The organism is Corynebacterium sp. Z-1, assembly GCF_031844665.1.
GTDB classification, from domain to species: domain Bacteria; phylum Actinomycetota; class Actinomycetes; order Mycobacteriales; family Mycobacteriaceae; genus Corynebacterium; species Corynebacterium sanguinis.
Genome location: NZ_CP134621.1, coordinates 111767 through 225337 on the forward strand (window position 1 = coordinate 111767; position 113571 = coordinate 225337).

Here is a 113571-nt window from a genome sequence, read left to right on the forward strand (position 1 = left end):
CCTGTTCTTCATCCCGGCAATGAACATGGGTGGCATCCCGCCGTTCTCCGGGTTTTTGGGCAAGGTCCTACTCATCGAGGCCGGCGCGATGGAAGGTACCTGGCTCGCGTGGACGCTGATCGTCGGCACGGTTGTCACCTCGCTGCTGACGCTCTACACCATGATCCTGGTGTTCTCCAAGGGCTTTTTGCGCGACCGTGCCGACGCCCCCGAGGGCCACCTGGCGGTGGACCGGCCGGCGTCCCTGTCCGGCAAGCACTCCGAGGTGACCGTCGAGGAACGCGATCACGCAGGCCGCATCCCCACGGGCATGCTCTTGTCGACGATCCTGCTCATCGCGACGTCACTGTCCCTGACGGTGTTCGCCGGCCCCTTTGCCGAGATGACCGATCAGGCCGCATCGTCGATTAAAGACACGACGATTTACCGGGAGGCCGTCCTGCGGCCGGGCTTCGAGGAGCCGACGCGCACCCTCGACCGCACTACGATGCCAGTAGAGGGAAGCGATGCTGCCGACGCGAACAGGGAGTCGTCTCCTTCCGGGGTCACCACCGTCCCGGTTCCCCGGCCAGCGCCCAACGACGCAGCGGCAAAGGAGTAGATAACCCATGACCGGACTCAGAACTCGCTTCCACGCGCTTTTTGTGCTGTGGCTGACCATCATGTGGGTCTTGCTCATGGGCGAGATCAGCATCGGCAACATCGTCGCCGGGTTCCTGCTCGGCAGCGCGATAGTGCTCTTTCTGCCCATGCCCCGGGTGCCGCGCGGCAACCACGGCGTGCGGTGGACGAAGCTGTTGACGTTTATTCTGCGGTGGATCGCGGACCTCATGGTCGCCTCCGCAAAGGTTGCCTGGCTGGCCCTTCGCCCGCAGTCCCCACCCAAGAGTGCAATCCTGCAGGTCCCGATGCGTGTGTCCAATGACCTCATCTTGTACTTGGCCACCTGCGCCTACAATCTGCAGCCCGGCGGGTCCGTCAGCGACATCGACGTGGCCAACCGCATATGGACAATCCACGTCCTTGACGCCAACGACGTCGAGCGTGAAAAAGACAGCGTCGCCCGCCTGGAGCAGGACATGATCGAAATTTTCGAGAGTAAGGGCTAGAACGATGGATCCGACTATCTACAACATCTTTCTGGGCATCGCCGCCGCAGCCTTGGTCGTTGGCTTCTTCACCATCGCCTGGCGCGTCGTCGTCGGCCCGAACTCGCTCGACCGCGCGATCGGCAACGACGCCATTGCCGCGTCTCTGCAATGCGTTTTGGCCCTGTACATTTGTTGGTCGCTGGACACCACCGTGGTCAACGTGATGATCGTCATCGCGCTGCTCGGCTTCATCGCGTCTGCCGCGATCGCCCGCTTCCACAAGAAGGATGATGCACTGTGATTACCGACGTCATCTCGCTGATTTTCATCCTCCCCGGCGCCTTCATGGTGCTCTCCGCCGCGGTCGGCGCGGTGCGCTTCCGCTCCACCATGGCCCGCATCCACGCGATCACGAAGCCGCAGACCACCGGGCTGGTTCTCATGGTCGTCGGCACGCTCATCCGACTCATTGGCGCGGAGGACTTCAGCTTCCACGAGCGCGGCGACATCGGCATTCTCATCCTGCTGACAATCTTCGCCCTGATGACTAGCCCAGTGACCGCGCAGCGCCTCGGCCGCGTCGCCCGCCTCGAGGGGTTGTACGGCGACGAGGACGAGCTCACCGTGAATCAAAACCCGGCGCGCAACCCCTAATCCCACGTTAGGGTGGTCAGCTCGTCGCAGGTCAGGTCGACGGCGGGCTTCCAGTCACGGTGGACGTCGTAAAGCCTGCGCTGGCGCTGGTAACCCGCGCCGCGCTCGAGGATTTCCAGCACGAGGTTGAGCTCGTCGACGCAGCCTAGCTGCTTAGCGACGGGTGTGAGCTCGTCGACGAGATCGACCAGCTCTTCACTCACCCAGCGCTCATCGGTGTTGCGGCTGGTGATCACGAGCGCCTCCATGCCGTAGCGCGCCCCACGCCATTTGTTTTCCGCCACGTGCCATGGCTGCAGGATCGGCAGCTCCTCGCCCCGATCAATCATCTGGTCGAAGTGGACCACCAGGCAGTGCGTCAGCGCGGCGATGCCGGCGAGCTCGCGCAGGTTGGAGGTGGCGTCCGAGATGCGGACCTCGATCGTGCCCCACTTCGCGGCGGGGCGGACGTCGAAATGCATGCTGCCGGTGTGGTTGATCACCCCTGAGGTCTGCTGGTCGTGCATGAACTGCACCCACTCGTCCCAGGTGGTGAACTGGTACGGCATGCCCGCGGTGGGAAGCTGCTGGTAGAGCATGGTGCGGTTCGACGCGTAGCCGGTATCGATCCCGTCCCAGCCCGGGCTGGACGCCGAAATCGCGAGCAGGTGCGGGTACTTGGTCATCACCGCGTTGATGATCGGCCACACGCGGTCCTCGTGGCGGATGCCGATGTGGCAGTGAATGCCCCACAGCAGCATCTGCTGACCCCAGTACTGGGTGCGGTTGATGATCTCCTTGTAAGTAATCTTCGGGCTCAGCGGCTGCCGCCGGAAATCCGAAAACGGGTGCCCGCCCGAGGCCCACAGGCGCAGGTTCTCCTCCTCCGCCACCTCGCGCACCTTCTGGGTGGCGTCGCTTAAGAAACGCACCGCCTCGCCCGCGTTGGCGCACACCGGGGTGACCAGCTCGATGGTGTTCTGCAGAAACTCACGTTCGAGGTGCAGGTCGGGGTGGCGGGCGGTGACCTCGTCGATCACCTCCGCGGCGCGGGGCACCAGGTCGCGGGTGTCGGGGTCAACGAGACAGATCTCCCACTCAACGCCTAGCGTCTGATTGGGAGACCTTGCGAAATCGCGGAACGGATCCATGCAGTGATTCTAACCGGCGAGCACGACAGACACCGCCTCGCGGTTCCCGCGCACCTCGGCCGGCAGCGACGCGCCCTGCGGCACCTCGTTGATCGGCTTCGCCACTCCGCTGACCTGCCGGGCCACCTCAGCCGCGACCTGGTCCGCGCCGCTAATCGACGGGTCGTAGAACACCGTGGTCTCCGGGAAAATACCGTACTGCTGCTCGGGCAGATTCATCGCCGTCGAGTCCGCACTGCGGTTAGCAACGTTGTACTGCGGCGCGAGCTGGTCCGCTGTCGAACCGGCCGCGCCCGGGTTCGGCGAGTTGTTGTAGACGAACACCTGGGCGTTCTCGCGCGTCAGGGCCGGGGCGATTGCGGGTGCTTCCTGCTCCGGGCGGTTTGCGGGTGCTTCTTGCGCCGGCGGCTGGGCGCCTTCGGGTGCTGGCGCTTCGCTACCGGTGGCCTGCGGTGCCGTGTTTTGCGGTGCGGTGTTCTGCGGGGCCGTGTTTTGCGGCATGGTGGTCTGCGGCGCTGCGTTGGTGCCCGCATTGTCGTTTTGAGTCAGCGCGTAGATGCCCCAGAGCAGCAGAATCGCGGCCACGGCGATGAGGATCATCGCCAGACCGCGCTTGGGGATACCTCCCGCCGCGGCAGCGGTTGCCCCACCGGCAGGGGCGGGCGCCGCGTCGTCGCTGCGGTGCGAGCCACGGTACTCGTCGACCTCGTCGTGGTATTCATTCCCAGGATTCACATTAGTCACATCCGACACATTATTACCTTAGTGCGGTGTTGCGTAATTGCGACGCGCCGGACTCCAACGTGGACCGGACCTCCGCCAACACCCGGCGAGGTTCGCGCCGCAGCTCCTCCGAGCGGTAGCGCATAAACGCGAACCCCAAATTTCCGATCTGCTTCTGCCGGTTGTACTCCTGAATGATCGTCTGCTCCGGATCCTGCGAATACTTCAGATCCCCGTCGATCTCCACGGCCACCCAGCCGTCGATAAGCAAGTCCACCCTGAACCCGCAAATCTCGACCTGAACCTCGATGTCGCCCACCTTCCCCCAGATAAACAGCGCGCGGGCCAGCGACTCATACGGAGACTCCGACGCCGCCGACGAATGCTCGATGCACCTGCGCACCACCGAAAGATTACGAAACCGACCCATCTTCTCCACCGCCGCAACCAAATGCCCCCGCTCAAAACCCTGGCTGCGCAGCCAATCCGCCGCAATCAACCCCTCCGCGAAACCGTGATCGCGCGCGATGTCGATAAACGTGCGCACCGGATGAGTCACTCGGACACCATGGATGACATTGTGCTGGGAAATTGGGCGGCGCCGACACACCACGCCACCTGCCGAACGGTAGGACGGAGGCACATGCGCCGACGGCAACGCGAGCTCAACCGGTTCACTCGACATCGACACAACCCACATCCCCTGCACGCGAGCGGCCGAACGCCCGACCAGCACCGCGCCGTAGGAATTGCGCCCCCTCGCGAGCGCCTCGACGAAACGCATTTCGTGGAAGCGCAGCTCGGCGTGCACGTCAGCCGGCATAGCGATTTGCCTGGTCAGACACACCAGGTTGTTGCTCGTTGGGTCGAGACGCCGCGGATCCGTGCGGGACAATTTCCGCAAGTCGATCAGTTTTTCTGCCAATGGTGTGCGCCAATCCCCCTGCGCCATAGCGTTGAACATGGCCTCTTAGACTGCCGGGAGGCCCCGCGGGTTCCCCCGGTGCGGGATGTTGTTTGTTTGCGGGTGGGATGTCACGGTGAACGGTTGGTGCGGGGGTGAAACCGCTGGTCGGTGACCGGGGGTTTCCGCTGAGTGTGACATCTCGGTCTGTGGGATGTCACGGTCAACCGTTGCCGCAGCGCAAAACCCCAGGTCGGCGACCCACTGATCCCGTTGAGTGTGACCTCTCGGTCTGTGGGATGTCACGGTCAACCGTTGCCGCAGCGCAAAACCCCAGGTCGGTGACCGGGGGTTTCCGCTGAGTGTGACATCTGGGCCGGTGCAATGTCACGGTCAACCGTTGCAGCGGGGCAAAACCCCAGGTCGGTGACCGGGGGTTTCCGCTGAGTGTGACATCTGGGCCGGTGCAATGTCACGGTCAACCACTACGCAACCGAAAAACCGCAGGTCGGAGACTGGCTGACCCCGTTGAGTGTGACATCCCGGCGAGTGCAATGTCACGGTGAACCGTTGCCGCAGCGCAAAACCCCAGGTCGGTGACTGGCCGATCCCGTTGAGTGTGACCTCTCGGCCGGTGGGATGTCACGGTCAACCGTTGCCGCAGCGCAAAACCCCAGGTCGGTGACCGGAGGTTTCCGCTGAGTGTGACATCTCGGCCGGTGGGATGTCACAGTCAACCACCGCGCAGACACAAAACCCCAGGTCGGCGACCCACTGATCCCGTTGACCGTGACATCCCGGCGAGTGCAATGTCACGGTCAACGGTTGCAACGGGTCAAAACCCCAGTTCACCAACCACCCAACACCGCTGACCGTGACATCTCAGCCGGTGGGATGTCACGGTCAACCGTTGCTGCGGTGTAAAACCCCAGGTCGGAAACCGGCCGATCCCGCTGAGTGTGACATCTCGGCCGGTGGGATGTCACAGTCAACCACCGCGCAGCCACAAAATCCCAGGTCGGCGACCCACTGATCCCGTTGACCGTGACATCCCGGCGAGTGCAATGTCACGGTCAACGGTTGCAACGGGGAAAAACCCCAGGTCACCAACCACCCAACACCGCTGACCGTGAAATCCCACCCACCCAAATGTCACGGTCAACCTCGCATAAACTACCGCACCCCTACCGGCTATCCCGCACCCGCTGCAACCGCCGCACCAGCTGCGGCCGCGCCGCCAGCGCATCGGCGGAGTCCAGCAGAACGTTGAGTCGCTGGTAGTAGCGGATGGGGGTAAGGCCCAGGCGGGATCGGATTGCGTCTTCTTTGGCGCCGACGGACCTGGGGGCGGAGGCTTCGAAGTCCAGGAGCGTGAGGTCGGCGTCGCTAAGCATGCTTAATATATTAAGCATGACAATTCGACCCATCGTGATCCACGGCGACCCGGTGTTGCACGAGCCGACGAAGCCGGTCGAGCAGCCGGTCGCCGAGCTGCAGGAACTGATCGCGGACATGCACGAGACTATGGACGCCGCGTACGGCGTCGGGCTGGCGGCGAACCAGGTTGGTGTTCCGCTGCGGCTGTTCGTTTACCACTGCCCCGACGGCGAACAGATGCGCCGCGGCACCGTGATCAACCCGGTGCTGGAGACCTCCGAGGTTCCCAAAACCATGCCGCGTGACGACGGCGAAGACGACGAGGGCTGCCTGTCCGTGCCGGGCGAGTCGTGGCCCACCAACCGCGCGAGCTGGGCGAAGGTCACCGGCCTGGACGAGAACGGCAACGAAGTCGTGGTGGAAGGCGAAGGGTTTTTCGCCCGCTGCCTGCAGCACGAGGTGGGCCACCTCGACGGGTTCGTCTACACCGACGTGCTCACCGGCCGCTACAAGCGCGAGGCGAAGCGCGTGATCCGCGACAACGAGTGGAACATCCCGGGCCGCACCTGGCTACCGGGCACCGACGAAGACCCGTTCGGCCACTGATGAGCCGGTTTTTCCGCTCGGACGACATCGCGCCGGGCGATCGGGTGGTGGTGCGCCAGCGCATCGGCGAGCACGCCAGCGACGTCATCGGCCACGTCCTCTCGCTCGATCCGCTGGTGATTCGCCCGCAGGAGGTCGGCGGGTTCCCGTCGTTCAAAGACGCGATTGAGATCGACAACGTCCACATCGTGAAGAAGCTGTCGCCGCGCACGGTGCGCAACAGCGACATCCGCGCCGTCGAGGTCGCCTACGCCAAAGCCTTCCCCGGCCAGGAGCAGCGGCTTGTCGACGGCTGGCTCGCGCGCGCCGGAGCCGACATCGCAGAGCGCTCCAACTCAGCAACCCCGATCGGCTACTCGGCGGGCTTCAACCCGGTGCCGCTGGAGGAGCTCACCGATTTCTACCGGCAGCGCGGCAAGCCGCTGCAGCTGCTGATCCCGGAGCGCATTGGCAAGCCGGCACTGAAAATCCTCACGCCGCAGTGGAAGCTTGGCGAGGAGATTCTGGTGATGACGCGGCACCTCGACGGCGGGGAGATCGCCGCGGACTTCGAAGTGCTGGATACCCCCGATGAGGCCTGGCTGTCGATGTACCACTTCCGCGGCCAGCCGCTTCCCGCCGACGCGATCCGCCCCATCGACGGGCGCATCGCGTACGCCCGCCTCACCCGCGACGGCGATACGGTGGCCGTGACCAGGGCAACCCTCACCGAGTCCGAAGACGGGCGCGTGTGGCTGGGCTACTCCGCGGTTGAGGTCGCGCCCGCGCTGCGCCGCCGCGGCCTGGGCACCGCGCTCGGGGCGGCGCTTATGGCGTGGGGCGCGTCCCACGGCGCCGACGAGGCCTACCTGCACGTGCGCGCGGGCAACGCCGCGGCGATCGGGTTGTACCAGAAGCTGGGTTTTGTGGAACACCATCGGCAGCGCTACGCCCTCCTGGGTTAGTGTTAAACGCATGCGGATAGCCACCTTCAACGTCAACTCGGTGCGCAGCCGCGCCGAGCGCATCGTCGCTTTTCTAGAGCGCAATGACGTCGACGTGTTAGCCATGCAGGAGACGAAAACCAGCGACGCGAAGTTCCCCTACGCCGTGTTCGAGGCCGCCGGCTACGAGGTCGCGCACGTGGGCACCAACCAGTGGAACGGCGTCGCGCTAGCCTCCCGTGTGGGCTTGGACGACGTTAACACCCAGTTCGACCACCAGCCCGCTTATGACGGCAACGTCGAGGCGCGCGCGGTCGGCGCGACGTGCGGCGGGGTGCAGGTGTTTTCGCTGTACGTGCCCAATGGCCGGGAGATCGGCCACCCGCACTACGACTACAAGCTGCAGTTTCTCTACTCGCTGCAGCACTCGGTCGAGGCGCAAACGCCGCAACTGTTCACCGGCGACTTCAACATCGCCCCGCGCGACGACAGCGTGTGGGACATCGCCTGGTTCGAGGGCAAAACCCACGTTACCGAGCCGGAGCGCGCTGCCTTCCAGATGCTGCTCGAGGCGGGCCTGGAGGAGATCCGCCACGATGACGCGTACTCGTTTTGGGACTACAAGGCGATGCGGTTTCAGAAGAACCAGGGCATGCTGATCGACTTCCTGCTGGCCACCCCGCCTGTGGCAAGCAAGGTGGTCAAGGCCTGGGTGGATGTCGACGAGCGCCGCGGCAAGGGCGCGAGCGACCACGCGCCGGTGATCGCCGACATTGACACCACCGCGTTCGCCTACGACGAAGTGCGCTAGGTCCGCCATGTCATTCTCACTGGATATCAGTTACTGGCAGCTCGTGGCCATGCTGGTCGATTACGCGATCAAGTTTGTGATGATCGGCATCGTGCCGTCGAACCGCCGCCCCTCGGCGGCGAACGCGTGGCTGTTGCTCATTCTGCTGCTGCCGTTCATAGGCCTGCCGCTGTACCTGCTGATGGGCTCGAACTTTTTCAACCGGCGCCGCCACCGCATCCAGCAGCGCGTCCGGGCCGAGATCGACAACGTGCACACCGACATCCCGGACCTTCCCCCCGACGCAAACCTCGGCGCCGATAAGGAGGCCATCGTGCGCCTGCACCGCGCGCTGACGGGCTTTCCCGCCGTCGATGCCAACCTGCGCCACGTCTGGTCCGACTACGAGCTCGCGATTCGCCGCATCGCGCAGCTTATCGACGCCTCCGAGAACTACGTCGATGTTGAAATCTACGCCGTGGCCTGGGACGACACGACCGGCATCGTGTTCGAGGCGATGGAGCGGGCGGTGGCGCGCGGGGTGCACGTACGCCTGCTGCTCGACCACATCGGCTCACAGAAGTACCCCGGCTACCGTCGCATGACGCGCAAGCTGACGCGCGCGGGCATCGACTGGTACCTGATGCTGCCGCTGCAGCCGTGGCGCGGCCGGTTCCGCCGGCCCGACCTGCGCAACCACCGCAAAGTGGTCATCGTTGACGGCCATATCGCGATGATGGGTTCGCTCAACCTCATCGACCGCAGCTACCTGATGCGCAACCACCGCCGGGCGGGACGCCAGTGGATCGACGTGTTCATCGAGTTCGAGGGGCCGATCGTGACCTCTCTGGAATCGATGTTCGCGGTCGACTGGTACACCGAGTCCGGTGAGGCGATTGAGTTGCTGCCGCCGCGTCGGTTGGGCGTCGATAAGCCTGGCGAGCACATCGTGCAGCTCATCCCCTCTGGCCCCGGTTACGAGACCGAGCCGAACCTGCGGATGTTCAACACCTTGATCCACCACGCGCGCGAGCGCCTGATCCTGTGCTCGCCCTACTTCGTGCCCGAGGATTCGCTGCTCGAGGCCGTAACCACCGCCTGCTACCGCGGGGTGCGCGTTGATTTGCTCGTCGGCGAGAAGGCCGACCAGTTCATGGTCAACCACGCGCAGTCGTCCTACTACGAGCAGCTCCTGCGCGCGGGCGTGCACATCTGGCAGTTCCCCGCCCCGTACATCCTGCACACCAAGTTCGCCCTAGCCGATCCCGGCCGCGACACCTTCGTCGGCGTCGTCGGCTCCTCCAACATGGACATGCGCTCGTTCTCGCTGAACTACGAAAGTTCCCTGTTCGTGGCCTCGGGCTCGCTTCTCGACGACCTGTACACGCTCGCCCGGACCTACATGAACGTCTCCGACGAGCTGACCTTGGAGGAATGGAGCCGCAGGCCGTGGCACCGCCGCTACATTGACAACGTGATGAAGCTGACCTCGGCGCTGCAGTAGGCCTGGGCCAGCTTCGATGAGGTCCTGCTTAGACGGCGACTGCTTCGCGCTCGCCCAACTCCTCGGTGTCGTCGGCGGTGACCGCATCCACGCGCGGCAGCGTCAGCATGATCACCGCGGCGAGGAGGAACAACCCGCCGGCGATGACAATCCCGGTGGAGAAGGAGGCGGCGGTGGCGATGCCCCCCATCACGATCGGCCCCAATGCCGACAGTCCGCGGCCGACGTTGTAGGTAAAGCCGGAGCCCGTCGTACGCATCCGCGTCGGGTAGAGCTCGCTGATGTACGGGGCAAACAGGCCGGGGAACACCATGCAGAAGGAGTACAGCGGGGCGACAACCCAGAGAATGCTCGGGGAGGTGGAGTAGCCGTAGGCGGCGATCAGCAGGCCGGTGGAGATCAGCGAGGCCATGATCGCCGGCTTGCGCCCCACCTTGTCCGCGAGCCACCCGAAGAAGAAGTACCCCAAAAACGCAGTCAGGGACATCAGGGTGAAGTGGTTCCCGATGGTCTGCGCGTCAAAGGCTCGCTCGCGCGCGAGGTAGCTCGGGAACCAGGTGGTCGCGCCGTAGTAGGGCACCATGACCAGGATGCAGACGATTGAGGCGATGATGGTCAGGCGAGCCCGACCGCCTGTGAACAGCGCCTTGATGCTGACGGATTCGCCCTCCTGCGTCACCCCGCGGTCGCGCTTCCACACCTCGGATTCGCGGAAGCCGATCAGCACGAAGGCCAGCGGCAGCATCGCAGACAGGCCGGCGATGAGGAAGAGCAGGCGCCAGTCGGGCATGAGGAAGGACGACAGCTGGGCGGCCAGCGCGCTGCCGATTGGGTAGGCCGCGAGCACGAAGCCGATCGCCTTGCCGCGCTGGTGCGCCGGCCAGGTCTCCGTGACGTACGCCGAGAGCACGCTCCACACGCCGCCGAGGCCGATGCCGGCTAGCAGGCGCAGGAAGATGAACAGCGAGAAGCTGGGGACGACGTAGATCGCGGCGGTCAGGGTGACAAACAAGACGAGGCAGGTCAACAGGGCGAACTTTCTGCCCCTGTTGTCCGCAATATAACCCATCACCGGACCGCTTAAGCCCCATTCCGATCAGCGTTGCCGTAGCCAGCAGTCCAGCCCTGATCGCAGTGATTCCGTACTCCTCCGAGATGCCCGGAAGCGCGTAGGAGAGAATTTGAATCTCCATCGCATCGAAGGTATACACCAGAAACGAACCGAGCAGAATGATCCATTTGTAGTAGGGCTTGGACGTGTATGCGCTCACGTATCCTCCTCAATCAACCGGGCGAAGTTATTTCGCCAACCAAATTGTTTCGGAGAACATAACACCGGCTCTCGGCGGGCCAGAAGGGCTTTGGGGCACCAATTGCCATCTATTCGGATGTGGCATTAATGGGCCCGCGCGGGCGGTGTAATCGGCAGTCAAAAACCCTTTTACGCGTCGCGCCGGTGCAGCAGCACCACGCCGGCCACCCAGGCCACCACGGCCCAGGCGAGGAAAATGCCGTAGGAAACCCACACATTGTCGTGCTGCGCCGGCGCGTTAGTCACGAACGCGTAGTAGTTGGAAAACGGCAGGTACTGAGCAATATCGCGCCCGATGCCCGGGATGAACCCGACGATGGTTTCCACGACGAACTGGAAGGCGAAGACCAACGTGACGGTGCCCGCGGTGTTGCGCACGATCCAGCCGACGCCCTGGGTGAGCATGGTCAGCGTGGCGGTCGCCAGCGGCACGGCCCACAGCGCGCGCAGCGTCGCCGGGTTGGAGGTCCAGTTCGCGGGGACGTCGGCGAGGGCGTCGGCAAGCGTGAAGGCGATAATCAGCGCCACCAGCACGGTCAGCGCGGCGAGCACGGCGTAGAGCGCCAGCTTGGCGACGGCCACCTGCCAGCGCTGCGGCGCGAGGCGGAAGTTGGTGGTTTGCAGGCCGAAGCGGTACTCGGTGGTGACCACCATCGCCGACTGCACGATCACGATGATCGCCGAGATCATGCTCACCGCCATGATCACGGTGATCGGGAAGTACAACGACCCAGCCGGGGCGGCGAACGCGACGGCGAAAATGGCTGCGATGGCCAGGATCAGGCCGGTGGTCCAGTAGAAGGAGGCGGTCGAGCGCAGCTTCGTAAACTCTGCGCGCACAAGGTTAAGCACGGTGTTTCCCTCCTGAGGTGTCCTGGGATTGTGCCTGGTACTGGATGTGGCCCTCGGTGGAGCGGATGTAGGCGTCCTCGAGCGAGGCGCGGCGCTCGCTCAGCTCGGCGAGCTGCACCCCGGCGCGAAACGCCACGGCGCCGATCTCGTCGCAAGTGTGATCCGCCACGGCGATCGTCGGCCTGCCCTCAGCATCGACGACGCGCTCGAAGCTCACCCCGGCCGCGGCCAGGGCGGTCTCCATCGCGGCCGGGTCCACCGGGCGCACGACGGTGGTAACCGCGGAGTTGCCCTTGATGAAGTCGTGGACCGACGTGTCCGCCACGAGCTTGCCGCGGCCAATCACGATGAGGTGATCGGCGGTCTGCGCCATCTCCGCGAGCAGGTGGGAGGACACCAAGATCGTGCGGCCCTCATCGGCCAGGGCGCGCAGCAGCCCTCGCACCCAGCGGATGCCCTCCGGGTCGAGGCCGTTGACCGGCTCGTCCAGGATCAGGTATTCCGGGTCCCCCAGAAGCGCCGAGGCGATGCCGAGGCGCTGGCCCATGCCGAGCGAAAAGCCCCCGGCGCGCTTGGACGCCACGTCGCTCAATCCTACGAGGCTCATGACCTCGTCGACGCGCGCGTCCGGGATGCCGGAGGCCTGGGCCTGCCACAGAAGCGAGGCGCGCGCGGAGCGGTTCGGGTGCACGCCTTTGGCGTCGAGAAGCGCACCGACGCGGCGTGCCGGCTGTTTCAGGGATGCGTAGGGGGAGCCGTCGATAAGCGCCGTGCCCGAGGTGGGCGAATCGAGGCCGAGGATCATGCGCATCGTCGTGGACTTGCCGGCGCCGTTGGGGCCGAGGAAGCCCGTGACCACGCCGGGTTTGACGGTGAACGTCAGGTCGTCGACCGCGCGTACCGGACCGTAGTGTTTGGTCAGATTGTGAACGTCAATCATGCGGTTTAGTATGCCCGACAACCGCGTCGAGCGACGCTTCGAAGCCCGGGTGCAGCGGCAAGGCGCGGATCCCGTCCACCGGGACCCAGCGCAGCTCCGCCGACTCCTCGTTCGGCTCCACCGGGATCGGCTCGCCGGTGTTCGTCGACGCGAACACCGTGGTGTAGGTCCAGCCCGACGGGAACGGGCCGGCAGTGACCATCGCCGAGGTCACGGTGATCAGGGAAGGGTCAATCCCGCACTCCTCCACCGTCTCGCGCAGCGCGGTCTGCTCCACAGTCTCGTGCGAGTCGCGGGCCCCGCCGGGCAGCGCCCAGGTGCCGCCCTGGGCTGTCCACGTCGCGCGGTGCTGCAGCAGAACCCGGCCCCCTGCCTGCAAAAAGAGCCCGGACGCGCCGAAGCGCCCCCACAGTTTCATGCCCGCGGGGCCTTCGACCCAACCGTTGCCGTCGCCTTCCATGCCACCCACTTTAGGCACGCGCGGGCCACGCTAGCCAACAATCGGCTGATAGTTACAGCACGATAAGCTTTTGGCGGGTTATGGTATAGCAATGGTGCAGCAAGCGAGCGTGATCGACGACGCTCCGCTTGACGACGCCTTCGTCGACGAGCTCGAAGCCCTGCCCGAAAACCGCTCCGCCCGCGTCAAGATGGCCGAAACGTTTACCGGCCCGCTGCGCTGGGTGCGCCGCGTTATCGACTTCATCACCACCACCCCCGGCCAGCTGCTGTCGATGATGCTGGTGCTCACGCTGGCGCTGATCGCCGCCGGCGTGTCCATGAGCCAGACCATGGCTGCGCGCCAGGAGGCGATGGACGTGTTGGTCAACTCCACCGAGCCGATGAGCAACTCGGCGCACACGTTGATCACCTCCCTGTCGCAGGCCGACACGATTGCCACCTCCACGTTCGTGCAGCCGGGCATTTCCAGCGAGTACGACATGAACCGCTTCATGGAGTCGGTCGATATGGCCGTCATCGCCGCGAACGAGGTGCTCGAAGGCACCGTCGATTCCGGCGCGCGCGACGACGAGATCCGCCGCTTGGTGCTGCAGATCCAGCGCGACATCCCCGTCTACGCCGGGCTGATGGAGCGGGCGAAAACCAACCAGCGCATGGGCAACCCCGTGAGCGTGGCGTACATGTCGTCGAGCTCGAACGTGATGCGCGAGCGGATGCTGGGCAACGCCACCGAACTGTTCAACCTCACGCGCGAGCAGGTCGCCGACGAGATGGAGCGCCTCGCCCGGCCCCAGTGGGTGCCGCTCTCAGGCCTGGTCGCAGCGCTTATTTTCCTGCTGCTGGCGCAGGTGTGGCTGTGGAAGGTGTTCCGCCGCCGCCTCAACCGCGGGTTCATCGCCGCGACCGTGATGATGCTCATCGCGATTATCTGGGCCTCGGTGGCCAACTACTCGGTGTGGCAGTCCGGCCAGCGCGACTTCGAGCGCGCCTCCACGCCCTGGGAGGAGATGACCAGCGCGCGTATCGACGCCCAAGAGACCCGCACCGACGAAATCTTCGCGCTACTGCGCCGCCAGTCCGTCTCGGATACCGACCTGACCTTCTCAGAAACCTACGACTCGGTCTCCCGCGCACTGGATTCCGCCTCAGCGCCCCCATCCGGCTCGACGGACCCGGACCTGATCGCCTCGGCGCGCGAGGCGCTGGACCAGTGGGATGAGGCGCACACCCAGTTCGCGCAAACCCTTGGCGGCGGCGAGTTCGACACCGCCGTCCAAGTCCTTACCGACCCGAACCCGGACGAGGGACTGGCATCCTCCTCGCGCGCCTACACCAGGCTGGACAACGCCCTGTCCGGGCTGATCGGCCAGTCTCGCCAGGACATGCGCGAGTTCATCGTGGCCTCCCTGGACGCCACCAGCGCAGTCGCCGGCGCCGTTTTGGCCTTTACCGCCTTGTCCGTGCTGTCGATCTGGCTCGGGATTCGCCGCCGCTTGAGGGAGTACCTGTGAGAAAGTTTGCGCGTATCACCTCAGCGGCACTGGCGTGTGCCGCCCTCAGCGCCTGCGCGCCCGGGGGCGAGACCCGCGTTGCTGCGCCGGCGTTGCCGCCGCCGTCGTATAGCGGCGTACCGCTGCCGCCCGGCGCGGTGCTGGACAGGCCCGGGGTGGCCCCGGAGACCGGGTTCGCGCAGGACACCGAGTGGGAGGGCTCGCTGCGCCCGGATAACGCGACGCCGGCCGAGCGCATCCCGGACGTCGTCGAGCGTGGCCGCATCGTCGTCGGCGTCGACCAGTCGCAATACCTGCTGTCCTACCGCGACGTCACCGCAGGCGACCTGCGCGGCTTCGAGATCGACCTGGCGCGCGAAGTGTCCCGCGACATCTTCGGCGACCCCGACCGGGTGGATTTCCGCTTCGTCGGCTCCCAACAACGCGCGCAGTCACTGCAAAACGGCGAGGTCGACATCGTGATCCGCACGATGTCGGTCACCCCGACCCGCGTTGCCAGCGTCGACTTCTCCACGCCGTACCTGACCTCGTACGTGCGCCTGCTCGTACCCCGGGACCGGGGTATTTTGAGCGAGGATGACCTCCCGGGCACCACCGTGTGCGTTGTCGACGGTTCGAACCTGGTGCAGCTCGCGCGCGAGATCGCGCCGCAGTCGACGATCCTGCGCACCCGCACTTGGGCGGACTGTCTGATGGCCACCCAGCAGTTCCACGCCGACGCGATCCTGGCCGACGACGCGATCCTTGCCGGCATGGTCGCCCAGGACCCGTACACCACGATCCTGCCGCGGCGCTACGGCCGCCAGCAGTACGCCGTGGGCACACACAAGGGCGATGCCGGGATGACCATGCAGGTCAACTCCACGATGGAGCGGCTGCGTAACGACGGCACCTGGAACGCGATGTACGAGAGATGGCTCTCCGGCAGCCTAGCCAGCCCGTCGATGCCGGAGCTGCGGTACAGAGCTACTTCTGAGGCGAAGGAGCAACAGTGAGCGAGCGCGACGAGAGAGTAGAAGACGCTGTAGACGACGCCACCGAGGCCGTCGAGTACGACCCCTTCGCCGGCGACGACCCGGCTACCGAGGCCGTCGCCTTCGACCCGTTCGCTCTTGACGACGACAGTGACAGCGACGAGCGCAACTACGCGGGCTTGGGTGACATGGCTGAGCTGTTCAAAGACCTTGACGCGCTGAGGGAGGGGCGGCGTGAGGAGGACACGTCGCAACGCTCGCGGCGCGAAGCGCTCGATACCTTCCGCGAGCTGCGCGGCGCGAAGCGCGCGGCGCGTGCGGTGGCCGACGGCATGGTGGAGCTGCCGTGGATCGCGCCGACCGACCCGAAGGAGGCGCTGAAAGACCCGACCCGCGCCGTTGTGCAGAAGGGCCTGAACGCCCCGCATCTGCACCCGGGTGACGTGGTGGCCGGCCAGTACGAGATCATGGGCGTGATTGCGCACGGCGGGATGGGCTGGATCTACGTGGCCCAGGACCACAACGTCGCCGACCGCGTGGTGGTGCTCAAGGGGCTGCACTCGACCAAAAACGCCGACGAGGCCGCCGCGGCGGTGGCGGAGCGCGAATTCCTCGCCGAGATCACCCACCCGGGAATCGTGAAGATTTTCAACTTCATCGACGACCCGCGCGTGCCCGGCGGGTTCATCGTGATGGAGTTCGTCGGCGGGCCCAGCCTCGGCCAGCGCAGGAACGAGCAACCCAACGGGCTGCTCCCCGTCGACCTGGCGATTGCCTACATCCTCGAGGTGCTGCCCGCGCTGGTGTACCTGCACTCGCGCGGGGTGGTCTACAACGACCTGAAACCCGACAACATCATCGTCACCGAGGACCAGGTCAAGCTCATCGACCTCGGCGCGGTCAGCGGCATCGGCGCCTACGGCTTCATCTACGGCACCAAGGGTTACCAGGCCCCCGAGGTGGCCACGCAGGGCCCCAGCATCGCCTCCGACATCTACACCATCGGCCGGACGCTGGCCTCGCTGGTGGTCCACCTGTCGCGCACCGACGGGGTGTACGACCCCGGCATCCCCTCGCCGACGACGGAGCCGACGTTTCGCCGCTACCTCTCGCTGTACCGGCTCATCCGACGGTGCTGCCACGAGGACCCGGAACAGCGGTTTTCCACCGTCGGTGAGCTAGAAACCCAGCTTTACGGGGTGCTGCGTGAGTGCATCGCGATCCGCGACGGGCGCACCTACCCCGCCCAGCACTCGCTGTTCTCCCCGCAGCGCACCACGTTTGGCACCAAGCACCTGGTGTTTCGCACCGACCAGCTCATCGACGGCATCAGCCGCACCGTGGAGATCACCCCGCAGGAAGTTGTCACCGCGCTGCCCGCTCCCCTGATCGACCGTCACGACGTCGGCGCCGCGATGCTGCAGGGCACCTCCTACCAGGAGCCGCAGGAGACCCTGGAGAACCTGCGCCAGGCGATGCAGACCCCGCAGTACGAGCAGTCCAGCGAAATCCCGTTCGGTGTCGTCCGCGCGATGTTGGACCTCGGGCTGACCTACCAGGCGCGCACCTGGCTCGAATCGCTCAAGGACCGCCTCAGCCACAATTGGCGATTCCATTGGTACTCGGGCGTGACCAACACACTCATCGGCGACTTCCAGTCCGCTCAGGCCAACTTCACCAGTGTGCTCGTCGCCGTGCCCGGCGAGGCCGCCCCCAAGCTCGCCATCGCCGCGATCGACGAGCTCATCCTGCAAAGCAACGGCTACTTAACGGGGGCATTGCTTGACGACGCCCTCTCCCGCGCCGCCGCCGGCATCCGCACCCACCTGGGCGAACTGCCCTCGGAGACCTTCGAGGCGTGGCAGTCCAAGGGCGTGCTCGCCGAGGACTGGACCATGCTCAGCGATACCCCGACTGTCCTGCGTTTCAACGCCCTGCGCCTCTACTCGCTGGTGTGGTTGACCAACCCCACGACGGTGTCTTCGGCTTTCGGGCTCGCGCGGCTGCTGATGGCGGAGCGCGAGGTCGAGCTCGCCGTCGCGGCGCTGGACAAGGTGCCGAACTCCTCGCGCCACCACAGGATGGCGCAGCTCACCACTATCCTCGACCTGGTGTCGGACGAACTGACGGAGTCCCGCATCCGCCGCGCCGCCCGCCGCCTGGAAGAAATCCCCAACAACGAACCTCGGTTTTTGCAGATCAAGGTCTACGTGCTGCGCGCGGCACTCACGCTGCTGCGCGACGCCGGTGTCGACCGCGCCGCCTCCGACCACTCACTCTTCGAGTACGAATTCACCACCCGCGACCTTCGCCGCGGCCTCGCGACGACTTTGCGCGAACAAGCCCGCATCGCCCCCTATGCACGCCACCGCTACGCGCTGGTGGACATGGCGAACAAAGTCCGGCCGGCGACGTGGTTTTAGGTCCGGTTTTGTTCGGGTTGAGTGCTTCACGGTGACATCTCGGGGGGTGAGATGTCACGGTCGACGGTTGCGGGGGTGTAAAACCCCAGGTGGCGGGGACGGTTGAGTGCTTCACCGTGACATCTCGGCGGGTGCAATGTCACGGTCAACGGTTGCGGCGGTGTAAAACCCCAGGTGGCGGGGACGGTTGAGTGCTTCACCGTGACATCTCGGGGGGTGCAATGTCACGGTCAACAGCTGCGGCGGTGCAAAACCCCAGGTCGCAAAACCACCCAACCGCTTCACCGTGACATTTCGCACACCGAAATGTCACGGTCAACGGTTGCGGGGGTGTAAAACCCCAGGTGGCGGGGACGGTTGAGTGCTTCACCGTGACATCTCGGCGGGTGCAATGTCACGGTCAACAGCTGCGGCAGTGCAAAACTCCAGGTCGCGGGGACGGTTGAGTGCTTCACCGTGACATCTCGGCGGGTGCAATGTCACACTCAACAGCTGCGGCGGTGCAAAACCCCAGGTCGCCCGACCACCCAACCGCTTCACAGTGACATCCCGCGAAGCGAAACGCCACAGTAACTCCGCCTACTGCGCCGCAGCGACCTCCGCGGACTTCTGCGCGATGGCCAGCTCCTCGTTCGTCGGCACGATGAGGACCTTGACGGTGGAGTCGTCGGTGGTGATCTCGCGGGGGCCGTCGTTCGGCCCCGCGTTGCGGTTCTCGTCAATGACGATGCCGTAGTTCTCCAGCCCGGCCAGCGCCGCGGCGCGCGTCGCATCGTCGTTTTCGCCGACACCGGCGGTGAAGGTGATCGCATCGACGCGGCCGAGGGCGATCATGTAGGAGCCGATGTAGCGGCGCAGTTGGGTGATGTAGACCTCGAAGGCTAGCTTGGCGTCGTCGTCACCTTGATCGATCTTGGCATGCAGGTCGCGGAAGTCGTTGACGCCGGACAGGCCCTTGATGCCGGACTGGCGGTTGAACAGGGTGTCGATCTCGTCGATGCTCATTCCCGCCTGGCGGTGCAGGTGGAAGATGATGCCCGGGTCGACGTCGCCCGTACGCGTGCCCATCACCAGGCCGGCCAACGGTGTCAGGCCCATCGAGGTATCGATGGGTGCACCGCCCTTGACTGCGGAGCAGGATGCGCCGTTGCCGAGGTGCAGCACGATCTGGTTGGTGTCTGCGCTGTCGCGGCCGAGGATGCCGGGCACCTGGCCGGAGACGAACTCGTGCGAGGTGCCATGGAAACCGTAGCGGCGCACCTGGTTGGCTTCGGCCACCTCGCTGTTGATCGCGTAGGTGGCGGCTGCCGCCGGCAGTTCGCTGAAGAAGCCGGTGTCGAACACCGCGACGTGCGGGATGTTCGGCAAAAGGTCGCGCGCGACTTCGATGCCGTCGATGTTGGCCGGGTTGTGTAGCGGGGCGAGCGGGATGAGGTCGCGGATCTGCTCGACTACTTCGTCGGTGATCAGGGCGGGGCCGGAGAAGGTCTGTCCGCCATGGACAACGCGGTGGCCGACCGCCACGAGGTCGAGCTGGGTCGGGCCGACACCGAGAGAGTCGAGCATGGCCACGGCGAGCTGCAGGCCGCCGCGGTGGTCACGGATCGGCTGGTTGGAGTCGTGCTTCTCACCGTTGTGGGTAACCGAAATCCGGCCGTCCTTTTCACCGATCTTCTCCACTAGCCCGGAGACAAACGCGGTGTCGCTGGCCGACGAGGTCGGATCGACAATCTGGAACTTAATGGATGAAGAACCAGAGTTGATGACGAGGACGTAGGACATTTACTTCAGTGCTCCTGCCTGGATAGCGGTGATAGCGACGGTGTTGACGATGTCGGGAACAGTAGCGCCGCGGGAAAGATCGTTGACGGGCTTGTTCAGGCCCTGCAGAACCGGCCCGATGGCGAGTGCGTCGCCGGTGCGCTGGGCAATTTTGTAGCCCGCGTTGCCAGCCTCGAGGTCGGGGAAGATGAACACGGTTGCCTGACCAGCAACGGGAGACTCGGGGGCCTTTTTCTTTCCGACGCCCGGATCACACGCCGCGTCGAACTGCAGCGGCCCATCCACGATGAGCTCGGGGTCCGCCTTCTTCGCCGCGGCGACGGCCTCAACCGCGCGGTCGACGTCCGGGCCGGAGCCGGAGGTGCCGGTGGAGTAGGACAGCATGGCCACCTTCGGATCGATGCCGAACTGCGATGCCGTCTTCGCGGACACCGCGGCGATCTCACCGAGCTGCTGCGCAGTCGGGTTCGGGTTGACGGCACAGTCGCCGAATGCCCACAGGCGATCACGCATAACCATGAGGAAGATCGAGGAGACAACCGATGCGCCCGGCACTGTCTTGATGATCTGGAAAGAAGGCTTGATCGTGTGCGCGGTGGTGTGGGCCGCCCCGGAGACCATGCCGTCGGCGATGCCCTTGTGCACCATCATGGTGCCGAAGTAGGAGATGTCCTTCATCGTCTCGCGGGCGTCGTCAAGCGAAATGCCCTTCTTTTTGCGCAGCTCGGCGAAGTCGGCTGCGAACTCCTCGAGCAGGTCGGACTCGAGGTGGTTGAGGATCTGCGCAGCGGACAGGTCGAGGCCGAGGTCGGCGGCGCGGCGGTCGATGTCGGCCTGGTCGCCGAGGATGGTCAGCTCGGCCACCTCGTCCTCAAGCAGCTGCGCGGCGGCCTGCAGGATGCGGTCGTCCTCGCCCTCGGGCAGCACGATGTGGGCACGCTTTTCCTTCGCGCGCTCGATCAGCCACGACTCGAACACCACCGGGGACATGACCTGGCGCGCCTCGACTGCGGCGATCTCGGCGTCGGCAAGCTGCTCAGCGGAGAAAACTCCGGCGACAATCGCGCCGAGCTCCTCCAGGCGTCGCTCCGCGAGTTCGACGTTGGCATCTTCAGCGGTGACCAGCACAACCGGAATCCCCAACGCGGCGGCAAGCTCGCCGTCAAAGCTCACATCGCCCGTACCAACAACCAGCGCCGGCTCCTCGGCCAGCAGGTGCGCGTCGTACATCTCCTGGAGATCCGTGCCGTACGAGTCGAGCCGAACGACGCGCAAGCCCCGCTTGGAAGCGAAACCTTCCACGTCGATGCCGTCGTAGTTGCGGTTAGCGAGTGTGATGAGCAGCGATTGGTCCGCCATTGTGCACCTTTCGTAGCCGAGTAAAGAATTCGTCGGAAGCAAAACAGTGCCCAGTGTAGCGATCAGGAAAGAAAATGCGCCGCCCGTTCGGCTTGCACACGTGCTTGCTGCACATCTTCAGCCGTCGAGCGCACCACCGTTGTCTCCTCAAGAACGTGGATCGTCGTCTCCTCGACCGTGAGCGCGCGTACCAGCGCCTCGCCCGAGTGCGCCTTGCCCGCCACGTAGCAAGCTGCGCCCGGGGTCATCAACGTGACGTCGATAGGCAAGCCTGCCACCGCACGGGCATGCAGGTCGAACTGGTCGATGCGCTGCGTCGCGAGTGTGACCATCCCATCCGGGCTGGGGCGCGGGTTAACGTCGGAGAAGTAAACCTCGTCCCCGTCGACAAACAACTCGATAGAGTACACGCCCTGCGCCCCGATCCGACCAGTGATTCGCGCGGCGATCGAACGCGCGTTGTCCATCGCGGCCTCCGACAGCGGCGCCGGCTGCCACGCCTCGACTAACCGCCCGGCTTCGTGGCGGGTGCCGATCGGCTCGCAGAACCATGTGGCCAGCTGGCCCGTCTCCGGGTCCACCGAACGCGCGGTGATGATGGTGACCTCATAGTCGAAGTCGACGTAGCGCTCCACGGCTACGGCACCCTCCGGGTTAGTTTCGCGGGCGCGCTGCCACGCGGCGTCGAGGTCATCCGGCCCGTGCACCACCGTGTGCCCGCACCCGCCTGCGCTAATCGACGGCTTGACCACGCACGGGTACCCCACGGCCTCGGCACAACCGGCTAGCTCACCGACGCTGTTGGCGAACTCGTAGGCCATCGTGGGCAGGCCCAGTTCCTCAGCGGCGGTGCGGCGAATCCCCTCGCGGGTGCGGGTGATACTGCATGCGTCGAGCGAGGGCACCAGGTACGTCCCGGTCTCCGCGACAAGCTTCTCCAACTGCTGCGTTGTCGCAACCTGCCCGTCACACACCACCGTGATCTCCGGGCGGGCCCACTGCGGCAACTCTTCGACCAAGGTTCCCACGTAGGCGTCGAAACCGAGGTCGGCGAATGCGGCAGCGGAGGACTGCGCCACCGGGCCTGTGCCAAGCACGAACACCTGGCGCTGAGTCAGCGATTCCATCTCGGGCTAGCGCTCCATGACGTCGTTGCGCACGATCGTCTGGTCCCTGCCGGGACCAACGCCGATGTAGCTCATCGGTGCGCCGGAGAGCTCCTCGAGGCGCAACACGTAGTCTTTCGCCTTCTGCGGCAGGTCATCGAACTCGGTGACGCCGGTGATGTCCTCGTCCCAGGCCGGCATCGTCTCGTAGATTGGCTCGGCGTGGTGGAACTGGGTCTGGGTCAGGGGCATTTCGTCGAAGCGCTCGCCGTCGACGTCGTAAGCCACGCAGATCGGGATTTCGCCGATGCCGGTGAGTACGTCGAGCTTGGTCAGGAAGTAATCGGTAAAGCCGTTGACGCGCGAGGCGTAGCGGGCGATCACCGAGTCGTACCAGCCGCAGCGGCGCTTGCGGCCCGTGTTCACACCCACCTCGCCGCCGACGGTCTGCAGGTAGTCGCCCCACTTGTCAAAGAGCTCGGTCGGAAATGGGCCGGCGCCGACGCGCGTGGTGTAGGCCTTGATGATTCCGAGCGACGCCGTGATGCGCGTCGGGCCGATGCCGGTGCCCACACACGACCCGCCCGCGGTCGGGTTCGAGGAGGTAACAAAGGGGTAGGTTCCGTGGTCGACGTCGAGCATGGTGGCCTGTCCCCCCTCCATGAGCACGTGTTTCCCCTCATCGAGCGCCTTGTTCAGGGTGTACTCCGCATCGATCACCATGGGCTTGAGGCGCTCTGCGTAGCACATGAAGTAGTCCATCATCTCGTCGACCTCGATGGCTTTGCGGTTGTACATCTTCACCAGCATCTGGTTCTTCACGTCGAGGGCCGACTCGATTTTTTGCCGCAAGATCGATTCGTCGAAAATATCTTGCACGCGCAGCCCCACGCGCGCGACTTTGTCGGCGTAGGTCGGCCCGATGCCGCGGCCGGTGGTGCCGATCGCGCGCTTGCCCAGGAACCGCTCCTGCACGCGGTCGAGTGTCTGGTGGTACGGCGCGACCATGTGCGCGTTGCTGGAGATACGCAGCCGTGTTGCGTCGGCGCCGCGGGCCACGAGCCCGTCGATCTCCTCGAAGAGCGCCTCGAGGTTCACCACCACACCGTTACCCAAGATGGGCACCGCATTCTCTGACAGCACGCCGGCCGGCAGGAGCTTGAGCTCGTACTTTTCACCGCCGACAACGACGGTGTGTCCCGCGTTGTTGCCGCCGTTGGGTTTGACCACGTAATCGACCTTGCCGCCGAGAATATCCGTGGCCTTACCCTTACCTTCGTCGCCCCATTGGGCACCAACGATGACGATGGCGGACATGCTTACTCCTTATATAGGGGGATTACTCGGGTTATTGTAGCGTGATCGCATGCGGCTTCTTCATTGCCAGTGCGGCGAGGACGCGCTATCGCACGCCCCCACCCTTGCGCTACCGCCCATTCCCTCGCGGGCGGACTTACGCCCCTTGGACGAATTGGCCGCGACGCTTTTGCCTGACGACGCCTCCCCCTCCCTCGCCGAAATCCAAGCCTCGCCGAACGTGTCCCACATGGGCGAGCCGCAGCCTGCCCCGCAGCGCCCACTAGAGCGCCTGCGCGTTGTTGTCTCCGGCTCCGACGCCGCGCTCGGCGCCGTGCTGACCCGCATGATGCGCGGCGACTACCTGTGGGCGGAGGTAGCGTACGTGCCCACCGACCCGACCTCCCCGGCAGCCGCGTTGTGGGGAGCACCGACCTTTGAGGAGGCCGCCACCGCGCCCGTGGTGCCCTCGCCGTGCATCCGCAACGATTTCGGCCAGGTCGTGGCGGGCTCGGCGACGCTGACGCACATCAACCCGGCCTCCGAGTTCGTCGGCGAGATCGTCGTGGACTCCTCCGTATTGCTGTTTCGCTCCGGCGAACAGGCCTCGGCGAGGTTTTTCGGCTGCTTCGGCGCGAAACTCGTTCCCACCGCTTCGGCCCCCGGGATTGCGGCCGCGCCGCTCGTCACCCCTTTGGACACCTCCGGTACGCCGTCGCGGCGCTCGCCCGAGTTGTTGGAGCGCCTCAGCGCCCTGCCGGGTGGACAATTCTTCACACGCAACGCGAGCGTATCCCCAGGTCTTACCGACGGTTCACGTGTTCTTACCGGACGGGCGCTGCAGGCGGGCGGCCACGATATCGCGGTGACGGTGGACGGGGTGCGGCGCCGCCGAGGCGTCGACAAGGCGACCTTCTACAGGCATCTGCGCGACATCCAAAGCGTGCGAATCACCGAGAACTAGTCGCGTGTGATTTTTATCACATTCGCCGTTCCTTAAGCGTTACATAAGGGGTTCTTAACCGATTTGAGACTTCGCCGCTACCGCCGCTGTCGTTCTGACAACACTTTTGCGCAGGTCACCGGGAAAGGATTAGAGATGATACCGATAAGCCTGAGCATATACCTCCAACTTTCGGATGATCCCGACTTCCCGGACACATGTTCCGGCGCCACCTCCGAGAGCGTGGCTACATTCGGAATTGTTCAAGCGAACGACCGGCACGGGCCTTGTCACGGGAATTATCCCAAAGGCAGACGGGCCGGAGCAAATTACCAAAGGAGAATCAGACTGATGGCTGACTACAACCGTATTGAAGACCTTGCAAACGCAACCGCATTCGACGTTGATGGCGAGAAGGTAGGCGGCGTCAAGGACGTTTACGTTAACGACACCACCGGCCAGCCGGACTTCGTGTCCGTCAACCACGGCCTCTTCGGTGGCGGCGACTCCATCGTTCCTCTGCGCGGCCACACCCTGCGCGACGGTGAGCTTCACCTCGCATTCCCGAAGGAGCGCATCGATAACGCTCCGAACTTGGACGAGGACGGCCACCTGACCAACGAGGACCAGGAGGCGTTCTACCGCCACTACGGCCTCGAAGGCACCCAGGATGTCACCACCTACGAGACCGACGCACGCCACGCTGCACCGGCTGCAGGTGTCGCCACCGACCGCGCAGACGTTGACGTTGACCGCGACCGCGACTTGGACAACGACACCATCGTCCGCTCCGAGGAGCAGCTCAACGTTGGCAAGGAGCGCGTCGAGTCCGGCCAGGTCCGCCTGCGCAAGTACGTCGTCAACGAGACCGAGACCGTCGAGGTTCCGGTTCAGCGTGAAGAGGTCCGCGTTGTCCGCGAGCCCATCTCCGAGGCTGACCGTGCAAACGTTGACTCCCGCATCGGCGAGGCTGAGGCTTCCGTGACCCTCTCCGAGGAGCGCGTCACCGTGAACAAGGAGACCGTCCCGGTTGAGAAGGTTTCCCTGGACAAGGAGACCGTCCAGTCCACCGAGCGCGTCACCGAGGAGCTCCAGAAGGAACGCATCGAGACCGACGGTGTCGTCGTCGACGAGAACCGCCCGGACACCGACTTCGGCGCTAACCGCTAAATCGGCACTCCCCGCTTAACAGCCCCGGCCCTTCCGGCTGGGGCTTTTCGCGTGCCTGCGCAAAAGCCTGTGCGCTTCCGCGGGTACGATGGCCTCCGAACTAGCGCTAGCATCTCCTGCGGAAAGGACTGCCCATGACCACCTACCTCGAGAACCTCACGCGGGAGTCAGGAGTTTGGCAGGGCGTGGAGCCCGACGAGAAGTGGGCGCGCAAGATCGCGCGGCTCAAGCACGAGCGCAACGCAGTGATCCTGGCGCACAACTACCAGATCCCCGCCATCCAGGACATCGCCGACTTCACAGGGGATTCGCTCGCCCTGTCGCGCAAAGCCGCCGACACTGACGCCGACGTCATCGTGTTTTGCGGTGTGCACTTCATGGCCGAGAGCGCGAAGATCCTCTCCCCCACCAAGACCGTGCTCATCCCGGACAAGGAAGCCGGGTGCTCGTTGGCGGATTCCATCACCGCCGACCAGCTGCGCCAGTGGCGCAGTGAACACCCCGACGCCGTGGTGGTTTCCTACGTCAACACCACCGCCGAAGTCAAAGCGCTGACCGATATTTGCTGCACCTCCTCGAACGCCGTCGACGTTGTTGAGTCCATCGACCCGGACACCGAGGTGCTGTTCTGCCCGGACCAGTTCCTCGGCGCACACGTCAAGCGCGAGACGGGCCGCGACAACATCCGCATTTGGTCCGGCGAATGCCACGTCCACGCTGGCATTAGCGCCACCAAGCTCGCCGAACAGGCCGAGGCCAACCCCGACGCCGACCTGTACATCCACCCGGAGTGCGGTTGCGCCAATTCCGCGATCTACCTCGCCGGTGAGGGGATCATCGACCCGGAACGGGTGCACATGCTCTCCACCGGGGGCATGCTCGAGCTCGCCCACACCGCAAGCCCGGAGCGTACGGTGCTCGTCGCCACGGAGATCGGCATGCTCCACCAGCTACGCGGCGCCGCACCCGGCGTCAATTTCCAGTCGGTCAACGACCGCGCGTCGTGCCGTTACATGAAGATGATCACCCCGGCCGCCCTGCTGCGCTGCCTCGCCGAGGGCAAGGACGAGGTCGATGTTCCAACCCACATCGCCGACAAGGCACGCGCCTCGCTCGAAGCGATGATCTCCATCGGCGAGCCCGGCGGCGGGGAGTAAGCCCGTGGAGCCGCTTAAAGAGGCCTACCTGCGGTCCCTGATTGCCGCCTCGCTCGAAGAGGACCTCGCGTACGGGCCCGACGTAACCACGTTGGCAACCATCAGCGCCGATTCCACCTCCCGCGCCCGCTTCGTCTCGCGCGCCGCAGGCGTTGTCGCTGGGCTCGACGCGATCCGCTACGCCCTGGACACGCCCGATTGCGAGGTCACCTTGCACGTCAGCGACGGTGCGCGAGCTTGTCCCGGCGATGTCCTCGCCGAAGTCACCGCACCGACGGGCAGGTTGCTCACCGCCGAGCGCACCATCTTGAACATCCTCAGCCACGCCAGCGGCATCGCCACCGCTACTCGACGCTGGGTCGACGCCGTCGACGGCACCGGGGCGCGGATCCGCGACACGCGCAAAACCCTGCCCGGTCTGCGTGAGCTTCAGAAGTACGCTGTGCGCGCCGGCGGCGGCGTCAACCACCGCATGGGGCTCGGCGACGCCGCCATGATCAAGGACAACCACGTCGCAGCCGTCGCGCGCGGCGGTGGCGAGGGTGTCACCAAAGCGCTCCAAGCCGTGCGCGCCCATGCCCCCGGCATCCCCTGCGAGGTCGAGGTGGACACACTCGACCAGCTCGACGCGCTGCTGCGCCTGAACGAACCCCCGCAGCTGGTTTTGCTAGATAACTTCAGCGTCGCCGACACCGCAGAGGCCGTGCGCCGCCGCGACCACAGCGCCCCAGACTGCGAGCTCGAGTCCTCCGGCGGCCTGACGCTTGAACTCGCCCGCGCGTACGCGGAAACGGGTGTGACCTACCTTGCCGTGGGGGCGCTGACTCACTCCGTGACCGCGCTCGACATCGGCCTGGACTACGCGCAGGACTAGCCGTAGTACTCCGGCGGGTACTGCGGGCTGGCCGAGGTCGGCTCGAGCACCGCGGCCGCCGATTCCCGCGACATCCCGCACACCTGCAGCAGGTCCACGATCAGCGAGCGCGTCTGCGCGAGGATGACGTAGGCCGACAGCACACCATCTTTACCGACGACGTCCATCCCGGCGCGGCCGCCAAGGACACGCAGGTCGTTGACAATGCGCGGGATCGCCACCGACTGCAGTTTGCGCGAATCGACCTCGTAGACATCGGAAATCTCCAGGCACGCCTTGGCGAGGGCGTCGATAAGCTCAATTTGCTCGGGTGAAACCCGGTCGTTGTCGCCGCACAGGATGTGGGCGCGGCGGGCAAGCACGCGGGTGGTGCGGATCGCGGTGTCCACCGGCGGGATCACCATTTCGAGCGAGTGGACGTAGCGGCGCGAGCCCCACAAAAACGGAGATATGCGGGCGGATTCCGCGCCCGAGGCGACGGCCGAGGACATGGCGTCGATGTCTGTCTGCGAGCCGCGAATCAAATCAAGGGCCTCTTCGATTACTTCCGCGTTGCCGGAACGCAGGCCGTCGGCGACGTCGTCAAGCACCGAAGACATCAGCTCCATCACCTTGGAAATTTCCTGGCGCGCCTTCCCCACCGGGCCCTGCGGGATCAGCGCCAGGGTCACCAGCGCGACGGCCGCTCCGACGAAGGCGTCGATCGTGCGGTCGATGCCGGTGACCTCCGCGCCCGGTGGCATGATCGTGGCAATGAGCACCGAGCCGATCGCGACCTGATTGGTGACCAGCTGGGAGCGGGAGAAGAACGAGGCGATGAGCAGGGCGCACGCCACAATGACCGCGATCTGCCACCCTCCCGAGCCGAGGCGGTAGAAAAACAGGTCACCGACCGCAACACCGATGACGCAGCCCAGCGAGATGTCCAGCGCCTTGGAAATGCGCTCGCCGCCGGTCATGCCGACGATGATGATCACCGAGATCGGCGCGAAGAACGGCTGCGTGTGCCCGAAGACCTCGCTGGCAATCCAGAACGCAACGCCGGCGGCGATCGCTGTTTGCATGATCGGCAGCAGGCGCTTGCGCACCCGTGTCACGCGGGCGGAAAGGGACAGGTCAACCGAGAGCAAACGCGCCCGCGTACCCATCCTCTCCTTGGCCATGCCCCCACCTTAGCGTGCAAAAAGGCGCCCCGGAGCCGGGACGCCTTGAGACCTTGTTTCTCTACTTGGACAGGGTCTTGCCCACGGAGTGCAGGTCCTCGCACGCCTCGATGACGCGCTCGGACATGGACTGCTCCGCCTTCTTCATGTAGGAACGCGGGTCGTAAACCTTCTTGTTGCCCACCTCGCCGTCGACCTTGAGCACGCCATCGAAGTTGGAGAACATGTGGCCGGCAATCGGGCGGGTGAACGCGTACTGGGTGTCGGTGTCCACGTTCATCTTCACCACACCGTAGGACAGGGCCTCCTCGATCTTTTCCTTCTCGGAGCCGGAGCCGCCGTGGAAGACGAAATCGAAGGGCTTGGAGCCCTCCTCGAGGCCGAGCTTGGCAATCGCGGTCTTCTGGCCCATGTCCAGCACGTCCGGGCGCAGCTTGACGTTGCCCGGCTTGTACACGCCGTGGACGTTGCCAAAGGTCGCCGCGAGCAGGTAGCGGCCGTGCTCGCCCAGCGTCAACGCGTCGATGGTCTTCTCGAAATCCTCCGCCACGGTGTACAGGTTCGCGCCGGCCTTCGCTTCGACGCCGTCCTCCTCGCCGCCAACAACGCCGATCTCGACCTCGAGGATGATCTTCGCCGCGTGCGCCTTGGCCAGAAGTTCCTTGGCAATCTCTAGGTTCTCGTCGATCGGGATGGCGGAGCCGTCCCACATGTGGGACTGGAACAGCGGCAGCTCGCCGCGGTCGACGCGCTCCTGAGAGATCGCGATCAGCGGGCGGACGTACTCGTCGAGCACTTCCTTCTGGCAGTGGTCGGTGTGCAGGGCGATGTTGACGTCGTAGTGCTTGGCAATCTCGTGCGCGAAAGCGGCCAGCGCGGTCGCGCCCGCGACCTTGTTCTTCACGCCCAGGCCCGAGCCGAACTCAGCGCCGCCGGTAGAGAACTGGATGATGCCGTCGGACTCAGCCTCGGCAAAACCCTTGATGGCCGCGTTGATTGTCTCGGACGAGGTGCAGTTGATGGCGGGGAAGGCGAAGCCGTTCTCCTTCGCCCGGTCGAACATCTCGTTGTAGACCTCGGGGGTTGCGATGGGCATGGAATAAACCTCCAGGATGGTTGTTCGTGTGCACCCCCAGTATGCCCGTTTTGGGTCCGCGTCGCAGCCGCCGCTGCCCCCGCCGCAGCCCGTGCGGGGGTCGGCGCTACCCCTGTTCGGAGTCCTTCGGCTGCCCGCCCGCGATCCGCGCCGCTGCCTCCAGGAGCATCCAGCCGGACAGCTGCACGGAAAGGTCCCGCTCGTCGATGCGCACCAGCCCTACTGCCTCGCTTATCGACGCCGGCCCGAGCCCGTAGTTGTGCGGCAGCCGGGCGTCCTCGGTCCATTCGGACGCGAAGATAGGCAGGCCGTCGACCTCGAGCCGGTGGTTCCACAGCGACTCCGCCGACGCCATCACCATGCGCGCGGCGACTTTGCGTGTCGCGATGTTCTCGCGCGAATCCTCCGGCAGGCGCAGCGCAACATCGGCAAGGTAGCGCGCGAGGATCCCCTTGAACAATGCGCCGTCACCGTCGCGCGTTTCATGCGGCGGGCAGAGAATCACACCCTGCGGGGTGGCCAGGTGCAGGGCGATCGCCTTGACCAGTTCGCGAATGTGGGTGATGTAGAACACCGAGGCATCAGCGCGGTGGGAGTGGTCGAAGGAATCAATGGGGTCTGTGTTGCCCAGGCCGACGTCGTCACGCAGCGCAAGCGCGATCTCCAGCGAGGCGCCGAGCACCGTGCCCTGGTTGTAGGTGTAGATCTTGTCCACCACCTCGGGGCCGTGCATGCGCATGCGGATTCCGTCGTTGACCAAGCCGGAGTCGGCGCTGAGGTTGTCGTAGATCCAGTCCGTCATCGCGCGCGCCTTGTCCAGGCGGCCCGTGCGGGCGAACAGGATCGATGCCGGCCCGTTCGACGGCACGTTGTAGTAGGTCTCCCCGGCGCGCCACGGCAGGACCCCGGTGACAGGGTCGATGCCGGCGAGGATGTTGAACTCGAGGGCGTCAAGTGCCTTGGTCCGCTCAATGCTCTCAAGCGCTGTTGCGCGGTTCCAGGCGAGTGCGAGCCACGACTTGTCGTCGTAGTACTTGTTGCTGGCCAGGTCGCCGCGGCTGCGCAGGCGCATCGCGCGCAGGGTGTCGCCTATGCGCTTGCGGCGCGTTTTGGTGGGGCGTCGGCACGCGGCGTCGATCTGGCAGTCGAGATAGTGGGCCTGCCACCAGTAATGCCAGTGCACGAAACTGCGCTCCGGGGAGCGTGGCGGCCAGGCGACGACGGCGAGGTTGGTTCCGGGCAGGCGCCACAGGCGGGAGGCGTGGCGCTCGTTAATCGCTGATTCCGCCAGGTCAGCGCGATGAGACCACTTTTCGGCCATCAGAGCACCTCATTTCAGTTGGACACCCACAAAGATATACGACGAATCTACCAGGATTGCTCAAGGTCTCCGTGCTGCCGGATCCAGGCGTGCATGGCGATGCCCGCCGCCACGCCCGCGTTGATCGAGCGCGTCGAACCGAACTGGGCAATCGAGCACGTCATCTCCGCCGCGTGCGAGGCGGCAGCGGTGATCCCGGGGCCCTCCTGGCCGAACAACAGCACGCACTCGCGCGGCAGCAGCGCCGTTTCCAAGGGGACCGAGCCGGGCGTGTTGTCTATGGCAACGATCGCCAGATCCCGCTGCGCAGCCCACTGTGCCAGATCCGCCACGGTGTCGTGGTGGATGATGTGCTGGTAGCGGTCGGTGACCATCGCGCCGCGCCGGTTCCAGCGCCGCCGCCCGACGATGTGCACCGCTGCGGCGAGGAAGGCGTTGGCGGTGCGCACGACGGTGCCGATGTTCATGTCGTTCTCGAAATTCTCGATCGCCACGTGAAACGGGTGGCGGCGCTTATCCAGCTCGGCGCGGATCGCCTGGAGCGAGAGGTAGCGGTACGCGTCGACCACGTTGCGGCGATCGCCGTGTTCGAGAAACTCCGGGTCGTAGCGCGGATCCTCCGGCCACGGGCCCTGCCACGGCCCGACCCCGTGGCGGCCCTCGCCCCATTCGGTGGGGCCTTTAGCTGAGTCCAAGGTCCTCGAGCCCGAGCAGGTAGCGGTACTCTAGGCCTGCCTCGCGCAGCACTTCGGCGGCCCCGGTGGCGCGGTCGACGACGGTGGCCACGGCAACGACCTCCGCCCCCTCCGCGCGGCACGCCTCGACCGCGGTCAGCGGCGAGTTTCCGGTGGTGGTGGTGTCCTCGACGACCAGCACGCGCTTGCCGCTAATCGACGGCCCTTCCACGCGCCTTTGCATCCCATGCTTCTTCGCCTCCTTGCGCACCACGAAGGCGTCGATGTCACGGCCCGCGGCGTGCATGATGGCGGCGGCGACCGGGTCGGCGCCGAGGGTGAGTCCGCCGACGGAGTCGAAGGTGAGGTCGTCGGTGAGCTCGCGCAGAAGCTGCCCGATGAGAGCGGAGGCGCGGTGGTGCAGCGTCGCGCGGCGCAGATCCACGTAGTAGTCGGCCTCGCGCCCGGACGACAAGGTCACCTTGCCGTGCACGACGGCGAGCTCCTTGACCAGCTGAGCAAGCTCATTTTTGGCATCGTTCATGGAAATCAACCTTACTAGCTAGCCGAAGATGGACGGCGGGGTCTGGTCGCGGCGCACGCGCGTGAGGTCGGTTCCGGTCGCATCCTCGAGCTCTTCGGCAATCGGCGCGACCTCGTCGTTGCCTACCCCGCGCGGCTCCACCGTCCCGCGTACCGCGCCCGTCGTGCGCGTCGGCATCGGCCGCGGCTCTTCGGGGCGCGTCACCCGGGTTGAACCCGCTGCCTGCTGCGTATCGACGCCCCCACCAACGCTTCCGCTCTCCGCCGCCATCTCGCGGGTGGGGTGCGCGAACTCGATCGACGCCCAGCTGCGCGGCGGCAGGACGCGGGCGGCGTCGGCAAGCAAGGCGAGCGGGGCGAGCATGGCGTCCCAGTCCTGCGGGGTGGAGTTCTTCGCGGTCTGGGCGAGCACCCACTCGGATTCGCACCACGCGGCCATAACGGTGCCGGGGAACTGCTCGAGCGCGGTGTGCACACGGACATCGAGGAAGCGCTGCACCGGCGCCGCCTCGGTGGCGAGAACGCTGAAGTCTTCGACGCGATCGACTTCGATGAGGTCGGCGGAGGAATCGGCGACGAAGCCGTCGCGGCGGAAATCCACCACAATATCGCTGACCTCCCCCGTGCGCATCGCCATCACCGTTACCCCGCCAAGGTCCATGACGTGCGTGTCGTGGCCGAACACGGTGCCGGAGGCGATGTCCTTCGGCACCGCCCCGGAAGCGGCGGCCCCGCGGGTCCACTCACCGCCGAGCAGCTCATCGCTGCGGGAAAACTCCAGCCCCTTCGCCTGCGCCCACGCGCGACGCTCCCGCCGCGCCGCGCCCGGCAGTTGCAGCCCCGAGCTGCGGTGCGAGGTGGCGAGCTTCACCGGCTCCGGAGCCGGCTCGGGGGCCCGTTCGAGGTCGGGCTCCGGCACCGCCTCAGGCTCCGACGCTACTGCCGGCGCGGCGTTATCCGCCGGCGCGGGCGTGTGCTCCGGCTCGTGCGGGCGCTGCCGCGAGTCCGCGTACCACAAGGCGCCGGCGGCGAAAAGCGCAAGCACCGCGAGAAAGATCAATACGTAGGCCATCGCATGATGATGTTACTGCGTGGCGGCCGTGATTAGAGGTTGCGGGCCACCGGGTTTTTCGGATCCCCGCTCCACTGCGACCACCCCGCCACGTAGTGAGAGGCCACAGGCAACCCGGCGTGCGCCATCGCCGCGATCAGCAACGAGGAGTGATTGCCTGAGCCCGAGTACACCACAACGTCTGCCGGCGCGGTATTGTGCGTCACCCCAAGCTGCGCGAAGCGGTCCCTGATCGCGTCGATGCCAACGAGCAGACGCGTCTTTGCGTCCAGCAGGTCGCCCACGGGGAGATTCAGCGCCCCCGGGATGTGGCCCGCCTTCAGGTCGAGGAGCTCGCGGCGGCCTTCGTACCGCGCGGCGTCGCGGGCGTCGATAAGCAATCCTGCGAAATCGCGGACCTGGTCGATCTCCACCATCGGCATGCTGTGCGGCTGCGCGGTGAAGGCAGCCCGCACGGTGACGTTGCCGGGGCCCGCAACAGTGTCGAAATCGGCGGCATCCCACGCCCGGAAACCGCCGTCGATGATGAAGACGTCCTCGACACCGAGCCAGCGCAGCGTCCACCACGCGCGCGCAGCGAAAACGCCCGCGCCCGTGTCATAGACGTACACCGGTCGACCCTGCTCAATGCCCCACTCGGCGAGGAAAATCTCCAACGCACCTAAAGTCGGGTGCGGGTTGCGGCCGGCCTCGCGGCCCGGCATCCCCGCCAAAGCCACGGCGGGGTCACAAAACATTGCGGTGGGAATGTGCTCGGATTGAAACTTGGACCACGCTTTGCCCTCAACCGGGTCCCACAAGACGGCTAGGATAGTTTGCTTCTGACCGGACCGGATACGCTCGTTGAGCTCGCTGGCGGAGACAAATACCGTCATGGGCCCCAAGCATAGGCAACCAGCGCCGATCCCGCCGGGTAAGTTACGCCGTGTAACCAGGCGCCTGCTCGATTACGCCCTCGGCCTCAAGGCCGTCAAGCCACTCCATAATCCCCTCACGCGGGCAGTCCGGGCCGATGCTGGCGGCAAGCATCCCCCCAGGGCCGAGCTCCACGCGACACCCCAAGGCCAACAGCGTCTCCGCGATGTCGTCATTAGAGTACTCGTTCGTGGGCATGATCCGCACAGTCGAGGAGCCACCCCGAACAATCACGCGGTCCACGTGATAGCACCGATTGACCAATACGCATTCCACAATGTCACCGAGCGCCAGCGTCGTATCCACAAAAGGGACACTGGCCACGACAAAGGTATTCGGCCCCAGCTGGTGTGCAGCCAGCTGCTCGTTTTCCACTCCCGGAACGGCCACTCGGGTGATGATCATCGTCGTCGGCTGCATGATTGGGAGTGTAGCCCGTGTTGGGCTCGCGGGGCGAGCCACCTCGCGCGTTAGCGAGTGAAGAACTGGATCAGCGCCGACGCGCCAATGGTGCCCACAATGCCCACAGCACCGAGTATCGCAGAACCGAGCAATACCCGCGGAGACCTCGGCTTCATCGCAGACTCGCCGTGGCCGAAGCGAATGCCCTTTTCCAGAAGATCCATCCGCAGCTTGTGCGACTGCACGGCCGCCCTGTGGTCCTTGCGCGGCGATCGCTCCGGGAGAAAGTCTTGGTTGTCCGGCAAAGGTGTGGACGGGGTTGCTTTCTGTGTCACTTCTCGCTTCCTAACGCAGGTCGACGTGCAGCTGGCCGGGCCCGATCGGAATGTTCACCGAGTCGGGAAACTCCAGCCGCGGAGGCTGGGGTCCAGCCGGCGGCGGTGGCGGCGGTGGCGGAGGCGGTTGCACCACCGTGACACGCTCGGGCGGGCGATCTACAGGAGCCGGCGGCTGCGTGACTGTCACAGGTTGCGGCACCACTGGCGGTGCGGGCACTTCTGGCACGGTCGGCGCCTCCGCGGGATTCTCCTCCGGAGGCGGCGGAAAGTACCCCTCAGGAAGGTCCGGGAGCTCCCCCAACGGCGGTACTTGCTGAGCAAGCTCCTCTTGTTTCGCGGCACCTGGGGCACCGCACGCGCTCAGCCCCAGAGCGAGCGCTACAGCGCACCCCACCCCGACTACCCTATTCATCGCGAGAACTCCCTTGCTGCTGCATGGACTTCTTTGACCTTCTCCGAGTCTTCAACAATAGAAGTAACGCCCCGGTCCCAACCCTCCGGTGTGGTGACATCGCCGCCCATACACACCATCGTGGCGGCGGACAAGGCTGAGTCATCAATGTCGTCCGGGTTCGGGGGTTTCCCAGGCTCTGTGCTCATCCTGTACTGCTCCCACCTCGAAGGCATGATCTGCATCGGGCCGATGGGGATGTCTTCGTCTGTGCTTCCATCCGTTTCCCCGCCGTCGGTATCCGCGGACCGTCACCGAGTCCTACGGGTTTAGGACCTGACCCCTTGTTGGTGGACATAGGCTAGCCCCGGTTGACAGCCGGAGGAGGGTAGTCTCAGTTCATGCCTCGTAAGTCCTATACTGAGGAGTTCAAGCGCGACGCGGTCGCGATGTATGAAGACACAGACGGTGTGTCTCTTAATTCGGTTGCTCATGATCTCGGTGTTAACCGTGGCAGTCTCGCTGCCTGGGTCAAGCGCTATGGCACGGGCAAAAAAGCCCGCGCGATTGATGCTGCAGTTCGAGCCCGGACATCATCGGATTTAGAGCGGATCCGACAACTCGAGAAGCAGAACAGGCTTCTTCAAGAAGAGCGAGACATCCTTCGCAAGGCGGCGCAGTATTTTGCGAAAGAGATGGGCTTGTGATCCGCTTCAAGTTCATCCGGGACCATCGCACCGAGTATTCGGTCAAGCGGATGTGCCACGTGCTGAAGGTGCGGCGATCTTCCTATTACAAGTGGAAAAACACACAGGCCGCGCGCCGCCAGAAGGTTCTTGACGATGCTGTTGTCGGTGCTCGTATCCGCACTTCAGTTCCGTGAGGAACACGGACTCTACGGAGCTAAGCGCATCGCCGCGGCGTTGAACGATCCTGATTCGGGGGCGCATGCGGTGGTCAATCACAAACGTGTCGCACGCATCATGAAGACTATGGGCATCCAGGGGTTCACGAAGAAACGCCGCGTGCGCACCACCGTGGCAGATGCTGGCCGTGGTGTCTTTCCAGATCTTGTTTGCAGGCAGTTTCATGCCCCGGCGCCGAATCGCGTGCTCGTCGGCGACATTACCTACCTGCCGGTATCCGGTGGCGGCAATATGTATCTTGCCACCGTGATCGATTGTTATTCCCGCAGGCTGGTGGGATTTTCTATTGCTGACCACATGCGCGTCGATCTGGTTATCGATGCGCTGGACTCAGCACAGCGCGCCCGAGGCAGTCTGAAAGGAGCGATTTTTCATTCAGATCACGGCAGTGTCTATACCTCGAAGGCATTTAGCTCACGATGCACGATGCTAGGGGTGACCCAATCGATGGCAGCGGTGGGAACCAGCGCAGACAACGCGCTAGCGGAGTCGTTCAACGCGACATTGAAACGCGAGGTGCTGCAAAACCGGAAATGCTTCGACTCACTGCTGCACGCCAGACGGGACGTCTTCGCGTGGTGTGTGCGCTACAACCAGAAGCGCAGACACTCATGGTGCGATTATCTGTCGCCCCTCGAGTTCGAAAACCGCACCTGCGGTAAACTCACCTTGACCGCATAAGTTCAATTCCCTGTGTCCACTTTCCAGGGGTCGGGCCCCGTTCTCGCCACGTAACTACTAGATGAGGGCACCCCTACCGGTAATCACTAATACAGGGTGCCTATCGTGATGATTACTTTGACTGCTGCTCGTCCTTGGCGGCGACAATCATGTGCGCTAGCACCTCCAGGAACTTATTGAGGTTGCCTGGATCTGCCGTGATGGTTTCGAAGACTTCCTGAGACTCCCGGGCCGCCTGCACGAGTGCGCCGAACCCTTTGTTTTTAAAAGCGTCAGTGCCAGCAACCTGTGAGGGGTTATTTTTCCTGACTAATGCCTGCACAGGGGCTGCTAACTGTCTCCGGCGTAACTGAGCACTCCAGCTGGGATTCGTCTGTTCCACTCACCAATCTCGAACGCCTGCGAATCCAGTTGACATGGCCGGCTTCGTACCATGAGCACCAGCGACTGATCGGTGTTTGGTGGTGTCCGGCCCGTACCGGTCGTCACTGCCTTCGCCGACGTGGCAAGGAAGTCCACGGTTCTCATTAGACCGGGACCACTACTCTCCGACGCGCAGCGACACCGTCCAGCGGGTCGCCCCGCAGCATCGTTTCGCCACGAGGCGCATGTCGGACGCTCCAGCCATCGTCTGCAGCACGCGTGCGATGTGGCTCATACGACCACCCCCTTCTTGCGGAATACCTGCCAGGGGTATACTGTTGACTTGTACAGGTACCCGGTAGGGGTACTACAGAGACACAAGGAGGATACATAATGGCTTCGAACAATTACCAGGTGACGGGCATGACCTGCGGGCACTGCGAGATGTCGGTCCGCGAGGAAGTCGGTGAGATCCCCGGCGTCCAGGACATCCAGGTCAGCGCGCAGACCGGCAAGCTTAACGTCACCGCCGAGGGCGAGATTGACGATGCCAAGGTCCTCGCGGCGGTCGAGGAGGCCGGCTACTCGGCGGTGCGTGTCTGATGAAGGCCGGAGGACGGCTTGCGCTCTACGGGGCCGGGCTGGTGGTGGCGTTCGGCGGGGCCTTCGGCCTTGCCGGCGCCGTCATTCCTGACAGCTTCGTAGCAGCATGGGCAGAAGGAAGTGACGTGAACACACACGGTGAAGGACACGGCGGCGCTGCGCAAGAAACTGCGGAGCCCACTCTGAACGGGGTCTCCGCAAGCGCGGACGGCTTCGTACTTTCCCCAGTCCAGGCTCCCACGGCTGCAGGCGAGGATGGAGACCTGAGTTTCCAGATCCTCGACGAGTCCGGCGAAGCGGTGACCGAGTACACTACCGCGCACGAGAAGGACCTGCATCTGATCGCCGTTCGCACCGATGGTACTGGTTTCCAGCACGTGCACCCCGAGCTTGACACGAGCACAGGCACTTGGTCGGTGCCGTGGACCTGGGACGAGGCGGGCACCTACCGCGTGTACGCCGACTTCACACCCGAGGGCGAGGGAGCCGAAGGGATCACCCTGACTCGCGCCGTCGAGGTGGCGGGCGACTTCGCCCCTGTTGAGACCGAGTCACAGACCACCGACGAGGTCGACGGATACACCGTCTCCCTGAATGGCGACCTTACCGCCGGCACCTCAAGCGAGCTCACCATCTCGGTCGAGCGCGACGGTCAGCCGGTGACCACGCTGGAGCCCTACCTGGGCGCGTTTGGCCACCTGGTGGCGCTGCGCGAAGGCGACCTCGCCTACTTGCACGTCCACGCCGAGGGCGACGAGCCCCAGGCCAGGGACACGGCCGGACCCGAGATCGGATTCGCAGCGGAGGCCCCGACCGCCGACCGTTACCTGCTCTACCTGGACTTCCAGGTCGATGGGCAGGTGCACACCGCCGAGTTCGTGATCGACGCCGAGCATGGTGACGGCTCGCAGACAGACGATTCGCATACCGGCGGCCACTGACCCGCAGGGCCTGGCGTCGCACGAGAGATGAAGAGAGAAGGAAGAGGATGAGTACATTAGCGCCCCCCATCGGTGGGCCGGACATCGAGCTGGAGATCGGCGGGATGACCTGCGCCTCCTGTGCGAACCGGATCGAGAAGAAGCTGAACAAGCTCGAGGGCGTCGCGGCCACGGTCAACTACGCCACCGAGAAGGCCAAGGTCACCGTGCCTGCCGGCTACGATCCGGGCCTGCTGGTCGCCGAGGTCGAGAAGACCGGCTACACGGCTGCGCTGCCCAAGCCCAAGGGCACCACGGCGAACACGTCGGAGACCGAGGCCGGGGAGGAGGAAGACACTGAGCTCACCTCGCTGCGCCATCGGCTAGTCGGCGCCATTGTGCTCACGGTTCCCGTGATCGCCATGGCCATGATCCCCGCACTGCAGTTCGTATATTGGCAGTGGGCCTCACTCGCGCTTGCCGCCCCGGTGATCATCTGGGCAGCCTGGCCGTTCCATAAGGCCGCATGGACGAACCTCAAGCACGGTACCGCGACGATGGACACACTCATCTCGATGGGCACCTCGGTCGCACTGCTGTGGTCCGTCTACGCACTATTCTTCGGAACCGCTGGCACACCCGGGATGACGCACCCGTTCGAGTTCACGATCGCTCCCTCGGATGGCGCGGCGAACATCTATCTCGAAGTTGGCGCGGGCGTGACGATGTTCATCCTCGCCGGCCGCTACTTCGAGAAGCGCTCCAAACGCCAGGCCGGGGCCGCGCTGCGCGCCCTCCTGGAGCTCGGCGCGAAGGAAGTCGCCGTGCTCCGCGACGGCGTTGAGGTGAAGATCCCCACCTCTGACCTCCAGGTCGGCGACGAGTTCATCGTTCGTCCGGGTGAGAAGATCGCCACCGACGGCATCGTGGTCTCCGGCTCCTCCGCGGTGGACGCCTCCATGCTCACCGGCGAGTCCGTACCGGTCGAGGTCCGCGAGGGCGACTCGGTCACCGGTGCCACCGTCAACGCGGGCGGCCGCCTTGTCGTGCGGGCGACCCGTGTCGGTTCGGACACGCAGCTTGCGCAGATGGCGAAGCTCGTCGAGGATGCGCAGACTGGCAAGGCCGAGGTGCAGCGTCTGGCTGACACGATCTCCGGCGTGTTCGTGCCGATCGTCATCGTCGTCGCGTTCATCACCCTCGGCGCCTGGCTGGGAGCCGGATTCCCCGTCGCCGCCGCGTTCACCGCAGCGGTCGCCGTGCTCGTTATCGCCTGCCCCTGCGCGCTGGGACTCGCGACTCCGACCGCGCTGCTGGTCGGCACCGGCCGCGGGGCGCAGATGGGCATCCTCATCAAGGGCCCAGAGGTGCTGGAGTCCACCCGCAAGGTCGATACCGTCGTGCTCGACAAGACCGGTACCGTCACCAGCGGCAAGATGACCCTGACAGATGTGATCACCGAATCCGGTGTGGACCGTGCCGAGCTGCTGCGCTTCGCGGGTGCGTTGGAGGACTCCTCGGAGCACCCGATCGCGCAGGCGATCGCCAAGGGCGCCACCCAGGAAGTCGGCCAGTTGCCCACGCCCGAGGACTTCGCCAATGTTGAAGGCAAGGGCGTGCAGGGCATCGTCGAGGGCACCCCGGTCGTCGTCGGACGCGAGTCGCTGCTGGCCGACTGGTCACAGAAGCTCTCTCCGGAGGTCGCACGGGCGAAGGCTCAAGCTGAGGGTGAAGGCAAGACGGTCGTCGCGATCGGCTGGGACGGTGCTGCGCGCGGCATCCTCGTCGTCGCCGACACCGTCAAGCCCACGAGCGCGGAGGCGATCCGCGGGCTCAAGGAGATCGGCCTGACCCCGGTGCTGCTCACCGGTGACAATGAGGCCGTGGCCCGCCAGATCGCCGCCGAGGTCGGCATCGAGGAGGTCATCGCCGAGGTGCTGCCCAAGGACAAGGTCGACGTCGTCACCCGTCTCCAGGGCGAGGGCAAGATCGTCGCGATGGTCGGCGACGGCGTCAACGACGCCCCCGCGCTCGCGCAGGCCGATCTGGGCCTGGCGATGGGCACCGGCACGGACGTCGCGATCGAGGCCTCCGACATCACCCTGGTCCGCGGCGACCTGCGGGCCGCGGTCGACGCGATCCGTCTGTCTCGGAAGACACTTTCGACGATCAAGACCAACCTGTTCTGGGCATTCGCCTATAACACCGCCGCGATCCCAGTCGCAGCGCTGGGCATGCTCAACCCCATGCTCGCAGGCGCGGCGATGGCGTTCTCCAGCGTCTTCGTCGTCGGCAACAGCCTCCGCCTGCGCGGGTTCAAGAGCGTCGCCACGAAGTGACGAACGAGAACCCACCCATCCATACCAATCCGATACAGAACCCACCCATCCATACGAATCCGATACAGAAGGAACACCAGAAAATGAGCAACTGCTGTAGCACGAACGAGACTAACCCCGCCGCCGAGAACGGTGGACGCGAAAACCTGCTCGGCGGGGGCGCCGATGACATGACCACCTGCCCGGTCATGGTCGGCACCCCGGTCAGCAAGAAGACCGCCGAGGCCGCCGGCCTCTACCGCGACTTCAAGGGCGAGCGCTACTACTTCTGCTGCGCCGGCTGCGGCCCCGCATTTGATTCGGACCCCGCCAAATACGCCGCCAACATGGCGTAATCCACCAGCGTGCCGGGGTGCCGCGGCACCGCTGCGGCACCCCGGCACCTGATCGGAGCGAACCGACATGACCACCCCGACCTCAATGACCGAACCTCACATCGACACCTGCCCGGCGGGAGGCGACGGCGATCCGTCCGTCCACGGATACATCAGCGACAAGGCGACGTACCGCAATCGCCTGCGGCGCCTCGAAGGCCAAATCCGCGGCATCGATCGGATGATCGATGAGGACCGCTACTGCATCGACATCTTCACCCAGATCTCCGCAGCCACCAGGGCACTCGAAAACGTCGCCCTCGGACTGCTCGACGATCACCTCAAGCATTGCGTCCTCGACGCCGCCCTCGCCGGTGGACCAGTCAGCGAGCAGAGGCTCGGCGAGGCATCCGAGGCCATCGCCCGTCTCGTTCGCTCCTGACGCCCGCACACCAAATCGATCACGACCTGCAGCCCAGGAGTTTCCCTATGACCACACAACACGTCCTCATCCTCGGTTCAGGAGCAGCCGGAGCCGCAGCCGCCCGCACTCTCGCCACACGTGACGACGTCCGGGTGACGATGGTGACCCGCACCGGGGAGACGCCTTACACGCGAATGCTCATCAAAGGAATCGCGTTCGGCCCGACCCCGCCGGAGATGATCAAGCTCCCGCTACCTCAGATTGAGGTCATCGCCGACACCGTGCTCGATGTCGATACTACGGCGAAGCGGGTCCAACTGACCTCCGGCGCGCAGGTCTCCTACGACGCGCTCATTGTCGCGACAGGGAGCGTGCCCCGCTCTCTGCCCGCGGGTGTACTCGAAGGCGACGACGTCGGACAAGGCCGGGTCACTGCTCTGCACTCCTTGGAAGATGCCATGGGTATCCGCGATCTGCTGACCAGCCTGGCACGGCCGGCGCGAGTGACGATCTATGGCGGCGGAATCATCGCAGCCGAGACCGCTTCGTCGCTGCAAGCCGACGGACACATGGTCATGCTGGTCTCTCGCAGTTCTGTTCCCGGCATCGGAGCGTTTGGGGCGCCGGTGGCTGAGCGCCTCGCCGCTGACCATGCCGCCAAGGTGCAGACTCGATTCGGTCGCACTCTCCAGCATGTCGACGAAACAGAATCCGGTGTTGCCATCACCCTCGACGACGATCAACGCATCGTGGCCGACTTACTCCTCGTTGCGCTCGGCACGACGCCCGCAGCCCCGTCGCCGTGGACGAACGGCATCGACGTCGATGATCGCCTCCGTGCCGCAGCAGACCACGTCTACGCCGCCGGAGGTGTAGCTACGCATCACGACGAAGCACTGGGCGTCTGGCGCATCGACCATTGGGAAGACGCCGCCGCGCAGGGCACGCACGCCGCACAGGCCGCACTGCACGACCTCGACATCAGCGACGATCCGGGCACCTACCTGCCGCGCAGCCCCTACATGGCGCTGGTCTACGGTCAGATGATCTCCGGAGTCGGGTACACCGCTGGTGCAGACGCCCAGGTGGAAGCCGGCGAGGAGTTCATCGTGCGCCACGAGACCGACGGCACCGTCGTCGGCGTCACCGGCATCGACGCGGTCGGCACCGTCTACCAGTGGGGTCAGCAGCTCCACGGCCTGCAGGCATAGACGATGGCGGGCGACTATACGAGGCAGATCCCGCGGCGGGGTTTCGCGCTCGCGATGGCAGCGACCATTCTCATGATGGCGGCTGCCAGCGCGCCGTCGTTGTTCTACCCCCAGATCGCAGAACAGCTCGGACTCGTCCCCGTCGCCACCACACTCGTATTCGCGGTCTACACCTTCACCCTCCTGGCCGCGCTGCTCTACCTCGGACCGCTCTCCGATCACATCGGCCGACGTCCGGTCGTAACCGCCGGTTCCCTGGCGCTGGCACTCAGCCTGGCCATGTTCTGGTTCGCCGACAGCCTCGCGACACTCCTGGTCGCCCGCGCTCTGCAAGGACTCGCAGCGGGTCTGCTCATCCCGGCCCTGTCGGCGATGATGATCGACTTCGAGCCGCCGTCGCATCCGAACATCGCAGCCCTGTGGAACACGATCGGGCCGATGATCGGTCTCGGGACCGGGGCACTCGGTGCTGCGCTGCTCCTCGATCTCACCCCCGAACCGACAGCTGCGGTCTTCGGCCCGCTCGTGCTCGCCTTCCTCACCGTGGCAGCGACGGTGTGGAGCACACCGGAACTGGTCCCCAAGACCCGGATACGACGTGGCGACCTCCGCCCGCGGTTTATGGTGCCACTGCACCTGCGCCGCATGTTCACCGCCGGTGTGCCCGCGATTATCGCCGGGTGGGCGACCAACGGACTCTTCCTCGCGCTCGGAGCCGGCCTCGTCGGCAGTGAGCTCGGGGGCTCCACGCACACCCACGCGGGCATCGTCATCTTCGCACTGGCGATCTCCGGAATCACCGCCTCGTCCGTCCTGCAGCGGCGTTCCGCCCGCACCATCAGCCTGTATGCGACCAGCGCCCTGGCATTCGGCACCGCAGCGAGCATCGTCGCCCTCGCACTCGGTTCCTACCCGGCCTACGTCGTGTCGGTCGCGATCGTCGGTTCCGGGTTCGGCACAGCGTTCCTCGGGGTGCTGCGCACACTCATGCCCCACACGGCATCGTCGGAACGCGCCGCCGTGATGGCTGTGATCTACACGGTCGCCTACCTGGCATTCGGCGTGCCCACCATCGTCGCCGGGTTGCTCGTGCCGGTACTCACCCTGTCAGGAACGATGACAGTCCTCGGTGCGATCATCATCGCCCTCAGCCTTGCAGCCACCGTCCTACGCCTGCGCATTCCTTAGCCGGCCGCAGATCCGGCAGAGACTGACGACTTCTCCGAACTCCCCACCGACTCTCGCCGCCGAACCGCACCCGACCAAGAAGAGCAGCCATGACCTATGCGATCGCGCTTCCCTGCGCGGACGTCAAGGACCGCGCCTGCATCGACGAATGTCCTGTCGACTGCATCTACGAGGGCGAACGCTCGCTCTACATCCATCCCGACGAATGCGTTGACTGCGGAGCCTGCGAACCGGTTTGTCCCGTCGAGGCCATCTACTACGAAGACGACCTGCCCGACGAATGGTCTGACTACTACAAGGCCAACGTCGAGTTCTTCGACGAATTTGGTTCTCCCGGTGGAGCCGCGAAGATCGGACCGGCGGGCTTCGACCATCCCCTCATCGCCGCATTGCCCATCCAACATGAGCAGTCCCTCTGAGAAGGACAATTCGATCGATTCACGCCGGTACAACGCGCAATCCTTGACTAGTACCCCTGGGGGGTATAGGGTAGGTGTCATGATGAAAGGAGCTGACATGCAGAGGAGACTGCGAGCAGGGCTGGCAGCAGGAGTGCTCGGAGTGACACTCGTGCTCGCCGGTTGCAGCAGCGGAGCAGACGAAGACCAGCAGACCGACCCTTCGGCTACTGAGGAGCAGGGCCACGGCGGCGACAATGCAGAAAGCGGAGATGAGGAAATGGATCACTCGATGGAGCACCCGATGGACGGCGGACCGGCACCCGAGGGTATCGCCGAAGCCAGTGACCCCACATACCCGGTCGGCACAGAGGTACAGCTCACGGCCGACCACATGGAAGGCATGGACGGTGCGACAGCGACGATCTCCGGCGCATTCGACACGTACACGTACTCCGTGAACTACACTAACGCAGGTGGCGGCGACCCCGTCACGGACCACAAGTGGGTCGTGCAGGAAGAAATCGAGGATGCCGGCGACGAGCGCCTGACCGATGGCACAGCGGTGACGCTGCTCGCCAAGCACATGGAGGGCATGGAGGGCGCGAGGGCCACCATCGCTTCGTCCACCGATGAGACGGTCTACATGGTCGACTACGAGACGGACGGCATGAAGATGACGAACCACAAGTGGGTCGTCGAGAGCGAGATCCAACCAGCGCCCTGAGCCGACGTTCGCTTGCCCGGCGACCGGGTGAGCGGCATGGCTCGATGACGAAGGAGAAGAACGATGACGGACCCGAACTCACACCAGCACCACGGTCACGGAACCGATGCACCCGCTCACGGCGAGCATCACCACGGGTCTGTGTCCGCACACGCCTCGGCGGAGGCGCACGGCACGCACGAGGGCCAGCACACTGGACACCAGGGCCACGCCATGAACCACGGGCAGCACTCAGACCACACGGGCCTCGATGAGAACGGTGTCCACGGAGATCACAGCGGCCATGGCGGCCACGGAGATCACAGCGGCCATGGCGGCCACGGGGACCACGTTGGCCAGTTCCGCCGGCTGTTTTGGATCAACCTCGTCATCGCCATCCCCGCGGTCACCCTCTCGCCGATGTTCTCCATGCTGCTGGGCTACGAGGTCCCCGGCTGGGCGGGCTGGGTCGCCGCGGTACTGGGCACCGTCATGTACGTCTGGGGCGGCAGGCCCTTCCTCACCGGCGCCGTCAGCGAGTTGAAGTCCCGCAAGCCCGGGATGATGCTGCTCATCGCTCTGGCGATCACGGTGGCCTTCTTCGCCTCCTGGGCCGCGACCCTCGGGCTTGTCCATCACGAGCTGGAGTTCTGGTGGGAGCTGGCGCTGCTGATCGTGATCATGCTGCTGGGCCACTGGATCGAGATGCGCTCCCTGGCCCAGACCACCTCGGCGCTCGACTCGTTGGCTGCACTGCTGCCCGACGAGGCCGAGCGCGTCGAGGGCGAGAACGTCGTTAAGGTGGCCCCAGCCGACCTCGTTGTGGGTGACGTCGTGATCGTGCGCCCCGGCGGCAGCGTTCCGGCCGACGGCACCATCGTCGACGGCCGCGCCGACATGGACGAGTCCATGATCACCGGCGAGTCCCGCCCGGTCTCTCGGGGCGAGGGCGAGACAGCTACCGCCGGCACCGTCGCCACCGACTCCGGCCTGCGGGTGAAAATCACCGCCACCGGCGACGACACCGCCCTGGCCGGGATCAACCGGCTCGTCACCGAGGCCCAGAACTCCTCCTCCCGCGCCCAGCGGATCGCCGACAAGGCCGCGGCCTGGCTGTTCTGGTTCGCTCTCGGCGCGGCGCTGGTCACCGCTGTCGTCTGGACGCTCATCGGCATGCCCGACGAGGCCGTGGTCCGTACCATCACCGTACTCGTCATCGCCTGCCCCCACGCCCTCGGCCTGGCGATCCCGCTCGTGGTCTCCATCGCCACCGAGCGCGCCGCCCGCGGCGGCGTGCTGGTCAAGGACCGCCTCGCCCTGGAGTCGATGCGGCAGGTCGACGCAGTGCTCTTCGACAAGACCGGCACACTGACCAAGGGCGAGCCCACCGTCACCGGCGTCGAACCGACCGGCGACCTCGACGCCGACCAGGTCCTCGCCCTCGCGGCCTCGGCCGAGGCCGACAGCGAGCACCCGCTCGCCAAGGCCATCGTCGCCGCCGCCAAGGACAAGGGCCTCGCCCTTCAGCAGGCCAGCGGCTTCTCATCCTCGCCCGCCGTCGGAGTCACCGCGACTGTCGCCGGCCAGGAGGTCCGCGTCGGCGGCCCCCGGCTGCTTGAGGAGACCGGCCAGCACGAGGTCGGCACAGCCGAGGAATGGCGTTCTGAGGGCGCGATCATCCTGCACGTCCTCCGCGACGGCCAGGTGGTCGGCGGCCTCAAGCTCGCCGACGAGATCCGCCCCGAATCCCGCAACGCCGTCGACGCCCTCCACGCCCTGAGCGTCGAGGTCGTCATGATCACCGGCGACGCCGAGGCCGTGGCGAACGAGGTCGGACGGGAGCTCGGCATCGACCGCGTCTTCGCCGGCGTCCGCCCCGAGGACAAGTCCGCCAAGGTCGCCCAACTGCAGCACGAGGGCAAGAAGGTCGCCATGGTCGGCGACGGCGTCAACGACGCCCCGGCACTGGCCCAGGCCGACGTCGGCATCGCGATCGGCGCCGGCACCGATGTCGCCATCGCCTCGGCCGGGGTGATCCTGGCCAGCTCCGACCCCCGGTCGGTGCTCTCCATCATCCAGCTCTCACGACGCGCATACGGTAAGATGAAGCAGAACCTGTGGTGGGCCGCCGGATACAACCTCATCTCCGTGCCGCTTGCGGCCGGCATCCTGGCACCGGTGGGATTCGTCCTGCCAATGTCGATCGGCGCGATCCTGATGTCGGCCTCCACCGTGGTCGTCGCGCTCAACGCCCAACTCCTGCGGCGCATCGACCTCACACCCGAAGCCAGCACGCGTTCCGTCCTGGAACGCCAGAAGTAAGGACATGCCCATGTCTGTCGACACCGATTCTCATCAGCACGGATACATCAACGACAAGGAGCGCTACCTCGGCCGTATGAAGCGCATTGAGGGTCAAGCCCGAGGGATCGCGAAGATGATCGATGAAGAGAAATACTGCATCGACATCCTCACCCAGGTATCCGCCCTGACCCGCGCCCTCCAGGGGGTCGCGACCGGTCTACTCGACGATCATCTCAAGCACTGTGTGCTCGACGCAGCGAAGCTCAGCGACGAGGCGGCCGTCGAGAAGATACAGGAAGCCACCGACGCCATCAACCGACTCGTCCGCTCCTAATCCCGGACCCCGAGGCCGCGTTCCAGGACACGGCGGGAAGCCCTCACGACGCCCTCCACGCCTGATCCTCACCGACACGCCGTCCGCCCGCGATGCGCCCACTTTCGCTCAACGGGCCAGGCGAGCCGGCGCCCACGGCGTGCGCTTGCAGGCCGCGGCCGGGCTGCTGCGCATGAGTGCGGTGTACCAACGCCCCGTGGTCCGCTCGACCGCACCCCTACGATCCTCGTCCTTCGCACGCTCCATTCCGACCCCGAGCTGCAGTGCGACGTCACCGTCGAAACCCTGACCGCGACCGTCGACCCCCTGTCCCTCGAACTGCCGGAGACCTCGCTGGCACCCGCTTGGACCAGCGTCGAACCCCCACAACACGGGTGGAGATACATTGCGGACGTGTCCAGTCTGACGCTGATGCGTAGCGTCCGTGCCGGCATCGAGGCCGTGGCCCAAGCACTTCCCGACAAACCCGGCGACGATGTCGCCCGCAAGATCCGGGGCATGGTCTGGGGCACCCCGGACACAGCCCTCGCGTCGCTGCCACAAGGCGTCGCGTTCGCCGCCTACGTCTTCGGGTTCCTCAGCTCCGAAGGAGAGGCCGCGATCTCCACCGCCGGCCGCTGGACGCGGTTGACCCTTCCGACTGGACACGTACTCCTGCGCGGACCCGTCGTCTCTGGCCTCACCTCAATCCGCCGCACCCGGCCACGCGTCTCCGAGTCCTTCAAACCAATCGGATAATACTTGATACCCCATAGGGGTAAAGGGTAGGATTGGTGACTATGAGAGAGGCTGAACACGCGCACGCCACGTATGACACACCGCACCTGGATGCGGCCGGGATCGTGAGTCGGCAGCAACGCGAGTCCGGCGACTTCTACCTATTGACCGGTGTACATGCCGGGCATCAGCAGCAGGAACGCATCCCTGCGGGTTCAACCTCGAACTCGCGACCAAACTGACTAAGGAGGCATTATGCCCCGTTTTTCCCGATTGACCCCTGAGACCGCAGTGGGGAGCTCACGAGACTTGCTCGGCGATCTCGTCGAGCGGCACGGCGAGGTCGGAGACATGGTCTCGACGATGGCGCATTCCCCGGCGGTGCTCGGCGGTTATCTCCAGCTGAGCAAAGCCATGCGTCGCGCCAAGCTCGACCGCAAGGTCAGCGAGCTCGTTTCGATCGCCGTGCAGTCGCAGCAAGGATGCGGAATGTGCCTGGCCTCGCACATCAGCGCGGCACGATCACTCGGGGTCAGCGATAACGAGATCGCACTCGCCCAGCAGGGTACGGCGATGACCGGCCCGGTCGCGGCGATGATCGCGCTCGGCCTCCAGGTCTACCGTGAGCCTGCGTCGATCACCGACGAGCAGATCGACGAGCTTCGGGGGTTCGGGTACAGCGACCGTGAGATCTCTGATGTCGTCGGGGTCGTGTCGCTGAACATTCTCACCGGCGCCTTCAACCTGGTTGCCGGCCTCACGCCGGGCGACTGATCTTGCCGGCGACTTGGCGCCTTGGCCGAGAGGATAGGCAGCGGTCTGCAAAACCTTGTACACGGGTTCGAGTCCCGTAGGCACCTCCACTTTCCGCCGAATCCAATAAGGCACGCGTCGCAGGAAGCGGGCAGTCCACCCTCGGGCGCGCCGGAACCTCTGAGCTTCATTTCGCATCGAGCGACAGATCACACTCGACAATATCGTCATAGAGCGATATAATCGCTATATGACTATGAATCAACAAGAGGGGGCAACCCTCGACGAGGTGGCGACAGCAGCGTACGCCCACCTGTTCCAGGCATTTGCAGAACCGACGAGGTTGGCGATCGTGCAGCACCTCGCCTCGGGCGAGCACCGGGTCCGCGATCTGGTCGAGCACATGGGCCTGGCCCAGTCCACGGTAAGCAAACATGTCGGCTTTCTCGTTGAGTGCGGCCTGGCGACGATGCGCCCGGAAGGGCGCTCCACCTGGTACTCGCTGACACAGCCCGAACTCCTGCGTACCCTCGTCGCCGCTGCCGAATGCCTCCTCGATGCCACCGGCACGCAGGCCCTGCTCTGCACGCACCTGCGACTCCCACATACCCACCACGCGACAGATACGGAGAAGAAGTAGACATGGGCGCAGGACACAATCACGGCCCCGCAGCCAGCGAGACCGGGCACCCTGGAGATTTCCGCAAGAAACTCTGGATCGCATTCTCGATCACCGCGACGATCGTCGTCGCCCAGGCCATCGGCTCGGTCATCACCGGCAGCCTCGCACTGCTAACCGACACCGCCCATGCCATCACCGATGCCGTCGGCCTACTGGTCGCACTGATCGCCGGGACGCTGATGCTCAAGCCCGCCAACTCCAAGCGCACCTGGGGGTTCCGACGTATCGAGGTGATCGCAGCCCTCGGACAGTCGGCACTGCTGCTGGTGGTGGGCACGTACGCCGCCATCGAAGGAATCCGGCGACTGTTCGAGCCGCCGGAGGTGCCCGCAAGCGAACTGCTGATCTTCGGCATCATCGGCCTGGTCGCGAACATCATCGCCATCACCATCCTCGCCTCCAGCCGCGGTTCGAACTTCAACATGCGTGCCGCGTTCCTCGAAGTCCTCAACGACGCCCTCGGCTCACTCGGAGTGATCATCGCGGCGATCGTGATCTCCACGACCGGGTTCATGCAGGCCGACGCCATCGCCGGACTGTTCATCGCCACCCTGATCGTGCCTCGCGCGTTCAAGCTGATGCGCGAGACCACCGGCGTCCTCATGGAGTTCACTCCTAAGGGCCTCGACCTCGACAAAGTCCGCTCACACATCCTCGAACTCGACCACGTCCAGGATGTTCATGATCTGCACGCCTCCACTGTGGCGACCGGCCTACCGACCCTGACCGCCCACGTCGTCGTCGACGACGAATGCTTCACCGACGGTCATGCCGCCCAGATGCTCCAAGAGATCAAAGACTGCGTCGCAGGACACTTCGAGGTCTCCGTCCATCACGCAACCTTCCAGATCGAGACCGAGCACATTGCCGAACATGAACCGGAAGTCAGCAAGCACGACTGAACGCAGCGCCCCCTCCCGGGCTCGTACCGGGCGGGGCGCTTCCGCATCACACAGGTAGGCACTACCCCTATGGGGTACTATGGCCAATTGGCACCACGGGCAGGCACGAGAAGGAATCCCATGAAAAACCTCAGGTCATTGCCGAAGTACGGCGGGAAGAAAACCGCTGCAACCACCGTCGTGATCGGCGCTTTCCTGCTCACCGGATGCGCGGCCGCCAACGACTCACCCTCAGCCACCTCGGCCAGCGGAGCCGAGATTCTTGTCGAGAATGGTCTCGAAGGCCTCGACGTGCGGGAGCTGGTCGAAACGCTCGATGCGATCCCGCTGGACGATCGCACGGAGACCTTGACCACGTCGATCACTGCGGAGATGGTCACGCTCACTGATCAGCACGAGCACGCGACAGAGGTGCGGTTGCCCAGTGACGAGATCTACGTATCCGTTGCCCCGTATCGGTCGCAGACCCATGATTGCTACTACCACAGCCCGACCGGATGCCTGGGCGAGCTGCGCAACGCAGACGTGGCCGTAACGGTGACGGATGCGACGACCGGCGAGACGATCGTCGACGAGGAGTTGAGAACCCTCGACAACGGCTTCGTCGGGATCTGGCTGCCCCGAGGCATCGAGACATCGATCTCGATCACCCACGACGGCCAGACCGTCACCTCCGAACTTTCGACCGTCGGCGACGATGCGCAAACCTGCCTGACCACGATGCGACTGGTCTAAAACTAGCACCACGGGAATACCCCCACCGGGTAGGGTGTTGTGATGTGCGCGCGGTCTATCGCACGCGACGTGTAATAGGAAGGAAAGCAGTCCCATGAGCGAAGTCACCACCGTCGACACCCAGGCCTTCGAAGAGGTTGTGCTCCAGAGCGAGGTCCCCGTTCTCGTGGACTTCTGGGCAGCCTGGTGCGGCCCGTGCCGTGCGATCGCGCCGGTCCTGGACCAGATTGCAGCTGAGCAGGATGGAAAGCTCCTCATCGCCAAGCTCAATGTCGACGAGAACCCCGACATCGCCTCACGCTACAACATCAGTTCGATCCCTGTGATGAAGGTCTTCGACAAGGGTGAAATCGTGCGCGAGATCATTGGGGCGATGCCGAAGCCGCAGATCGAGCAACGCCTCGAAGGCATTATCTGAGGCTCGGCCGTCGAACCGTTCCCGAACTCCGCCGACCGTTGCGCGGCAGTTGATGGTCGCCCGACTCAGCGTGATTGCATACGTAATGCAAGACTGCGCAGTGCAACGAGCGCTTGAAGTGGCAGGACCCCGTTACCGAAGGCGGTCTTCTGCTGATTTGCAGTCAGTCCGCCCATCGTGTCGGTAATCCATCTGACTGGCAGATCCATAAGCCATTCCACGAACTCCGGCGACGGGCGTGGCCCTCTGTCCTCGTTCATATACACCAAATACACGGTTTGCAAGAAGTTAAGCAGTGTCACCAGAAAAGGGATTCTTCCATGGCACTGCCACCAGAAAAAATTGCTCAGCTTCAAGCAGCCCAAAAGACTGCCCAAGACCGAGAAGTTAATCAAGCAAAAGAACTTATAAACGCCCAAGACATTGGCTACACATCCAAACTCTTCGTCCAAGCATTATTTCCATACCGCAAGACCGACGAAGAAAAACGAGTCATAGAGACAGCACAAGGCCGAATCGTTGTCTACGCCGATGGAGGATTGCCCTACGGCAAATATCCCCGACTAATCATGGCCTACATCGTCACCCGTGCCGTGGAAAACGCAGGAAAGCTCAAAGCAGGCAAAATAGACCTTGAGCAAGCAGTCCGCATCCCTCTCGGACACTCCATGAACCACTTCCTCCAAGCCATCGGAGTAACTGGACGCGGCACAGGTGGCGCAACAGGGAACTTGGCCAATATCCGCGAGCAATTATTGCGCCTGGCTGATGCTCGCGTGACCGTCAAAGAGGACGATGGCGTACGCGCACGTGGTAAACACACTCAAATTATGGATGAATGGGACTTATGGTTTGATGCACGCGACCCTAATCAGGGAAGCTTCATCGAGTCCTACATCAAACTCACGCCACAATTTTTCCAGCACATTGTCGAAGCCCCCATCCCTATCGACCTTGCTGTACTACGCCAGCTCACCAAGCCACGGTCAATGGACATTTATATCTGGCTAACGGTCAAGCAGTTTTGGCTTAGCAAAAACAACCGAGACTCCTACCTTTTTACCTGGGACATGATGGCACAAAGCTTCGCCACCAAAGAGCTAGTATCAGGGCAAGACTGGGTGAACTTCCGCAACGAAATCAAGAAAGCCATCCACGATGTTCAGGCGATATGGCGTAATTGTGGAATAAAAGCCGACCTCGATGGAGTCACCGTCACTAAGACATCTCCCTCAGTTGAGAAAAAACCGCCACGTCCGCAGCTGGATTAATACTCATCAACGAGTGAGCGCCCCCTTGTGGGCGCTTTCTTTATGCCCTGGTCAGGCTGCGCATATTTACCAATACGGCTGCGCATATTTACCAATACGGCTGCGCATATTTACCAATATCCAAGCAGTTATCCACAGGGCTTGAACTGGGATTTTATCTATTTCCCCTGGTCGCTTATAACTATAAACTGTAGAACTATATCCAGCAGGGGTAAACCAACCAGTCAACGCTAACGCTAACTAGTAAATAAGATTCCATCGTGGCTCACGCCCTCACTAACGTTCGGTTGTGCTGCCGCCCAAATCAAAGATTTGGTTGCCACCGAGACAACCTGGACTACTCACTGACCACAGCCTCCAGGACTACAGATAACCAAAGAATCTTTAAAGAGAACTCTCACAAAGGAACCCCAATAATTTCATCCTTACTGTCAATGCTCACTGGAGTGGGCACGCCCTTGTTACTTTTGTCGAAGCTCCGCAGAATAGTTTGTAGACCGCTCCCTCCCCCCCGGACGGTCACTGTCACACTCAAGCCCTGCCTCTAGCCCCTCAGGCAGGGCTTGAGCGATTTAGTGCTTCTTGAGTTGATTCAGCACGAATGCTTCGGCTTCTTCGGTGGCCTGTGTGGACGCTTCCAGCGCTGTAATAAGCGCACGTTGTTGTTGACCATCGAGCCTGTCCCAATCTGCTCGCAGAGCACTGACAATACGTGCGATTGCCATCTCTCCACCACTGAGTGTGCCGTTGTTTGACCCTAACGACGGCACACCAGCTTGGCGCAACAGCTCATCAATTGGGCGAGTCATGACGTTATTGTTGCACACTGCTTCGACATAATCTCCTGGCTTTCGAACAAATGTCTAATAGCCAGAATTTTAAAATAGATCGCCTGGAAAGTGTGGTTTCCGATCTTTATTTTCTGCTGGCCACTGCACCCCATGAAAGGCTAATTCGTCTTTAGCCTGGATTCACCGATGTGACTCGAATCTAAGCGGCGTGGGAAAAAGAGAAATGCCCTTCTGAACTGGGATAATACGACTTATCTAAGGTCCGTAATCCCTGTCAAGAAAGAGCATCTCTCAGGTGCAAGTATCTCACACTCCCGCGGCACTCTCTATTTCCTTTGATGATCCCACCCTCGTGTCGGCCGCCGGCCTGGCCCCGACCATGCGCCTGGCCGACAACGCTGGCCTGTCGACCCTGGCACAGCACCAGCTGACTGTGGCAGGTGACAAGGGTGCCAACGCCGGGGCGAAGATCACCACCCTGGTCGCCGGCATGGTCGCAGGGGCCGACTCGATCAACGACATGGACCTGCTGCGCCACGGCGGGATGAGCCGACTGTTCGACCGAATCTACGCACCCTCGACCCTGGGATCCTTCCTCCGGGCCTTCACCTTCGGACATGTCCGTCAGTTGGATGCCGTGGCCTCCCGGTTCCTGATCAACCTGGCAGTGCAGGCACCAGCCCTGGTACCCGCCCCGGCTGCCACCAGCGGGTATGTCTTCGTCGATGTTGACGACACCATCATCGAAGTCCACGGCCACCAGAAACAAGGCGCCGGCTTCGGCTACTCCGGTATCCGTGGGCTCAATGCGCTGCTGGCCACGGTCACCACGAGGACTTCCGCCCCGGTGGTCGTGGCCCAGCGCCTGCGCCGCGGGTCCTGTGGCTCCCCGCGTGGGGCGGGCCGGTTGATTGCTGATGCGATCACCACCACCCGGCGGTTACCGGGACTCCAGCACCAGAAGATCCTGGTGCGGGCTGATTCCGCCTTCTACGGCTCCCCCAGCATCCACGCAGCACTCACAGCCGGTGCGGATGTGTCGGTTACCGCGCGGATGACGAGGAATATCCGCCAGGCGATCACCACGATCCCGGATACGTCCTGGGAGACAATTGAGTACACCGACGCACTCTTCGACGAGGACACCCAGACCTGGATCTCCTCAGCAGAAGTCGCGGAAGTCCCCTTCACCGCGTTTGCGTCGAAGCCGGAGGTCGATCAGGTTCCCGGGCGGCTGGTGGTCCGCCGGATCCCGGAACTCAACCCCAAGAAGAATGTGGATCAGCCGGGACTATTTGATCTGCACCGCTTCCACGCGGTGTTCACCACCGCTGACCCCGCACTGCTCGATACCGTGGCCGCGGACAAGACCCACCGGCAGCACGCAATCATTGAACAGGTCAACGCGGATCTGAAGAACAGCGCCCTGGCGCATATGCCGTCAGGGAAGTTCACCGCGAACGCGGCGTGGCTGGTGTGTGCGGTCATGGCCTTCAACCTCACCCGCACCGCCGGGGTCGTTGCTGCGGGGGCGCTGGCCAGGGCTACGACAGCGACGATCCGGCATCAGATCATCGCGGTGGCGGCCCGGGTGGTGCGTCGGTCCCGGCGACTGGTGCTGCACCTGCCGGAGGGCTGGAGGTGGCAAGCCCAGTGGCGGAGACTGTTCGATCACGGTCACTCGCCGCCGGTGGTTGTTTCTTCCTGACCACCTGCGCCGGATTCCTTCGGCCCGAGCTGAACTACCAATTCGTGGAACGACCAGACGACGACGTGATCTGGGGATCACCCCTGCCCGAAATCCTTGGTGGTGCCCGCAGCCGAAATCAACCGATCACCGAAGGACCATCGGCGGATCCAGGTTTAGTTAGTTGTTCGCCAGCAATGATTTGCTCCAGGAGTTCCTTCTGTTCAGCTTCGAGCTGAATTAAATGGGTAAGCGTAACTAGCAGTTCGTGAAACTGTCTTGACCATTGTGTCGGCCAGCTTGTGGTGATGATGTCATCGAGTGGTGAGGACTTTCTGCCTTTAGGTTTTTTACGGCGATAACCTACCCAGGATTTGATTGTGGAGTTTCCACCCACTGTGTAGTTCCACACGGCTGGTGACACATTCGACCAGCTGCCCTTGCCTAGATAAATAGTTTGGGTTGTCTCGTCGTAGGTAACATCGTCCGGCATTCCAACACCAACGGCAGTGTCATAGGTTGGCAGCGGCAGCGTGCTTTCAACATCAAACAGACTCTTTGCGTTATTCGGTGCGTGCCCACGGTCGCCAAAAGTATGGACCTGACCCCTTGGCGGTGGACACGCTGAAACCAGCATCTCGCTGGGAAAGTGAGGTACCTTTCCACCATGCCACGCAAGACCTACACCGAGCAGTTCAAGCGTGACGCAGTGTCGTTGTACGAGTCGACTCCCGGAGCAACGATCAACGCGATCGCTTCCGATCTCGGGGTCAACCGCAACTCGCTGCGCAGCTGGCTCGACGCCTTCGGCACCGGCACCAAAACTAACGCCAACGGTGAAAAAGTCGCCAGCCCGATCGCCGCAGCCAACAGCGAACGCTCCCCGGTTGAAGGACTCTCCGATGCCGAGCGGATCCGCGTGTTGGAACGCGAGAACGTCAAGCTCCGGGAGGAACGAGAGATCCTGCGCAAGGCGGCCAAATATTTCGCGGAAGAGACGAACTGGTGAACCGCTTTCAGTTCGTTGATGACCACCGAGACTTCTACGAGGTCAAGCGGTTATGTGAGGTCCTGAAGGTCAACCGGTCCTCGTATTACAAATGGAAATCTGCTGCTCCTGCCCGCCGGCGACGCCTCGTCGCTGACGCGGCGCTGGGAGCGAGGATCAAGGCCGTGTTCAAGGCCGAGAACGGCTGTTACGGGGCGAAACGTGTAACTGCGACCATCAACTCCGATCCCGTCAACGACCGGGGCAAGGGCGGCCGTCTCAATCACAAGCGCACCGCCCGGCTGATGCGGCAGATGGGCCTTTTTGATTTCACCAGGAAACGCCGGGTGAAAACGACGACGTCGAGTAAACGGGCCCCGAGGTTTCCGGACCTGCTGCAACGCCGGTTCACTGCGGACAGGCCGAACGCGGTCTACGTCGGCGATATCACGTACCTGCCGATCGCGGACGGGTCGAATATGTACCTGGCCACGGTCATCGACTGCTATTCGCGGCAGTTGACCGGTTTCGCGATCGCCGACCACATGCGCACCGAGTTGGTCGAAGAAGCCCTCACGATGGCTCACGGGGTCCGAGGTAGCCTTGACGGGGCGATTTTTCACTCGGATCACGGCAGTGTCTATACCTCTGAGCAGTACCGGAGGTTATGTGAGCGGTTCGGTGTCACCCAGTCGATGGGTACGATCGGGACGAGCGCGGACAACTCGTTGGCGGAGTCGTTCAACGCCTCGTTGAAGCGGGAAGTCCTGAAGGACGAGCCTGTTTTCGCCAGTCAGCTGGTGTGTCGCCGGGACGTGTTCCAGTGGTGCATCCGGTACAACACCCAACGGTTGCACTCGTGGTGTGGCTACCGCTCGCCGAACGCCTTTGAAGCCGCCGAATCAGCTACACTTACTATCGCATCTTGATTAAATCCCCGTGTCCACTTTCCAGGGGTCGGGCCCCGCGATCTCGACTTCCCCAACCGACGCCCACGGCCGGTGGGGATAGATCAGCTCGGTCTTGTATAGACCGTTGACCGTTTCCGCCAACGCGTTGTCGTAGGAATCGCCGACGGTGCCAACGGACGGATCAATCCCAGCTTGAGCAAGCGCCTCACTGTAACGAATGGACACGTACTGGGCAGGTTCAACCGGTGGTTGCAACACCGGCCTGTTTCAGGGATTGTAGTGCTTCACCGAAGACTTCGGCGGGGGTCTTCCAGCCGAGGGTCTTGCGGGGTCTGTTGTTGAGGGTGTGGGCCACCGCTTCGAGGTCGTCTGCGCTCCAGCGGGACAGGTCGGTGCCCTTGGGGAAGTACTGACGTAGCAGGCCGTTGGTGTTCTCGTTGGTGGGCCGTTGCCACGGGGAGTGCGGATCAGCGAAGAACACCTTGGTGCCAGTCTCAAGAGTGAACGCGGCATGTCCTGATAGTTCCTTGCCGCGGTCCCAGGTGATCGTCTTGCGTAACTGCTGGGGCAGGGTCGTGATCGCAGCGGCCAGAGCCGCGTTCATCGCGACTGCACCGTAGCCGCCCAGCGCGGGGCCGTTCTTGACCGGAGGGTGCTCGCCCCAGCCGTCGAGGCGGGGCAAGCGGACCAGGATCGTCGCGCGGCTGCGACGCTCGACCAAGGTCCCGATCGCAGAGCGGCCGGTCCCGATGACCAGGTCACCTTCCCAGTGTCCTGGAACAGCGCGATCAGCGGCTTCTGCGGGGCGTTGGCTGATCACGACCTCGGCGCCGACATGACCGCCGGGTTTGTTCCGGGAACGCTCACGGGGCTGTCGCAACGCCCTGCCCGTTCGCAGGCAAGCCACCAGCTCACGCTTCAGCGCGCCGCGGCCTTCGATGAACAACGCCTGGTAGATCGCCTCATGACTGATACGCATTGACTCATCATCAGGGAAATCCAGCTTCAAGCGGTGACTGATCTGCTCCGGGCTCCAACTGGTGGCCCACCGTCGATCTTGCCGACGAGGCTTGTTCAACCCCTTCCACGTCGGCGTGACCGGCCCTTCCACCGGCGTCCCGTCCGGGCCAGTGACCTTCCCAGAGAGTCTGTCCTGGACATAGTCGCGAAGCCGCAGGTTGGCCACCAGCTTCGCGGTCTTGGGTCGTTTCGCGGCCTCTTGGGCTTTCCATTGGGCCACCGTGGCGCGATACTCCAGCTTCCCGCTGCGGGTAGCAGCGTTGCGGCGCAACTCCCGACTGATCGTGCCCGGATCCCGCCCAAGGGTACGCGCGATCGACCGGACACCGCGTCCCTGAGCACGCAAGATCGCGATCTCCTCTCGCTCCTCGAAACTGAGATAACGACCAGTTGGCTCCGTCAACGTCAGCGGTGGCATACCGCCAGCGTGACGGAACCACCGTGATCCGACCGGCACCGACACCCCCACCGCCAGCGCTGCCTCCGCTGTCGTGACCCCGGCCGCGATCAGGCGCCAGAATTGTCGCTGCACCGCCCTCGATGGCTGCGGTCTGCCCGGAGAGCGCATTGCTGGCCGCAACGCCCGGTCCGCGCGCCACTGCCGCCGCATCCCCTCCGGGACCTCGCTGGTCTTCATGCTCCAGTCCTTGGTCGCCATCCTTGAACACCTTTCTCACCTCAAGGTGTTGCGACGACCAGTTGAATCCGCCCTGCGAGCCGCGATCGCTGTGATGGACAAGTCCTTGTGCACGGAGATCACCTGCGTGATAAAGAGCATGCTCAAAAGCCTCAAGAGGCAGCTCATCGGTGCGCATGCTCGCCCTGGTGGCAACCCCGACAATCTTGCGGGAGTACGCATCGGTGATGAACGCGGCGTACGCAAACCCCGACAGGGTACGCACGTAGGTGATGTCAGCGACCCACAGCCGGTGCGGCGCTGACGCTGTGAAGTCACGATTGACCAGATCAGGACGACAATCCGGGACATCAGCCCGAAGCGTTGTGATCGGAGTGCGGCCCCTTCTGCGGCCTTGGATGCCGACGAGTTTCATCAACCGTGCCGTCTGATCACGACCGATGTCCCAGCCGGCGCGCTGCATGGCCTTCCACATCTTGCGTACCCCGTACACGCTGAAGTTGTCCTCGAAGACTTTCACCAATTCGGGGATAAGCAGCGCGTCTGACAAGCTCCTGGCCGAAGGGGCTCGTGTTTTCGCTGCTCGGTAGCCACGAGAGGTGATAAACCCACATTCTGTCTGCCTTAACGTGCGACAGATGGCCTCGACCCCGAAGCGATCGCGATACGTGTCGATGTATTCGATCATCTTCTGGTGGGACGGTCGAGTTCCGCTGCGAAAAAAGCTGAAGCGGTCTTCAAGATCTCGTTTGCCCTGCGCAGCTCTTTGTTCTCTTGCCGCAGACGCTTCAGTTCGTCGTCGACCGACTCGCCAGTGCTCCGCTGAACGTCGGGGGACGCTTTGACAGGTTTCAACCAGTTGTTGAGCGTGTGCGCCGAGACGCCGAGCTTCTCGCCGATCTCCTCCGCCGCCGCCCACTTCGAGCACCCCTCAAGCTCAACGAGCTCCTCGGCTAACCGCACCGCCTTGTCCTTAAACTCGTCACTGAACTTCCTAGGCATGGTCCAATCCTCCTCTAGAAACGATCGGAACTAAACCCAGGACACTTCACAGCGAGGTGTTGCAAAACGTAACGGATAAGCACGGCAATTAGGGTTGACCGGCCACACTCGATGTCAACGCAAACACCGAACCACCCAAAATTGCGCTACATAAGGCAAGCTCATAGGCTAATCGTCAATATTCGTGTGGGGGTTGACGTTGATATTATCGATCCATGAATAGTTCTACGGCTCGCAAAATTCACCTTCCTCTTTCCGCCGAAGGGGTGGCGTATTTCGTGGATGAGGCAGGGAGCAAAGGAAGTCTCGGAAAGCATTTCGTAACCGCGGCAGTTAGAACCACCGACCCCGACAAACTAAGTCGAGCCATTAAGGCATGTCGAGACAGAAACCATTTTACTAACGCGGACGAGATCAAATTTTCGAAAGTGAATCGGAATTCCCAGCCTATTCTCTCTGAAATCTTTTCTGAGGCGGTATCTTCAGGATGCACTTTTGGAGCTTTTGTGCTTGATAAGCGTCATTTTGACCCGTGGTCGGATAGAGATCAGTGGCAAGGGCATCTATTTGCAACCGACAGACTGCTGCGTGGACTTATTACTCGTCGCGAAGTTAGCGTTGCACTGCTAGATCATATCGATGTCCCGGTGGGAATTTCATACGGTGATGAACTCGCGGCTTCCTTAAATGGTCGGTTTGGTAACAAGCGTGTAATCACTGCAGTTAGTCTGGATTCAAGGACTTGCCCCGCTTTGCAGGTTGCGGATCTTCTGGCCAGCGCCGTATTTCATGCAAGGAAGAAAATCGAAGACAATGGACTTGAGAAGTTCCTTGAGGATAGAACACCAAAGGCCCGGTTATCTAAAGATATTGCCGCAGCGCTAGGTGAATCACACTTTGCTGATTGCCGGACTCAACTGCTGAAACTTCAAACCAGTCACGAAAAGTCTCTGACGGAGTTGACGAGAGCGAGTAATGAAGTAATCTAGAGGTAGACGCTCAAGCCATAGTCTCAGACTAACAGCGAGTGTCGCTCGGGCCGAGTCTCGGACTCACAACCCGTGAACAGCGGATTTCGTAACCGCAGCTATTACCGTACTTATCGCGACGCCTCACCTAAAAGGTGGGGCGTTTGCTTTTGCAACGTATTCTGTCACGCTTGGTGCTATACTCGACGCGACGACACCCGACGGCTAAAACCCGTGCGGGTGTTTTTGTATGCCCATACCACGGGAGGCTGACGGGCGTTTCTTTTCGGTACCGGTAGGGCGGTATCGGGTACCGGGGTGTTGGTGGTTGCCGGTACCCGGTTTTTACCCCCGGTTACGACTTTCGGGGTTGACGTAGCCGTGTGGGTGTCGTAGGGGCCATCCTTTCTTGTTTGATGTCGTCGCGGGTTCGCATGTCTTCTCCTGTCAGGGTGAGTTTCGAGCCGTGGTTGGCGAGTCTGGACATGACTGCGTCTGCCAGTGCTGCTTCTGAGAAGACGTCGTACCAGTAATCGGGTTCGTGTTGGCTGGCGATCACGGTAGAGGCATGTTCACGCCCGACGAGCAGGTTGAATACCTGGTTCAACGCGTGCGCTGAGACATCGGTGGCGAGAAAATCATCGATGACGACAAGTGCCGGGGCTTGCAGGTCAGCGAGGAGTTGTTTGCGGGCCTGGGGATGCTCAGCCGCAGCGTCGAAATCGTTGGCCAGGTCGTTGAGCCGGAAGTAACGGGCGGTGAGCTTTTTGCGGCACGCCGCGACGGCCAGGGCTTGAGCGAGAAAACTTTTACCGGTGCCGGTAGCTCCCACGATGATGAGGTCTTTGCCGTAGTCGATCCATTCGCAGGTGGCGAGCCGGTCGATGCGGTCTTGGGTTACACCGCGGCCGGGATAGGCATCGAAGCGCTCGAGTGCGGCGGTTGAGCCAAGGAGTTTCGCTTCACGCAACCTTGTCTGGATGACCTTGTTGTCGCGGGCGGTGAGTTGGGCTTCGAGGGCTTCTTTGATCTTGTCTTCGAAGGAATCGTTATCGCGCGTGGGGTCGTTGACGATCTCTTGGATCGTCGCGGCGAACACGCGCATCCCGCGCAGCGAGCCGAGCTTGTCGAAATCTTCATCGGTTAACGCCATGATGCTTCTACGCCTCCTCACCGAATTCAAGCTCACCGAATTCAAGCTCACTGAACTCGAACGCTGCTTTGCCCCGTACGTGCGACGCCTGGGCTGGTGGTGCGGGACGAGTCACCGGCCTAGTTGACGCGGCAGATGATGTAGGTGATTGCGCACCACCTGTGGCGGTGGCGGTGGTGCGGGTTGCGAGGTCTTTGATGGTGTCGTGGACTTTGCGCACCGACGGGACCATGTGGGAGTCGAGGACGTCTTGGCAGGCTTGTTCAAGCAGGCTGCGGGAGTACTTCTTCGACAGGCTCAGCACGCCAAGGGCGCTATTGTAGGCTTGGGCTTCAACTTGGTGGGCGTGAAACATCTGGCGGATGAGTTCGTAGGTTGCGGCCCCAATACTTTGAGCCCATGACTCAATCCGGCCCTGATCCCACTTCGTGGCCAAGTCCTGGTGCTTTGCCGGCACATGCTCTTTATCTGTGGAGTACTGCATGTTGCCAGGCTTTTTACGGTGGGAAGCGATATGCTCACCCGCGCTGAAGATGTCGACGACATCGTCGAAGATCTGCACGTCGACACTTTTGCCGGCGAAGCTCCACGGCACAGAGTAGAAATGCTTCTCCACTTGGACGTGGTAGTTCACCCCGGCCTTGGCTTTACGCCACGTGGAATACGACCAGCGCTGTTGAGGCAGCGGGCGCAATGCTTCTGCTTCGCTTTCAACAAACAACTGCCTGCGGCTTGCGTTGCGGCCCCGGAATCCTTCCCGGTCGTTGATCCAGTCGACCTGTGCTGCAATAGCGGCGTTGAGAGCGTCGAACGTGGAGAACTCTTGGCCCGATAACGCTTCTGCGACCCAGGTCTGGACGATATCGACCGCCTTTTCCACATGGGCCTTATCCCTGGGTTTACCCGGCCTAGCCGGGGTAATCCCGCAACCGTAGAACTCGGCGAACTGCTGGTAGCGCTCGTTGACTTCACGCACCGTCGCACCACGTGTGATCTGGTTGGTTGCTGTCGAGGCGTTATCGGGCACGATGCGCACCGGCACGCCACCGATATAGTCCAACGCGTCGCGGTGGGCACACAGCCACGACCGCATCCGCATATCCGGCCACGCACTGGCATGGATAAGCCCCGAATGCGGCAGCGACGCCACAAACACATACGCCTGCACAGACACCCCGGTCAACGGGTCAACAACTGCCATGGTTTCCCCGGACCAATCAACGCACAGCTCCTCACCAGGGGCATGGGTCAAAAGCGCAGTCAGGTCGTTGACATCGACGTAGTTTTCAAACAGCGCGCAGAACTGCCGGTAGGAATAATGCTGCTGGCCAGAAGTAGCCTGACGGCGGGTGTATTTATGGTGTTCCACCTTTAACGTCACCCGCTCACCGCGTCGGCGCCGGGCGGCGATGCCTGCGAAATCCGGTTCCACAAACGCATCTGAATCCCGCCGGCGATTATCCGGAAACAACTCCGAAAGCTCCTGCGGCGACAACGCGGTAATCGTGTCCTCGTCCATCCCAGTCGAGCGCAACACCCGACTGGCCTTATCAATACTGCTGCGCGAGCACCCCAAATCCGACGTGATCTGCGACCACGAGCGGCCTTGCACAAGCGCCAGCATGATCAACCTGTAATTGGTGACCACACCAAACTCCTTCCATGGTTACGCGGCCCGCGCGTACACACTGCGCAGGGCCGTCAACCACAGACTGCCAACCCAACTACCCCCGGTACCCGATACACGCACACCCAGTACCCGATACCCGCCCGACCGGTACTAAAAACCGAACCCGGTCAGGGAGGCCACATGATGCTGCACACCATTCGCCACAAGCTCATCGAGCGGTTGGCCGGCGCACCCATCATCGACGACCTGAACATCGCCGAGTCGATCTACCCGCTCGCCATGACAGGCACCATCGCCGTGAGGAACCTCGAAAGCGACGTCGACGTCTTCGAGGGCACCGCGGTGGTCAACGCCGGCACCAGCCTCACCATCTGCGCGAGCGGGCAGATCATCGCCTACTACCCAACGAGCGCATACGAAGCCGTCGCAGCACTATGAGCACCAAACCCAGCACCACAGCCCGCGGCTACGGATGGAGACACCAAAAACAACGCGACCGCCTCCTCTACAACCACCAAGACGGCACACCATGCTGGTGGTGCGGACTGAAGTGCCCCAGGTTTTGTTCCGCCTGAGTAGATGGGAAAATTTGGGGCACGTCGAATCGCCTATCGTCCGCTGACCGTTAAGCTTGGAGTACACACCACGTGAACGATGACTACGAAAGCTTTGTCCCAACCCAGGCAGATATACGACCGGAGAACGCATCCTGGTTCCTCGACGAGGGTGACGACGGTGCCTACCTCACCATCGAGGTCGAGTGTGAATCGCTAGAGGACAAGGACAATGAGGCACTTTTAGACGACTACGTACACGTCGCGGTGGAGTGGTTTCCGCTGCCCGGTAACAACGTAGATGCAGTCGTCGGCAAACGGCTTCAGAGCAACATTTTTGGTGAGCCGGCCGAGCCGACACTGTCCATTGATGGTGCGCATTGGCGTTACGACCACGCCACTGTGGAGATCCTCAAGCACAACGGGGATGACCTAACTGTGCGAATGGAGTTTTCCGGGGACATCGACGGGACTGGTCTCGACTCTTTCACTTGCGAGGTCACAGCGACGCGGTAGAGCGAAGAAATCTGCCCCGGCCCTACGTTGGGGCAGAATCACACCACCCCGACCTCTCCGTTCATCGACGTGGACGAAGGGGCCGGGGCAACGCTCTGCCTTTTGTGTTACTGCACCGCGTCGACGCTCAGGCTCTCCCCACCGTCGGCCACATCCACGGCGACGGTATCGCCATCGCGGACATAGCCGGCCAACAGCTCCTTGGCCAGCCGGTCTCCGATCGCCTGCTGGATCAAACGGCGCAGCGGACGGGCACCGTAGGCCGGGTCGTAGCCGCGTTCAGCAAGCCACGCTTTGGCGGAATCGGAAACGGTCAGGTTGAGGCGTCGAGAAGCCAGACGCTGCGCTAGCTGCTCGAGCTGGATGTCGACAATGCCCACGAGCAGCTCGGAGGAGAGCGGCTCGAATACCACCACATCATCGAGACGGTTGATGAACTCCGGCTTGAAGTGGCGCTTCACCGCCTCCATAATTTCCTCCCGGCCACCGCCCGCACCCAAGTTAGAGGTCAAGATGATAACCGTGTTGCGGAAATCCACCGTGCGACCCTGGCCGTCAGTCAACCGGCCCTCGTCGAGAACCTGGAGCAACACGTCGAAGACGTCCTGGTGCGCTTTCTCCACTTCGTCGAAAAGCACGAGCGAATACGGCCTGCGGCGCACTGCCTCAGTGAGCTGGCCACCGGCATCGTAGCCGACATATCCGGGAGGCGCACCAACGAGACGCGCCACCGAATGCTTCTCGCCGTACTCGGACATATCGATGCGCACCATCGCGGTCTCATCATCGAAGAGGAACTCCGCCAGCGACTTCGCCAGCTCCGTCTTACCCACGCCGGTCGGGCCGAGGAAGAGGAAGGAGCCAATCGGTCGGTTTGGATCCGCGACACCAGCGCGCGAGCGTCGCACCGCATCAGAGACGGCCTCGACGGCGTCACGCTGGCCGACAACGCGTTCGCCCAGCACAGACTCCATGTTCAGCAGCTTCTCCGTCTCCCCCTGCATCATCTTGCCCGCAGGAATACCCGTCCAGCTGGAGACAACCTCGGCGATGACATCGGGGGTGACTTCCTCGGTGAGCATCGTGCGGCTCGAATCGCTCGCCTGCGCCTCAGCCTCGGCAACCTGCTGCTCCAGCTCCGGGATCCGGCCGTAGCGCAGCTCAGAAACCCTGGCGTAGTCGCCGTCGCGCTCCGCGATCTCGGACTCGTTGCGCAGACGCTCGAGTTCCTCCTTCGCAGACTGAACGCTGTCGATCTGGTTCTTCTCGTTCGCCCAGCGTGCCTTCATTTCGCCGAGAGTCTCACGCTGATCGGCGAGCTCCTGGCGCAGCGCGGCGAGGCGCTCCTGGGAGGCAGCGTCGGACTCCTTGGCCAGGGCGATCTCCTCGATTTCCAGGCGGCGCACGACGCGCTCGAGCTCGTCGATTTCCTGCGGGGAGGAGTCGATCTCCATGCGCAGGCGCGAACCGGCTTCGTCGACAAGGTCAATGGCCTTGTCCGGCAGGAAGCGGTTGGTGATGTAGCGGTTGGAGAGCTCCGCGGCGGCGACCAGGGCGGAATCCTGGATGCGCACGCCGTGGTGGACCTCGTAGCGCTCCTTGAGCCCGCGCAGGATGCCGATGGTGTCCTCCACCGTCGGCTCGCCGACGTACACCTGCTGGAAGCGGCGCTCCAGGGCGGCGTCCTTCTCGATGTACTTGCGGTACTCATCCAGTGTGGTCGCGCCGACGAGGCGCAGCTCGCCGCGGGCGAGCATCGGTTTGATCATGTTGCCCGCGTCCATGGCGCCCTCACCGGACGCGCCGGCGCCGACGATAGTGTGCAGCTCGTCGATGAAGGTGATGATCTCGCCCTCGGAGGAGGTGATCTCCTCCAGAACCGCCTTGAGGCGCTCCTCGAACTCGCCGCGGAACTTCGCTCCGGCGACCATCGAGCTCAGATCCAGCGAGATCAGCGTCTTGCCCTTCAGCGACTCGGGCACGTCGCCGGCCACGATACGCCGGGCCAGACCCTCAACGATAGCGGTCTTGCCCACGCCGGGCTCGCCGATGAGCACCGGGTTGTTCTTCGTGCGGCGGGAGAGCACCTGAACCACGCGGCGGATCTCGGAATCGCGCCCGATCACCGGGTCGATCTTGCCCTCACGGGCACGCTTGGTCAGGTCCGTGGAGTACTTCTCCAACGCCTGGAACTGGTCCTCCGGGGACTCGGTGGTCACCTTCTTGTTGCCGCGCACGGACGGGAATGCACCCTTGAGCACGTCATATGTGGCGCCGCGCTTCTTCAGGAGCTCGGCGGCCTCGTCGTTGCCGCGGGCGATGCCGGCGAGGAGCACCTCGGTGGAGACGTATTCGTCACCGAGCTCTCCAGCGAGTTCCTGCGCCGTGTTAATCGCGTTGAGCGCGTCCCGGTTGAAGTTCGGGTTGGCCATGTTCTGGCCCTCCGCCTTCGGGTATCCCGCCACGATGTCGCCCGCCTCGCGGGCAACGGTGGCCGGGTCGACGCCGGTGGCCTGGAGCACCGGGGCGGCGATGCCGTCTTCCTGGGTAAGAATTGCCTCCAGCAGGTGCGCCGGGCGGATATCGGGATTGCCGTGTGCCGACGCCTTCTGCAACGCCTGCTGAATGGCTTCTTGCGTCTTGGTTGTGGGGTTGAACGATGCCATGCATCTTCCTTTCGCTTACGTTTTGTGTTCCACCCTACGCAACGCCGGGAAAGTTGAGTCTGTTCCACTCAAGGCAAACTTTGTGGAAATCCTCCGAGCGCTAGTCCGCCTTCGTCACCGTTTGAATCCGCGTCGACCCGCCTTGAAGACCCCCATTTCCTTTGCCATGTTTCTTCGCGGGCACCCACTTCAGCGCGAAGCTCATGATGAGCACACCAACCGCAATGGCGAAGGAAGCCCACCCGAAACCAGTTGTGAATCCCGCAATCACCGCGATCGGCGCGAGGATGGTCATGCCGATTTCAAAGGGCGCGAAGCCGACGTAGGCCACGCCGTACTCGTTGAGCGTGCCGGATTTCAGCTTCGGGTCGACCATCTTCAGCAGCGCGATACCTGTGGCGACTGCGGCGGTGGCCCAGCCCCAGCCGAAGATGCCACGCTCGAGCCAATTCTCGCCGAAGAACAAGGGCCCCGCCCACAGCATCCACACCACACAGAAGAGAGTGCCCAGAACGAACATGAGCACGAGCGCCTGCCAGTAATCGGCGAGCGCCGCGGGAACGATCGAGGCGATACCGAAGGCGATCATGTAATCGGTGGCCGCGCCCGAAATCGAGCTGACAGTGTCGCGGTCGAGGTAGTTTTCGCGACCGGCAACGCGCAGCAGCGTGCGACCAATCAGCCCCACGACGAAGGACATGGCAAACAGCGGGATGGACACGTTTGGCCACTGGTCCTTGATAAGTCCGTTGAGCAGGTAGGCAATTAGCACAGTAAACACGATGAAACCGCCGTGCAGCGCAAGCGGCTCAATCGACGAGGGGTTGGTGGTTGCCTTGCCGATGGACGGGCGATCCACCTCGTTCTCGATATATCCTGTGCGCAGGTCCGCCGGGAGCTCGCCTTTGAGCTCAGTGGCCCGGCCCGCGCGGATGCCCAAGTTGGCCACGATGACACCGCCCACAATCGCCACCAGCGTGCCCACGGTCGCGGAGGTAAAGCCCAGCGAGGAAGCCTCCGCAATACCGATGCCCTCCAGCGAGGACCCCACTGCCGCGGCGGTGCCGAAACCGCCGACGAAGCCGACGGGCAGCATCATCCCGAACCAGGGCTCGGTGCCGAACAGCGGCGCGAACAGGTACAGCCCGAGAAGTATGAATATGCCCCACTGCCCCATGAACATCGCGGTGGAGTAGGCCCACATATTGCGGGCCCCGGAAGCAATGGAGCCACCGAGATCCATGGAGAAGGCCATAGAGGCGAACACCACAGCGATAAGCAGCGTGGTGTAGGTGCCCACCTGGTCGGACCAGTTGATCAGTCCGAGTACTTCGGGGCCGATCAGGAGCCCGATCAACCCAGCGGTGATCGGTGCGGGTAGAAGCAGTGCCTGAAGAACCTTGAGTCGGTTGCGCAGGACGTTGCCGACGATGAGCAGGATGGAGATCCAACCGATATCCGTAAGCAGTGTGTAAGGGGTGTATTCCACAGCTACGACGATATCCGAGCCACAGCACTTGTGAAGCATTAGTAGGCTAAAAATTATGGATCGGTTCTCAGAGGAAGTGCGCACGCTGCGCAGCGAGCGCGAGCGCGTGCGCGAGCAGCTTTTCAGCGCCATCATCGCCGAGCTGCCGCAGGGCGCCGGCATGTTTCCGCGGGATTCGAACAAGGTCTCGCACGAGCTTATCGACGCTCTGACCTACATTTTCCTGACCTCAAGCCGTACGGCGACCCTGCCCGAATCCACCCTTCACACGCTGCGCGCATGGGCCCTGGACCTGCGCCGCTACGGCTTCCCTCCCACCGCCTACGCGGTGTTCGCACGCCTGATCCGCCAGGTACTTTCGGCGGGCATCGAGGCGCGCTTCGTGCTCGAGGACGCCGCAGCCGAGATGGCGCGTACCGCCCACGCCGCCGATGTGGAGGGGGTCCCGGCGGCCGCCGCGGCGCGGGTGACGGCGGTGCGCCCTGAAGGGGGCATACACGTGGTTCGCCTCGAAGCGGGGTTTCCCCTGGGCTACCGTCCGGGCCAGTTCATGCCGGTGTTGCAGGTTGGCCGCCAGGGTGTGTGGCGCAACCTCGCCCCGGCGCTGCCGGCGAACCCGTTTAGCCAGTTGGAGTTCCATGTCACGTGCGAGATCGAGGTACAGGTCGGCGATTACGTCACGCTCGGCGCGGCGCGAGGCATGTGGCCGAGCTTCGCGCGCAGCGAGCTCAGCGTCACCGCGGTGGGCTCAGGCACGGCCGCGGCGAAGGCGATCGTGTTTCACGCCCTGGAGATGCCGCAGCCGCCGCGGGTCCGCCTTGCGCTGCTCGGCGAGGTCGCGCAGCGCTCGACCTTCGAACGTCTGGCCGCGGTGTGCGAGTGGTTCAGCATTGTCGAGACCCCCTCGACGTCCGGGGAGGTTGTCTACTGCGGCCCGGAGGTCGACATCGCCGCCTTGAACCCCCCTCCCGGGGTGCTGCGGGTCTGCCCCGATGCCCCGGAGAAGTGGTCGGTGCCGGCTTCCTAGCTGGCGTGGTGAAGCAGCGGCAGGCTGGCGCGGGCCTCGGCGACTGCCGCGATGTCAATGTCGGCGTAGACGATTTCGGGCCCGTAACCTGCCTCGGCGATGCGCTGCCCGTTTGGCGCGACGACGACCGAGTGACCGATGCCGGTCGGCCCGCTGGCCTGGCCCGCGTGGGCCTCTCCCCCGGGCCTAGCCTGGTCGGCCGCGACGATGAACACCCCGGTGTCCAGTGCGCGCGCGACGGTGAGGGTGCGCCACTGCTCGCGCTTGTTCTTCCCGTCGGCCCAGCTCGTGGGCACGACGATCACCTCCGCACCGAGCCGGGCGAGGTTTTTGAACTGCTCCGGGTAGCGGATGTCAAAGCACGTGGCCACGCCCACCACGGCACCCTCGTGGACGAAGGTGACCAGCTCGCCCCCGGGCTTGACCGTGGCGGATTCTGTGTAGTCGGCCACGTCGAAGGTGTGGATCTTGTCGTAGCCCTTGTGCACCCCATCGCCGGTGATCAGCGCGGTGTTGTAGACGCGGTTGAGCCCGTCCATTTCATCGGCGGGGCGGAACATTCCGGCGACGATGGTCACGCCAAGCTCCTCGGCCAGCTCGCGCAGCCCGGTGGAAAACGGGCCGTCGAGCTCTTCAGCCTGGGTGTCCAAGCGCCCCTGGTCGAAGCCCTGGCTGGTGGCCTCGGGCGTGACAATCAGCGTCGCCCCGTTCGCGGCCGCCTCCCGAATGCCGACGGACACGTTGGTCAGGTTCTCACCTTTATCAGGCCCGGTGGTCACTTGCAATAGCGCGATTTTCATAAGCTCAAGAGTATGTGGATAACCCGGGGTTATCCACAGCCGGGCGCATGCGCGGTTGTGCTTCGACCTACCGCCGGTATATCTGCGCCTATGAATTACATCGAACTCAACACCGACACCGCCGACACCGCACGCACCGCACTCCCGCCATTCACACCCCTGCCCCGCACGAGCCTGCCTGCAGGCCTCACCGCGGTGGCCCTTGAGCGCTTCCAAGCAAGCGCCCACATGCTTATCGACGCCCACCTCAACGCCGCCGCAACCCGCTGCAGCGCGATCGCCACCTTCGCCGACCGGGTCCATGCCGTCGACGCCGATACCGCCACCACGTTGAAGGCCACGTTGAAGGAGGCGCGCGATGTATAACCCACGCCTCAACCCGGCCGCCCTGCGCGCGGCGGCGATGGTGCTCGGGGACGCTGCGGCGCAGAGCCGGGACCGGGCAGCCCGCGTCGAGGCGGCGCCCGGGGCGATCGCGGCCACGGGATTCGCCGGGGCCACCGCCGTCCTCGGCCTAGCCGGCTTCCCGATCTGGGCGCTTCGGCTGTTCTCCGTGGCGGCGCTATTTGAGCACGCCGTGGTGATCCTGGAGTCGTCGGCAAGCGCGCAGGAGAAGCTCGACGCCCTGGCGCACGTTGCGCTCAACCTCCACTTCGCCGAGCTGGTCTACCAGCTCAACGTCATTTCCCACCTGCTTGACCTGCACACCGCGCGGGCGTTGCGCGGCCTGCTCGCCGGGGAGGATGGCCCCGCCGACACGCTGGCAGACCACCCCGGTGAGCCGATCGAGGTCATCGACGCCCGGCTCGCCCCGACGCTTCCCGCGGCCACGCTGCGCGATATCCGCGACGCCGGCGGGATGGTGCTGGAGACGGGCCCTGGTGGGACGACGGTGGTCATCGGCGACACCGTGGACCCGGCGCGGGTGACCACGATGGTTGCCGGGGTGTCCACGGGAGCGCCCGGGGAACTCGGCGCTGAACTGGCCAAAGCGCGTTCCATCGCCTCCGCCACGGGAGGCGCCGTCGTGGTCTGGCAGGGGTATAAACCCCCGCCGAGCGTAATCCACGGCATCGACCCCTCGGCTGCGCGCACCGGCGGGGTGGCGCTCGCCGAGTTCCAGGCCGCGCTGCGCGAGCGCTACCCCGACGCGCGGCTGACCGTGCTGTCGCACAGCTACGGCACTGTCGTGGCCACCCGCGCGGCCCAGGGTCCGGGGCTTGCGGTGGACGACCTGTGGCTGTTGGGCTCCCCGGGCGTTGGGGTGTCGAGCGTCGATAAGCTTGAGCTCGTGGGGGCCGACCCGCAGGTGTTTGTGGCCGACGCCGACAACGACCCGATCATTGCCACGCGGTTTCGCCACGACGCGGCCCACGGGTACTCCCCCTCCGCCGAGTCGTTCGGGGCAACCCGCGTCGACGGCGTGCGCGGCGACCACGGCGCATACTTCACGGACCCGGCGCTGCTCAGGGCCCTTTCCCAGCCCAGCTAAGCGTGCGCGGCCGTATCATCAGACCATGGTTACCAACTTTGTCCAGCAGCTTGTTGAAACCCTCGAACGCCTCGGTGTTAAACGCATTTACGGGCTCGTCGGGGACTCCCTGAACCCGCTGTCCAATGCCGTGCGTACCTCCAGCATCGAATGGATCCACGTCCGCAACGAGGAGGCCGCCGCCTTCGCCGCCGCCGCAGACTCCCTCTCCACCGGCGAGCTCGCGGTGTGCGGTGCCTCCTGCGGGCCGGGCAACACCCACCTCATCCAGGGTCTGTACGAGGCGCACCGCAACGGGGCGAAGGTCCTCGCGATCGCCTCCCACATCCCGTCGTTGGAAATCGGGTCCGAGTTTTTCCAGGCCACCCACCCCGAATACATCTTCCAGGAATGCTCGGGCTACCGGGAGGTCGTGCACTCGGGCACCCAGGGCGCGCGCGTGTTGCACAACGCGCTGCAGTCCACCCTCGCGGGCGGCGGGGTATCCGTCATGGTGGTGCCAGGTGACGTGTTTAACGACGAGGTCGTCGACTCCACCACGGTGAGCTCGACGTATGCCACCGGTACAACCAAGCGCGTCTTCCCTGACCCCGCCGAGGCCGCAGCGCTCGTGCGCGCGATCAACGAGGCCGATACCGTCACCATGTTCTGCGGCTACGGCGCCCGCGACGCCCGCGAGCAGGTCTTCGCGCTGGCAGAGAAGATCAAGTCCCCCATCGGGCACTCGTTTCGCGGCAAGATGTTCATCGCGCACGACAACCCCTTCGACGTGGGCATGTCGGGCCTGCTCGGCTACGGGGCCTGCTACGAGGCGTCGAAAGAAGCTGACCTCTTCATTATGGTCGGCACCGATTTCCCGTACACCGAGTGGCTGCCACACAAAAACGTCTCCCAGATCGACATCGACGGCACGCACATCGGTCGGCGCACGAAGGTAGCGGTGCCCGTGGTGGGCGATGTGGCCAGCGTGATTGACAACATCCTGCCCCACATCGAGGAGAAGGAGGACAGCTCCTTCCTCGATCGCATGCTCACCCGCCACGCGGCACTGCTCGAGGACGTGGTGAGCAAGTACACCACCCCGGCGCGCGAATCGCGCACCCCGATCCACCCGGAGTTCGCCGCGTCCGTACTCGACGAGGTCGCCGCCGACGACGCGATCATCACCGTCGATACCGGCATGTGCAACGTGTGGTCCTCGCGCTACTTCACCCCCAACGGCCGCCGCGCGGAGCACGCCTCCTACCTGCACGGCACCATGGCTAACGCGCTGCCCATGGCGATCGGTATCCAGGCGGCCAACCCGGACAGGCAGGTGATCTCCTGGTCGGGCGACGGCGGCTTGAGCATGCTGCTCGGCGAGCTTCTGACCGTGAAGCTGCACAACCTGCCGATTAAAACGGTTGTGTTCAACAACTCCTCGCTCGGCATGGTGAAACTCGAGATGATCGTCGAAGGCTTCCCCGATTTCCAGACCGACCACGAACAGGTCAACTTCGCCGCCATCGCCGAAGGCGTTGGCATAAAGTCCTTCCGGGTCGAAGACCCCTCCGACCTCAAGCAAGCGCTTGTCAACGCCCTCACCCACGACGGCCCCGCGCTGGTCGACATCGTCACAGACCCCGACGCGCTGTCTCTGCCGCCGGACATCAGCTGGGACATGCTCAAGGGATTCACAACGGCCAGCGTGAAGACCGTCCTCGACGGCGGCGTGGGCCGCATGGTGAACCTGGCCCGGCGCAACATTCGTCAGATTGGCGCGGCGACCGCGATTGTTAAGCCGTAGAGGTTACGTAATCACAATATGAATGTTTTGTTATCCAATCGGAACACATGCGCCTGTGGTTTGCCTGTAACTTAATTAAAGGACGCATTTGTTCACAATTGTAATGAAAGGTTGTTTTCAACATGACTACACCGCAGAACCCGAACGAGACCGGTCGCGTCGCACGCGTGCGCCAGACCACCACTCGCCGCGCTACCGGCCAGGCACCGGCTGGCTCCGAGTCTCACGCATACGAGACCGAGACCACCGCAGCTGATAACGACACCACCGGCCAGGAGGCCTGGATCGGCACCGACGCCACCGGCGTCTCCAACGGCAACGTGTCCTGGGGCGCGATCTTCGCTGGCGTGGTGACCTTCCTCGGCCTCATGATCCTGCTCGGCGTCGGCGCCGCAGCAATGGGTCTGCAGGGCTCCTCCGCTGCAGCAACCGGCGTCTTCACCGTGATCTCCCTGGCCATCGCCTTCGCTGCAGCTGGCTACGTCGCCGGTGCACTCGGCGTGCGCGCTGGCTTCTTCCACGGCTTCGCCGCATGGGCCACCTCCCTTATCGCCGCTCTGGTTCTCACCGGCTGGCTCGGTGCTTCCGTCGTCGGCGGCCTCGGTTCCGCACTCGGCACCGTTGCTCAGTCCGCTGGCAACGCCGTGAGCGTTAACTCCCAGGACGCTCAGGCAGCTCAGGATGCTGTCGACCCGCAGGAGGCTCAGAACGCTGCACAGCAGGCTCAGCAGACCGCACAGGAGGCTGCACAGCAGGCTCAGCAGACCGTTCAGGAAGTTGCCCCCGAGGTTGCCGCTGGCTCCTGGTGGACCTTCGCCGGCCTGATCATCGGCGCACTGATCTCCGCTTTCGCTGGTGCCGCTGGTGCTCGCTCCGTGCTCAACCGCGACGAGAAGCAGGTTGTTCGCCCTGCAAACCGCTAAGCACTAACACAAAAAACTGCACCGGGATCATCCCGGTGCAGTTTTTTTATGCCCTTAACGCCGGCGGCGGCGCATCGACGGATCCCACGCCACGATCGCGGTTGAGCGCGGCACGTGAACGAGTTCCCCGCCGCGTCGAGAAGCAAACTCGGCGCGCTTGCGCAGCTCGTCGTTTTCCTCCTGCAGCTGCTCGATCTGGCTGGTGAGCTCGATGATTGTCTTGATACCCGCGAGGTTCACGCCTTTTTCCTGCGACAAGTACTGGATGCGGCGCAGCAGGGTGATGTCGCGGCGCGAGTAGCGCCGGCCACCACCGCTGGTGCGCATCGGCGTCACCAACCCCATCCGGTCGTAGGTGCGCAGCGTTTGCGCGTGCATCCCGGTCAGCTCCGCGGCGACCGAGATGACGTAATACTCCTGGTCATTGTTGTGGTAAGCCACCGTAGATTGACACCCCCCTTCCGCTTACTTCAGCCCGGCCCACCCGGCGCGCGGGTCGAAGCCGGAATCCTTCTCGGCTTGCGCGTAGGCGCGCAGGGCGGAGGTTGCGGCCGCATCCAGAGTGGACGGGACCGCCACTTCCACGGTCACCAGCAAATCCCCCGCGGTGCCCGACTTCTTGGGCACCCCGCGGCCCTTGACCCTCAGCGTCCGGCCGTTCGGAGTGTTGCCCGGCACCTTGACCTTCACCGGGTTGTCGAGCGTCGGTACGGTGACGGTTCCGCCGAGCGCGAGCTCGCTGAAACTTACCGGCACGGTGACCTCAAGGTCGTCGCCGGTGCGCGTGAACACGGGATCCGGGCGCACGTTGACGGAGACGAACAGGTCTCCCGCCGGCGTGCCGTTCGGGCCCGCCTCGCCCTGGCCGGCGAGGCGCACCTTTTGGCCGTCGATAACCCCCGGCGGGATGCGTACCGTAATGGACCTGGTGCGGCGCACGGTTCCCGTGCCCGCGCATGTGGTGCACGGGTCCTCGATGATCTCGCCCGTACCGCCGCAGTGCGGGCAGGGCCGCGCCATGCCGAATGCTCCGCTGTTCTCGCGGAGGTAACCGGAGCCCGAGCACTGCGAACACGTCGTTGTCGTGCCCGACTTCGAACCGGAGCCGTGGCAGGTGGTGCAGGGCGCGTCGCCGGTGAGCTCCACCGGGATGGTGGTGCCCTTCGCCGCCTCGCGGAAGTCGAGGGTTATTTCCGTTTCGACGTCGGCCCCCCGCGTCGGCCGAGCATTCCTGCCAGCAGCGCCGCCGCGGTTAAAGAAGCCACCGAAGATATCACCAAGGCCGCTGTCTCCAGCTTGTCCACGAGATGCGGCTGATCCGAAGATGTCGCCGAGGTCGAAGTCTTGCGTCGACGTGGAGCGAAACCCGCCCGGGAAGCCCGAGCCTCCTGCCCCTCCGAAGCGGCCGAAGCCGCCGGAGTTCACCATAGATTTCAACTCGTCGTACTCTTTGCGCTTCGCCTCGTCGCCGATGACGTCGTACGCCTCGGCTACGCGCTTGAATTTTTCCTCCGCTGACTTGTTACCGAGGTTGCTGTCAGGGTGGTTCTCGCGCGCGAGCTTGCGGTACGCCTTTTTAATGTCAGCGGCGCTCGCCGTCGATGAGACGCCGAGGTCGCCGTAGTAGTCCTTGTTCACCCAGTCCTGCTGCATCGCCATGTCACAGCCTCCTTTCACGTGATCAGTTTGTGTGTGTTGGGGCTAAGTAGTTTTCGTTGAATCTAATCGTGATTAAGGCCGGGGATGAGGCCCCGCGTTGGCGTGTCCTCAGTCCCCGGCCATCTCAACCCTTTAAGTGGAGGGGTTAAGCTCCAGTGCCGCCAGCTGGGTCGGCCGGGTCGGTGATGATGACCATGGCGTTGCGCACGAGCCGGTCGCCGACGCGGTATCCCCTGCGCAGCACGGTCCCGAGAACCTTCGTGTCGCCCTCGGAGAGGTCCTGTACCGCCTCGTGGATTTCCGGGTCGAAGTCCTCGCCCTCCTCGCCGAAGGCGACGACCTTGTGGCTGCCGAGCGCGGAGCGGAACTTGTCCGCGAACACTTTCAGCGGACCTTCATTGAGGTCGCCGTGCTGCTCGGCGAGGTCGAGGTCGTCGAGAAGCGGCAGCATGTCGGAGAGCACGCGCGCTTTCGCCTGCTCGGCGATCTGGCCACGCTCGCGCTCGGTGCGGCGCCGGTAGTTCGCGTACTCGGCGCTCACCCGCTGCAAGTCTTCGGTGCGCTCCGCGAGCTTGAGCTCGGTTTCCGAGATCACTCCGTCACCGTCGGCATCCGGGTTGACCTCGCTCGCCAGATCGTCCTCGATCTCGGCATCGGTGATGTCCCCGAGGGGGTCCTCGTCCGCATCGAGCGCCGCGGACTCAGCCGCCTCGTCCGCCAGGGTCTCAGCCTGGTCGGGGGAGACGTACTGCTCGTCCGTGTTCTCTGGAGCGCCGGGGTCATCCGGCATCTGAGAGTTGGTCGGGTTCGTCATCAGTTACGTCCTTTACTTGTTGTCGGAGTCGCCGGTGGTGCCGGTCTCCTCGGCGTCGTCCTCGACGACCTCTGCATCGACGACGTTGTCGTCGGCCGGGACGTCAGCCTGGGTGGCGCCGGAGTTGGCCTCGGCCTCGTAGAGAGCCTTGCCCAGTTCCTGGGACTCGGTGGTGAGCTTCTCCACCGCGGACTTGATTGCCTCGAGGTCGTCGCCCTTGAGGGCCTCGTCAACCTCGTCGGCTGCGGCGCTCACACGCGTCTTGAGGTCCTCCGGCAGCTTGTCGGTGTTTTCATCCATGAACTTGCGGGTCTGGTACGCCATGGTCTCCGCGTTGTTGCGGGTCTCCTGCTCCTCGCGGCGCTTGCGGTCCTCGTCAGCGTGAGCCTCGGCGTCCTTGATCATGCGGTCGATGTCCTCCTGGGACAGCTTGGAACCGTCCTGGATGGTGATGGTGTTTTCCTTGCCGGTTCCCTTGTCCTTCGCGGAAACAGAGACGATGCCGTTGGCGTCGATATCGAAGGTGACCTCAATCTGCGGCACGCCGCGCGGTGCGGGCGCGATCCCGCCGAGCTCGAACGAGCCGAGCAGCGTGTTCGCGGAGGCGATTTCACGCTCGCCCTGGAAGACCTGGATCTGCACCGACGGCTGGTTGTCCTCAGCGGTGGTGAAGGTCTCCGAGCGCTTCGTCGGGATCGTGGTGTTGCGCTCGATGAGCTTGGTCATCACGCCGCCCTTGGTCTCGATGCCGAGCGAGAGCGGGGTGACGTCGAGAAGCAGCACGTCCTTGACGTCGCCGCGCAGGACGCCGGCCTGCAGGGCAGCGCCGACAGCGACGACCTCGTCCGGGTTAACACCCTTGTTGGCGTCCTTGCCGGAGAGCTCCTTAACCAGGTCAGCGACGGCGGGCATACGGGTCGAGCCGCCGACGAGGACCACCTGGTCAATGTCGCCGACGGACATGCCGGCGTCCTTGATCACCTGGTGGAACGGGGCCTTCGTCCGATCGAGCAGGTCAGAGGTGATCTTCTGGAACTCGGTGCGCGTCAGCGTCTCGTCGAGGAACAGCGGGTTCTTCTCAGCGTCAACGGTGATGTACGGCAGGTTGATGGAGGACTGCTGCTGGGAGGACAGCTCGATCTTTGCCTTCTCGGCCGCTTCACGCAGGCGCTGCAGGGCCATCTTGTCCTTGGTCAGGTCAATGCCATTTTGGGCCTTGAACTTATCGACGAGCCAGTCAACGATGCGCTGGTCCCAGTCATCGCCGCCGAGCTCGTTGTCACCGGCGGTGGCGAGCACCTCGACCACACCGTCGCCGATTTCGAGCAGGGACACGTCGAAGGTGCCGCCGCCGAGGTCGAAGACGAGGATGGTCTGTTCCTTGTCGGCCTTTTCCAGGCCGTATGCCAGCGCTGCGGCGGTGGGCTCGTTGACGATACGCAGGACGTTGAGGCCCGCGATCTGGCCGGCTTCTTTCGTGGCCTGGCGCTGGGCGTCCTCGAAGTACGCCGGGACGGTAATGACGGCGTCGGTCACCTCATCGCCGAGGTAGGCCTCCGCGTCGCGCTTGAGCTTCATCAGCGTGCGGGCGGAAATCTCCTGCGGGGTGTACTTCTTGTCGTCGATGTCAACCGTCCAGTCCTCGCCCATGTGGCGCTTGACGGAGCGGATGGTGCGATCGACGTTGGTCACAGCCTGGTTCTTGGCCGACTGACCGACGAGGACCTCGCCGTTTTTCGCGAATGCGACAACCGACGGGGTGGTGCGGGAACCCTCGGAGTTGGCGATGACGACGGGGTCGCCGCCCTCAAGTACCGCGACGACGGAGTTGGTGGTACCGAGGTCGATGCCTACTGCACGTGACATGTAAGTCTCCTTGTTAGATAGAGTTTGTTTCTAAGTTGAATGCGCTTGACTCAACTTCTGACCCCAGTATACATACCAGACTCAGAACCTTGAGTTGATCACGCTCAACCTATCTAACAGGGCGCCGACAAGATTTGTTCCCGCAGCCCGAAAAAATCTTTGTTGCCGCCGCGCAGCGGTCCGAACGGCCCGGCGTTTAGAACAGTCCCGTCGGCTGGTCCGCGTAGCTAACAAGCAGGTTTTTCGTCTGCTGGTAGTGGTTCAGCATCATCAGGTGGTTCTCCCGGCCGATACCAGACTGCTTGTACCCGCCGAATGCCGCGTGCGCCGGGTAGGAGTGGTACTGGTTCACCCACACGCGACCGGCCTTGATCGCGCGCCCGGCGCGGTACGCCACCGTACCGTTGCGCGACCACACACCCGCACCGAGGCCGTAGATCGTGTCGTTCGCAATCCGGATCGCCTCGTCGAAATCGAAGAACGTAGCCACCGACAACACCGGCCCGAAGATTTCTTCCTGGAAGATGGTCATGTCGTTGGTGCCCTTGAACACCGTCGGCTCAATATAGAAGCCTCCTTCCAGGCCCTCGATGCGGTTGATGTTGCCCCCGGTGAGCGTCTCCGCACCCTCCTCCGGACCGAGCTTGAGGTAGCTGGTGATCTTGCCCATCTGCTCCTGCGACGCCTGAGCGCCCATTTGCACGTCCGTATCCAGGGGGTTGCCGGTCTTGATCTGCTTGACCCGCTCTACCCCGAGGGCGAGAAACTCGTCGGCGATGGATTCGTGCACCAGCGCCCGTGACGGGCAGGTGCACACCTCCCCCTGGTTGAGGGCGAACATGGCGAAACCTTCGACCGCTTTGGCCCGAAACGCGTCATCGGCATCCATGACGTCGGCGAAGAAGATCGACGGGGATTTGCCACCGAGCTCGAGCGTGACCGGAATAATCTTGTCCGCGGCCGCTTTGTTGATGATCTTGCCCACTTCGGTGGAGCCCGTGAACGCGATTTTGGCAATCCGGTCGGAACCGGACAAGGCGGCGCCGGCCTCGTCACCATAGCCGTTGACGATATTGACCACGCCGGCCGGGATGAGGTCTCCGATGAGGTCCATCAGGTACAGGATCGACGCCGGGGTTTGCTCCGCCGGCTTCATCACCACGGCGTTGCCGGCGGCGAGTGCCGGCGCGAGCTTCCACACCGCCATCAGCAGCGGAAAGTTCCACGGGATGATTTGGCCCACCACGCCCAGAGGCTCATTGAAGTGGTACGCGACCATGTCGTCGTCAATTTGCGACAACCTGCCCTCCTGGGCGCGGATCGCGCCCGCGAAGTAGCGAAAGTGGTCGATGGCCAGGGGGATATCCGCCGCCAACGTCTCTCGGACGGCCTTTCCGTTCTCCCACGTTTCCGCGACGGCGAGCTCTTCGAGGTGCTCCTCCATCCGGTCGGCGATCCTGTTCAACAGCCGCGCCCGCTCCGCCGGGGTCGTCGCGCCGAAGGCGGGGGCAGCGGCGTGCGCGGCATCCAGCGCCTTGTCGACGTCGGCGGCCGTGCCTCGTGCAACCTGGCAGAACACCTCCCCGGTGACCGGGGTGATGTTGTCGAAGTACTGCCCCATTGCGGGCGCGGCCCACTCACCGTTGATGTAATTGTCGTAGCGCTTTTTGAAGCTGACCTTTGAACCCTGGGTACCCGGGTTGGGATAGACAGTCACTCCCGCCTCCTTTTTCTAGCAAAACTATGGACTGTGACCGAGGTTACACTAGCGGGTCTGGCGTGCGCTACCGGCTGATTCACCGGGGCTTGTTTGGAGCCACCTTGTGGCAGGATTACTTACCGTGGATACCAATCAGGTGAACAACAGACCCCAACAGGGCTCATCGGGCGACAAGAGTCGCGACCCGCAGGCAGTTAAGAACGATCGCGATTTCGTCGGCGCGCTAGACACGCCGGCCGACGAGCCGGAAATGTACCCCACCCCGGCCGACGCCGCCCAGGAACTTTCCGGCCAGGAGATTGACCGCGGCGACGTCATCGCAGCTGACGGCCGAGCGGCGGCAGCGTGGGCACTGCGCTTCATCATTATCGTCGCAGCCACGGCGCTTCTGTTCTACCTGCTGCGTTACGTCTGGTTCGGGTTACTGCCCATCCTGCTGGGGCTCATCATCAGTACAGTGCTGTGGCCCCCGGTACGTGCACTGCGCCGTGTCGGCCTGCCGTCAGCGTTGGCCGTCCTCGTCGTCCTCGTCCTCTCCTTCGCCATCATCGGCGGCATCATCGCCGCGATGGCGCCGATTGTGCGCGATCAAGGCGGCGCCCTCATCGTCCAAGCCCAAGCAGGATTCAACGAACTTCTCCGCCTGACTGAGGAGAACCTCAGATTTATCGAGGCGGAGCGGGTCCAGGAAGGCGTTGCTCAGTTCACCGAGTTCATGCGCGGCCAGGCCTCCAACATCGCATCAGGCGTGTTCAGTGGTCTCGGCGCAGTCGCCAGCGTGGGCACCACGTTGGTGCTGACACTGATTCTGACATTCTTCTTCCTCAAAGACGGCGACCAGTTCCTGCCGTTCGTGCGAAAGTACTCTGGTGTGCGTGCCGGCTGGCACCTCACCGAGGTCTTGATGCGCTCCTGGAACACCCTGTCCGGATTTATCCGCACCCAGGCGATCGTTTCCGCCGTCGACGCCGTGTTTATCGGGGTCGGCCTCATCCTGCTGGGCGTCCCGCTGTGGCCGGTGCTCGTGGTGGTCACTTTCTTCGCGGGCTTCATCCCCATCATCGGCGCGTTCACCGCCGGTGCTCTCTCAGTAGTTGTCGCCCTAGTGTCCAACGGTTTCACCAACGCGATTTTGGTTCTGCTGCTCGTCATTGCAGTTCAGCAGATTGAGGGCAACGTGCTGCAGCCGATCCTGCAATCGCGCGCCATGGGACTACACGCTGCCGTCGTTCTGCTCTCCGTCGCTCTTGGTGGCACACTGTTCGGAATCATCGGCGCCTTCCTCGCCGTGCCGGTCGCAGCGGTGGCCGCTGTGTTCCTCGGCTACTGGGCGGAAATGGTCTCGCTGCGCGCGGGCCACATCTCAGCCGACGACATCAAAATAGCGACGCAACAAAGCCAGACGCTGGACTCTAAGGAGGCCTTCCTCGCTGTGCGCGAGCGCATGCGCTCCCTCGCCCGCCCCGGCTTGGGCAAAAGCGACAAGAGTGCGACCAAAGCCGGTTCGACCCGCATTCCATCCGATAAGAAGGCACCGTCCAAGAAATACGACCGCCAAGTCCCGGGCAGGTCGCGCGCTACAGAGCCCGTAGACAAGGACTCGGAGGCGTAACTCATCTATGCACCGATGAAACCCGGTGGCGAGCATCCCGCAATGCGCGACACCGGGTTTTCGCCTACCATGGGAAGAAGAAACCAGAAGAAAGGATATCTGTCATGGCTGATCTTAATGGCAAGCGTATCGCAATCATCGCAACGAACCGATTCGAGGACTCCGAGCTGACCTCCCCGAAAGAGGCTGTAGAGGCCGCGGGTGCAACGACCCACGTCATCTCCACCGAGCCAGGTGAGATCGAGGGCAAGAACGGCACGAAGGTTACCGTCGACGTCACCAGCGCAGATGCAAAGGCCGACGATTACGACGCACTTATTCTCCCGGGCGGCACCAGCAACGCCGATACCATCCGCACCGACGCGGATGCGGTCGAGCTGGTGAAGAAGCTGCGCGAGGCGGGCAAGCCCGTCGGCGTGATTTGTCACGGCGGCTGGATCCTTACCGACGCCGACGTGATCAAGGATGTCACTCTGACCTCCTTTAAGTCCTTGCAGACGGACCTGCGCAACGCCGGCGCGACCTGGGTGGACGAAGAGGTCGTCGTCGATTCCGGCTTCGTGTCCTCCCGAACCCCGAAGGACCTCCCAGCGTTCAACAACGCCATCGTCAAGGAGTTCTCGCGCTAGAGCTGACGCGCTTAGTCGATGGCGCTTTGTGCACTTCCCGCAACCGCTGCAGCGATCCCCTGACCCGCCGAGCTGAAGCGCTCACTTGACCCATCGGCGAGCTCGTCCGGGCGCAGCGGGTTTGCCACATCAGGTTGGGCGTAGCTCGGCAGCGGGGGCTGCGATGCGTAGCGTGGCTCACCGAGCGCGGCGAGATACTCCCCGATCGCCGGCAACAACTCGGTCAGCTTGCTCGGCTCAATCCCGGGTGCGAAGTACTGGCTGCATTCAGTCGCTTGAGCGGCGCGCGTCCGATCTGCCGGCCCCTCGTGCTCCAAGGCGTCGAGGATCAACTGGTAGGCGGCGTTACTGCTCAAGATCCCGATGTGCCCCACCAGGTGAGTCGGGCAGACATCCTGCACGGCGATGTTCGCCGCCGAGGATATCGAGCTCACCTGCTTCGCTGGCTGAATGCCTTCATCGGTCAGGCTGTAGACGCTGGTGACGTCCACCGAATCGGGAAGCGGCTGTGCGTGAAGCGCCTGGACGAAATCAGAGTTCGGGTGCATTTTCCACGCGATGACGGGGCAGTTGCCCACCGACCCGCAGACAGGCTCGATGAGGGCCGTGCCGCGGTTTGCCCCGGCCACGGAAATAAAGTCGTCGACAAGCGAGGCGGCCTCGGCGTCGTAGCGCAACGCCCACATGATGGCGGGCGGGCCCGCGCTGTGCCCGATAGCGGCGACCTTCTCACCTGAACGCTCGTGCCTCGCCTTGATGTCGTTGGCCACGTCCAACGCGCTCTGCGTGAGGTCGCCGCGGCCGCCGTGCGGGGGCTGCACCCAGCAGACGTTGTAACCCTGTGAACGCAACTGCGGGATGTAACTCCACGCGAAAGCGGCGTGGACGGACTCCCCCACACCGGGCACGAGGACCACCGTCTTCTTCGCGGCCGGGTCGGCCGTGGGTTGCGCACACCCGAACGCGGCGTCGAGCTCAGCTTGCGGCGGAACGTAGTCGCCCATCGCGCGGGCATCAAGCCCGTTCACCGTCAGCGGCGCCACCAGGGCCGAGCTGCCGTTGGCCACTTCCTGGGCGTGCGCCGTACAACCCATGGTTGCCGCCAGTAGCGTCGTGGCTGCGGCTACTGCCGCGACGCGCCGCGAAAATACTCTCAATGATCTCTCCCGTCATCCGTGCATATTCGCTTATACATTGGGGTGCGTTATGCAACCGTTACTCTACGCGGGAGAGATGAGTGGCGTTGAAAATCAGGGTCGGCTTCCCTAGCGCGACTTCGCGTGGTCTTCCACGCTCTCGGGGGCGTGCGGGGCAGCCTCGATCCGCTCGCGGTCCGAGGCTGCCTTGGAGTGCTGGCGCGCCTTGACCACACCGCGCCACGACAGCACCAGGCCGATGCCCAAGATCAGCACGCGCGGGATCCACAGGTGGCTGTCCAGTCCGATCGCCTTGAGCACGACGGGCAGGTTCAACATCACAATGAGCGTGCCCACGATCCCGCCGAGCAGGATCGGGTTGAGGCGGGTGACCAACCACGCGGCCAGGGGGGCGGCGATGACGCCGCCGATAAGCAGCGCGATCACGGCGGCCAAGTTGGCCACGAGGTCATCCCACATGCCGATGACGAAGCCCAAGGTCGCGGCGAAGGTGACAAAGAATTCGGCGGTATTGACGGTGCCGATGATCCGGCGCGGCTCCGAGCGGCCTGCGGACAGCAGCGTCGAGGTGGTCACCGGGCCCCAGCCGCCACCACCGGTGGCGTCGACGAAGCCGCCGAAGAGGCCCAGGACCCCGAGGAAGCCGCGGGAGTGCGGTTTGACGTCGAGCTTGCGCCTGGTCAGGCCGCGGGAGAAGCGCAGCATCAGGTTCGCGCCGATCAGCGCGAGTATCAGGGACATGATCGGCTTCGCCGCTTCCGTCGAGAGGTTCGACAGCACCGTCGCGCCGGCGAAGGCGCCGACCGCGCCGGGGATGCCGATGGAGGCGACGACCTTCCAGTCGACGTTGCCGAAGCGCCAGTGAGAGATGCCGGAGACGAACGTCGTTCCCAGCTCAGCGGTGTGGACTACCGCAGACGCCTGTGCCGGACCGAGGCCGGCGAGCATCACCAACATGGTGGTGGATGTCACGCCGAAGCCCATGCCGAGGCCACCGTCGACAAGCTGGCCCGCGAGGCCGGCGAGCGCGATGAGAATCAGCGTCGTGAGGTTGTTCATGTGGGATCCGAGCTTTCGCTTAGGGCCTCGCGGTAACGCGAAGCGACAATGTCCGACAGATCTGTGGTCAGAGGTGCCGAGTGGGTCAGGATCGCGCCTGTTGCGTCCTGGATGCGCCCCAGGTCGCGCGTTGCGCGGTCGAGCAGGAGTCCGTCGGTGACGAACAACGGAAGCAGGTGCATTCGTTCCCGATCCCGCGCGGCGGCTTCAATGCCCGGGTTGCCGATGAGGTCACCAGCACCGGTTGCCGGGACGACGGTGACCTCGCGGTCGAGTTTCTCGGCCAGCGCGGCTCCGAGGGCCGTGGTGCGCGCCGCCGCCTCGAGGTTGGACGTACCCACGGGGTAGAGGATCACCGGAACCGATGGCGGCGAATCGCGCCACACCCGCCGGGCGAGCACATTGACAATGTCGGCGCCCTGGCCGAGGCCGTTCGCCAACGTGAGCTGCACGCCGGTCGCGGCGCGGGCTTGACTTAGCGCGGCCGGAACGTCGACGGTGGCGTGGAAGGCGCGGGTGAACAACAGCGGCACGACTACGGCGCTTGTGTAGCCCGCATCCGCCGCGACCTCGGCGGCACCTGCGAGGTCGGGGGTGTTGAACTCGAGGTGCGCGTCGACGGCCTCGACACCGAGCGTGATCGCCGCTGCCGCGGTGAGGCGATCGACACCGCGCTGGGCGACGTCGTGCCTCGAGCCGTGTGACAGGGTGATCAGTGCCTGCATCGCGCTTACCTCAGCCGCGTTCCCACAAGACCCGCGGCAAGTGTGCTGCCAGAGGCTTGGTCGATGAGCAGGAAGTTGCCCACGGCACCGCGCGCGGCGTAATCCTCCACCGGCAGCTCCTGCGCGGTGTGGATGGTGACGTGGGCGATGTCGTTGAGACCGAAGGCGTCCGGGTAGTCGACATCGCCATCGGCCGAATCAATGTCGATCAGCTTATCAACGCTCACCACACGCGCCCTCACAAGCGAGGTGCCCAGCCGCAGTTTCACAGCCTGGCCCGCGGAGATGTTCTTCTCCGTCAGGCCAACGACGGTTGCCACGAACTCGCGCACATGCTCGGGCGGGTTTGCCCCGGCAATCAGCTCGCCGCGCACCAGGTCGATTTCGTCGGCCAGGCGCAGGGCCACGGAGTCGCCGGCCTGGGCCGTTTCCTGCTCCCCGTCAGCGGTGTCGATGTGGGTGACGGTGGTGCTGCGCCCGCCGGCGTGGACGGTGTCGCCGACAGTCACGCTGCCGGCGTTGACCCGCCCGGCGTACGCGCGGTAGTCAGTGGCGTGCTCGCGCAGCACGTACTGGATGTTGAAACGGAAGTCGAGCTCGAGCGCGCGGCCGGAGGTGACGGGGATGGATTCAAGGAGCTCCAGCACCGTCGGGCCGGTGTAGAAGTCCATGTGCGCGGAGCGCTCGACCACGTTGTCGCCTTTGAGGGCGGATATGGGCACGACGTGCGGGTCCTCGATGCCGAGCTCGGCGGCTTTGGACTCGAACTCAGCCTTGATGGTGTTGTAGATCTCCTCGGAGAAGTCGACCAGGTCGATCTTGTTCACGCCGAGGATCACGGTTTTCACGCCGAGCAGGGCGGCGACGTTGAGGTGGCGCACGGTTTGTTCGACCACGCCGTTTCGGGCGTCGACAAGCAAGACCACGACCTGGGAGGTGGACATGCCCGTGACCGTGTTGCGCGTGTACTGCACGTGGCCCGGGGTATCGGCGAGGATGAAGGTGCGCTTGTCGGTGGCGAAGTAGCGGTAGGCGACGTCGATGGTGATGCCTTGCTCGCGCTCGGCACGCAGACCGTCGACAAGCAGGGAGAGGTCGAGGCCGTCGAAGCCGCGGTCGGCGGAGGTGCGCTCCACCGACGCGAGCTGGTCAGCGAGCACGCTCTTGGTGTCGTGCAGCAAGCGGCCGACGAAGGTGGACTTGCCGTCGTCGACGGAACCGGCGGTGCACAGGCGCAGCGTCTGGCGCTGGGCGAGAAGTTCAGTGGCGCTCATCAGAAGTACCCCTCTTTCTTGCGGTCTTCCATGGAGGACTCGCTCAGTCGGTCGTCGGCACGCGTGGCTCCGCGCTCCGTCAAGGTGGAGTTGGCGATCTCCGCGAGCACGGCGCTAATCGACGTCGCGTCCGACTCAACCGCGCCGGTGCACGACATGTCGCCCACCGTGCGGTAGCGCACCCGGCGCACCTCGAGCTTCTCGCCCTCGCGCGGGCCGCCCCACTCGCCCGCCGTCAGCCACATGCCGTCGCGGTTGAACACCTCGCGCTCGTGCGCGAAGTAGATCTCCGGCAGGCGGATCCCGCGCGCGCCGATGTATTCCCACACGTCGGCCTCGGTCCAATTGGAGATGGGGAACACGCGCACGTTTTCACCCGGGAGCTTTTCGCCGTTGTAGAGATCCCACAGCTCGGGGCGCTGCCGGCGCGGGTCCCAGCCGCCGAAGGTGTCGCGGATAGAGAAGACACGCTCCTTCGCCCGCGCCCGCTCCTCGTCGCGGCGCGCCCCGCCAAGCACGGCGTCGTAGCCGACCTCGGCGATAGTTTCGACCAGCGGCACGGTTTGCAGCGGGTTGCGGGTGCCGTCCGGGCGCTCCACGAGGTCCCCGCGGTCGATCCAGTCCTGCACCTCGGCGACGCGCAGCCGCACCCCGTACTCGGCGACGATGGAGTCGCGGAACTCGATGACCTCCGGGAAGTTGTGGCCCGTGTCAACGTGCAGCAGCTCAATCGGCATCGCCGCGGGCGCGAACGCGCGGCGCGCCAGCTCCAGCACCACGCAAGAGTCCTTGCCGCCGGAGAACAGCAGCCCGATCTTGTCAAACTGCCCCGCCACCTCGCGCAGGATATGGATGGACTCGTCTTCCAAGTCCTTGAGGTGGGGCGAGATGCCGCCCGCGTATGCAGAAATATTCATGTTCATAGCAACAGTCATCTATAGCCTTTATTCGTGGAGTCCGCATTCGGTCTTGGCGCTAAACGCCCAGCGCCCCGCGCGCGGGTCGTCGCCCTCGGCCACAGGAAGCGTGCAGGTGGCGCAACCGATGGAGGGATACCCCTGCCTGGTCAGCGGGTGAATGATTAAGTTGTTGCTTTCCTCGAACGCGTCGGTGTCATCCAACGACCACGTCACCAGCGGGGAAATCTTCAGCCGCCCGGTGGCGTCCAGCGACAGTGCCGGCGCGTTCGCGCGCGTCGGGCCGTCGGCGCGGCGCAGGCCCGTGATCCATCCCACGTAGGGGCTCATGTGGACAGCCAGGGGCTCAACCTTGCGCATGCGGCAACAAGCCTGCGGGTGGGAGCGGTACAGGTTCGGGCCGTAGGTCTCGTCCTGCTCCTCGCGCGAGAGCACGGCCGTGGCGCGCACCAGCTCGTGGTTGGGGTAGCGTTGCTCCACTTCGTCGGCCACCTCGAGGGTTTCCGGGAAGTGGTACTCGGTGTCGAGGAAGAGGAAGTCCGCATCCGGCAGGTGGCGCTCGGCGAGCTCCGCTAGCACGGTATTTTCCATGGACAGGGTCACCACGAGCGGGCCCGGGGCGTGCTCGTGGGCCCAGTCGAGGATGACGTCGGCGGGGGCGTCGTAAAGCTCGCGCGCGTGCTTATCGACGAGCTCCTCGTTGCGCTTTCTCACCTCGAGCGCAAGCGGTGTCGTCTCGCGCGGGCCGTCGGGGCTGACCTCGGGGTCTGCGAAGTTGCCGGAGGATCCTGAGAGCAGGTTAATCATTGCTAATCCCTTTCAAACGTTTCTCTCCAGTGTTACCTACTTCGCGCAAGACCGCAGCGTGACCGTGCTTGCGCAACGACGCCTGGAAGGCCTCCTCGGTAGACGGCGCTGGAGCGGGGGCGGTGTGCGGGTCGTCCTGGCCGAAAAACTTCACCTCGAAGATGCGCAGGCATTCCCCGCACTTCCAGGCGAAATCGGTCTCCTCGTTGGGGTAGAGATCCTCCCCCGCGCAGTAGGGGCAGTGCGTGGGGAAATTCCGGTTCGGATTCGGGGCCCGGCGCACACTCACCTCAGGTCCTCCTCATCGGCGCGCAGTAGCCAGTCGCGGAAGATCTCGCCGTCGTGGCGCCGATCCACGTAGTTCTGCACGACGCGGCTGACGTAATCGGTCAGCTCGCTGGAGAGCACCTTGTGCCCGCGCAGTTTGCGGCCGAAGTTCGCGCCCTCGCCGATGGTGCCGCCGAGGTGCACCTGGAAGCCCTCGACTTTCTCGCCCTCGGAGTTGACCACCATCTGGCCTTTGAGCCCGATGTCGGAGATGTGGTGGCGGGCGCACGCGTTCGGGCAGCCGTTGAGCGAGATGGACACGGGCGAGTCGAGGTCACCGAAGCGTTCCTCGAGCTCGTCGGCAAGCTCGATGGCGCGGGACTTGGTGGTGACGTGCGCGAGCTTGCAGTACTCCAGGCCCGTGCACGAGAGCAGGCCGCGGCGGAACTCGCTCGGCTGCGAATACAGGCCCATCTGCTCTAGGTCGCCGCGTAGCTTATCGACGTCCTGTTCACGCACGTCCAAAAAGAGCATCTCCTTGAACGGCGTAAACCTCAGGCGGGTTAGCCCGTAGGATTCCGCCAGCTCAGCGGCAGCGATGAGCTGCTCGCCGGACATGTGGCCGAGCGTCGGCTTGACCCCGATGTAGAAGTTGCCGTCCTTTTGCTCGTGGACCCCGATGTGGTCGCGGTCCACGAGGTTGTTCGGCGCCTTCGGGCCGTCGGGAAGCTGGTAACCGAGGTAGTCGCGCTCGAGGATCTCGCGGAACTTCTCGACACCCCACTCGGCGACGAGGAACTTCAGCCGCGCGCGGTTACGCAAGCGGCGGTAGCCGTAATCGCGGAAAATGCGCACCACGTTCGCCCATACCTCGGGCACCTGCTCGAGGGTGACAAACGCGCCAAGCGACTGAGCGAGCATCGGGTTGGTGGACAGGCCGCCACCGACGTAGCACTCGAAGCCAGGGCCGAGCTCGGGGTGCTCGACGCCGATGAAGGCGAGGTCGTTGACCTCGTGGACGACGTCCTGGCGGGCGTTACCGGAGATGGCGGACTTGAACTTACGCGGCAGGTTCTGGAACTCCTCGTCGGTGACAATCTGCTGGATCTTCTCGATCGCCTCGGTGGCGTCGATGATCTCGTCCTTCGCAATGCCGGCGACCGGGGAGCCCAGCACGACGCGCGGCACGTCGCCGCAGGCGTCCCAGGTGTTCAGGCCGACAGATTCGAGCTTCTCCCAGATCGCGGGAACGTCCTCGATGGCCACCCAGTGCAACTGGATGTTCTGGCGGTCGGTCAAGTCCACGGTGGAGCGGGCCCAGTCCCGCGAGATCTCGCCGACGGCGCGGGCCTGCTCGGTGGAGCACCGGCCGCCGTCGAAGCGGATGCGCATCATGAAGTACTCGTCCTGGAGCACAGAGTTGTCCTGGCCGGTGAACTCTCCGCCGAGGTTCTGCTTGCGCTGGGTGTACATGCCCAGCCACTTGAAGCGCGGCGCGAGGTCCTCCGGCGGGATGGAGGCGAAGCCCTGCTTCGAGTAGGTGTCGATGACGCGCTGCTTGACCTGCATCACGGGCTCGAGCTGCTTGAGTTCCTCGTCGTGGTTCAGGGGCGCGGTGCCGTCGATAAGCCACTGCCCTTCGGGCTTTTTGGCCCGGGCCTTGACTGCGCGCGTTTTCGCGGTGGGGGCTGTCATAACACTCCTTAAATATAGACCGGATGGTCTATTAGATAGCCAGATTTCGGCGCTGCCACGGCAGTTTGCCGGACTACTTTGTCTATGGCAACAGCAGAGGGGGGTTAACCGGGTTTGAACAGGGATTTTTGAGATGAATTTAAAAGATTACCCTGGCCCGATGAATGTATTTATACGTTGAAACTTGACATGCTGGGGATCGTAGGTAAATTTTCAGACCAAGCGGTCTATGGTTTACCATGGATGAATATAAAACATTGAAAACCCGAAAGGACCCACCCTCTATGAGTCTGCGCGTCGCCGTCATCGGCGCCGGCCCCGCCGGTATCTACGCCTCCGACCTGCTGATCCGCAACGAAGAGCTCGACATCTCCGTCGACCTGTTCGAGCAGATGCCTGCGCCGTTCGGACTGATCCGTTACGGCGTTGCGCCTGACCACCCGCGTATCAAGGGCATCGTCACCTCCCTGCACAACGTGCTGGACAAGCCCCACCTGCGGCTGCTCGGCAACATCGAGGTGGGCAAGGACGTCACCATCGAGGAGCTGCGCGATTACTACGACGCGATTGTGATCTCCACGGGTGCGGTTCGCGACCGCGACTTGCTGATCCCGGGTGGAGACAAGTCCATCGGCGCTGGCGAGTTCGTCGGCTTCTACGACGGCAACCCCCGCTTCGAGCGTGACTGGGACCTCTCCGCGCGCGAGGTCGCCGTCATCGGCGTCGGCAACGTCGCCCTCGACGTCTCCCGCATCCTGGCCAAGACCGGCGACGAGCTGCTGGTCACCGAGATCCCGGACAACGTCTACAACTCTCTCAAGGGCAACAAGGCCGAGGTGGTGCACATGTTCGGCCGCCGCGGCCCCGCCCAGGCGAAGTTCACCCCGAAGGAGCTGCGCGAACTCGACCTCTCCGACACCATCCAGGTGCTCGTCGACCCCGAGGACATCGACTACGACCAGCTCTCCGAAGAACTTCGCCGCGCCGACAAGTCCATCGACCTCAACTGCCAGGTGCTCGAGCAGTACGCGATGCGCGAGCCGGATGACGCGCCGCACAAGATCCACATCCACTTCTTCGAAGAGCCCGTCGAGGTACTCACCGAAGGCGACGCCATCGTCGGCGTGCGCACTGAGCGCCAGGAACTCGACGGCGAAGGTGGCATCCGCGGCACCGGCAAGTTCACCGACTGGCCCGTTCAGGCCGTCTACCACGCGATCGGCTACCGTTCCGAGCCCGTCGACGGCGTGCCCTTCGACCACGACCGCAACGTCATCCCCAACGATGGCGGCCACGTCCTCAACGAGGAGGGCATCGAGAACTCCCTCTACGTCACCGGCTGGATCAAGCGCGGCCCCGTCGGCCTGATCGGCAACACCAAGTCCGACGCCAAGGAAACCACGGACATGCTCTTCGAGGACGCCGCCGCCGGCAAGCTGCACGCCCCGAAGTACCCCGACCCCGACGCCATCATCGCCCTGCTGCACGAGCGCGGCATTGCCTACACCACCTGGGACGGCTGGTACCGCCTCGACGCCGAGGAGCGACGCCTCGGCGAGACCAGCGATCTTTTGCCGCGCGAGCGCCGCAAGATCGTCGAGTGGGAAGAGATGGTCGCCCACGCCCGCGCCGTGCCGCAGGTGCCCTGACTGCAGCCCTTAGCCCTGGCGCTCCAGCGCGGCGGCGATGAGGCCGTCGAAAAGCGGGTGCGCCTTAGTCGGGCGCGACTTCAGCTCGGGGTGGGCCTGGGTTGCCACCAGGTACGGGTGGACCGACTTCGGGTACTCGACGAACTCGACCAGCGTGCCGTCGGGTGAGGTGCCGGAAATGACCAGCCCAGCTTCCGCGAGCTTGTCGCGGTAAGCATTGTTGACCTCGTAGCGGTGGCGGTGGCGCTCGGTGACGTCGGTGGTGCCGTAGAGGTCCGCGACAACGGAGCCCTCCAACAGTGTCGCCGGGTAGGACCCGAGGCGCATGGTGCCACCTAGGTCGGCCTCCCCGGAGACTGCGCGCAGCTGCTCCTCCATCGTCGCGATGACCGGATCGGCGGTGGTCTCGTCGAACTCGGTGGAGGACGCACCCTCCACACCCGCCGCGCGCGCGGCTTCAATCACGATGCACTGCATACCCAGGCAGATCCCCAAAAGCGGTGTGCCGGTCTGCTTTGCGTAGCGAACCGTCGCGATCTTGCCCTCGATGCCGCGCCCACCGAAACCACCCGGGATGATGATCGCGTCGATGCCCTCCATGTTCTTAGCCAGGCCGGCCTCGGTTTCGCATTCGTCGGAGCCGACCCAGCGGATGTTCGCCTTCACGCGGTGGGCGAAACCGGCCGCGCGGACGGCCTCGGCGACGGAGAGGTAGGCATCCGGCAGGTCGATATACTTGCCCACGAGAGCGACGTTGACCTCACCTTCCGGGTTGTGCACGCGGTCGAGCAGGTCACCCCACACGGTCCAGTCGATGTCCTGGAACGGCAGATTCAAACGGCGGATGATGAAGGTATCCAGGCGCTGGTCGTAGAGGACCTTGGGGATGTCGTAGATGCTTGGCGCGTCCGGGCAGGACACCACGCCTTCGCGGTCGATGTCGCACATCAGCGCGATCTTGTCTTTAAGGCCATCGCCCACCTCGCGGTCGCTACGCAGCACCACCGAGTCCGGGACGAGGCCGATGGAACGCAGTTCCGCCACGGAGTGCTGGGTGGGCTTGGTCTTCAATTCCTTCGACGGCCCGAGGTACGGAACCAAGGAAACGTGCAGGTAAAAAACGTTTTCCCGGCCGACATCGTGGCGGATCTGGCGGGCGGCCTCCAAGAAAGGCTGGGATTCGATATCGCCGACAGTGCCGCCGATCTCGGTGATGACGACATCCGGCTTCTCACCATTGGCGTCCGGGTTTCCCATCGCGATGATGCGGGACTTGATTTCGTCCGTGATGTGCGGGATGACCTGCACGGTCTGGCCGAGGTACTCGCCGCGGCGCTCCTTGGCGATGACCGAGGAATACACCTTTCCGGTGGTGACGTTGCCGCCGGCCGAGAGGTTGCGGTCCAAGAAGCGCTCGTAGTGCCCCAGGTCGAGGTCGGTCTCCGCGCCGTCCTCGGTGACAAAGACCTCACCGTGCTGGAATGGGTTCATCGTGCCCGGATCCACGTTCAGGTAGGGATCGAGCTTCTGCATGGTCACCTTTAGACCACGTGAGCTGAGCAGGCGGCCGAGCGATGCCGCGGTCAGGCCCTTTCCAAGGGAGGAGGCGACGCCTCCGGTAACCATGATGTATTTCGTGACCATGGAACTTCAGACTATCAAGTGACAGGCTGCACTGGCAATACGAATGCGGCATCCACCGAGCCTGCGCGCACGCACGACGACATGCCTGTCCGCCCTGGTGTGTAGGCTGACAGAGCCTTACTACCGCTCACGGAAGGGCCATCCCCCCAATGGACCTCGTCAGAATCCTCACCCGCAGTTCGAAACCCTACGCGGGCTACATCGTCACCGTGGTGGTGCTCCAGCTAATCACCACCCTGGCCACGCTGTACTTGCCCGACCTCAACGCCAAAATCATCGACAACGGCGTGGCCCGCGCCGACATCCCCTACATCTGGCGCGTGGGCGGTGTCATGCTCGTCGTCGCGCTCGTCCAGGTCATCGCCGCGGTCGTCGCCGTCTATTTCGCCTCCCGCACGGCGATGGGAGTCGGACGCGACGTGCGCCGCGCTGTGTTCCGGCACGTCAGCCTGTTCTCCGCCGAAGATATGAGCTACTTCGGCACCCCGACGCTGATCACCCGCGGCACCAACGACGTGCAGCAGGTGCAGATGGTCTACCTGCTCTTCCTCAACTTCATGGTCGCCGCGCCGATTATGGCCATCGGCGGCATCATCATGGCGGTGCGCCAGGACCCGGGGATGAGCTGGCTGGTCGTCGCGGCCGTCGGCGTTCTCGCCGTCGTCGCCGGCGTGCTCATCGCCCTGCTCATGCCGCTGTTTCGCAGCATGCAGGACAAGCTCGACAACGTCAACGGGGTGCTGCGCGAGCAGATCACTGGCATCCGCGTGGTGCGCGCCTTCGGCCGCGAGGAGCACGAGACGCAGCGCTTCACCGCCGCCAACGACGACATCACCCGGGTTTCGCTGAACATAGGGCGGATCTTCGTGCTGCTCTTTCCCGTGATCATACTCATCCTCAACGTCGCCACCGCCGCGGTGCTGTGGTTCGGCGGCCACCGCGTCGACGCCGGACAGGTCGAGGTCGGATCGCTCACCGCGTTCATGCAGTACCTGATGCAGATCCTCATGGCGGTGATGATGGGAACCTTCATGGCGATGATGCTGCCGCGTGCCATCATCTGCGCGCGCCGCATCGAGGAACTGCTGGATCGCCGCCCGACGATCGAGGAACCTAGCGCGTCCGCAAAGGCGCCGTCGCGCGCGGGCGTCGTCGAGCTCGAGGGAGTCTCCTACACCTACCCCGGCGCCGAGGAACCCGTGCTCAAGGAGGTATCGCTGAGAGCTGTGCCGGGGCAGACGACGGCGATCATCGGCTCCACCGGGGCGGGCAAGTCGACGCTGCTCTCCCTCATCCCGCGCCTGACGGCGGCCACGTCCGGGCGCGTGCTTCTCGACGGCGTCGACGTGACCGACATGGCGCGCGCCGACATCGTCGATCGCGTCTCCATGGTCCCACAAAAGCCCTATCTGTTCTCCGGCACGGTGGCGTCCAACCTGCGCATGGCCAAGCCGGATGCGACCGACGCCGAGATGTGGGAGGCGCTGCGCACCGCTCAGGCGCACTTCGTCACCGACTTGGACATGCCCATTTCCCAGGGCGGCACCAACGTCTCCGGCGGGCAGCGCCAGCGGCTGTCCATCGCCCGCATGCTGATCAGCCGGCCGAGGATCTACCTCTTCGACGATTCCTTCTCCGCCCTGGACGCCATCACCGACGCCAAGGTACGCGACGCGATGCGCGCCTACACCGCCGACGCGACAACCATCATCGTCGCGCAGCGGGTTGCCTCCATCGAACAGGCCGACCAGATCATCGTCATGGAAGCCGGGGAGATCGTCGCCCGCGGCAGCCACGCGGAGCTGCTCGAGAGCTCGGAAACCTACCGCGAAATTGTCGAGTCCCAAAGAACGGTGGACGCCTAACATGTCTGAGACACGCACAACCACCCCGGCCGACCCCGCCGATATGACCGATGAGGAGCTCGCCGCCCTCGAGGCGAGCATGGCCGGCGATGACTTCTCCGGCAGCGCACCGCGCCAGGCGAAGCAGTTCTGGCCCAGCGCCAAGCGACTGATCGGGCTGCTCATGTCCCACCGGTTCAAGCTCGTCCTGGTGCTGGCAATGAACATCGGCTCCGTCGTCCTCGCGGTTTACGCCCCGCGCGTGCTGGGCCACGCGATGGACGTCATCTTTTCCGGCGTCATCTCGCGCGATCTCCCCGCGGGGGCGAGCAAGCAGCAGGTGATCGACGGCCTGCGCGCCTCCGGGCAGGAACGCTTCGCCGACATGGCCGAGGCGATGGACCTGCGCCCCGGCTTCGGCATCGACTTTGACCGGCTCGCGCAGCTGATCACCTTCGTCATCGTCCTCTACGTCGTCTCCTCCCTGCTCATGTGGGCCCAGGGTGCGATTTTAAACCGGCTGACCATGGCGACCGTCTTCGACCTGCGCCAGTCCGTGGAACGCAAGGTCAACCGCCTGCCGCTGAACTACTTCGATTCCCGCCAGCGCGGTGACCTGCTCTCGCGCACCACCAACGACGTGGACAACGTCCAGCAGGCCCTGCAGCAGGCGATGTCGCAGATCCTCAACGCCGTGATGATGGTCCTGGGCATCATCGTGATGATGTTCTGGATCTCCTGGCAGCTCGCTCTGCTGGCGCTGGTGGCGATCCCGCTGACCGGCGCGGTGATGGGGATCATCGGAACCCGCTCGCAAAAGCATTTCGCCGCGCAGTGGAAATCCACGGGTGAACTCAACGGGCACGTCGAGGAGTCCTTCTCCGGCCACGAGCTGGCGCTGATCTTCGGCCGCACCGAGGAGCTCAACCGCGTCTTCGACGAGCGAAACTCCGCGCTCTACGGCGCCACCTCGCGCGCGCAGTTCCTCGCCAATTCGATGCACCCCATCATGCAGTTCATCTCCTACCTGTCGTATGTGGCCATCGCCGTCGCCGGCGGGCTGCGCGTGGCCTCCGGGCACATGACGCTGGGAGATGCGACGGCATTTATTCAATACTCGCGTCAGTTCAACCAGCCGCTCGGCGAGATCGCCGGCATGGCGCAGATGGTGCAGTCGGGTGTGGCCTCGGCCGAGCGCATCTTCGAGTTCCTCGACGCCGAGGAGGAGGTCACCGACACGTCCGCGGACGCAACCCTGCCCGGGCGCGCCCGCGGCCTGGTCGAGTTCGACAACGTCGACTTCTCCTACTCCCCCGACACCCCGCTGATCCAGGATCTCTCGCTGCGCGTGGAGCCGGGGCGCACAGCCGCGATCGTCGGGCCCACCGGCGCGGGCAAAACCACTCTCGTCAACCTCATCATGCGCTTCTACGAAATCGACGCCGGGGCGATCCGCATCGACGGCGTGGACACGCGCGAGATGACCCGCAGCGAGCTGCGCTCCAACATGGGCATGGTGCTGCAGGACGCGGTGCTGTTCAAGGGCACCATCATGGACAACATCCGCTACGGCCGCCTCGACGCCACCGACGAGGAGGTCATCGCCGCGGCCAAGGCCACCTACGTCGACCGCTTCGTCCACGCCCTGCCCGAGGGTTACGACACCGTCATCGACCAGGACTCCGGGGCGATCTCCGCGGGTGAGCGCCAGCTGATCACCATTGCGCGGGCGTTTCTTTCCCAGCCAACGATTCTGATTCTGGACGAGGCCACGTCGAGCGTCGATACGCGAACTGAAGTGCTGGTCCAGGAGGCGATGAACGCGCTGCGCGCCGAGCGCACCTCGTTCGTGATCGCGCACCGGCTGTCCACGATCCGCGGCGCCGACTTGATCATCGTGATGGAGAACGGCCGGATTGCGGAGCAGGGCTCGCACGACGACCTGCTCGCGGCGCGCGGCGCCTACTGGCGGTTGAACCAGTCCCAGTTCGCCGAGGAAGGCTAGAATCAACCCCGTGAGCACCCCCTACGGCAGGTACCGGTTGAGCGACGCGGAGCGCAACGACGCCATGAGCGCGCTCAGCACAGCACTCGGCGAGGGCCGCCTGACCATGGACGAGTTCGACCGGCGCTGCACCATGATCGCCCAGGCCGAGTTCCAGGGAGATCTCGAGCCTGTGTTCACCGATATCCCGCAGCACCCGGTGCTGCGCGCCACGCCCACCACCGCGGTCGAGGTCTACAGCGCCGACGAGATCGTCGCCGCGCGCCGCGACGGCCAGAAGACCCGCGCGGGGGTGTTCTGGCTGGGCACCCTCGGCTCCGTCGCGGGCACCGCCATCGTTGCCTCCGCCACGGGCGGCAGCGGGCTCGCCGCACTGATCCTGCTGCTCATACCCACCCTGTTCATCCTGCTCTACGTGATGAAGGTGGGCCCCGAATCCTGGTACACCCCCAGCCTGCGCCAGCTCGAGCGCAAGCGCCGGCAGCTGGTGCGCATGCGGCAGCTGGAGATCGAGTCCGCGAACGCGCACGAGGAAGCGTTGCGACGCGCCCAGCGCAAGGCCCAGGTAAGCCAGCTGACGGACGACGCTCTCGATGTCGCGCAGCGGACGGTCAAACGTTTCAAGGGCAAGTAGTATTGACCTATGAGCAAGAAGCAGGCACACGACGAGAACTCCTACCCCGCTAACGACGTTGTCGAGGACGTTGTCGAGGAAGCGGTGACGGGGGCGTCGGCAAGCGGAAAGCCGTTGAAGAAGCACCGCCACTTCGACGAGGCGGAGAAGCTGAAGAACGTGTTTTACGACATTCGCGGGCCGGTGAGCACCACCGCGGAGGAGATGGAGCGCGACGGGCACACTATTCTCAAGCTCAACACCGGCAACCCGGCGATCTTCGGCTTCGAAGCGCCCGACGTGATCATGCGCGACATGATCGCCGCGCTGCCGACATCGCAGGGCTACACCACGTCCAAGGGCATCGTGCCGGCGCGGCGCGCGATTGTGACCCGCTACGAGGTGATCGAGGACTTCCCCGAGTTCGACATCGACGACGTCTTTCTCGGCAACGGCGTGTCCGAGCTGATCAGCATGGTCACCCAGGCCCTGCTTAACGACGGCGACGAGATCCTCGTCCCCGCCCCCGACTACCCGCTGTGGACTGCCGCGTCCACGCTGGCCGGTGGCAAGGTCGTGCACTACCTGTGCGACGAGGAGGACGGGTGGAACCCCTCACTCGAGGACATCCGCTCCAAAGTCACCCCGCGCACCAAAGCCATCGTGGTGATCAACCCCAACAACCCGACCGGTGCGGTCTACTCCCGTGAAACGCTCGAGGGTATCGCCGACATTGCCCGCGAGCACGAGCTGATGGTGCTTGCCGACGAAATCTACGACCGCATCCTCTACGACGATGCGCAGCACATCTCCATGGCAGAGGTCGCCCCCGATCTGATCACCGTGACGTTCAACGGCCTGTCCAAGGCGTACCGCGTGGCCGGATACCGCGCCGGCTGGATGGTCATCACCGGCCCGCGCCGCCGCGCCACCGGGTTCATCGAAGGCCTCAACCTCCTGTCCGGCACCCGTTTGTGCGCCAACGTGCCAGGCCAGCACGCCATCCAGGTGGCGCTCGGTGGACGGCAGTCGATCTACCAGCTCACCGGGGCTGGCGGGCGCCTGCGTGAGCAGCGCGACGTCACCGTGCGCAAGCTGCGCGAGATCCCGGGCATCTCCGTCGTCGAGCCGAAGGGGGCGTTGTACTGCTTCCCCAAAATCGACACCGAAATGTACAACATCCACGACGACGAGCGCTTCATGCTCGACCTGCTCAAATCGGAAAAGATCCTCATGGTGCAGGGCACGGGCTTCAACTACCCCACCCCGGATCACTTCCGCGTGGTCACGCTTCCGTGGGCGTCGCAGCTGGAGAACGCGATTGAGCGCCTGGGCAACTTCCTGAGCGACTACCACCAGCACTAGTTTGATTGACGACGAAGCGCTGCCTGCCTGAAGGCGCTGGGTGAGATCCCGACGCTGCGGGCGAACGCTTTGGAGAAGGCGGATTCGGAAGAATACGACACCGAAGAACCAACTACTGCGATCGGCTCGTTGGTCTCAATCAACCGGGTTTTTGCGACCTCCATGCGCCAGTTCGTCACGTACGCTGCCGGCGCTACTCCGACGACCTCGCGGAACTTCTCGATAAACGATGTGCGTGACATGGCGGAAATTTTTGCCATATCTGCGATCGCCCACGGTTTTTCTGGCTCATCATGGATTGCGTGTAGGACTCTCCCGATCGCAGGATCAGCTAATCCCGCGATGAGCCCAGGTTCGAAGGAGCTTTCCTCGTAGAACCATTTTCGAATGATCTGCACCACGATGATGTCGGCCAGCCGAACCGCTACGGCCTCCCCACCCAACCTGTCTGCGGAAAGTTCGTCTGCCAAGAGGCCGACTAGCTTCACGACGGACGAAGCGTCGTTCAAATTCATACCTCTTGCGGAGACCACAGGGGGAAGGGCTTGCACGATGTTGTGAACATCTGGAGCGTCAAAACTCACCATCCCGCAGAGCAACCGTGTGAATGATCCGTCGCAACCTACGTTGACGATTGAGTAGTTCTCGCTGAGATACCTCTGGGGCAATTGATCGACCCGGGGAGCTACCGTTCTATCCGGGCTGGCGGAGAGCATGTGCTCCCTTCCGAGCTGCACGAGAGCAACATCCCCTTCCCGGAGTTGGAGCTTCGGTATGCCGTCCGAAATCAACCAGCATGAGCCCTCGGTGACCACATGAAAACTCAGACATTGGGGATCAACTGGCATCCGCAGACCCCAATCACCGCGGGCAGTCGTACTGCAGTAGAACACACCGCTCATACGCAACTGCCTCAGGAAGTGCGCTACCTCCGGTTTCACATTCATAGAACGATGATCGCACCCTCGGAGTTGTCAACTCCACATATCCGGACGATCGGCAAAGAAAAATGGACTGACGGGCCTACTGACGGTCGCTGGCGATTCCTAACGTGAATTGAGCCAGTCTCCGTAACCCTCCCTACTTTGAGAAAAGAGGCCCCGATGTTTGCTATTTCCGGTTCGACGGGACGCGTTGGATCCAACGTTGTCGCCGAACTACTCAAGCACGACCAACCCGTTCGAGCTCTCGCGAGATCGGAAGAATCCTTGAAACAGTGGTCAGCGCAAGGCGTCGAGACTGCAGCGGTTGACCTGCTCGACAGCGCGGCATTGTCCGAGGCGCTGAAGGGTGCGGAGGGATTCTTCGCATTGCTCCCGTTCCACTTCGGTGCAGACGACCTTGACCGCTACGCAGATGCAGTCATCGCATCAGTGCGCTCTGCGGTCGAATCCGCAAACGTTCCTCACGTCGTCATGCTCTCGTCGGGAGGCGCCCAACACGAGCATTCAACGGGCCCAATCACAGGACTGCACCGAATGGAGCAGGCACTCCTGTCCGCTACTCCCCTGCTCACCGCCCTTCGGCCGGGACATTTTCAAGAGAAGTTTCAGGATGTGCTGCCCGCAATTCTCCAGGAGGGCGTGTACCCCGTTTTCGGCGCAGCTGATGAGCCGAAGCCGATGGTCGCGACCAAGGATATCGGTGTTTTCGCCGCACACAACTTGATGAATCCTCCCGTCTCTCAAGAGCCGGTTGACATCATCGGTCCGAGCTACACCGAACGGGACGTGGCCGGTGTGATTGCGGAGCAGCTTCACAAAGACGTGGCGGTCGTCGAAATTCCCGATGAGGCGTGGGAGTCCGAGCTCGAGCGGGCTGGTTTTTCAACCGGCGTCGCTCACAGCCTTGCCCAGATGTACCGGGCGGACAGTGATGGGTTGCTTGCACCTTGCGCGTCGAAATCGATCTCGGCCCCGACGCCGCTTACCGAGACGGTCAGCACCGTCCTGCAGAATCGGGAGGGCGCGTAGATGAATCTTCCCATCATCACCAGTGCAGTGGCGCTTTGCGCAACCGTCACCGGCGGGCTGCTCAGCGGTCTCTATTTTGCCTTTGAGGTCAGTACTCGGAAGAGCTTCGCACGTTTACCCGATGATCAGTACGTCGAGGTCTTCGCAGGCATCAACCAGGCGATCCTCAACCCCCGATTCCTGACAGTATTCGCGCTTGCACCACTGTCCTCAGTATTACTGGCCATCCTCGTACCGACCAGATGGACGATTCTCGCTGCAACAGCGTCGCTCGTCGCACTGGGCATCACCGTCGCGGGAAATGTCCCACTGAACAACTACCTCGACAATGCGTTCACAAGTCAGAATGCGGTGTCCGAGATTCGCGCGAACTTCGAGTCCCGGTGGAACTCGCTCAACGCTGCCCGATGCGTAGCGCAGACGGTCGCTGTTGGGGCGACGCTGCTCTTTGCGCTGAACACGAGGGGATAAAAACCCCTTACAGGCTGCGCCCCAAGGCGTGGATCTCCCAGCCTGCGGCCTGCCACGCGTCGACGGGCAGGACGTTGCGGCCGTCGATAATGCGCTGCTCGGCCACTAGCTCGGCGGCATGCTTCGGATCGAGCTTCTTGAATTCGGTCCATTCGGTAGCGAGGATGACAAGTTCCGCGCCGCGGAGAGCGTCGTCAAGCGAGGTGGCGTAATCCAGCGTCGGGAAGACCTTCTTCGCGTTGTCCATCGCCTCCGGGTCGAACACGCGCACCGCCGCGCCCGCCAGGGACAGCTGACCCGCGACAGCGAGGGCCGGCGAATCACGCACGTCGTCGGAGTTCGGCTTGAACGCCGCACCGAGGACGGTGACGCGACGGCCGATCAACGACCTCAGCTCCTCGCGGGCGAGATCGACCACGCGCTGGCGTCGGCGCATGTTGATCGCGTCGACCTCGCGCAAGAATGTGAGCGCCTGGTCGGCGCCGAGCTCACCGGCGCGGGCCATGAACGCGCGGATGTCCTTGGGCAGGCAGCCGCCGCCGAAGCCGAGGCCGGCGCCGAGGAACTTGCGGCCGATGCGGTCGTCGTAGCCGATGGCGTCGGCAAGCTGGGTGACATCCGCACCCACAATCTCGCAGACCTCGCTGACGGCGTTGATGAAGGAGATCTTGGTGGCCAAGAACGCGTTGGCGGAGACTTTCACCAGCTCCGCGGTTTGCAAATCGGTGACCACGAACGGAGTGCCGGTTTCCAGCGGTGTGGCGTAGACCTCGCGGGCGATCTGCTCGGCCTGGGTGTTATCCGCGCGGGTGCCCAGCACAATGCGGTCCGGCTCAATCGTGTCCTTCACCGCGTAGCCCTCGCGCAGAAACTCCGGGTTCCACGCGATCTCCACCTCGGTGCCCTCTTGTGCGAGCTCGTTGGCGCGCTCCTGCAACGCAGCTGCCGTGCCCACCGGCACCGTGGACTTGCCAAAAATCACGTGGCGGCCCGTGAGCTTAGGCACGAGATCCTCGATCACCGCCTCCACGTAGCGCGTATCTGCCGCATACGAGCCGCGCTGCTGCGGAGTACCCACGCCGATGAAGTGGACGTTGGCGAACTCGGCCGCGCGGGCGTAATCGGTGGTGAAGTCAAGGCGCCCGGCGGCGATGTTACGTTCAAGGACCTCCGGCAGGCCCGGCTCATAAAACGGGACCTTGCCCGCCTTGAGTTGCTCGATTTTTCTCTCGTCCACGTCCACGCCCAGCACCTCGTGGCCCAACTCCGCCATGCAGGCGGCATGCGTTGCCCCGAGGTAGCCGGTCCCGATCACCGTCATTCGCATGGGCGCTACTCTAGTCGCGGAAGTTCAAGTACGCGCGGGATGGAGTGGGGCCGCGCTGCCCCTGGTACTTCGAGCCCAACTTCCCCGAGCCATACGGCGTCTGCGCCGGCGAGGACATGCGGAACAGCGCGAGCTGGCCCACCTTCATGCCCGGCCACAACGTAATCGGCAGGTTAGCCACGTTGGATAGCTCGAGCGTGATGTGTCCGGAAAAGCCGGGGTCGATAAAACCGGCGGTGGAGTGGGTGAGCAGGCCCAGGCGGCCCAGCGAGGACTTCCCCTCGAGCCTGCCGGCGAGATCATTCGGCAGGGTAAACGTCTCCAGCGTCGAGGCCAGCACGAATTCGCCGGGGTGCAGCACGAATGCGTCCCCGTCTGCCACCTCGACCAGCGTGGTCAGGTCCGGCATCTCCTGCTTCGGGTCGATGTGCGTGTAGCGCGAGTTGTTGAACACGCGGAAGAACTTGTCTATACGCACGTCAATCGACGACGGCTGCACGAGCTCCGAGTCGTACGGCTCAATGGTCAAGCGGCCCGAATCGATGGCGGCGCGGATGTCATGGTCGGATAAAAGCACGCCTGCAAGTCTAGCTGTCAGCGGTTTTACGTTCGGGGTTTGACCGGTGCTACAGTGTTTTCCACTGTGTTTTACGTTTTACGCTGCCGGCGTAGTTTAGTGGTAGAACATCAGCTTCCCAAGCTGAGAGTGCGAGTTCGATTCTCGTCGCCGGCTCCAATTTTCTGAGTACACGGGCAAAAGTGGTAAACCGGCCCCCTGGCTGTTTAAGCTGGGGCGCCGGTTTTCTTCAGTCGGTGGCGGTTTTTGCCGCGACCCCCTCACCACACCAGCCCCGACTTAAAAGTTTTCTGTACCAGTGGCGGTGAGATTGGTGACCCAACCCCCCGACATGACCACAGGCTGCGGCCGACAGTTTTAGAGCTAGCCAAGCGTTTCCATCCACTCCTTGACCTGCTGCTCAGACTCCTCGTCACTCAAGTCTTCGACGCGCGTCATGATCGTCCACCGAACCCCGAAGGGATCACGAATACTGCCATAGCGATCGCCGGAGGCGAAGTAGGCCACTGGCTCGCGAAGTGTGGCTCCATGGGCAATGGCCAGTTCAACTACCCAATCCACGTTCGTGCAGTACAAAGCTAGGGAGAATGCCACCGTATCCGACTCTGGTTCAGAAGCAACGGTGTTGTAGTCAGAGGACGCTTCGCCCAGCTCGAGTCGCCCATTGTCGAATTGGATTTCTGCATGGACCACTGCCTCGTTGTTTGTCATGGCGGTGATGATCTTCGCGTCGAAGACTGAAGCGTAGAAATCCAGTGCCGCTTTCGCGTCTGTGACGGTCAAGAAGGGGGTGATAGTGGAGTATCCGTGTGGCACGCCGTTTGTGGTGTGCGCGCCATCGGCTGGCGTGGTGTTATCGGTCATGAAAATCAAAGTAGAGGGCCCAAGCGACGCTCGCTTGTATATTTGTGCCATGAATGATCCGCTATCTCGCGCGGAGCGGGGAGTACTCAGGCCGGACTTGCTGCCGGTTGCTTTCCGACGACTCGCCCCCGCCGAGAGCATTTCCGGGCTCGTTCGCTGGTGGTGGTTCTCTTCGTGGGACCTTCCACATGGGCAATCGGCGACCCAACAAATTTTGGCCTTTCCATCTTCAAACGTGGTGGTTGAGCCCCACATGGTTGGAATATCCGGGCCCACAACGAAGAGCTCCACCCGAACGTTGGAAGGCAGTGGCTGGGCCGTCGCCGCGCTTTTGCAACCCGCGGCAGTTCCCGCAGTGGTCGGAGATCCCGCACGATACCGCGATAGCTACCGTGCATTGGCCGCCCCGGGACTACTCAAGGATGTGGGGGAAAGCGTCGCAAAGCTTGACGTGGAGGCAGCCTTCTGCGCGTTTGAACATTGGCTGACCAGCACAGTTGGGCCCGTAAGTAGCAATGGCTTGTTGGCCAACGCAGTGATGGAGCGAGTTGAGTCTGATCCCCCGATCCGCAACGTCACGGAGTGGGCAGGCGCCGCGCATGTGTCAGTGCGCACACTGCACCGGCTCACTGCGAAGCATGTAGGGTTAACGCCCCTAGCCATAATCCGGCGCCGGCGGCTTCAAGATGCCGCCCATGAGCTGCGCGCAACCCCGGCGCCGGTGGGAGCCATCGCCGTTCGCATGGGATACGCGGATCAATCGCATTTCACGCGCGAGTTCCGCGCTACGTTCGGGACCACACCATCCGACTACCGGAGGACGGCGCATACCCTCTAGGAAGCAGACGCCACCGTATGCCCTTCCATCACCTGAACCTGGTCACAGGGCAGAGTCGGCTACTTCTGCGGCGCGGTGCACGGCGCGATCGGCGTTGGCGAGACCCAGAAGATTGCAAAGCTGCCGTTGGGCCGCTTCTTACCGCGCAACAAACTGAACCGCGGGTGGTACGCGACAGCATCATCGTGGTCCAGCACGAAGTGGTTGTAGACATCGAGCGTTTCCTCTGGGGTGTTAAGCGTGACCCGGTTGCCATCCACTTCGATGATCTGGACCGGCACCCAATCGGAAGCCGGGACCCTGGAAGCGCCTCTGATGGCGGCGATGGAGGGCAGATGGCCCCGGGAAAGCAGGTCGCATTCGCGGGGTGTGACCTGCACACGTTCGCCATTCGGCTGCGGCAGGAGGACAACCTCGCCATCGTCGAACCGCACGGCGTTTCGGGCGGGAGAGTAGTCAAACTTTCGCGTGAGTGAGGTGGCGAAGTTCAGCGCGGCCGGTTCAGTAGCAAACTCCCTCGCCACAACTTCGATCTCTGAAGAGAACGTCACTTCTGTTGAGCTGAGGTTTTCCATCCTCACTGGCACCCAATCTTCGGGCAGGTCATCGGGAAAGAACATGGACATGTCGTCGGACATGGAAATCTCCTAGAAATATCGCACTTCCGGCGCGCGGTCGCGTCGCCGGCCGATCTTCCCCCGGGAGCACCGTGCGCGATTGCGCGGTTGCTAGTCGACGGGCCGGGAGACCCGAAAAAGCTTCGAACTTCTTGATCGCACCGACCACCCTAACAGACAGCTCGGTCTAGTGCGACTTAACCCAGGCAACCACGCTCAACCAGCCACTGGTGCGCGTCGCGCTCGAGGCCGTCGTTAAGCAGCGGCGACAATTACCCCAAAACCTTCGCTACCGTCTTTGCCATACGCCCTCCCTTACGCGCGTCAGAGTCTAGCGTCTTCGCGGAACCCACATCCTTAACGACTACGGTTATCAGCATGGGAAAGCACGCATCAATAACGCCGCCGCGCACACGCTCTACCGCCCGGCTCATCCTCGCCGGGGTCCTCGTCGCAGCCTTCGTCGCGACACTTATCGCGCTCGCCGTCCTCTGGCCGACGGGGCCCGCCCCCACCCCCGGGCCGGGTTTCAAGCGGTCCCAATCCATGGCCGCCGACGCGGTCAACGGCACCGTCATCGACCACCGCCAGGGCCCCTGCTCCTCCCCCGACGTGGGGCGCGTCTTCGAGGGCGAACCTCGCCCCGCCACCCCGCAGCTCGTGCCGCTGGGCACCATCGCCAACGAGCCGGTGTGCGAGCTCTCCGTCGTCGAGCTGACATCCGGCCCTGACGAGGGCAAACGCACACTTCTTTCAAGCTCCGGGCTGCCCGGGGAATCCACCCTAGCCACCGGCGACGCGATCACCCTGGCAACCAACACCGACGGCGACACCACCACCTACACGCTTTTGGACATGGAGCGCAGCCAGGCAATCTGGCTGTGGATCGCCGTGGCGGTGATACTCATCGTGGCCATAGGCGCCCTGCGCGGCCTGCTGGGCCTCGTCGGGCTGGTGCTGACCGGGTTGGTCGTGTTCGGCTTCCTCATCCCCGCGCTGCTGCGCGGCACCGACCCCACGGCGGTGGCGATGGCCGCCGGCGCCGCGATCCTCTTCCCCGTGCTGTTTTTGGTTCACGGCGTCAATTGGAAATCAGCGTCAGCGCTCGCCGGAACACTGGCCGCGATGGCGCTGGCGGCGGTACTAGGCAACGTCGCGGTGGACACCTCTCAACTGCGCGGCCTGGGCAACGAGGACAACCTGCTCATCCACCTCTACCTGCCTGAGGTATCCGTCCCCGGGCTGCTCATGGCGGGTTTCATCATTGGAGCGCTCGGCGTGCTTAACGACGTCACTATCGCGCAATCCTCCACCGTCCACGAACTCTTCCTCGCCTCCCCGGAGTCCTCGGCGCGCTCCACCTTCGCCGCGGCATTGCGCGTCGGCCGCGACCACATCGCCTCGATGGTCTACACCCTCGTGCTGGCGTACCTGGGCACCGCGCTGCCGCTGGCCATGCTGCTGAGCGTCTCCGACCGCCCGCTGATGCAGGCGCTGTCCTCCGACGTGGTTGCCACCGAGCTGATCCGCTCGGCGATCGGCGCGATTTCGCTGGTCCTGGCGGTTCCGATCACCACCTTCATCGCCGTGCAAACCGTCCGCTCACACAAGCCCCAATTAGCAGCGAAAATTTAAAAACGCTATAGTTGATTGTCGGCCTGGAACACGAGACATGTAGCGCACCACGCGCGTAAACCTGATGACGCCACCGAAGCCACTGGTCAGTAACTCGTCTTCTCACGTCACAAGAGGTTCCATGTCTGCTTCGGTTCCCCACCGCCACACCGGCGGTTCGCGCTTCATCATGGTGGCGGCCGCGCTCGCCGCGTTCATCGCCACTTTCAACGAAACATTCCTCAACGTCGGGTTCACCCCGATCATGGCTGATCTCGGCGTCACCGTGCCCACCGTGCAGTGGCTCGCCACCGCCTGCATGCTCGGCGCCGCCGTGATGACGCCCACCGCCGGGTTCTTTATCACCCGCTTCGGCACCAAACCACTCTTCCTCGCCACCACATCCACACTGGTGATCGGCGGTATCGTCACCGCGCTGGCACCGAACTTCCCCTTCTTGCTCGCCGGGCGCATCATCCAGTCCATCGGCACCGGCTTGTTGGTCCCGATCGGCATGATGATCGCGCTCACGGTCTCCCCGAAGCCGAAGATCGGCAAGTACATGGGAATCATGGGCTCCATGACCACCCTCGGGCCGTCGATAGCTATCTTGGCCTCGGGCTTCATTTTGGAGCTGACCGACAGCAACTGGCGCGCCCTGTGCTGGGCCTTCACCGCGCTATCCGCGCTGGTCTTCGTTGTCGGCGCAGCCACGGTGTACAACATTTCCGAGTCCGAGAAGGCGCGCCTGGATTACCCCTCGCTCGTACTCGTCGCGATCGGCCTGATCGGCCTGCTCTACGGCATTTCCACCATCTTCGGCCCGGCGAAGCTCACCGCGGCCGCCGCATTCTTCGTCGGCGCGGTGGCGCTGGGGCTGTTCGTTAAGCGCCAGGGCACGATTGCCAACCCGCTGATCAACCTCGCCCCGCTGAGGGTCTTCCCGTTTACCGCGGGCGTGGTCATCAACGTCGTCGCGCTGATCATCGTGTTCTCCATGAACATCCTCGTGCCCACGCACCTGCAAAGCGTGCAGGGCACCTCGGGGCTCACCGCCTCGCTCGTGCTTTTCCCCGCGATTTTGTGCGCGGCCGTGTTCGGCCCCATCGCCGGTAACATCTACGACGCGCGCGGCGCGCGCTGGCTGCTGCCCGCCGGCATGACGCTGATGGCCATCTTCGCGCTCGCCACCGCGTACACCATACGTGTCGACGCCCTGTGGATGATCACTCTGGTCTACATCCCCGCGATCGTGGGTTCTGCCCTGACCATCGGCCCAGTGCAGTCCTTCGCGCTGGGCTCGCTGCCCCGCCAGCTCAACCCGGACGGCGTAACGATCTTCTCGACCAGCTTCCAGATCGCCGGCTTCCTCGGTACCGGGCTGTCCACCGGAATCTACGGCGCGGTTCTTGCCCGCGGTGAGGGCACTGACACCGCCAACACCGGGTTCTTTCTCGTCGGCGCGGTTCTGTTCGCCCTGGCCCTTGCCGCAGCCGTGCTCGGCTACACCGGCACGCGCGCCACCGCGGACGCCCCGCGCACGGAAGCAACGCCGGTCGCTCCGGACTCCCTGGTCAGCCGCCTAATGAAGACTGACGTCTACCACCTCGCACCCGACGCCACGATCCGCGAGGCCCTGCACCTGTTCGTGTCCAACCGCATCTCCGGCGCCCCGCTGATCACGAACGGGACGCTGCGAGGCTTCGTCTCCGACGGTGACGTGCTCAACGCCATTAGCGATTCGGTGCCCGCCTTCACCACCCCGTACGCACTGTTGAAGAACGAGGACTCCCCCGAGTTCTCCACGGATGTTTCCACCGTGCTGGACCGGAGGGTTGCGAGCATTGCCACGGAACCGGTCATCACCGTCAACGTCAACGACGATCTCGGCCACATCTCCGCAGCGCTCGCGGACCGGCATCTGAAGAAGGCCCCCGTGGTCGACGACGCAGGCCATGTCGTCGGCGTGATCAACCGCTCCGACATCAACCGCTTCCTGGTGAGCACCTACATCGACGCCTAGCTCATCGCGCCCCCGCGGCACTAGGCTTTAGGTATGAAGCTCACCCACCTCGCGCTCCTCGGAATGTACGCCGCTGGCGTCTACATCGGCGCCACGCGGCGACCCGAGCTACCGTTTAATGACTCGGACTTCTCACCTTCCCACCCGACCCCGGTGCTGTATGTCCACGGGTTCACCAGCGCCACGAACACGTTCACCGTCAACGCCCTGTACCTGCGCGAACACGGTTATTGGACGTGGGGCTTCGACTACGGCACCAACGATCGCGCGAGTCTGGCCGCGATCATCCCCGTGCTGCACGGCTTCGGCGACCTCAACGACCTCGTTCGCGAGCTCGCCGACAACGTGGAAAGGGTCAAAGCCGCGACAGGCTCAGACAAGGTCGACATTGTTGCCCACTCCCAGGGCGGGCTGCTGACCAAGCTCTACATCGCCGGCGGCGGCGCCGAGAACGTCCGCCGCGTCGTGGCCATCGGGGCGAATTTCCACGGCACCGACATCGGCGGGTTGGCCGAGCGCGTCATCCCGTTTATCCAGCGCCGCCCCGGCATCGCCGAGGCCGTCGCCAGCACGAGCGCGCTGCAGCAGCTGGCGGGCTCGCCGTTTTTCGAGGAGATCGGGGACCTGCCCGATTCCGACCCGCGGGTGGTCTACACCTCGATCTACACCCCGGCCGACCGCACGGTCACCCCAAACGAGGCGTCCATCCTCGACAGCGTCGACGGGGCGGACGTGATCAACATCGACCTGGAAAAGGCCTACCCGGGCTTCGCCCCGGTGATCCACTCGCTGCTTCCGCGCGACCCGAACGTCGCCGAGCTGACGCGGTGGGGACTCGAGCGCGAGGCCCACACCCCGCAGTAACACCGGCACTTACGCCGCGCAGCGGAACCCGATATGCGTGGTCGCAGAGTCCCCCGACTGGCCTTGGCGCGCGGGCGGGCGGTAGCGGTGGCAGTACTCGGGCGCACACAGGTGCGAGCCGCCCTTGACCACCCGGCGCGGGTAGGTCTCGCCCGGAGCCGTCGCCACGCGGCGCGCCTCATCCAGGGCTGACGACGGCGCACAGCACGAGCCGGCTCGCTCGACGACACCGCGCGCCGCACCGGACGCGTAGTAGGTCGAGCTCCACTGCCACACGTTGCCAATCAGGTCAGAAAAACCCCACGGGTTACGGCCGAACTGGCCCATCGGCGACGTCGTACCCCATCCCTGGTTGTCGTAGGGGAAGCGACCCTGCCAGGTGTTGGCGCGGACGATCCCGTCCGGCGCGTACTCCTCACCCCAGGCGTAGGTGGTTGCCGCGCGCCCGGCGCGGGCAGCGCACTCGAGTTCCAGCTCGGTCGGCAGCCGGCGCCCCGCCCACCGCGCGTACGCCACGGCATCCGGGTAGGCCACCTGGACCACCGGGTGATCCGGAATGTCCTCGTGGCTCACGCCGGACGGCCCGTACGGCGCGCGCCACGACGCCCCAGGCTCGAAGCGCCACCACTGCCGCCAGTCGCGCAGGTCCACCGGGCCCGTGGTGGGCTGAAACACCAGCGCGCCCGCGACCAGCAGCTCCAGGTCGACGCCGGGGAATTCCTCCGCGGATGGCACCCGCTCGGCCACGGTGACGTAGCCCGTCTCTTGGACGAACCGTGCGAATCGGGCATTGGTGACGGGGTCGGCCTCCAGCGCAAACGCGTCGACGCGGACTGTTCGCTGCGGGGACTCCTCAGGGTAGAAATCGTTAGACCCGGCCGTAAAGGTGGTCGGCGCGACGTCGATTAGCTTTGTCAGCCTGGCCATGTCAGCGACCCTACCAGTGGCGAGGTCAGCCCATGTTTGAGTTCTTCCAATCCTTAGCGAGTACGCTCACCACGCTCTTCGTACTCACCAGCATGTTCAACGTGGGCCTTACCCAGCACCCGGCGCGCATTGCCAAGCACCTGCGCGA

At 64.0% G+C, this 113571-nt stretch carries 107 protein-coding genes, 2 tRNA genes, 4 pseudogenes and 1 riboswitch (2 of these 114 only partly in view); of the genes and pseudogenes, 60 read left to right on the plus strand and 53 right to left on the minus strand.

What is annotated here, in order from left to right:
* The 4 genes in view from RIU96_RS00570 to RIU96_RS00585 are tightly spaced (at most 7 nt apart) and all read left to right on the plus strand, a layout consistent with a single transcriptional unit that may run on beyond the window.
* On the plus strand, positions 1-601 hold the end of the coding sequence (locus RIU96_RS00570; protein ID WP_144317805.1) for a Na+/H+ antiporter subunit D. The gene continues 1160 nt to the left of window position 1, outside the view; 601 of the gene's 1761 nt are visible here — the last part of the coding sequence; its start codon lies beyond the left edge, outside the window; it ends in the stop codon at positions 599-601.
* A 7-nt stretch (positions 602-608) separates the two neighbouring features.
* The gene (locus RIU96_RS00575) at positions 609-1109 is read left to right on the plus strand and encodes a Na+/H+ antiporter subunit E (RefSeq protein ID WP_144317804.1); all 501 of its coding nucleotides are present in this window, start codon (positions 609-611) and stop codon (positions 1107-1109) included.
* 4 nt (positions 1110-1113) lie between these two features.
* Entirely contained in the window at positions 1114-1392 is a 279-nt protein-coding gene (locus RIU96_RS00580) for a monovalent cation/H+ antiporter complex subunit F (protein WP_136648963.1), read from the plus strand.
* Positions 1389-1745, plus strand: coding sequence for a monovalent cation/H(+) antiporter subunit G (locus RIU96_RS00585; protein ID WP_136648964.1), 357 nt, complete (start codon positions 1389-1391; stop codon positions 1743-1745). The genes RIU96_RS00580 and RIU96_RS00585 overlap by 4 nt, the downstream gene beginning before the upstream one ends.
* Here RIU96_RS00585 and RIU96_RS00590 read toward each other — a convergent pair.
* The 4 genes from RIU96_RS00590 to RIU96_RS00605 form a co-directional block, all read right to left on the minus strand.
* Positions 1742-2875, minus strand: coding sequence for a glutamate--cysteine ligase (locus tag RIU96_RS00590; protein WP_136648965.1), 1134 nt, complete (start codon positions 2873-2875; stop codon positions 1742-1744). The two genes, RIU96_RS00585 and RIU96_RS00590, sit on opposite strands and share 4 nt — an antisense overlap.
* Before the next feature lie 9 nt (positions 2876-2884).
* Complete coding sequence (locus RIU96_RS00595) at positions 2885-3619, minus strand: LytR C-terminal domain-containing protein (protein ID WP_144317803.1); 735 nt, start codon at positions 3617-3619, stop codon at positions 2885-2887.
* Between the two features lie 13 nt (positions 3620-3632).
* Positions 3633-4562, minus strand: a complete 930-nt coding sequence (locus tag RIU96_RS00600) for a putative endonuclease domain-containing protein (RefSeq protein WP_144780085.1) — start codon at positions 4560-4562, stop codon at positions 3633-3635.
* Positions 4563-5686: 1124 nt separating this feature from the next.
* Positions 5687-5914 (minus strand): DUF3263 domain-containing protein, encoded by a 228-nt coding sequence (locus tag RIU96_RS00605; RefSeq protein WP_136648968.1) that lies wholly within the window; start codon positions 5912-5914, stop codon positions 5687-5689.
* On the opposite strand from RIU96_RS00605, the gene RIU96_RS00610 reads away from it, so the two are divergent.
* From RIU96_RS00610 to cls, 4 genes are read left to right on the plus strand one after another with little or no spacing between them, the layout of a single operon-like run.
* Entirely contained in the window at positions 5913-6485 is a 573-nt protein-coding gene (locus RIU96_RS00610; RefSeq protein ID WP_211346257.1) for a peptide deformylase, read from the plus strand. The genes RIU96_RS00605 and RIU96_RS00610 overlap by 2 nt on opposite strands.
* Positions 6485-7429, plus strand: coding sequence for an N-acetylglutamate synthase, CG3035 family (locus RIU96_RS00615; RefSeq protein ID WP_181729744.1), 945 nt, complete (start codon positions 6485-6487; stop codon positions 7427-7429). The genes RIU96_RS00610 and RIU96_RS00615 overlap by 1 nt, the downstream gene beginning before the upstream one ends.
* Positions 7430-7439: 10 nt before the next feature.
* Positions 7440-8219, plus strand: coding sequence for an exodeoxyribonuclease III (locus RIU96_RS00620; protein WP_259916099.1), 780 nt, complete (start codon positions 7440-7442; stop codon positions 8217-8219).
* 7 nt (positions 8220-8226) lie between these two features.
* Positions 8227-9702: a cardiolipin synthase gene (gene cls, locus RIU96_RS00625; RefSeq protein ID WP_136648972.1), complete on the plus strand. Its 1476-nt coding sequence runs from the start codon at positions 8227-8229 to the stop codon at positions 9700-9702.
* A 28-nt stretch (positions 9703-9730) separates the two neighbouring features.
* Here the strand turns inward: cls and RIU96_RS00630 are convergent, their stop codons facing one another.
* The 4 genes from RIU96_RS00630 to RIU96_RS00645 all read right to left on the minus strand — a co-directional run bounded on the left by RIU96_RS00630 (position 9731) and on the right by RIU96_RS00645 (position 13266).
* On the minus strand, positions 9731-10774 hold the full coding sequence (locus RIU96_RS00630; RefSeq protein ID WP_259789802.1) for an MFS transporter: 1044 nt from the start codon (positions 10772-10774) through the stop codon (positions 9731-9733).
* Between the two features lie 369 nt (positions 10775-11143).
* Positions 11144-11866, minus strand: coding sequence for an ABC transporter permease subunit (locus RIU96_RS00635; RefSeq protein WP_144317801.1), 723 nt, complete (start codon positions 11864-11866; stop codon positions 11144-11146).
* Positions 11859-12806, minus strand: coding sequence for an ABC transporter ATP-binding protein (locus tag RIU96_RS00640; RefSeq protein ID WP_144317800.1), 948 nt, complete (start codon positions 12804-12806; stop codon positions 11859-11861). The genes RIU96_RS00635 and RIU96_RS00640 overlap by 8 nt, the downstream gene beginning before the upstream one ends.
* Positions 12799-13266, minus strand: a complete 468-nt coding sequence (locus tag RIU96_RS00645; protein ID WP_144317799.1) for an NUDIX domain-containing protein — start codon at positions 13264-13266, stop codon at positions 12799-12801. The genes RIU96_RS00640 and RIU96_RS00645 overlap by 8 nt, the downstream gene beginning before the upstream one ends.
* Positions 13267-13357: 91 nt before the next feature.
* On the opposite strand from RIU96_RS00645, the gene RIU96_RS00650 reads away from it, so the two are divergent.
* The 3 genes from RIU96_RS00650 to RIU96_RS00660 are packed head-to-tail and all read left to right on the plus strand — an operon-like array spanning position 13358 to position 18176.
* Positions 13358-14779: a GlnX family signal transduction membrane protein gene (locus RIU96_RS00650; RefSeq protein ID WP_144773407.1), complete on the plus strand. Its 1422-nt coding sequence runs from the start codon at positions 13358-13360 to the stop codon at positions 14777-14779.
* Entirely contained in the window at positions 14776-15774 is a 999-nt protein-coding gene (locus RIU96_RS00655; protein WP_136648978.1) for a glutamate ABC transporter substrate-binding protein, read from the plus strand. Before RIU96_RS00650 ends, RIU96_RS00655 begins: the two co-directional genes overlap by 4 nt.
* A complete protein-coding gene (locus RIU96_RS00660; RefSeq protein ID WP_311205034.1) occupies positions 15771-18176 on the plus strand; it encodes a serine/threonine protein kinase in 2406 nt (801 codons plus the stop codon). The genes RIU96_RS00655 and RIU96_RS00660 overlap by 4 nt, the downstream gene beginning before the upstream one ends.
* Before the next feature lie 579 nt (positions 18177-18755).
* Here RIU96_RS00660 and RIU96_RS00665 read toward each other — a convergent pair.
* From RIU96_RS00665 to RIU96_RS00680, 4 genes are all read right to left on the minus strand, one after another.
* Positions 18756-19958 carry an acetate kinase gene (locus tag RIU96_RS00665; RefSeq protein ID WP_144779540.1) on the minus strand — a complete coding sequence of 401 codons (1203 nt, stop codon included), beginning with the start codon at positions 19956-19958 and terminating at the stop codon, positions 18756-18758.
* A complete protein-coding gene (pta, locus tag RIU96_RS00670; protein WP_259794362.1) occupies positions 19959-21317 on the minus strand; it encodes a phosphate acetyltransferase in 1359 nt (452 codons plus the stop codon).
* A gap of 62 nt (positions 21318-21379) precedes the next feature.
* Positions 21380-22444, minus strand: coding sequence for an ATP-grasp domain-containing protein (locus RIU96_RS00675; RefSeq protein WP_259794359.1), 1065 nt, complete (start codon positions 22442-22444; stop codon positions 21380-21382).
* 6 nt (positions 22445-22450) lie between these two features.
* Positions 22451-23740: an adenylosuccinate synthase gene (locus tag RIU96_RS00680; RefSeq protein ID WP_006840521.1), complete on the minus strand. Its 1290-nt coding sequence runs from the start codon at positions 23738-23740 to the stop codon at positions 22451-22453.
* A 49-nt stretch (positions 23741-23789) separates the two neighbouring features.
* On the opposite strand from RIU96_RS00680, the gene RIU96_RS00685 reads away from it, so the two are divergent.
* The 4 genes from RIU96_RS00685 to nadC all read left to right on the plus strand — a co-directional run bounded on the left by RIU96_RS00685 (position 23790) and on the right by nadC (position 27863).
* Positions 23790-24683 (plus strand): hypothetical protein, encoded by an 894-nt coding sequence (locus tag RIU96_RS00685; RefSeq protein ID WP_136648983.1) that lies wholly within the window; start codon positions 23790-23792, stop codon positions 24681-24683.
* A 330-nt stretch (positions 24684-25013) separates the two neighbouring features.
* Complete coding sequence (locus tag RIU96_RS00690; RefSeq protein WP_136648984.1) at positions 25014-25832, plus strand: PRC and DUF2382 domain-containing protein; 819 nt, start codon at positions 25014-25016, stop codon at positions 25830-25832.
* 134 nt (positions 25833-25966) lie between these two features.
* Complete coding sequence (gene nadA / locus RIU96_RS00695; protein ID WP_259811436.1) at positions 25967-26989, plus strand: quinolinate synthase NadA; 1023 nt, start codon at positions 25967-25969, stop codon at positions 26987-26989.
* Between the two features lie 4 nt (positions 26990-26993).
* Positions 26994-27863 (plus strand): carboxylating nicotinate-nucleotide diphosphorylase, encoded by an 870-nt coding sequence (gene nadC / locus RIU96_RS00700; protein WP_006840517.1) that lies wholly within the window; start codon positions 26994-26996, stop codon positions 27861-27863.
* Here nadC and RIU96_RS00705 read toward each other — a convergent pair.
* The 9 genes from RIU96_RS00705 to RIU96_RS00745 all read right to left on the minus strand — a co-directional run bounded on the left by RIU96_RS00705 (position 27860) and on the right by RIU96_RS00745 (position 35384).
* Positions 27860-29026, minus strand: coding sequence for an FUSC family protein (locus tag RIU96_RS00705; RefSeq protein WP_136648986.1), 1167 nt, complete (start codon positions 29024-29026; stop codon positions 27860-27862). The two genes, nadC and RIU96_RS00705, sit on opposite strands and share 4 nt — an antisense overlap.
* A 61-nt stretch (positions 29027-29087) precedes the next feature.
* Positions 29088-30137 (minus strand): class II fructose-bisphosphate aldolase, encoded by a 1050-nt coding sequence (gene fbaA, locus RIU96_RS00710; protein WP_259811448.1) that lies wholly within the window; start codon positions 30135-30137, stop codon positions 29088-29090.
* A 91-nt stretch (positions 30138-30228) separates the two neighbouring features.
* The gene (locus RIU96_RS00715) at positions 30229-31443 is read right to left on the minus strand and encodes a glycoside hydrolase family 76 protein (protein ID WP_136648987.1); all 1215 of its coding nucleotides are present in this window, start codon (positions 31441-31443) and stop codon (positions 30229-30231) included.
* A gap of 47 nt (positions 31444-31490) precedes the next feature.
* Positions 31491-32138 (minus strand): TrmH family RNA methyltransferase, encoded by a 648-nt coding sequence (locus tag RIU96_RS00720; RefSeq protein ID WP_259811438.1) that lies wholly within the window; start codon positions 32136-32138, stop codon positions 31491-31493.
* The gene (pyrE, locus tag RIU96_RS00725; protein WP_375543084.1) at positions 32125-32661 is read right to left on the minus strand and encodes an orotate phosphoribosyltransferase; all 537 of its coding nucleotides are present in this window, start codon (positions 32659-32661) and stop codon (positions 32125-32127) included. Before pyrE ends, RIU96_RS00720 begins: the two co-directional genes overlap by 14 nt.
* A gap of 18 nt (positions 32662-32679) precedes the next feature.
* Positions 32680-33732 carry a TtfA family protein gene (locus RIU96_RS00730; RefSeq protein WP_259811440.1) on the minus strand — a complete coding sequence of 351 codons (1053 nt, stop codon included), beginning with the start codon at positions 33730-33732 and terminating at the stop codon, positions 32680-32682.
* Between the two features lie 32 nt (positions 33733-33764).
* Positions 33765-34607: a sulfurtransferase gene (locus tag RIU96_RS00735; RefSeq protein ID WP_144689479.1), complete on the minus strand. Its 843-nt coding sequence runs from the start codon at positions 34605-34607 to the stop codon at positions 33765-33767.
* A 43-nt stretch (positions 34608-34650) separates the two neighbouring features.
* On the minus strand, positions 34651-35067 hold the full coding sequence (locus tag RIU96_RS00740) for a DUF4265 domain-containing protein (RefSeq protein ID WP_144689477.1): 417 nt from the start codon (positions 35065-35067) through the stop codon (positions 34651-34653).
* Between the two features lie 50 nt (positions 35068-35117).
* On the minus strand, positions 35118-35384 hold the full coding sequence (locus tag RIU96_RS00745) for a hypothetical protein (RefSeq protein WP_259811442.1): 267 nt from the start codon (positions 35382-35384) through the stop codon (positions 35118-35120).
* A 795-nt stretch (positions 35385-36179) separates the two neighbouring features.
* On the opposite strand from RIU96_RS00745, the pseudogene RIU96_RS00750 reads away from it, so the two are divergent.
* A pseudogene (locus tag RIU96_RS00750) lies at positions 36180-37385 on the plus strand (IS3 family transposase).
* A gap of 112 nt (positions 37386-37497) precedes the next feature.
* Here RIU96_RS00750 and RIU96_RS00755 read toward each other — a convergent pair.
* Positions 37498-37707: a hypothetical protein gene (locus tag RIU96_RS00755; protein WP_070478506.1), complete on the minus strand. Its 210-nt coding sequence runs from the start codon at positions 37705-37707 to the stop codon at positions 37498-37500.
* Between the two features lie 434 nt (positions 37708-38141).
* Between RIU96_RS00755 and RIU96_RS00760 the strand changes: the two genes are divergently transcribed.
* From RIU96_RS00760 to RIU96_RS00850, 19 genes are all read left to right on the plus strand, one after another.
* Positions 38142-38351 (plus strand): heavy-metal-associated domain-containing protein, encoded by a 210-nt coding sequence (locus RIU96_RS00760; protein ID WP_070478508.1) that lies wholly within the window; start codon positions 38142-38144, stop codon positions 38349-38351.
* A complete protein-coding gene (locus tag RIU96_RS00765) occupies positions 38351-39292 on the plus strand; it encodes a DUF8832 domain-containing protein (RefSeq protein WP_070478510.1) in 942 nt (313 codons plus the stop codon). Before RIU96_RS00760 ends, RIU96_RS00765 begins: the two co-directional genes overlap by 1 nt.
* 47 nt (positions 39293-39339) lie before the next feature.
* Complete coding sequence (locus RIU96_RS00770) at positions 39340-41610, plus strand: heavy metal translocating P-type ATPase (RefSeq protein ID WP_070478511.1); 2271 nt, start codon at positions 39340-39342, stop codon at positions 41608-41610.
* Positions 41611-41693: 83 nt separating this feature from the next.
* A complete protein-coding gene (locus RIU96_RS00775; protein ID WP_070478513.1) occupies positions 41694-41945 on the plus strand; it encodes a YHS domain-containing protein in 252 nt (83 codons plus the stop codon).
* 85 nt (positions 41946-42030) lie between these two features.
* A complete protein-coding gene (locus tag RIU96_RS00780) occupies positions 42031-42366 on the plus strand; it encodes a metal-sensitive transcriptional regulator (RefSeq protein WP_070478537.1) in 336 nt (111 codons plus the stop codon).
* Positions 42367-42413: 47 nt separating this feature from the next.
* Positions 42414-43559, plus strand: a complete 1146-nt coding sequence (locus RIU96_RS00785; protein ID WP_070478515.1) for an FAD-dependent oxidoreductase — start codon at positions 42414-42416, stop codon at positions 43557-43559.
* Between the two features lie 54 nt (positions 43560-43613).
* Positions 43614-44747, plus strand: a complete 1134-nt coding sequence (locus tag RIU96_RS00790; RefSeq protein WP_234461439.1) for an MFS transporter — start codon at positions 43614-43616, stop codon at positions 44745-44747.
* An 89-nt stretch (positions 44748-44836) separates the two neighbouring features.
* Positions 44837-45166, plus strand: coding sequence for a ferredoxin (gene fdxA, locus RIU96_RS00795; RefSeq protein WP_070478519.1), 330 nt, complete (start codon positions 44837-44839; stop codon positions 45164-45166).
* Positions 45167-45263: 97 nt separating this feature from the next.
* The gene (locus RIU96_RS00800; protein ID WP_070478521.1) at positions 45264-45872 is read left to right on the plus strand and encodes a YdhK family protein; all 609 of its coding nucleotides are present in this window, start codon (positions 45264-45266) and stop codon (positions 45870-45872) included.
* Between the two features lie 213 nt (positions 45873-46085).
* Positions 46086-48173 carry a heavy metal translocating P-type ATPase gene (locus tag RIU96_RS00805; protein WP_202032245.1) on the plus strand — a complete coding sequence of 696 codons (2088 nt, stop codon included), beginning with the start codon at positions 46086-46088 and terminating at the stop codon, positions 48171-48173.
* A 10-nt stretch (positions 48174-48183) separates the two neighbouring features.
* The gene (locus RIU96_RS00810) at positions 48184-48489 is read left to right on the plus strand and encodes a metal-sensitive transcriptional regulator (RefSeq protein ID WP_070478524.1); all 306 of its coding nucleotides are present in this window, start codon (positions 48184-48186) and stop codon (positions 48487-48489) included.
* A 411-nt stretch (positions 48490-48900) separates the two neighbouring features.
* On the plus strand, positions 48901-49227 hold the full coding sequence (locus RIU96_RS00815; RefSeq protein ID WP_083290898.1) for a DUF8185 domain-containing protein: 327 nt from the start codon (positions 48901-48903) through the stop codon (positions 49225-49227).
* A gap of 234 nt (positions 49228-49461) precedes the next feature.
* On the plus strand, positions 49462-49980 hold the full coding sequence (locus tag RIU96_RS00820; protein WP_070478526.1) for a carboxymuconolactone decarboxylase family protein: 519 nt from the start codon (positions 49462-49464) through the stop codon (positions 49978-49980).
* Positions 49981-49995: 15 nt separating this feature from the next.
* A tRNA-Cys gene (locus RIU96_RS00825) sits at positions 49996-50069 on the plus strand.
* Positions 50070-50209: 140 nt separating this feature from the next.
* Positions 50210-50599, plus strand: a complete 390-nt coding sequence (locus RIU96_RS00830) for an ArsR/SmtB family transcription factor (protein ID WP_070478528.1) — start codon at positions 50210-50212, stop codon at positions 50597-50599.
* A 2-nt stretch (positions 50600-50601) separates the two neighbouring features.
* Positions 50602-51543, plus strand: a complete 942-nt coding sequence (locus RIU96_RS00835; RefSeq protein WP_070478530.1) for a cation diffusion facilitator family transporter — start codon at positions 50602-50604, stop codon at positions 51541-51543.
* Between the two features lie 120 nt (positions 51544-51663).
* Positions 51664-52278: a CueP family metal-binding protein gene (locus tag RIU96_RS00840; RefSeq protein ID WP_180965366.1), complete on the plus strand. Its 615-nt coding sequence runs from the start codon at positions 51664-51666 to the stop codon at positions 52276-52278.
* A gap of 94 nt (positions 52279-52372) precedes the next feature.
* Positions 52373-52696: a thioredoxin gene (gene trxA, locus RIU96_RS00845; RefSeq protein WP_099299417.1), complete on the plus strand. Its 324-nt coding sequence runs from the start codon at positions 52373-52375 to the stop codon at positions 52694-52696.
* Positions 52697-53016: 320 nt separating this feature from the next.
* Positions 53017-53967, plus strand: coding sequence for a replication protein RepA (locus RIU96_RS00850; RefSeq protein ID WP_099299418.1), 951 nt, complete (start codon positions 53017-53019; stop codon positions 53965-53967).
* A gap of 572 nt (positions 53968-54539) precedes the next feature.
* Here RIU96_RS00850 and RIU96_RS00855 read toward each other — a convergent pair.
* The gene (locus tag RIU96_RS00855; RefSeq protein WP_144691027.1) at positions 54540-54776 is read right to left on the minus strand and encodes an antitoxin; all 237 of its coding nucleotides are present in this window, start codon (positions 54774-54776) and stop codon (positions 54540-54542) included.
* A gap of 277 nt (positions 54777-55053) precedes the next feature.
* Between RIU96_RS00855 and RIU96_RS00860 the strand changes: the two genes are divergently transcribed.
* The gene (locus tag RIU96_RS00860; RefSeq protein ID WP_144689020.1) at positions 55054-56466 is read left to right on the plus strand and encodes an IS1380-like element ISCef7 family transposase; all 1413 of its coding nucleotides are present in this window, start codon (positions 55054-55056) and stop codon (positions 56464-56466) included.
* 118 nt (positions 56467-56584) lie between these two features.
* Here the strand turns inward: RIU96_RS00860 and RIU96_RS00865 are convergent, their stop codons facing one another.
* Positions 56585-57082, minus strand: coding sequence for a type ISP restriction/modification enzyme (locus RIU96_RS00865; RefSeq protein ID WP_311205035.1), 498 nt, complete (start codon positions 57080-57082; stop codon positions 56585-56587).
* A gap of 30 nt (positions 57083-57112) precedes the next feature.
* On the opposite strand from RIU96_RS00865, the gene RIU96_RS00870 reads away from it, so the two are divergent.
* Positions 57113-58362, plus strand: a protein-coding gene (locus RIU96_RS00870; RefSeq protein ID WP_311205036.1) for an IS3 family transposase whose coding sequence is annotated in 2 segments (ribosomal slippage) — positions 57113-57440 and positions 57440-58362 — 1251 coding nt in all. Because the reading frame shifts where the segments join, the coding sequence is not laid out codon by codon here.
* A gap of 36 nt (positions 58363-58398) precedes the next feature.
* On the opposite strand, the pseudogene RIU96_RS00875 reads toward RIU96_RS00870, so the two are convergent.
* The 4 genes and pseudogenes from RIU96_RS00875 to RIU96_RS11940 form a co-directional block, all read right to left on the minus strand.
* Positions 58399-58578: pseudogene (locus tag RIU96_RS00875) on the minus strand (IS3 family transposase); the annotation flags it as partial.
* A 4-nt stretch (positions 58579-58582) separates the two neighbouring features.
* Entirely contained in the window at positions 58583-60001 is a 1419-nt protein-coding gene (locus RIU96_RS00880; protein WP_136653470.1) for an IS30 family transposase, read from the minus strand.
* 130 nt (positions 60002-60131) lie between these two features.
* Positions 60132-60860: pseudogene (locus RIU96_RS00885) on the minus strand (IS3 family transposase); the annotation flags it as partial.
* Positions 60809-61003, minus strand: a pseudogene (locus RIU96_RS11940) (IS3 family transposase); the annotation flags it as partial. The pseudogenes RIU96_RS00885 and RIU96_RS11940, both read right to left, overlap by 52 nt.
* Before the next feature lie 215 nt (positions 61004-61218).
* Between RIU96_RS11940 and RIU96_RS00890 the strand changes: the two are divergent.
* Positions 61219-61992, plus strand: a complete 774-nt coding sequence (locus RIU96_RS00890; protein WP_144691047.1) for a DUF3800 domain-containing protein — start codon at positions 61219-61221, stop codon at positions 61990-61992.
* 334 nt (positions 61993-62326) lie between these two features.
* Here RIU96_RS00890 and RIU96_RS00895 read toward each other — a convergent pair whose 3' ends face one another.
* Both RIU96_RS00895 and istA read right to left on the minus strand, forming a co-directional pair.
* Positions 62327-63124 carry an ATP-binding protein gene (locus RIU96_RS00895; RefSeq protein WP_006839082.1) on the minus strand — a complete coding sequence of 266 codons (798 nt, stop codon included), beginning with the start codon at positions 63122-63124 and terminating at the stop codon, positions 62327-62329.
* Positions 63125-63131: 7 nt separating this feature from the next.
* The gene (gene istA, locus RIU96_RS00900) at positions 63132-64772 is read right to left on the minus strand and encodes an IS21 family transposase (protein WP_136650947.1); all 1641 of its coding nucleotides are present in this window, start codon (positions 64770-64772) and stop codon (positions 63132-63134) included.
* Positions 64773-64934: 162 nt separating this feature from the next.
* Here istA and RIU96_RS00905 point away from each other — a divergent pair, with 162 nt between their 5' ends.
* A complete protein-coding gene (locus RIU96_RS00905; RefSeq protein ID WP_006840512.1) occupies positions 64935-65192 on the plus strand; it encodes a hypothetical protein in 258 nt (85 codons plus the stop codon).
* Between the two features lie 209 nt (positions 65193-65401).
* Positions 65402-65824, plus strand: coding sequence for a hypothetical protein (locus RIU96_RS00910; protein WP_144690973.1), 423 nt, complete (start codon positions 65402-65404; stop codon positions 65822-65824).
* Positions 65825-65931: 107 nt separating this feature from the next.
* On the opposite strand, the gene clpB is transcribed toward RIU96_RS00910, so the two are convergent.
* Both clpB and RIU96_RS00920 read right to left on the minus strand, forming a co-directional pair.
* The gene (clpB, locus tag RIU96_RS00915; protein WP_144690975.1) at positions 65932-68490 is read right to left on the minus strand and encodes an ATP-dependent chaperone ClpB; all 2559 of its coding nucleotides are present in this window, start codon (positions 68488-68490) and stop codon (positions 65932-65934) included.
* A gap of 100 nt (positions 68491-68590) precedes the next feature.
* Positions 68591-69979: a sodium/glutamate symporter gene (locus RIU96_RS00920; RefSeq protein ID WP_186309949.1), complete on the minus strand. Its 1389-nt coding sequence runs from the start codon at positions 69977-69979 to the stop codon at positions 68591-68593.
* 55 nt (positions 69980-70034) lie between these two features.
* Here RIU96_RS00920 and RIU96_RS00925 point away from each other — a divergent pair, with 55 nt between their 5' ends.
* Positions 70035-71006 carry a ferredoxin reductase domain-containing protein gene (locus tag RIU96_RS00925; protein ID WP_136648994.1) on the plus strand — a complete coding sequence of 324 codons (972 nt, stop codon included), beginning with the start codon at positions 70035-70037 and terminating at the stop codon, positions 71004-71006.
* On the opposite strand, the gene RIU96_RS00930 is transcribed toward RIU96_RS00925, so the two are convergent.
* Positions 71003-71806 (minus strand): carbon-nitrogen hydrolase family protein, encoded by an 804-nt coding sequence (locus RIU96_RS00930; protein WP_136648995.1) that lies wholly within the window; start codon positions 71804-71806, stop codon positions 71003-71005. The two genes, RIU96_RS00925 and RIU96_RS00930, sit on opposite strands and share 4 nt — an antisense overlap.
* Positions 71807-71896: 90 nt before the next feature.
* Between RIU96_RS00930 and RIU96_RS00935 the strand changes: the two genes are divergently transcribed.
* The 4 genes from RIU96_RS00935 to RIU96_RS00950 all read left to right on the plus strand — a co-directional run bounded on the left by RIU96_RS00935 (position 71897) and on the right by RIU96_RS00950 (position 76007).
* A complete protein-coding gene (locus RIU96_RS00935) occupies positions 71897-72172 on the plus strand; it encodes a hypothetical protein (RefSeq protein WP_136648996.1) in 276 nt (91 codons plus the stop codon).
* Entirely contained in the window at positions 72165-73298 is a 1134-nt protein-coding gene (locus RIU96_RS00940) for an alpha/beta hydrolase (RefSeq protein WP_144690979.1), read from the plus strand. The genes RIU96_RS00935 and RIU96_RS00940 overlap by 8 nt, the downstream gene beginning before the upstream one ends.
* Positions 73299-73323: 25 nt before the next feature.
* Entirely contained in the window at positions 73324-75084 is a 1761-nt protein-coding gene (locus RIU96_RS00945; RefSeq protein ID WP_144823252.1) for a pyruvate dehydrogenase, read from the plus strand.
* Positions 75085-75206: 122 nt separating this feature from the next.
* Complete coding sequence (locus tag RIU96_RS00950) at positions 75207-76007, plus strand: hypothetical protein (RefSeq protein WP_144823250.1); 801 nt, start codon at positions 75207-75209, stop codon at positions 76005-76007.
* Between the two features lie 54 nt (positions 76008-76061).
* Here RIU96_RS00950 and RIU96_RS00955 read toward each other — a convergent pair whose 3' ends face one another.
* The 5 genes from RIU96_RS00955 to RIU96_RS00975 form a co-directional block, all read right to left on the minus strand.
* The gene (locus RIU96_RS00955) at positions 76062-76448 is read right to left on the minus strand and encodes a heat shock protein transcriptional repressor HspR (protein ID WP_144317776.1); all 387 of its coding nucleotides are present in this window, start codon (positions 76446-76448) and stop codon (positions 76062-76064) included.
* 24 nt (positions 76449-76472) lie between these two features.
* A complete protein-coding gene (gene dnaJ, locus RIU96_RS00960) occupies positions 76473-77666 on the minus strand; it encodes a molecular chaperone DnaJ (RefSeq protein ID WP_311205037.1) in 1194 nt (397 codons plus the stop codon).
* Between the two features lie 145 nt (positions 77667-77811).
* Positions 77812-78480: a nucleotide exchange factor GrpE gene (gene grpE / locus RIU96_RS00965; protein ID WP_144823248.1), complete on the minus strand. Its 669-nt coding sequence runs from the start codon at positions 78478-78480 to the stop codon at positions 77812-77814.
* Positions 78481-78492: 12 nt separating this feature from the next.
* A complete protein-coding gene (gene dnaK, locus RIU96_RS00970; RefSeq protein WP_006840498.1) occupies positions 78493-80346 on the minus strand; it encodes a molecular chaperone DnaK in 1854 nt (617 codons plus the stop codon).
* A gap of 196 nt (positions 80347-80542) precedes the next feature.
* Positions 80543-82063, minus strand: coding sequence for an acetaldehyde dehydrogenase ExaC (locus RIU96_RS00975; protein WP_144823245.1), 1521 nt, complete (start codon positions 82061-82063; stop codon positions 80543-80545).
* Positions 82064-82316: 253 nt separating this feature from the next.
* Here RIU96_RS00975 and RIU96_RS00980 point away from each other — a divergent pair, with 253 nt between their 5' ends.
* Both RIU96_RS00980 and RIU96_RS00985 read left to right on the plus strand, forming a co-directional pair.
* Positions 82317-83678: an AI-2E family transporter gene (locus tag RIU96_RS00980; protein WP_259787717.1), complete on the plus strand. Its 1362-nt coding sequence runs from the start codon at positions 82317-82319 to the stop codon at positions 83676-83678.
* A 104-nt stretch (positions 83679-83782) separates the two neighbouring features.
* Entirely contained in the window at positions 83783-84307 is a 525-nt protein-coding gene (locus RIU96_RS00985) for a type 1 glutamine amidotransferase domain-containing protein (protein WP_144823242.1), read from the plus strand.
* Between the two features lie 11 nt (positions 84308-84318).
* Here RIU96_RS00985 and RIU96_RS00990 read toward each other — a convergent pair whose 3' ends face one another.
* The 8 genes from RIU96_RS00990 to RIU96_RS01025 all read right to left on the minus strand — a co-directional run bounded on the left by RIU96_RS00990 (position 84319) and on the right by RIU96_RS01025 (position 92208).
* Positions 84319-85464, minus strand: a complete 1146-nt coding sequence (locus tag RIU96_RS00990) for an esterase/lipase family protein (RefSeq protein WP_259787653.1) — start codon at positions 85462-85464, stop codon at positions 84319-84321.
* Between the two features lie 108 nt (positions 85465-85572).
* Entirely contained in the window at positions 85573-86523 is a 951-nt protein-coding gene (locus RIU96_RS00995) for a sulfite exporter TauE/SafE family protein (protein ID WP_144773529.1), read from the minus strand.
* Positions 86520-87248, minus strand: coding sequence for a sirohydrochlorin chelatase (locus RIU96_RS01000; protein ID WP_144773527.1), 729 nt, complete (start codon positions 87246-87248; stop codon positions 86520-86522). Before RIU96_RS01000 ends, RIU96_RS00995 begins: the two co-directional genes overlap by 4 nt.
* 5 nt (positions 87249-87253) lie before the next feature.
* The gene (locus RIU96_RS01005; RefSeq protein ID WP_144773526.1) at positions 87254-88522 is read right to left on the minus strand and encodes a sulfate adenylyltransferase subunit CysN; all 1269 of its coding nucleotides are present in this window, start codon (positions 88520-88522) and stop codon (positions 87254-87256) included.
* Positions 88522-89457: a sulfate adenylyltransferase subunit CysD gene (gene cysD, locus RIU96_RS01010; protein WP_259897892.1), complete on the minus strand. Its 936-nt coding sequence runs from the start codon at positions 89455-89457 to the stop codon at positions 88522-88524. Before cysD ends, RIU96_RS01005 begins: the two co-directional genes overlap by 1 nt.
* A 9-nt stretch (positions 89458-89466) precedes the next feature.
* Positions 89467-90246: a phosphoadenylyl-sulfate reductase gene (locus RIU96_RS01015; RefSeq protein WP_144823240.1), complete on the minus strand. Its 780-nt coding sequence runs from the start codon at positions 90244-90246 to the stop codon at positions 89467-89469.
* A complete protein-coding gene (locus RIU96_RS01020) occupies positions 90239-90535 on the minus strand; it encodes a hypothetical protein (protein WP_006840487.1) in 297 nt (98 codons plus the stop codon). The genes RIU96_RS01015 and RIU96_RS01020 overlap by 8 nt, the downstream gene beginning before the upstream one ends.
* On the minus strand, positions 90532-92208 hold the full coding sequence (locus RIU96_RS01025) for a nitrite/sulfite reductase (RefSeq protein ID WP_311205038.1): 1677 nt from the start codon (positions 92206-92208) through the stop codon (positions 90532-90534). The genes RIU96_RS01020 and RIU96_RS01025 overlap by 4 nt, the downstream gene beginning before the upstream one ends.
* A gap of 284 nt (positions 92209-92492) precedes the next feature.
* Here RIU96_RS01025 and RIU96_RS01030 point away from each other — a divergent pair, with 284 nt between their 5' ends.
* Complete coding sequence (locus tag RIU96_RS01030) at positions 92493-93857, plus strand: FAD-dependent oxidoreductase (protein WP_311205039.1); 1365 nt, start codon at positions 92493-92495, stop codon at positions 93855-93857.
* A gap of 9 nt (positions 93858-93866) precedes the next feature.
* Here RIU96_RS01030 and RIU96_RS01035 read toward each other — a convergent pair whose 3' ends face one another.
* Entirely contained in the window at positions 93867-95501 is a 1635-nt protein-coding gene (locus tag RIU96_RS01035; RefSeq protein ID WP_311205040.1) for a CTP synthase, read from the minus strand.
* A gap of 149 nt (positions 95502-95650) precedes the next feature.
* Here RIU96_RS01035 and RIU96_RS01040 point away from each other — a divergent pair, with 149 nt between their 5' ends.
* Genes RIU96_RS01040 through RIU96_RS01055 form a run of 4 tightly spaced genes read left to right on the plus strand, consistent with a single transcriptional unit; the run spans position 95651 to position 101328 of the window.
* Positions 95651-97366 (plus strand): ABC transporter ATP-binding protein, encoded by a 1716-nt coding sequence (locus RIU96_RS01040; protein WP_311205041.1) that lies wholly within the window; start codon positions 95651-95653, stop codon positions 97364-97366.
* Between the two features lies 1 nt (position 97367).
* Complete coding sequence (locus RIU96_RS01045) at positions 97368-99350, plus strand: ABC transporter ATP-binding protein (RefSeq protein WP_259793297.1); 1983 nt, start codon at positions 97368-97370, stop codon at positions 99348-99350.
* A 10-nt stretch (positions 99351-99360) separates the two neighbouring features.
* Positions 99361-99984 carry a DUF1707 SHOCT-like domain-containing protein gene (locus tag RIU96_RS01050; protein ID WP_092150491.1) on the plus strand — a complete coding sequence of 208 codons (624 nt, stop codon included), beginning with the start codon at positions 99361-99363 and terminating at the stop codon, positions 99982-99984.
* 9 nt (positions 99985-99993) lie between these two features.
* Entirely contained in the window at positions 99994-101328 is a 1335-nt protein-coding gene (locus RIU96_RS01055) for a pyridoxal phosphate-dependent aminotransferase (RefSeq protein WP_259793298.1), read from the plus strand.
* Here the strand turns inward: RIU96_RS01055 and RIU96_RS01060 are convergent.
* A complete protein-coding gene (locus tag RIU96_RS01060; RefSeq protein ID WP_136649017.1) occupies positions 101325-102275 on the minus strand; it encodes an AraC family transcriptional regulator in 951 nt (316 codons plus the stop codon). The two genes, RIU96_RS01055 and RIU96_RS01060, sit on opposite strands and share 4 nt — an antisense overlap.
* Positions 102276-102431: 156 nt before the next feature.
* Here RIU96_RS01060 and RIU96_RS01065 point away from each other — a divergent pair, with 156 nt between their 5' ends.
* Together RIU96_RS01065 and RIU96_RS01070 are read left to right on the plus strand one after the other, a co-directional pair.
* A complete protein-coding gene (locus RIU96_RS01065; protein WP_136649018.1) occupies positions 102432-103301 on the plus strand; it encodes an NmrA family NAD(P)-binding protein in 870 nt (289 codons plus the stop codon).
* Positions 103302-103772: an anthrone oxygenase family protein gene (locus RIU96_RS01070; RefSeq protein WP_136649019.1), complete on the plus strand. Its 471-nt coding sequence runs from the start codon at positions 103302-103304 to the stop codon at positions 103770-103772. It begins immediately after the preceding gene.
* Between the two features lie 7 nt (positions 103773-103779).
* Here the strand turns inward: RIU96_RS01070 and RIU96_RS01075 are convergent, their stop codons facing one another.
* Both RIU96_RS01075 and dcd read right to left on the minus strand, forming a co-directional pair.
* On the minus strand, positions 103780-105099 hold the full coding sequence (locus RIU96_RS01075) for a UDP-glucose dehydrogenase family protein (RefSeq protein ID WP_040422819.1): 1320 nt from the start codon (positions 105097-105099) through the stop codon (positions 103780-103782).
* A 10-nt stretch (positions 105100-105109) separates the two neighbouring features.
* Positions 105110-105676 carry a dCTP deaminase gene (gene dcd, locus RIU96_RS01080; protein WP_136649020.1) on the minus strand — a complete coding sequence of 189 codons (567 nt, stop codon included), beginning with the start codon at positions 105674-105676 and terminating at the stop codon, positions 105110-105112.
* An 85-nt stretch (positions 105677-105761) separates the two neighbouring features.
* On the opposite strand from dcd, the gene RIU96_RS01085 reads away from it, so the two are divergent.
* Positions 105762-105835 (plus strand) — tRNA-Gly (locus RIU96_RS01085).
* A gap of 204 nt (positions 105836-106039) precedes the next feature.
* On the opposite strand, the gene RIU96_RS01090 is transcribed toward RIU96_RS01085, so the two are convergent.
* Entirely contained in the window at positions 106040-106540 is a 501-nt protein-coding gene (locus tag RIU96_RS01090) for a VOC family protein (protein WP_311205042.1), read from the minus strand.
* Positions 106541-106589: 49 nt separating this feature from the next.
* On the opposite strand from RIU96_RS01090, the gene RIU96_RS11945 reads away from it, so the two are divergent.
* Positions 106590-107378: a helix-turn-helix domain-containing protein gene (locus RIU96_RS11945; RefSeq protein WP_170228632.1), complete on the plus strand. Its 789-nt coding sequence runs from the start codon at positions 106590-106592 to the stop codon at positions 107376-107378.
* 59 nt (positions 107379-107437) lie between these two features.
* Here the strand turns inward: RIU96_RS11945 and RIU96_RS01095 are convergent, their stop codons facing one another.
* Positions 107438-108016 (minus strand): hypothetical protein, encoded by a 579-nt coding sequence (locus RIU96_RS01095; RefSeq protein ID WP_136649023.1) that lies wholly within the window; start codon positions 108014-108016, stop codon positions 107438-107440.
* A gap of 15 nt (positions 108017-108031) precedes the next feature.
* Positions 108032-108153, minus strand: a riboswitch (SAM riboswitch).
* 220 nt (positions 108154-108373) lie between these two features.
* Here RIU96_RS01095 and RIU96_RS01100 point away from each other — a divergent pair.
* From RIU96_RS01100 to RIU96_RS01110, 3 genes are all read left to right on the plus strand, one after another.
* Complete coding sequence (locus tag RIU96_RS01100) at positions 108374-109630, plus strand: YibE/F family protein (RefSeq protein ID WP_259793227.1); 1257 nt, start codon at positions 108374-108376, stop codon at positions 109628-109630.
* 121 nt (positions 109631-109751) lie between these two features.
* Entirely contained in the window at positions 109752-111632 is a 1881-nt protein-coding gene (locus RIU96_RS01105; protein ID WP_311205043.1) for an MFS transporter, read from the plus strand.
* A 33-nt stretch (positions 111633-111665) separates the two neighbouring features.
* On the plus strand, positions 111666-112496 hold the full coding sequence (locus RIU96_RS01110; protein WP_144317750.1) for an esterase/lipase family protein: 831 nt from the start codon (positions 111666-111668) through the stop codon (positions 112494-112496).
* A gap of 9 nt (positions 112497-112505) precedes the next feature.
* On the opposite strand, the gene RIU96_RS01115 is transcribed toward RIU96_RS01110, so the two are convergent.
* Positions 112506-113423, minus strand: coding sequence for an SUMF1/EgtB/PvdO family nonheme iron enzyme (locus RIU96_RS01115; protein ID WP_144317749.1), 918 nt, complete (start codon positions 113421-113423; stop codon positions 112506-112508).
* Positions 113424-113455: 32 nt separating this feature from the next.
* On the opposite strand from RIU96_RS01115, the gene RIU96_RS01120 reads away from it, so the two are divergent.
* A protein-coding gene (locus RIU96_RS01120) for a bile acid:sodium symporter family protein (protein ID WP_144317748.1) crosses the window boundary here: on the plus strand, positions 113456-113571 show its beginning. Its footprint extends 787 nt past the window's final position; 116 of the gene's 903 nt are visible here — the first part of the coding sequence; it begins with the start codon at positions 113456-113458; its stop codon lies off the right edge, out of view.

Bases quoted from the DNA above. Each gene is read 5' to 3' on its own strand.
- RIU96_RS00575 (WP_144317804.1), top strand. From the start codon at position 609: ATGACCGGACTCAGAACTCGCTTCCACGCGCTTTTTGTGCTGTGGCTG.
- RIU96_RS00580 (WP_136648963.1), top strand. From the start codon at position 1,114: ATGGATCCGACTATCTACAACATCTTTCTGGGCATCGCCGCCGCAGCC.
- RIU96_RS00590 (WP_136648965.1), bottom strand. From the start codon at position 2,875: ATGGATCCGTTCCGCGATTTCGCAAGGTCTCCCAATCAGACGCTAGGC.
- RIU96_RS00600 (WP_144780085.1), bottom strand. From the start codon at position 4,562: ATGTTCAACGCTATGGCGCAGGGGGATTGGCGCACACCATTGGCAGAA.
- RIU96_RS00610 (WP_211346257.1), top strand. From the start codon at position 5,913: ATGACAATTCGACCCATCGTGATCCACGGCGACCCGGTGTTGCACGAG.
- RIU96_RS00605 (WP_136648968.1), bottom strand. From the start codon at position 5,914: ATGCTTAATATATTAAGCATGCTTAGCGACGCCGACCTCACGCTCCTG.
- RIU96_RS00615 (WP_181729744.1), top strand. From the start codon at position 6,485: ATGAGCCGGTTTTTCCGCTCGGACGACATCGCGCCGGGCGATCGGGTG.
- RIU96_RS00620 (WP_259916099.1), top strand. From the start codon at position 7,440: ATGCGGATAGCCACCTTCAACGTCAACTCGGTGCGCAGCCGCGCCGAG.
- cls (WP_136648972.1), top strand. From the start codon at position 8,227: ATGTCATTCTCACTGGATATCAGTTACTGGCAGCTCGTGGCCATGCTG.
- RIU96_RS00640 (WP_144317800.1), bottom strand. From the start codon at position 12,806: ATGATTGACGTTCACAATCTGACCAAACACTACGGTCCGGTACGCGCG.
- RIU96_RS00645 (WP_144317799.1), bottom strand. From the start codon at position 13,266: ATGGAAGGCGACGGCAACGGTTGGGTCGAAGGCCCCGCGGGCATGAAA.
- RIU96_RS00650 (WP_144773407.1), top strand. From the start codon at position 13,358: ATGGTGCAGCAAGCGAGCGTGATCGACGACGCTCCGCTTGACGACGCC.
- RIU96_RS00665 (WP_144779540.1), bottom strand. From the start codon at position 19,958: ATGTCCTACGTCCTCGTCATCAACTCTGGTTCTTCATCCATTAAGTTC.
- pta (WP_259794362.1), bottom strand. From the start codon at position 21,317: ATGGCGGACCAATCGCTGCTCATCACACTCGCTAACCGCAACTACGAC.
- RIU96_RS00675 (WP_259794359.1), bottom strand. From the start codon at position 22,444: ATGGAATCGCTGACTCAGCGCCAGGTGTTCGTGCTTGGCACAGGCCCG.
- RIU96_RS00680 (WP_006840521.1), bottom strand. From the start codon at position 23,740: ATGTCCGCCATCGTCATCGTTGGTGCCCAATGGGGCGACGAAGGTAAG.
- RIU96_RS00685 (WP_136648983.1), top strand. From the start codon at position 23,790: ATGCGGCTTCTTCATTGCCAGTGCGGCGAGGACGCGCTATCGCACGCC.
- RIU96_RS00690 (WP_136648984.1), top strand. From the start codon at position 25,014: ATGGCTGACTACAACCGTATTGAAGACCTTGCAAACGCAACCGCATTC.
- nadA (WP_259811436.1), top strand. From the start codon at position 25,967: ATGACCACCTACCTCGAGAACCTCACGCGGGAGTCAGGAGTTTGGCAG.
- RIU96_RS00705 (WP_136648986.1), bottom strand. From the start codon at position 29,026: ATGGCCAAGGAGAGGATGGGTACGCGGGCGCGTTTGCTCTCGGTTGAC.
- RIU96_RS00715 (WP_136648987.1), bottom strand. From the start codon at position 31,443: ATGGCCGAAAAGTGGTCTCATCGCGCTGACCTGGCGGAATCAGCGATT.
- pyrE (WP_375543084.1), bottom strand. From the start codon at position 32,661: ATGAACGATGCCAAAAATGAGCTTGCTCAGCTGGTCAAGGAGCTCGCC.
- RIU96_RS00730 (WP_259811440.1), bottom strand. From the start codon at position 33,732: ATGGCCTACGTATTGATCTTTCTCGCGGTGCTTGCGCTTTTCGCCGCC.
- RIU96_RS00735 (WP_144689479.1), bottom strand. From the start codon at position 34,607: ATGACGGTATTTGTCTCCGCCAGCGAGCTCAACGAGCGTATCCGGTCC.
- RIU96_RS00740 (WP_144689477.1), bottom strand. From the start codon at position 35,067: ATGCAGCCGACGACGATGATCATCACCCGAGTGGCCGTTCCGGGAGTG.
- RIU96_RS00760 (WP_070478508.1), top strand. From the start codon at position 38,142: ATGGCTTCGAACAATTACCAGGTGACGGGCATGACCTGCGGGCACTGC.
- RIU96_RS00765 (WP_070478510.1), top strand. From the start codon at position 38,351: ATGAAGGCCGGAGGACGGCTTGCGCTCTACGGGGCCGGGCTGGTGGTG.
- RIU96_RS00770 (WP_070478511.1), top strand. From the start codon at position 39,340: ATGAGTACATTAGCGCCCCCCATCGGTGGGCCGGACATCGAGCTGGAG.
- RIU96_RS00775 (WP_070478513.1), top strand. From the start codon at position 41,694: ATGAGCAACTGCTGTAGCACGAACGAGACTAACCCCGCCGCCGAGAAC.
- RIU96_RS00780 (WP_070478537.1), top strand. From the start codon at position 42,031: ATGACCGAACCTCACATCGACACCTGCCCGGCGGGAGGCGACGGCGAT.
- RIU96_RS00785 (WP_070478515.1), top strand. From the start codon at position 42,414: ATGACCACACAACACGTCCTCATCCTCGGTTCAGGAGCAGCCGGAGCC.
- RIU96_RS00790 (WP_234461439.1), top strand. From the start codon at position 43,614: ATGGCAGCGACCATTCTCATGATGGCGGCTGCCAGCGCGCCGTCGTTG.
- fdxA (WP_070478519.1), top strand. From the start codon at position 44,837: ATGACCTATGCGATCGCGCTTCCCTGCGCGGACGTCAAGGACCGCGCC.
- RIU96_RS00800 (WP_070478521.1), top strand. From the start codon at position 45,264: ATGCAGAGGAGACTGCGAGCAGGGCTGGCAGCAGGAGTGCTCGGAGTG.
- RIU96_RS00805 (WP_202032245.1), top strand. From the start codon at position 46,086: ATGAACCACGGGCAGCACTCAGACCACACGGGCCTCGATGAGAACGGT.
- RIU96_RS00810 (WP_070478524.1), top strand. From the start codon at position 48,184: ATGTCTGTCGACACCGATTCTCATCAGCACGGATACATCAACGACAAG.
- RIU96_RS00815 (WP_083290898.1), top strand. From the start codon at position 48,901: ATGCGTAGCGTCCGTGCCGGCATCGAGGCCGTGGCCCAAGCACTTCCC.
- RIU96_RS00820 (WP_070478526.1), top strand. From the start codon at position 49,462: ATGCCCCGTTTTTCCCGATTGACCCCTGAGACCGCAGTGGGGAGCTCA.
- RIU96_RS00830 (WP_070478528.1), top strand. From the start codon at position 50,210: ATGACTATGAATCAACAAGAGGGGGCAACCCTCGACGAGGTGGCGACA.
- RIU96_RS00835 (WP_070478530.1), top strand. From the start codon at position 50,602: ATGGGCGCAGGACACAATCACGGCCCCGCAGCCAGCGAGACCGGGCAC.
- RIU96_RS00840 (WP_180965366.1), top strand. From the start codon at position 51,664: ATGAAAAACCTCAGGTCATTGCCGAAGTACGGCGGGAAGAAAACCGCT.
- trxA (WP_099299417.1), top strand. From the start codon at position 52,373: ATGAGCGAAGTCACCACCGTCGACACCCAGGCCTTCGAAGAGGTTGTG.
- RIU96_RS00850 (WP_099299418.1), top strand. From the start codon at position 53,017: ATGGCACTGCCACCAGAAAAAATTGCTCAGCTTCAAGCAGCCCAAAAG.
- RIU96_RS00855 (WP_144691027.1), bottom strand. From the start codon at position 54,776: ATGACTCGCCCAATTGATGAGCTGTTGCGCCAAGCTGGTGTGCCGTCG.
- RIU96_RS00865 (WP_311205035.1), bottom strand. From the start codon at position 57,082: ATGCTGGTTTCAGCGTGTCCACCGCCAAGGGGTCAGGTCCATACTTTT.
- RIU96_RS00880 (WP_136653470.1), bottom strand. From the start codon at position 60,001: ATGAAGACCAGCGAGGTCCCGGAGGGGATGCGGCGGCAGTGGCGCGCG.
- RIU96_RS00890 (WP_144691047.1), top strand. From the start codon at position 61,219: ATGAATAGTTCTACGGCTCGCAAAATTCACCTTCCTCTTTCCGCCGAA.
- RIU96_RS00895 (WP_006839082.1), bottom strand. From the start codon at position 63,124: ATGGCGTTAACCGATGAAGATTTCGACAAGCTCGGCTCGCTGCGCGGG.
- RIU96_RS00905 (WP_006840512.1), top strand. From the start codon at position 64,935: ATGATGCTGCACACCATTCGCCACAAGCTCATCGAGCGGTTGGCCGGC.
- clpB (WP_144690975.1), bottom strand. From the start codon at position 68,490: ATGGCATCGTTCAACCCCACAACCAAGACGCAAGAAGCCATTCAGCAG.
- RIU96_RS00925 (WP_136648994.1), top strand. From the start codon at position 70,035: ATGGATCGGTTCTCAGAGGAAGTGCGCACGCTGCGCAGCGAGCGCGAG.
- RIU96_RS00930 (WP_136648995.1), bottom strand. From the start codon at position 71,806: ATGAAAATCGCGCTATTGCAAGTGACCACCGGGCCTGATAAAGGTGAG.
- RIU96_RS00935 (WP_136648996.1), top strand. From the start codon at position 71,897: ATGAATTACATCGAACTCAACACCGACACCGCCGACACCGCACGCACC.
- RIU96_RS00940 (WP_144690979.1), top strand. From the start codon at position 72,165: ATGTATAACCCACGCCTCAACCCGGCCGCCCTGCGCGCGGCGGCGATG.
- RIU96_RS00945 (WP_144823252.1), top strand. From the start codon at position 73,324: ATGGTTACCAACTTTGTCCAGCAGCTTGTTGAAACCCTCGAACGCCTC.
- RIU96_RS00950 (WP_144823250.1), top strand. From the start codon at position 75,207: ATGACTACACCGCAGAACCCGAACGAGACCGGTCGCGTCGCACGCGTG.
- dnaJ (WP_311205037.1), bottom strand. From the start codon at position 77,666: ATGGCGATGCAGCAGGACTGGGTGAACAAGGACTACTACGGCGACCTC.
- grpE (WP_144823248.1), bottom strand. From the start codon at position 78,480: ATGACGAACCCGACCAACTCTCAGATGCCGGATGACCCCGGCGCTCCA.
- dnaK (WP_006840498.1), bottom strand. From the start codon at position 80,346: ATGTCACGTGCAGTAGGCATCGACCTCGGTACCACCAACTCCGTCGTC.
- RIU96_RS00980 (WP_259787717.1), top strand. From the start codon at position 82,317: ATGTACCCCACCCCGGCCGACGCCGCCCAGGAACTTTCCGGCCAGGAG.
- RIU96_RS00985 (WP_144823242.1), top strand. From the start codon at position 83,783: ATGGCTGATCTTAATGGCAAGCGTATCGCAATCATCGCAACGAACCGA.
- RIU96_RS00995 (WP_144773529.1), bottom strand. From the start codon at position 86,523: ATGAACAACCTCACGACGCTGATTCTCATCGCGCTCGCCGGCCTCGCG.
- RIU96_RS01000 (WP_144773527.1), bottom strand. From the start codon at position 87,248: ATGCAGGCACTGATCACCCTGTCACACGGCTCGAGGCACGACGTCGCC.
- RIU96_RS01005 (WP_144773526.1), bottom strand. From the start codon at position 88,522: ATGAGCGCCACTGAACTTCTCGCCCAGCGCCAGACGCTGCGCCTGTGC.
- cysD (WP_259897892.1), bottom strand. From the start codon at position 89,457: ATGACTGTTGCTATGAACATGAATATTTCTGCATACGCGGGCGGCATC.
- RIU96_RS01015 (WP_144823240.1), bottom strand. From the start codon at position 90,246: ATGATTAACCTGCTCTCAGGATCCTCCGGCAACTTCGCAGACCCCGAG.
- RIU96_RS01025 (WP_311205038.1), bottom strand. From the start codon at position 92,208: ATGACAGCCCCCACCGCGAAAACGCGCGCAGTCAAGGCCCGGGCCAAA.
- RIU96_RS01030 (WP_311205039.1), top strand. From the start codon at position 92,493: ATGAGTCTGCGCGTCGCCGTCATCGGCGCCGGCCCCGCCGGTATCTAC.
- RIU96_RS01035 (WP_311205040.1), bottom strand. From the start codon at position 95,501: ATGGTCACGAAATACATCATGGTTACCGGAGGCGTCGCCTCCTCCCTT.
- RIU96_RS01040 (WP_311205041.1), top strand. From the start codon at position 95,651: ATGGACCTCGTCAGAATCCTCACCCGCAGTTCGAAACCCTACGCGGGC.
- RIU96_RS01045 (WP_259793297.1), top strand. From the start codon at position 97,368: ATGTCTGAGACACGCACAACCACCCCGGCCGACCCCGCCGATATGACC.
- RIU96_RS01055 (WP_259793298.1), top strand. From the start codon at position 99,994: ATGAGCAAGAAGCAGGCACACGACGAGAACTCCTACCCCGCTAACGAC.
- RIU96_RS01060 (WP_136649017.1), bottom strand. From the start codon at position 102,275: ATGAATGTGAAACCGGAGGTAGCGCACTTCCTGAGGCAGTTGCGTATG.
- RIU96_RS01065 (WP_136649018.1), top strand. From the start codon at position 102,432: ATGTTTGCTATTTCCGGTTCGACGGGACGCGTTGGATCCAACGTTGTC.
- RIU96_RS01070 (WP_136649019.1), top strand. From the start codon at position 103,302: ATGAATCTTCCCATCATCACCAGTGCAGTGGCGCTTTGCGCAACCGTC.
- RIU96_RS01075 (WP_040422819.1), bottom strand. From the start codon at position 105,099: ATGCGAATGACGGTGATCGGGACCGGCTACCTCGGGGCAACGCATGCC.
- RIU96_RS01090 (WP_311205042.1), bottom strand. From the start codon at position 106,540: ATGACCGATAACACCACGCCAGCCGATGGCGCGCACACCACAAACGGC.
- RIU96_RS11945 (WP_170228632.1), top strand. From the start codon at position 106,590: ATGAATGATCCGCTATCTCGCGCGGAGCGGGGAGTACTCAGGCCGGAC.
- RIU96_RS01095 (WP_136649023.1), bottom strand. From the start codon at position 108,016: ATGTCCGACGACATGTCCATGTTCTTTCCCGATGACCTGCCCGAAGAT.
- RIU96_RS01100 (WP_259793227.1), top strand. From the start codon at position 108,374: ATGGGAAAGCACGCATCAATAACGCCGCCGCGCACACGCTCTACCGCC.
- RIU96_RS01105 (WP_311205043.1), top strand. From the start codon at position 109,752: ATGTCTGCTTCGGTTCCCCACCGCCACACCGGCGGTTCGCGCTTCATC.
- RIU96_RS01110 (WP_144317750.1), top strand. From the start codon at position 111,666: ATGAAGCTCACCCACCTCGCGCTCCTCGGAATGTACGCCGCTGGCGTC.
- RIU96_RS01115 (WP_144317749.1), bottom strand. From the start codon at position 113,423: ATGGCCAGGCTGACAAAGCTAATCGACGTCGCGCCGACCACCTTTACG.